This is a genomic window from Delftia sp. S65 (genome assembly GCF_016516495.1).
Lineage (GTDB): Bacteria > Pseudomonadota > Gammaproteobacteria > Burkholderiales > Burkholderiaceae_C > Comamonas > Comamonas acidovorans.
In genome coordinates this window covers 1-107,377 of sequence record NZ_JACVUR010000016.1, presented here as the reverse complement: position 1 = coordinate 107,377, position 107,377 = coordinate 1, and the positions used below count along the sequence as shown (strand labels likewise).

General features: G+C 68.0%; 98 protein-coding genes and 1 pseudogene. 40 read left to right on the top strand and 59 right to left on the bottom strand.

All coding sequences use genetic code 11. The features are described from left to right. The 3 genes from IAE24_RS15420 to IAE24_RS15410 all read right to left on the bottom strand — a co-directional run. On the bottom strand, positions 1-1,060 hold a 1,060-nt coding region (locus tag IAE24_RS15420; protein WP_199961069.1), incomplete at its 3' end, for a CaiB/BaiF CoA transferase family protein. Continuing rightward, positions 1,060-2,058 carry a Bug family tripartite tricarboxylate transporter substrate binding protein gene (locus IAE24_RS15415; RefSeq protein ID WP_199961068.1) on the bottom strand — a complete coding sequence of 333 codons (999 nt, stop codon included), beginning with the start codon at positions 2,056-2,058 and terminating at the stop codon, positions 1,060-1,062. The genes IAE24_RS15415 and IAE24_RS15420, both read right to left, overlap by 1 nt. A 14-nt stretch (positions 2,059-2,072) precedes the next feature. Further along, positions 2,073-3,242 carry an acyl-CoA dehydrogenase family protein gene (locus IAE24_RS15410; RefSeq protein ID WP_016446587.1) on the bottom strand — a complete coding sequence of 390 codons (1,170 nt, stop codon included), beginning with the start codon at positions 3,240-3,242 and terminating at the stop codon, positions 2,073-2,075. 57 nt (positions 3,243-3,299) lie between these two features. Between IAE24_RS15410 and IAE24_RS15405 the strand changes: the two genes are divergently transcribed. Next, on the top strand, positions 3,300-4,166 hold the full coding sequence (locus tag IAE24_RS15405) for an IclR family transcriptional regulator (RefSeq protein ID WP_088165955.1): 867 nt from the start codon (positions 3,300-3,302) through the stop codon (positions 4,164-4,166). A gap of 17 nt (positions 4,167-4,183) precedes the next feature. Here IAE24_RS15405 and IAE24_RS15400 read toward each other — a convergent pair whose 3' ends face one another. Beyond that, complete coding sequence (locus tag IAE24_RS15400) at positions 4,184-4,723, bottom strand: hypothetical protein (RefSeq protein WP_199961067.1); 540 nt, start codon at positions 4,721-4,723, stop codon at positions 4,184-4,186. Positions 4,724-5,280: 557 nt separating this feature from the next. On the opposite strand from IAE24_RS15400, the gene IAE24_RS15395 reads away from it, so the two are divergent. The 4 genes and pseudogenes from IAE24_RS15395 to IAE24_RS15380 all read left to right on the top strand — a co-directional run bounded on the left by IAE24_RS15395 (position 5,281) and on the right by IAE24_RS15380 (position 11,195). Next, entirely contained in the window at positions 5,281-6,906 is a 1,626-nt protein-coding gene (locus IAE24_RS15395) for a pseudouridine synthase (RefSeq protein WP_233630772.1), read from the top strand. Between the two features lie 195 nt (positions 6,907-7,101). Further along, positions 7,102-7,594: pseudogene (locus IAE24_RS15390) on the top strand (sigma-70 family RNA polymerase sigma factor). Further along, a complete protein-coding gene (locus tag IAE24_RS15385) occupies positions 7,594-8,664 on the top strand; it encodes a FecR domain-containing protein (protein WP_199961066.1) in 1,071 nt (356 codons plus the stop codon). The pseudogene IAE24_RS15390 and the gene IAE24_RS15385 overlap by 1 nt, the downstream one beginning before the upstream one ends. Positions 8,665-8,783: 119 nt before the next feature. Next, complete coding sequence (locus IAE24_RS15380) at positions 8,784-11,195, top strand: TonB-dependent siderophore receptor (RefSeq protein WP_199961065.1); 2,412 nt, start codon at positions 8,784-8,786, stop codon at positions 11,193-11,195. Between the two features lie 24 nt (positions 11,196-11,219). Here the strand turns inward: IAE24_RS15380 and IAE24_RS15375 are convergent, their stop codons facing one another. The 3 genes from IAE24_RS15375 to aqpZ all read right to left on the bottom strand — a co-directional run bounded on the left by IAE24_RS15375 (position 11,220) and on the right by aqpZ (position 15,177). After that, the gene (locus IAE24_RS15375; RefSeq protein ID WP_099752258.1) at positions 11,220-11,900 is read right to left on the bottom strand and encodes a Fe2+-dependent dioxygenase; all 681 of its coding nucleotides are present in this window, start codon (positions 11,898-11,900) and stop codon (positions 11,220-11,222) included. Positions 11,901-12,031: 131 nt separating this feature from the next. Continuing rightward, positions 12,032-14,257 (bottom strand): TonB-dependent receptor, encoded by a 2,226-nt coding sequence (locus tag IAE24_RS15370; RefSeq protein ID WP_199961064.1) that lies wholly within the window; start codon positions 14,255-14,257, stop codon positions 12,032-12,034. Between the two features lie 215 nt (positions 14,258-14,472). Then, positions 14,473-15,177 (bottom strand): aquaporin Z, encoded by a 705-nt coding sequence (gene aqpZ, locus IAE24_RS15365; protein ID WP_199961063.1) that lies wholly within the window; start codon positions 15,175-15,177, stop codon positions 14,473-14,475. A gap of 243 nt (positions 15,178-15,420) precedes the next feature. Here aqpZ and htpG point away from each other — a divergent pair, with 243 nt between their 5' ends. From htpG to IAE24_RS15345, 4 genes are all read left to right on the top strand, one after another. Continuing rightward, a complete protein-coding gene (gene htpG, locus IAE24_RS15360) occupies positions 15,421-17,373 on the top strand; it encodes a molecular chaperone HtpG (protein ID WP_199961062.1) in 1,953 nt (650 codons plus the stop codon). Positions 17,374-17,738: 365 nt separating this feature from the next. Beyond that, positions 17,739-21,347 (top strand): IPTL-CTERM sorting domain-containing protein, encoded by a 3,609-nt coding sequence (locus IAE24_RS15355; protein WP_199961061.1) that lies wholly within the window; start codon positions 17,739-17,741, stop codon positions 21,345-21,347. A gap of 149 nt (positions 21,348-21,496) precedes the next feature. Beyond that, a complete protein-coding gene (gene xrtH, locus IAE24_RS15350) occupies positions 21,497-22,048 on the top strand; it encodes an exosortase H (RefSeq protein ID WP_034390117.1) in 552 nt (183 codons plus the stop codon). A gap of 10 nt (positions 22,049-22,058) precedes the next feature. Further along, positions 22,059-22,811 (top strand): exosortase H-associated membrane protein, encoded by a 753-nt coding sequence (locus IAE24_RS15345; protein WP_063328020.1) that lies wholly within the window; start codon positions 22,059-22,061, stop codon positions 22,809-22,811. A gap of 37 nt (positions 22,812-22,848) precedes the next feature. Here IAE24_RS15345 and ureG read toward each other — a convergent pair whose 3' ends face one another. Genes ureG through ureE form a run of 3 tightly spaced genes read right to left on the bottom strand, consistent with a single transcriptional unit; the run spans position 22,849 to position 24,876 of the window. After that, on the bottom strand, positions 22,849-23,490 hold the full coding sequence (gene ureG, locus IAE24_RS15340; protein WP_012203110.1) for an urease accessory protein UreG: 642 nt from the start codon (positions 23,488-23,490) through the stop codon (positions 22,849-22,851). 20 nt (positions 23,491-23,510) lie between these two features. Beyond that, positions 23,511-24,227: an urease accessory protein UreF gene (locus IAE24_RS15335; RefSeq protein ID WP_199961074.1), complete on the bottom strand. Its 717-nt coding sequence runs from the start codon at positions 24,225-24,227 to the stop codon at positions 23,511-23,513. Continuing rightward, on the bottom strand, positions 24,220-24,876 hold the full coding sequence (gene ureE, locus IAE24_RS15330) for an urease accessory protein UreE (RefSeq protein ID WP_199961060.1): 657 nt from the start codon (positions 24,874-24,876) through the stop codon (positions 24,220-24,222). Before ureE ends, IAE24_RS15335 begins: the two co-directional genes overlap by 8 nt. 65 nt (positions 24,877-24,941) lie before the next feature. On the opposite strand from ureE, the gene IAE24_RS15325 reads away from it, so the two are divergent. Both IAE24_RS15325 and IAE24_RS15320 read left to right on the top strand, forming a co-directional pair. Continuing rightward, positions 24,942-25,169, top strand: a complete 228-nt coding sequence (locus IAE24_RS15325) for an AbrB/MazE/SpoVT family DNA-binding domain-containing protein (protein WP_016446570.1) — start codon at positions 24,942-24,944, stop codon at positions 25,167-25,169. Continuing rightward, positions 25,166-25,570, top strand: a complete 405-nt coding sequence (locus IAE24_RS15320; protein WP_199961059.1) for a type II toxin-antitoxin system death-on-curing family toxin — start codon at positions 25,166-25,168, stop codon at positions 25,568-25,570. Before IAE24_RS15325 ends, IAE24_RS15320 begins: the two co-directional genes overlap by 4 nt. A gap of 15 nt (positions 25,571-25,585) precedes the next feature. Here IAE24_RS15320 and ureC read toward each other — a convergent pair whose 3' ends face one another. The 7 genes from ureC to IAE24_RS15285 all read right to left on the bottom strand — a co-directional run bounded on the left by ureC (position 25,586) and on the right by IAE24_RS15285 (position 31,661). Beyond that, a complete protein-coding gene (ureC, locus tag IAE24_RS15315; protein WP_012203113.1) occupies positions 25,586-27,289 on the bottom strand; it encodes an urease subunit alpha in 1,704 nt (567 codons plus the stop codon). A 12-nt stretch (positions 27,290-27,301) separates the two neighbouring features. Further along, positions 27,302-27,607: an urease subunit beta gene (locus tag IAE24_RS15310; protein WP_179217966.1), complete on the bottom strand. Its 306-nt coding sequence runs from the start codon at positions 27,605-27,607 to the stop codon at positions 27,302-27,304. Between the two features lie 27 nt (positions 27,608-27,634). Next, positions 27,635-28,246: a HupE/UreJ family protein gene (locus IAE24_RS15305; RefSeq protein WP_199961058.1), complete on the bottom strand. Its 612-nt coding sequence runs from the start codon at positions 28,244-28,246 to the stop codon at positions 27,635-27,637. Between the two features lie 11 nt (positions 28,247-28,257). Then, entirely contained in the window at positions 28,258-28,560 is a 303-nt protein-coding gene (locus IAE24_RS15300; protein ID WP_012203116.1) for an urease subunit gamma, read from the bottom strand. 171 nt (positions 28,561-28,731) lie between these two features. Continuing rightward, positions 28,732-29,649: an urease accessory protein UreD gene (locus tag IAE24_RS15295; RefSeq protein WP_199961057.1), complete on the bottom strand. Its 918-nt coding sequence runs from the start codon at positions 29,647-29,649 to the stop codon at positions 28,732-28,734. A 199-nt stretch (positions 29,650-29,848) separates the two neighbouring features. Next, positions 29,849-31,087 (bottom strand): MFS transporter, encoded by a 1,239-nt coding sequence (locus IAE24_RS15290; RefSeq protein WP_199961056.1) that lies wholly within the window; start codon positions 31,085-31,087, stop codon positions 29,849-29,851. 46 nt (positions 31,088-31,133) lie between these two features. Next, positions 31,134-31,661 (bottom strand): RidA family protein, encoded by a 528-nt coding sequence (locus tag IAE24_RS15285; protein ID WP_071954276.1) that lies wholly within the window; start codon positions 31,659-31,661, stop codon positions 31,134-31,136. Positions 31,662-31,790: 129 nt separating this feature from the next. Between IAE24_RS15285 and soxR the strand changes: the two genes are divergently transcribed. Continuing rightward, positions 31,791-32,261 carry a redox-sensitive transcriptional activator SoxR gene (gene soxR, locus IAE24_RS15280; protein WP_013804325.1) on the top strand — a complete coding sequence of 157 codons (471 nt, stop codon included), beginning with the start codon at positions 31,791-31,793 and terminating at the stop codon, positions 32,259-32,261. A gap of 23 nt (positions 32,262-32,284) precedes the next feature. Here soxR and IAE24_RS15275 read toward each other — a convergent pair whose 3' ends face one another. After that, a complete protein-coding gene (locus IAE24_RS15275; RefSeq protein ID WP_325100535.1) occupies positions 32,285-33,496 on the bottom strand; it encodes an MFS transporter in 1,212 nt (403 codons plus the stop codon). Between the two features lie 278 nt (positions 33,497-33,774). Here IAE24_RS15275 and IAE24_RS15270 point away from each other — a divergent pair, with 278 nt between their 5' ends. Further along, on the top strand, positions 33,775-34,242 hold the full coding sequence (locus tag IAE24_RS15270) for a hypothetical protein (RefSeq protein WP_071954279.1): 468 nt from the start codon (positions 33,775-33,777) through the stop codon (positions 34,240-34,242). A gap of 48 nt (positions 34,243-34,290) precedes the next feature. Here the strand turns inward: IAE24_RS15270 and IAE24_RS15265 are convergent, their stop codons facing one another. Both IAE24_RS15265 and IAE24_RS15260 read right to left on the bottom strand, forming a co-directional pair. Continuing rightward, positions 34,291-35,241, bottom strand: coding sequence for a diguanylate cyclase (locus IAE24_RS15265; RefSeq protein WP_099753012.1), 951 nt, complete (start codon positions 35,239-35,241; stop codon positions 34,291-34,293). A gap of 116 nt (positions 35,242-35,357) precedes the next feature. After that, entirely contained in the window at positions 35,358-36,422 is a 1,065-nt protein-coding gene (locus tag IAE24_RS15260) for a serine/threonine protein kinase (RefSeq protein WP_199961055.1), read from the bottom strand. Here IAE24_RS15260 and IAE24_RS15255 point away from each other — a divergent pair. Further along, a complete protein-coding gene (locus IAE24_RS15255) occupies positions 36,421-37,230 on the top strand; it encodes a 2'-5' RNA ligase family protein (RefSeq protein WP_233626241.1) in 810 nt (269 codons plus the stop codon). The two genes, IAE24_RS15260 and IAE24_RS15255, sit on opposite strands and share 2 nt — an antisense overlap. On the opposite strand, the gene IAE24_RS15250 is transcribed toward IAE24_RS15255, so the two are convergent. The 3 genes from IAE24_RS15250 to IAE24_RS15240 all read right to left on the bottom strand — a co-directional run bounded on the left by IAE24_RS15250 (position 37,231) and on the right by IAE24_RS15240 (position 39,088). Next, positions 37,231-37,647 (bottom strand): organic hydroperoxide resistance protein, encoded by a 417-nt coding sequence (locus IAE24_RS15250; RefSeq protein ID WP_012203126.1) that lies wholly within the window; start codon positions 37,645-37,647, stop codon positions 37,231-37,233. Between the two features lie 64 nt (positions 37,648-37,711). Continuing rightward, positions 37,712-38,179, bottom strand: coding sequence for a MarR family winged helix-turn-helix transcriptional regulator (locus IAE24_RS15245; protein ID WP_012203127.1), 468 nt, complete (start codon positions 38,177-38,179; stop codon positions 37,712-37,714). Positions 38,180-38,272: 93 nt separating this feature from the next. Next, on the bottom strand, positions 38,273-39,088 hold the full coding sequence (locus tag IAE24_RS15240; RefSeq protein WP_199961054.1) for a crotonase/enoyl-CoA hydratase family protein: 816 nt from the start codon (positions 39,086-39,088) through the stop codon (positions 38,273-38,275). Positions 39,089-39,301: 213 nt separating this feature from the next. On the opposite strand from IAE24_RS15240, the gene IAE24_RS15235 reads away from it, so the two are divergent. Further along, positions 39,302-39,706, top strand: a complete 405-nt coding sequence (locus IAE24_RS15235) for a helix-turn-helix domain-containing protein (RefSeq protein WP_043825756.1) — start codon at positions 39,302-39,304, stop codon at positions 39,704-39,706. After that, positions 39,703-41,031, top strand: coding sequence for a HipA domain-containing protein (locus tag IAE24_RS15230; protein ID WP_199961053.1), 1,329 nt, complete (start codon positions 39,703-39,705; stop codon positions 41,029-41,031). The genes IAE24_RS15235 and IAE24_RS15230 overlap by 4 nt, the downstream gene beginning before the upstream one ends. A 75-nt stretch (positions 41,032-41,106) precedes the next feature. On the opposite strand, the gene IAE24_RS15225 is transcribed toward IAE24_RS15230, so the two are convergent. Beyond that, a complete protein-coding gene (locus tag IAE24_RS15225; protein WP_012203129.1) occupies positions 41,107-41,955 on the bottom strand; it encodes a 3-hydroxybutyryl-CoA dehydrogenase in 849 nt (282 codons plus the stop codon). 156 nt (positions 41,956-42,111) lie between these two features. On the opposite strand from IAE24_RS15225, the gene IAE24_RS15220 reads away from it, so the two are divergent. Beyond that, complete coding sequence (locus tag IAE24_RS15220; RefSeq protein WP_199961052.1) at positions 42,112-43,704, top strand: GMC family oxidoreductase; 1,593 nt, start codon at positions 42,112-42,114, stop codon at positions 43,702-43,704. On the opposite strand, the gene IAE24_RS15215 is transcribed toward IAE24_RS15220, so the two are convergent. The 6 genes from IAE24_RS15215 to IAE24_RS15190 all read right to left on the bottom strand — a co-directional run bounded on the left by IAE24_RS15215 (position 43,701) and on the right by IAE24_RS15190 (position 51,647). Further along, the gene (locus IAE24_RS15215) at positions 43,701-44,969 is read right to left on the bottom strand and encodes a GGDEF domain-containing protein (protein WP_199961051.1); all 1,269 of its coding nucleotides are present in this window, start codon (positions 44,967-44,969) and stop codon (positions 43,701-43,703) included. The two genes, IAE24_RS15220 and IAE24_RS15215, sit on opposite strands and share 4 nt — an antisense overlap. 62 nt (positions 44,970-45,031) lie before the next feature. Then, positions 45,032-46,528 carry an AMP nucleosidase gene (locus tag IAE24_RS15210; protein WP_012203132.1) on the bottom strand — a complete coding sequence of 499 codons (1,497 nt, stop codon included), beginning with the start codon at positions 46,526-46,528 and terminating at the stop codon, positions 45,032-45,034. A 3-nt stretch (positions 46,529-46,531) separates the two neighbouring features. Then, positions 46,532-48,610 (bottom strand): putative bifunctional diguanylate cyclase/phosphodiesterase, encoded by a 2,079-nt coding sequence (locus tag IAE24_RS15205; protein WP_013804316.1) that lies wholly within the window; start codon positions 48,608-48,610, stop codon positions 46,532-46,534. A 172-nt stretch (positions 48,611-48,782) separates the two neighbouring features. Next, positions 48,783-49,286 carry a GlcG/HbpS family heme-binding protein gene (locus tag IAE24_RS15200; RefSeq protein ID WP_170962090.1) on the bottom strand — a complete coding sequence of 168 codons (504 nt, stop codon included), beginning with the start codon at positions 49,284-49,286 and terminating at the stop codon, positions 48,783-48,785. A 160-nt stretch (positions 49,287-49,446) separates the two neighbouring features. Beyond that, positions 49,447-50,088, bottom strand: coding sequence for a response regulator transcription factor (locus tag IAE24_RS15195; RefSeq protein WP_013804314.1), 642 nt, complete (start codon positions 50,086-50,088; stop codon positions 49,447-49,449). Further along, positions 50,085-51,647 (bottom strand): sensor histidine kinase, encoded by a 1,563-nt coding sequence (locus IAE24_RS15190; RefSeq protein ID WP_199961050.1) that lies wholly within the window; start codon positions 51,645-51,647, stop codon positions 50,085-50,087. Before IAE24_RS15190 ends, IAE24_RS15195 begins: the two co-directional genes overlap by 4 nt. A 73-nt stretch (positions 51,648-51,720) precedes the next feature. On the opposite strand from IAE24_RS15190, the gene IAE24_RS15185 reads away from it, so the two are divergent. The 3 genes from IAE24_RS15185 to IAE24_RS15175 all read left to right on the top strand — a co-directional run bounded on the left by IAE24_RS15185 (position 51,721) and on the right by IAE24_RS15175 (position 55,078). Then, the gene (locus IAE24_RS15185) at positions 51,721-52,713 is read left to right on the top strand and encodes a cation diffusion facilitator family transporter (RefSeq protein ID WP_199961049.1); all 993 of its coding nucleotides are present in this window, start codon (positions 51,721-51,723) and stop codon (positions 52,711-52,713) included. Further along, positions 52,710-53,180, top strand: coding sequence for a D-aminoacyl-tRNA deacylase (gene dtd / locus IAE24_RS15180; RefSeq protein WP_199961048.1), 471 nt, complete (start codon positions 52,710-52,712; stop codon positions 53,178-53,180). The genes IAE24_RS15185 and dtd overlap by 4 nt, the downstream gene beginning before the upstream one ends. A 122-nt stretch (positions 53,181-53,302) precedes the next feature. Continuing rightward, entirely contained in the window at positions 53,303-55,078 is a 1,776-nt protein-coding gene (locus tag IAE24_RS15175) for a dipeptidase (protein WP_199961047.1), read from the top strand. Between the two features lie 126 nt (positions 55,079-55,204). Here IAE24_RS15175 and IAE24_RS15170 read toward each other — a convergent pair whose 3' ends face one another. Then, positions 55,205-55,600, bottom strand: a complete 396-nt coding sequence (locus IAE24_RS15170; protein ID WP_199961046.1) for a hypothetical protein — start codon at positions 55,598-55,600, stop codon at positions 55,205-55,207. 127 nt (positions 55,601-55,727) lie between these two features. On the opposite strand from IAE24_RS15170, the gene IAE24_RS15165 reads away from it, so the two are divergent. Beyond that, positions 55,728-56,090, top strand: coding sequence for an Arc family DNA-binding protein (locus tag IAE24_RS15165; protein ID WP_199961045.1), 363 nt, complete (start codon positions 55,728-55,730; stop codon positions 56,088-56,090). A 28-nt stretch (positions 56,091-56,118) separates the two neighbouring features. Here the strand turns inward: IAE24_RS15165 and IAE24_RS15160 are convergent, their stop codons facing one another. Then, a complete protein-coding gene (locus tag IAE24_RS15160) occupies positions 56,119-56,877 on the bottom strand; it encodes a sulfite exporter TauE/SafE family protein (RefSeq protein ID WP_012203149.1) in 759 nt (252 codons plus the stop codon). A 190-nt stretch (positions 56,878-57,067) separates the two neighbouring features. Continuing rightward, a complete protein-coding gene (locus IAE24_RS15155) occupies positions 57,068-58,012 on the bottom strand; it encodes a LysR family transcriptional regulator (protein ID WP_047472503.1) in 945 nt (314 codons plus the stop codon). A gap of 118 nt (positions 58,013-58,130) precedes the next feature. Here IAE24_RS15155 and IAE24_RS15150 point away from each other — a divergent pair, with 118 nt between their 5' ends. From IAE24_RS15150 to acuI, 3 genes are read left to right on the top strand one after another with little or no spacing between them, the layout of a single operon-like run. Continuing rightward, on the top strand, positions 58,131-59,102 hold the full coding sequence (locus IAE24_RS15150; RefSeq protein ID WP_013804299.1) for a tripartite tricarboxylate transporter substrate binding protein: 972 nt from the start codon (positions 58,131-58,133) through the stop codon (positions 59,100-59,102). Positions 59,103-59,124: 22 nt separating this feature from the next. Continuing rightward, positions 59,125-60,381: a CaiB/BaiF CoA transferase family protein gene (locus IAE24_RS15145; protein ID WP_199961044.1), complete on the top strand. Its 1,257-nt coding sequence runs from the start codon at positions 59,125-59,127 to the stop codon at positions 60,379-60,381. Positions 60,382-60,422: 41 nt separating this feature from the next. Then, the gene (gene acuI, locus IAE24_RS15140; protein WP_099751873.1) at positions 60,423-61,409 is read left to right on the top strand and encodes an acrylyl-CoA reductase (NADPH); all 987 of its coding nucleotides are present in this window, start codon (positions 60,423-60,425) and stop codon (positions 61,407-61,409) included. Between the two features lie 24 nt (positions 61,410-61,433). On the opposite strand, the gene ybeY is transcribed toward acuI, so the two are convergent. Beyond that, entirely contained in the window at positions 61,434-61,892 is a 459-nt protein-coding gene (gene ybeY, locus IAE24_RS15135) for an rRNA maturation RNase YbeY (RefSeq protein ID WP_063328018.1), read from the bottom strand. 76 nt (positions 61,893-61,968) lie between these two features. Further along, positions 61,969-62,940, bottom strand: coding sequence for a PhoH family protein (locus IAE24_RS15130; protein WP_012203155.1), 972 nt, complete (start codon positions 62,938-62,940; stop codon positions 61,969-61,971). 125 nt (positions 62,941-63,065) lie between these two features. Between IAE24_RS15130 and ruvA the strand changes: the two genes are divergently transcribed. Continuing rightward, positions 63,066-63,638: a Holliday junction branch migration protein RuvA gene (gene ruvA / locus IAE24_RS15125; RefSeq protein WP_199961043.1), complete on the top strand. Its 573-nt coding sequence runs from the start codon at positions 63,066-63,068 to the stop codon at positions 63,636-63,638. Positions 63,639-63,645: 7 nt separating this feature from the next. Next, positions 63,646-64,731, top strand: a complete 1,086-nt coding sequence (ruvB, locus tag IAE24_RS15120; RefSeq protein ID WP_199961042.1) for a Holliday junction branch migration DNA helicase RuvB — start codon at positions 63,646-63,648, stop codon at positions 64,729-64,731. 7 nt (positions 64,732-64,738) lie between these two features. On the opposite strand, the gene IAE24_RS15115 is transcribed toward ruvB, so the two are convergent. The 5 genes from IAE24_RS15115 to IAE24_RS15095 form a co-directional block, all read right to left on the bottom strand. Further along, positions 64,739-65,455 (bottom strand): MgtC/SapB family protein, encoded by a 717-nt coding sequence (locus IAE24_RS15115; protein WP_012203158.1) that lies wholly within the window; start codon positions 65,453-65,455, stop codon positions 64,739-64,741. A gap of 40 nt (positions 65,456-65,495) precedes the next feature. Further along, on the bottom strand, positions 65,496-68,255 hold the full coding sequence (gene mgtA / locus IAE24_RS15110; RefSeq protein WP_199961041.1) for a magnesium-translocating P-type ATPase: 2,760 nt from the start codon (positions 68,253-68,255) through the stop codon (positions 65,496-65,498). 18 nt (positions 68,256-68,273) lie between these two features. Beyond that, complete coding sequence (locus IAE24_RS15105; protein ID WP_199961040.1) at positions 68,274-68,684, bottom strand: hypothetical protein; 411 nt, start codon at positions 68,682-68,684, stop codon at positions 68,274-68,276. 214 nt (positions 68,685-68,898) lie between these two features. After that, the gene (locus tag IAE24_RS15100; protein ID WP_012203161.1) at positions 68,899-69,135 is read right to left on the bottom strand and encodes a hypothetical protein; all 237 of its coding nucleotides are present in this window, start codon (positions 69,133-69,135) and stop codon (positions 68,899-68,901) included. 252 nt (positions 69,136-69,387) lie between these two features. Then, positions 69,388-71,262: a lysoplasmalogenase family protein gene (locus IAE24_RS15095; RefSeq protein WP_199961071.1), complete on the bottom strand. Its 1,875-nt coding sequence runs from the start codon at positions 71,260-71,262 to the stop codon at positions 69,388-69,390. 239 nt (positions 71,263-71,501) lie between these two features. Here IAE24_RS15095 and IAE24_RS15090 point away from each other — a divergent pair, with 239 nt between their 5' ends. Further along, entirely contained in the window at positions 71,502-72,506 is a 1,005-nt protein-coding gene (locus IAE24_RS15090) for a Bug family tripartite tricarboxylate transporter substrate binding protein (protein ID WP_199961039.1), read from the top strand. A gap of 24 nt (positions 72,507-72,530) precedes the next feature. Here the strand turns inward: IAE24_RS15090 and IAE24_RS15085 are convergent, their stop codons facing one another. Continuing rightward, entirely contained in the window at positions 72,531-73,172 is a 642-nt protein-coding gene (locus IAE24_RS15085) for a histidine phosphatase family protein (protein WP_065345339.1), read from the bottom strand. Between the two features lie 203 nt (positions 73,173-73,375). Beyond that, entirely contained in the window at positions 73,376-73,867 is a 492-nt protein-coding gene (locus IAE24_RS15080) for a DUF2501 domain-containing protein (RefSeq protein WP_199961038.1), read from the bottom strand. A gap of 355 nt (positions 73,868-74,222) precedes the next feature. On the opposite strand from IAE24_RS15080, the gene IAE24_RS15075 reads away from it, so the two are divergent. From IAE24_RS15075 to IAE24_RS15060, 4 genes are read left to right on the top strand one after another with little or no spacing between them, the layout of a single operon-like run. Further along, positions 74,223-75,815, top strand: a complete 1,593-nt coding sequence (locus IAE24_RS15075; protein ID WP_012203170.1) for an ABC transporter substrate-binding protein — start codon at positions 74,223-74,225, stop codon at positions 75,813-75,815. A 6-nt stretch (positions 75,816-75,821) separates the two neighbouring features. After that, the gene (locus IAE24_RS15070) at positions 75,822-76,787 is read left to right on the top strand and encodes an ABC transporter permease (RefSeq protein ID WP_012203171.1); all 966 of its coding nucleotides are present in this window, start codon (positions 75,822-75,824) and stop codon (positions 76,785-76,787) included. After that, positions 76,784-77,722, top strand: coding sequence for an ABC transporter permease (locus tag IAE24_RS15065; protein ID WP_012203172.1), 939 nt, complete (start codon positions 76,784-76,786; stop codon positions 77,720-77,722). Before IAE24_RS15070 ends, IAE24_RS15065 begins: the two co-directional genes overlap by 4 nt. Next, on the top strand, positions 77,719-79,446 hold the full coding sequence (locus tag IAE24_RS15060; RefSeq protein WP_199961037.1) for a dipeptide ABC transporter ATP-binding protein: 1,728 nt from the start codon (positions 77,719-77,721) through the stop codon (positions 79,444-79,446). Before IAE24_RS15065 ends, IAE24_RS15060 begins: the two co-directional genes overlap by 4 nt. A 27-nt stretch (positions 79,447-79,473) precedes the next feature. On the opposite strand, the gene IAE24_RS15055 is transcribed toward IAE24_RS15060, so the two are convergent. The 6 genes from IAE24_RS15055 to IAE24_RS15030 form a co-directional block, all read right to left on the bottom strand. Next, positions 79,474-79,797, bottom strand: a complete 324-nt coding sequence (locus IAE24_RS15055) for a helix-turn-helix domain-containing transcriptional regulator (RefSeq protein WP_012203174.1) — start codon at positions 79,795-79,797, stop codon at positions 79,474-79,476. Next, positions 79,794-80,153: a type II toxin-antitoxin system RelE/ParE family toxin gene (locus tag IAE24_RS15050; protein WP_063327333.1), complete on the bottom strand. Its 360-nt coding sequence runs from the start codon at positions 80,151-80,153 to the stop codon at positions 79,794-79,796. Before IAE24_RS15050 ends, IAE24_RS15055 begins: the two co-directional genes overlap by 4 nt. Positions 80,154-80,299: 146 nt before the next feature. Next, a complete protein-coding gene (locus tag IAE24_RS15045) occupies positions 80,300-80,995 on the bottom strand; it encodes a DUF4136 domain-containing protein (protein WP_063327332.1) in 696 nt (231 codons plus the stop codon). A gap of 77 nt (positions 80,996-81,072) precedes the next feature. Further along, the gene (gene ttcA, locus IAE24_RS15040) at positions 81,073-82,065 is read right to left on the bottom strand and encodes a tRNA 2-thiocytidine(32) synthetase TtcA (RefSeq protein ID WP_043825704.1); all 993 of its coding nucleotides are present in this window, start codon (positions 82,063-82,065) and stop codon (positions 81,073-81,075) included. After that, entirely contained in the window at positions 82,059-82,430 is a 372-nt protein-coding gene (locus tag IAE24_RS15035; RefSeq protein WP_013804281.1) for a dihydroneopterin aldolase, read from the bottom strand. Before IAE24_RS15035 ends, ttcA begins: the two co-directional genes overlap by 7 nt. 42 nt (positions 82,431-82,472) lie before the next feature. Continuing rightward, the gene (locus IAE24_RS15030; RefSeq protein WP_063327331.1) at positions 82,473-83,258 is read right to left on the bottom strand and encodes an SDR family oxidoreductase; all 786 of its coding nucleotides are present in this window, start codon (positions 83,256-83,258) and stop codon (positions 82,473-82,475) included. A gap of 116 nt (positions 83,259-83,374) precedes the next feature. Here IAE24_RS15030 and IAE24_RS15025 point away from each other — a divergent pair, with 116 nt between their 5' ends. Further along, on the top strand, positions 83,375-84,388 hold the full coding sequence (locus IAE24_RS15025; RefSeq protein WP_012203181.1) for a class I SAM-dependent methyltransferase: 1,014 nt from the start codon (positions 83,375-83,377) through the stop codon (positions 84,386-84,388). A 26-nt stretch (positions 84,389-84,414) separates the two neighbouring features. Here IAE24_RS15025 and IAE24_RS15020 read toward each other — a convergent pair whose 3' ends face one another. Continuing rightward, positions 84,415-85,311: a hypothetical protein gene (locus IAE24_RS15020; RefSeq protein WP_063328016.1), complete on the bottom strand. Its 897-nt coding sequence runs from the start codon at positions 85,309-85,311 to the stop codon at positions 84,415-84,417. Between the two features lie 145 nt (positions 85,312-85,456). Here IAE24_RS15020 and IAE24_RS15015 point away from each other — a divergent pair, with 145 nt between their 5' ends. Further along, the gene (locus IAE24_RS15015; RefSeq protein ID WP_012203183.1) at positions 85,457-85,651 is read left to right on the top strand and encodes a DUF2905 domain-containing protein; all 195 of its coding nucleotides are present in this window, start codon (positions 85,457-85,459) and stop codon (positions 85,649-85,651) included. 74 nt (positions 85,652-85,725) lie between these two features. Beyond that, complete coding sequence (gene trxC / locus IAE24_RS15010; protein ID WP_063327330.1) at positions 85,726-86,160, top strand: thioredoxin TrxC; 435 nt, start codon at positions 85,726-85,728, stop codon at positions 86,158-86,160. Positions 86,161-86,203: 43 nt separating this feature from the next. On the opposite strand, the gene IAE24_RS15005 is transcribed toward trxC, so the two are convergent. Then, complete coding sequence (locus IAE24_RS15005) at positions 86,204-86,887, bottom strand: response regulator transcription factor (protein ID WP_012203185.1); 684 nt, start codon at positions 86,885-86,887, stop codon at positions 86,204-86,206. A gap of 70 nt (positions 86,888-86,957) precedes the next feature. Here IAE24_RS15005 and IAE24_RS15000 point away from each other — a divergent pair, with 70 nt between their 5' ends. Then, entirely contained in the window at positions 86,958-88,910 is a 1,953-nt protein-coding gene (locus IAE24_RS15000) for a sensor histidine kinase (RefSeq protein WP_199961036.1), read from the top strand. Between the two features lie 25 nt (positions 88,911-88,935). On the opposite strand, the gene IAE24_RS14995 is transcribed toward IAE24_RS15000, so the two are convergent. After that, a complete protein-coding gene (locus IAE24_RS14995; RefSeq protein ID WP_012203187.1) occupies positions 88,936-90,189 on the bottom strand; it encodes a multifunctional CCA addition/repair protein in 1,254 nt (417 codons plus the stop codon). A 93-nt stretch (positions 90,190-90,282) separates the two neighbouring features. On the opposite strand from IAE24_RS14995, the gene IAE24_RS14990 reads away from it, so the two are divergent. Further along, a complete protein-coding gene (locus IAE24_RS14990) occupies positions 90,283-91,824 on the top strand; it encodes a M20/M25/M40 family metallo-hydrolase (protein ID WP_199961035.1) in 1,542 nt (513 codons plus the stop codon). A gap of 43 nt (positions 91,825-91,867) precedes the next feature. Here IAE24_RS14990 and IAE24_RS14985 read toward each other — a convergent pair whose 3' ends face one another. Next, positions 91,868-92,557, bottom strand: a complete 690-nt coding sequence (locus tag IAE24_RS14985) for a glutathione S-transferase family protein (RefSeq protein ID WP_013804272.1) — start codon at positions 92,555-92,557, stop codon at positions 91,868-91,870. Between the two features lie 88 nt (positions 92,558-92,645). On the opposite strand from IAE24_RS14985, the gene queC reads away from it, so the two are divergent. Next, positions 92,646-93,404, top strand: coding sequence for a 7-cyano-7-deazaguanine synthase QueC (gene queC / locus IAE24_RS14980; protein ID WP_442778744.1), 759 nt, complete (start codon positions 92,646-92,648; stop codon positions 93,402-93,404). Positions 93,405-93,545: 141 nt separating this feature from the next. On the opposite strand, the gene IAE24_RS14975 is transcribed toward queC, so the two are convergent. Further along, positions 93,546-94,118, bottom strand: a complete 573-nt coding sequence (locus IAE24_RS14975; protein ID WP_012203191.1) for a 5-formyltetrahydrofolate cyclo-ligase — start codon at positions 94,116-94,118, stop codon at positions 93,546-93,548. A gap of 15 nt (positions 94,119-94,133) precedes the next feature. On the opposite strand from IAE24_RS14975, the gene IAE24_RS14970 reads away from it, so the two are divergent. Further along, a complete protein-coding gene (locus tag IAE24_RS14970) occupies positions 94,134-96,113 on the top strand; it encodes a lytic transglycosylase domain-containing protein (protein ID WP_043825689.1) in 1,980 nt (659 codons plus the stop codon). 108 nt (positions 96,114-96,221) lie between these two features. Further along, a complete protein-coding gene (locus IAE24_RS14965; RefSeq protein ID WP_199961033.1) occupies positions 96,222-96,785 on the top strand; it encodes a DUF4124 domain-containing protein in 564 nt (187 codons plus the stop codon). A 14-nt stretch (positions 96,786-96,799) separates the two neighbouring features. Here the strand turns inward: IAE24_RS14965 and IAE24_RS14960 are convergent, their stop codons facing one another. From IAE24_RS14960 to IAE24_RS14940, 5 genes are all read right to left on the bottom strand, one after another. Next, positions 96,800-97,480 carry a Fe2+-dependent dioxygenase gene (locus tag IAE24_RS14960; RefSeq protein ID WP_199961032.1) on the bottom strand — a complete coding sequence of 227 codons (681 nt, stop codon included), beginning with the start codon at positions 97,478-97,480 and terminating at the stop codon, positions 96,800-96,802. A 110-nt stretch (positions 97,481-97,590) separates the two neighbouring features. Next, positions 97,591-99,891 carry a catecholate siderophore receptor Fiu gene (locus IAE24_RS14955; RefSeq protein ID WP_043825680.1) on the bottom strand — a complete coding sequence of 767 codons (2,301 nt, stop codon included), beginning with the start codon at positions 99,889-99,891 and terminating at the stop codon, positions 97,591-97,593. A 214-nt stretch (positions 99,892-100,105) separates the two neighbouring features. After that, on the bottom strand, positions 100,106-102,406 hold the full coding sequence (locus IAE24_RS14950) for a catecholate siderophore receptor Fiu (protein ID WP_199961031.1): 2,301 nt from the start codon (positions 102,404-102,406) through the stop codon (positions 100,106-100,108). 237 nt (positions 102,407-102,643) lie between these two features. Beyond that, on the bottom strand, positions 102,644-103,615 hold the full coding sequence (locus IAE24_RS14945) for an MBL fold metallo-hydrolase (protein ID WP_199961030.1): 972 nt from the start codon (positions 103,613-103,615) through the stop codon (positions 102,644-102,646). 86 nt (positions 103,616-103,701) lie between these two features. Beyond that, positions 103,702-105,402: an AMP-binding protein gene (locus IAE24_RS14940; RefSeq protein ID WP_199961029.1), complete on the bottom strand. Its 1,701-nt coding sequence runs from the start codon at positions 105,400-105,402 to the stop codon at positions 103,702-103,704. Between the two features lie 170 nt (positions 105,403-105,572). On the opposite strand from IAE24_RS14940, the gene IAE24_RS14935 reads away from it, so the two are divergent. Next, positions 105,573-106,571: an esterase/lipase family protein gene (locus IAE24_RS14935; protein WP_199961028.1), complete on the top strand. Its 999-nt coding sequence runs from the start codon at positions 105,573-105,575 to the stop codon at positions 106,569-106,571. On the opposite strand, the gene phhA is transcribed toward IAE24_RS14935, so the two are convergent. After that, on the bottom strand, positions 106,520-107,359 hold the full coding sequence (gene phhA, locus IAE24_RS14930; protein ID WP_199961070.1) for a phenylalanine 4-monooxygenase: 840 nt from the start codon (positions 107,357-107,359) through the stop codon (positions 106,520-106,522). The genes IAE24_RS14935 and phhA overlap by 52 nt on opposite strands. Positions 107,360-107,377: the final 18 nt, after the last annotated feature.

Sequence of the window (107,377 nt, the reverse complement as noted above, 5' to 3'; positions counted from 1 at the left end):
CGGTGAGGGGGCCCAGGTCGGGGTCGGGCAGGGTGATGAAGCTGCCGCGCTCCACGAAATGCGGGTCCTGCAGCGCGTCCTCGGCCGAGCAGACCTTGCTGAACGGAATGTCGTGCGCGGCCAGCGCGGCCGTGGCCTGGGCGCAGTCCAGGGCTGCGCACCATTGCACGATCAGCGCATCCAGCGCCTGCAGGTGGCAGATGCGCGCGGCGTTGTCCGCAAAGCGCGGGTCGGCGGCCAGGTCGGCGCGGTCCATGGCCTGGCACAGGCGCGTGAAGATGGCGTCGCCCGTGGCGACCACGGTGAGCCAGGCGCCGTCGCGCGTGCGGTAGACGTTGGAGGGCGCCGTGTAGCCCGCGCACGATCCCGTGCGGCTGCGTGCCTGTCCGCCCAGCTGGTACTCGGCCGCCAGAGGGTCCAGCAGGCGCAGCATGGCTTCGGTGGCCGACAGGTCGATCTCCACGCCGCGCCGTTCGCCTGGAGGCTGTGCATTGCGCTCGGCCAATGCGGCCGCGATGGAGAAGGCGCCGAACAGGCCGGCCACGGCATCGCCCAGCGGGTAGTTCATGTGCTGGGGCGGGCCGCCCGCCTCGCCCGTGAGGTGGGCGAAGCCGCTCATGGCCTCGAAGATGCGCGCAAAGCCCGGCCGGCGCGCATAGGGACCTGTCTGGCCGAAGCCCGTCAGGCGCAGCACGATGAGGCGCGGGTTGCGGGCATGCAAGGTGGCCAGGTCCAGCCCCCAGCGGTCCAGCGTGCCGGTGCGGAAGTTCTCCACAAGCACGTCGAAATCCTCGATCAGCCGCAGGAACAGCGTGCGGCCCTCGGCCTTGCGCACATCCAGCGAGATGCCCTGCTTGCCCCGGTTGGCGGTTTTCCAGAACACGGCGTGGCCGTCGTGCACGGGGGCCAGGCTGCGCAGCGTGTCGCCGCCGCCGGGCAGCTCCAGCTTGACGACGTCGGCGCCCAGGTCGCCGCACAGCGTGGCCGAGAAGGGGGCGGCCAGCACCGTGGCCATGTCGAGGATGCGCACACCCTCCAGCGGATAGCCTTGGCGCTGCATCAGTTGCCTTTCAGGTCCACGTTCTTCAGCACGGGCTCCCAGGCGCGGCGGTCTTCGGCCACGCGCTTGTGGAAGTCCGCCGTCTGCGTGGGCAGCGGCGTGGCACCCAGGCGCGCCAGCTTGTCGCGTGTCTCGGGCAAGGCCATGGCCTTGGCCAGCGCCTGGTTGAGCGTGGCCACGATCTGCTGCGGCGTGCCCTTGGGCGCGGCCAGGCCCACCCACAGGCCGGTGTCCAGCCCGGCCACGCCCAGCTCGGCAAAGGTGGGAATGTCGGGCGCGGCGGGCGAGCGGCTCTTGCCGGTCTGCGCCAGGATGCGGATCTGCCCGCCCTGTATGTAGGGCAGGGTGCCGCCCAGGTTGTTGCACATCACCGGGATGTGGCCGGCCATGAGGTCGTTGACGGCCGGGGCATTGCCCTTGTAGGGCAGGTGCTGCATCTTGGTGCCGAGCCGGTGGTTGACCATCTCGCAGACCAGGTGCGAGGGCGTGGCCGTGCCGGCCGAGCCGAAGGACAGCGTGCCGGGCCTGGCCTTGTCGGCCGCCACCAGTTCGGCCAGCGTGCGGTAGGGGGTCTTGGCGTTGACGGCGATGACGTTGGGCAGGTCGGCCACCAGGCCGATGTACTCGTAGTCGGTCAGCGGGTTCCACTTGAGGTTGGCGTGCACATGGGGCAGGAAGACATTGCTCAGGCCCGCCATGAGCAGGGTGTAGCCATCGGGCGCGGCGCGGGCCACGAGTTCCGAGCCGACCAGGCTGCCCGCGCCCGGCTTGTTCTCCACCACCACCGGCTGGCCCAGGGCCTGGCCCAGTTCCACCGACAGCGCGCGGGCCACGAGGTCGGTGCTGCCGCCTGCGGGAAAGGGAACGATCACGCGCACGGGCCGATCGGGAAAAGTCGCCTGGGCCGCCTGTGCCGCCTGGGCCGCCTGCGCGCAGGCACACAGCCCGGCCAGCAGGCCCAGGGTGGCCAGGTGCTTCGAGGTGAGGGGGTGTGTCATGGGGGCCTCCGGTGTCAGGCGCTCTCGCGCAGCATGAGCTTGGCGATGTTGAGCTGGTGGATCTGGCTGGTGCCTTCGTAGAGGCGGAACAGGCGCACGTCGCGGAAGTAGCGCTCGATGGGACTGAAGTCGGCCACATAGCCTGCGCCGCCGAACATCTGCACGGCGCGGTCGGCCACGCGGCCGCACATCTCGGAGGCGAAGTACTTGCACATGGAGGCGGACAGCGCCACGTCCTCGCCCCGGTCGCGGGCGCGGGCGGCCTCCAGGATCATGGATTGCGCCGCGAAGATCTCGGTGCGGCTGTCGGCCAGCATGGCCTGCACCAGCTGGAAGTTCGCCACCGGCTGGCCGAACTGCTCGCGCTGGCGCACATGGGCCAGCGCCAGGTCCAGCATGCGGATCGCCGGCCCCGTGCACAGCGCGGCCAGGTGCAGGCGCTGCTTGTTGAGCACCTTCATCACGGTCTTGAAGCCCTGGCCCTCGCGCCCGCCGATGATCTGGTCGGCCGGCACGCGGCAGTCCTGGAAATGCACGTCCGACACGGGCGAGCCCGCCTGGCCCATCTTGCGATAGGGCTGGCCCGTCACCAGGCCCGGCGAGCGCTCCACGAAGAAGGCCGTCAGCCCCTCGCTGCCCGTGCTGCCTTCGCCGGTGCGGGCGATGACGGTGAAGACATCGGCCAGCGGCGCATTGGTGATGAAGCGCTTGCTGCCGTTGAGCACATAGTGGTCGCCCTCGCGGCGCGCCGTGGTCTGGATGTTGCTCGCCTCCGAGCCCGCGTCCGGCTCGGTCAGCGCCAGGCAACCCGTGAGCTCGCCGCGCGCCATGCGCGGCAGCCAGCGCTGCTTTTGCGCCTCGGTGCCGTCGGCCACCAGGGCTTCCGAGCCAATGCCGGTGTTGGTGCCCACGCGGGCCCGCAGCGCCACCGAGGCCTGGGACAGCTCGAAGGCGCAGCGCACCAACTCCTCGGTGCTCAGGCCCAGGCCGCCATGGGCCTGGGGAATGCTCCAGCCGAAATAGCCCTTGTCGCGCAGCTCCTGGACCACGGCGGGCGGAATGCTGTCGTCGCGCTCGATCTGCTCCTCCAGCGGATGCCAGCGGTGGCGCACGAAATGGCGGATGTCTGCAATCAACGCCTGCAGGCGGGCGTCGGCGGGATGGGGGGTGGGGGCTTGGCTCATGGGCCGCACTGTAGGAAGCGCGGGCACCAGGGCTGCAATGCAGTTTCAAATATTGAAATGCAGTTGCGGCTTTGCGGCCGTGGTCCGCACAATCGCCACGTGCCCCACACCCCCATTGCCCACCAACCCAGGGATTCGCAGGATGTCTGCCGCATCCGCGAGCAGGACCCGTATTTCGCGGGCACGCTGGCCAAGGGGCTGATGATTCTCCAGTGCTTCGTCAGCGACCCGCGCCCGCATGCCAACAGCGAGCTGGCCCGCCGCCTGGGCCTGCCGCGCCCCACCGTGTCCAGGCTGTGCCGCAGCCTGCAGACCATGGGCTACCTGGACCATGACGAGCGGCTGGACCGCTACTTCGTCGGCCCGGCCGCCGTCGCCCTGGGCTACCCCTATGTGATCAATACGCCCTTGCTCGGCCCGCTGCGCCTGCCCATGCAGGCGCTGGCCGATCGTGTGAAGGGGGCGGTGTCGGTGGGCGTGGTCATGGACCTGGATGTGGTCTACCTGGATACCTGCGCCTGGGAGGGCGGCACGCTCAAGCGACCCGGCGTGGGCGCCGTGCGCGGCGTGCTGGAAACGGCCATGGGCCGGGCAGGGCTGGCCCAGCTCGATGCCGGGGAACTGCAGCGCTTCCTGGACCGCGTGCGCAGCCAGCGGCCCGAGGAATATGCGCGCTGCAGGGACAACGCCAGCGAAAGCCTGGCGCACTATGCCGCCCGGGGCTTCGCGGTCAACATGGGCGACTCCGGCCTGGGCGTGTGCGCCGTGGGTGCGGCCTCGCGCATCCGCTACGGGTCGCGCCGGCTGCTGTTCAACTGCGCCGTGCCGGGCCTGCGCATGCCGGCCCGCACGCTGATCCGGGATGTGGGCCCCCAGTTGGCGCAGTTGGTGGCCCTGTGCGACCGGCTGCCCGTGGACCGCTGATCTGCGGGCCTGGCGCTTCAGAAGGCGGCCAGCACGATGCCGATGGCCAGCAGCACGCCGAAGGAGATCCAGCCGTTCTTCTGGTCCAGGCCGCCGATCTGGCGCAGCGCCTCTTCGCGCGCAGCGCCCACCAGGCCCCTCTGGTTGATCTGCTGTATGCGCGTGACCAGCCATTGCAGGTAGGTGCGCTTGACCGTGAACGAGATGGCCACCGCGATGCCGAGCACGCGCCCGGCGCCGCCCGTGCCGGGCATCAGCAGATTGATGATCAACAGGGTGATGAAGGCCACCACGGCATAGGCGTAGACGCGGCGCGCAATGGCCCAGGAAACGCCCATGAAGGGAATGGCGGTCCAGCAGGGACTCATGGATGCGAAAAAGCCCTTTTTCCCGCTGACCATGCGCTCCCACAGTGGCCGGTATTTTTCAGCATTCGGGCCGATGGCGGTCTCCATATCGGACCACTCGATTCCAGTCAAGTCCGGCTTGGTGATAAGCAGCGCCTTGAATTGTTCTTTCAATGGAGTGGGATTCGATAGGTTGGGTGTATCGCTCATGGTTTTCCTTGTTGAATGAGGCGGGAGTCCGGGCGGGATGGTCTGGATACCGCAGCAGGCGCTGCGCGAAGGGCTGTTGTCTCGAAAAAGCCCCCCGTTTCTGGACGGGCGCCATTCTATGGGGAGATGTATGGGCAATGGCAAGCCCAATGGGTTGATTTGCAATCGCCAATGAATGGAATCGCCCAAATAAAATACAGTTTTTTACATATCGCATGCCGTGCATTGGAAGATCCCAATCGGCCGGATTGAAGATGTTTTGCCGATGTGATTCGCTTCTTGTCGATTTTTCATTGAGGATTCATCCGGTTGTGCATATCGCGCCGGATACAGCGATCGGGATGGGTCGGCCGCCAGGCGCATTGCATGGGGCATGAATGTGTGGTGCGGAACATGGCGAGCCCGCCGGGGCGCAGGGCCGGGCGGCGGGGCTGGCAAGGGGCGCCTGGCGGCCTGCCCGCAGGCCGCCCGATAGTCGCCCGATAGCCGAGCGCAATGCCCGTATTGGCCGCAGGGCGCAGCCGCTGCGGGCCTTGCCGCGCGACAATGGCGGTCTAATGTCATCCCCTACTTCTTCCAAACCGTCCCGGCCCGGCGCCGACGAGGCGGCAGCGCCCTCCGCGCGCCCTGTGCTGCGCCGCCCCGAAAAGCCACAGGCCGAGCCGGCTGGCGATGCCCGCCGCCCTTCGGGTGGCGCGGGCAAATCTGCGGGCGCACGCGGCGGCCCGCGCAGTGACCGCAACGACCGCAATGAACGTGGCGGCGACCGTGGTGGCCGCAATGATCGCTACGAGCGCTCCGACCGCCGTGATGCCCCCCCTCGCGGCGATGCCCGCGGTGCGGCACCCCGAGGCGATGCCCCCCGCGGTGCAGCACCCCGCGACGACGCCCGTGACCAGCGCCCGCGCAGCAGCGGTTTCGGCCGTGCCGAGGACCTGGACCGTTCCCAGCCGCGTGGCGACTGGCGCGAACAGGGCGGCGGCGAAAACCGTGCCCCGCGCGAGCAGCGCGACATGCGCGATGCCCGTGATACGCGCGACGCCCGCCCCCCGCGCCCGCCCCGCCCGGACGATCGCCGCGACCGGCCCTATGGCCAGCGCGATGAGCGTCCGCGTGATGGTCAACGCGATGGCCAACGTGACGCCCAGCGCGACGGTCCCCGTGACGGCCCGCGTGAAGGTGGTTTCCGCGACCGTCCCCGCGACGACGCCCGCGGCCCCCGCCGTGACGATGCGCGCGGACCGCGCCGCGACGACGCCCGTGGTCCCCGCCGTGATGACGCCCGTGGCCCGCGCCGCGACGAGGCGCCCCAGGCCGAGCCCGCCTACCGTCCGCTCAGCGGCATCCGCACCTACCGTCCCGCCGACGGTGGCGCCAGCCGCGAAATCCCCGTCAAGCGTGCTCCCGAGCCGCTGCAGGAGCAGGTTCCCGGTGGCGTGCGCATCAACAAGCGCCTGGCCGACATGGGCCTGTGCTCGCGCCGCGAAGCCGACGAGTGGGTGGACAAGGGTTGGGTCCGCGTCAATGGCGAACTCGCCGTGATGGGTCAGAACGTGGTGGCGGCCGACCGCATCACCGTCGAGCGCGAGGCGCGCGAGCGCCAGGACCAGCAGGTCACCATCCTGATCCACAAGCCCATGGGCTATGTCAGCGGCCAGGCCGAGGACGGCCACGAGCCCGCCGTGGTCCTGGTCACGCCCCAGAACCACTGGAACCAGGACACCAGCCGCACGCGCTTCAACTTCGCGCAGCTCAAGGGCCTGGCGCCCTGCGGCCGGCTGGACATCGACTCCGTGGGCCTGCTGGTCATGACCCAGGACGGCCGCGTGGCGCGCCAGATCATTGGCGAAGACTCGGAGATGGACAAGGAGTACCTGGTGCGCGTGACCTACGGTGACCGCGACATCGACGTGCAATCCGTGTTCCCGGCCGAACAGCTGGCACGCCTGTGCCATGGCCTGTCGCTGGACGGCGAGGCACTCAAGCCCGCCAAGGTGGACTGGCAGAACCCCGAGCAGCTGCGCTTTGTGCTGACCGAAGGCAAGAAGCGCCAGATCCGCCGCATGTGCGAACTGGTGGGCCTGCGCGTGGTGGGCCTCAAGCGCATCCGCATCGGCCGCGTGACGCTGGGCAACCTGCCTGTGGGCCAGTGGCGCTACCTGGGTGCACACGAGAATTTTTAGCACCCCCTGAGCGGCTGCGCCGCTTCCCCCTCTCTCGCTTCGCGGGAGGGGGACGGCACCCTCGGTGCGGGACGGCCCTTCCTCGGTGCCCCTGATTTGGGCAGCGACGGTTTTGAGCTCGTGTTTAGAATGCGAACCATTCTCAAACGAGCTTCAGCGCTGCGGCACGCCAGTCCGGGGCGCGTCCGTCTTTTCATGCGCGCACCGGCCGATCCCGTACACACCCTCTATGTCGAACACCACGGCTGGCTGCAAGGCTGGCTGCGCCGCAAGCTGGGCAATGTGTTCGAGGCTTCCGATATCGCGCACGACACTTTCGTCAACGTGATCACCTCGGGCATGGCCGGCCGCATCGAGCAGCCGCGCCCCTTTCTGGCCACCGTGGCCCGCCATCTGGTCATCCGCCAGCACCGGCGCCGGCTGCTGGAGCGCGCCTATCTCGACACCCTGGCCCTGTTGCCCGCTGAACTTGCCCCTTCAAGAGCGGCTGATCGCCCTCGAATCGCTGCAGGCCGTGGACCAGGCGCTGGACGCGCTGGCGCCCAAGGTGCGCGAGGCCTTCCTGCTGGCCCACCTCGAAGGCCTGAGCTATGCGGACATCGCCACGCGCCTGGGCGTGTCCATGACCAGCGTCAAGCGCTACCTGGCCCAGGGCTATGAGCGCTGCTTCGTGCTGGCGCTGTCCTGATGGCGCCGGTGCCTCCTTCCGATCCTCGGCGCCTGTCCAGCGCCGCGCCGCTACCCGGCAGCAGTATCCAGGCGCCCCAGGCGCTGGGCCGGCCCTTGCCGGCCGGCGTGGCGCGGGCGGCGGCCGGCTGGTTTGCGCTGCTGCAATCGGGCCAGGCCTCGGCCGCCGACAGGGCGCGCTGGCAGCGCTGGCTCGATGAAGACGCCGACCATGGCCGCGCCTGGGCCCATCTGCAGGCCGTCACGGGCGCGCTGACGGGGCTCAACGCCGGTGGCGCGGGCTATCGCGGCCTGTCCGCCGCTCCCCGGGCTGCGCGGCGGCGCCTGCTGGGCCTGTTTGCGGGCCTGGGCACGGCGGCCGGCGCGGGCTGGCTGGCCAGCCGCACGCCGCAGTGGCAGCAGATGGCGGCCGACTACGCCTCGGGCACGCAGCGCCGCCGCTGGACCCTGCCCGACGGCACGGACATGCTGCTGGGCCCCGGCAGCGCCGTGGCCTTGCAGTTCGACGGCAGCGAACGCCGGCTGCGCCTGATGGCTGGCGAGGCGCTGTTCACCACCGGCCATCCCGCAGGAACGTTGGGCGATCTGCCCTTTGTGGTGGAGACCGCCCACGGCCGCGTGCGCGCCCTTGGCACGCGCTTCATGGTGCGCAGCAACCATGCAGGTGCGCGCGTGGCGGTGTTCGAGCGCGCCGTGGAACTGCGCCCGGCCGGTACAGGCGCATCCGCACGGCGTCTGCAGGCGGGCGAGGCCATGGACTTCACGCGCACGGGCTGGAGCACGGTGCAGCCGGCCGGCCCTGCGGACGACGCCTGGAGCCGGGGCCAATTGTGGGTGGACAACCAGCGCCTGGACGACTTCCTGGCCGAGCTCAACCGCTACCGCTCCGGCTGGCTGCACGCCGATCCGGCCGTGGCCGGGCTGCGGTTCTCGGGCGTGTTCCCGCTGGACGAAGGCGGCATCGATGGCACGGACGCCGTGCTGGCCATGCTGCCCGGAGCGCTGCCCGTGCAGCTGCGCTGGCGCACGCGCTGGTGGGTGGTGGTGGAGCCTGCGCAGGCGCGCGGCTGAGGCTTTTTTCTTCCTTTTCGCTTTTTTTGCGCCGGGGGTGACCCGATTTCCCGCGCCGCGCTTCCTTGCTTCCGAGAGCTTTGATTTTCGACATCGGAACACAGGGAGAACCCAGGACCATGCAACCCCTTTTCATGCCCCGCCCCGCGCTGGCGCTGGCCATCGCGCTCATGCCCGCCGCCGTGCTGGCCCAGGCCCAGCGCAGCTATGACGTCGCTGCCGGCCCGCTGGATGCCGCCTTGCGCAGCACGGCCGCCCAGGCCGGCGTGGCCCTGATCTTCACGGCCGATCAGACGGCCGGACAGCGCAGCGCGGGCCTGCGCGGCAGCTACACGGTGGAGGGCGCCTTCGAGGCCCTGCTGGCCGGCACCGCCTGGCAGGCCGTGCGCCAGGCCAGCGGCGCCTATGCGCTGCGGCGGGTGGAGCAGGTGGTGCCCGCTGCCGCTGCAGGCGCCACGCTGGCCACGGTCAACGTGACGGCGGCTGCCGAGCGCAGCGCGGTCTCCGAAGGCACGGGCTCCTACGCCACGCGCCAGTCCAGCACGGCCACACGGCTGGGCCTGTCGCAGCGCGAGACGCCGCAGTCCGTCAGCGTGGTCACGCGCCAGCTCATGGACGACCAGGGCCTGACCAGCCTGCCGGAGGTGCTGGAGAAGACGCCCGGCATTACCGTGGGCCGCAACGACAGCGAGCGCACCACCTTCTACTCGCGCGGCTATGCCATCGAGAATTTCCAGTTCGACGGCGTGCCCAACACCATGGACTCGGCCAACCAGTACACCACCTCGCTGGCCGACAGCGCCATCTATGACCGCGTGGAGGTGGTCAAGGGCGCCACAGGCCTGCTCACGGGCGCGGGCTATCCGTCGGCCGTGGTCAATCTGGTGCGCAAGCGGCCCACCAAGACCTTCCAGGCATCGGCCGAGGCGGCCATCGGCAGCCATGACCGGTTGCGCGGCGTGGGCGACATCTCCGCGCCGCTGACCGAGGACGGCCGCGTGCGCGCCCGCGTGGTGGCGGTGGCGCAGAACGCCAAGTCCCATGTGGACGACTACAGCCGCAACGTGCGCAGCCTGTACGGCATCATCGAGGCCGACCTGGGTCCCAGCACGGTGGCCAGCCTGGGCATTGACCACATGCAGACGCGCGCCAACGGGGCCAGCTTCGGCCACATCCCGCTGTTCTTCAAGGATGGCAGCCGCACGCATTTCCCGACCTCGCTGAACCCGGCCGCGCGCTGGTCGTACTGGGACAACGACAGCACCAACCTGTTTGCCGAACTCAAGCACAGCTTCGGCAATGGCTGGAAGGCGGACCTGTCGGCCAGCCGGCTGCGCCAGTCGCGCGACGTGGAGGTCGGCGTGGCCGCCCACGGCATGGTGGACCCGGTCAGCGGCCTGGGCATCAACATGCTGTCCAACAAGATTCCCACCGATGCCACCACGCAGGCCGTGAATGCGGCGCTGTCCGGGCCGTTGCAGCTGTTCGGGCGCGAGCACGAGCTGTCGTTCGGCGCCAGCTGGTCGCGCCAGCGCCGGCATGCGCCCGGCTACACCAACGCCTACGGCCCCGTGGGCAACTACTTCGAGTGGGACGGCCAGGTGCCCCGGCCCGATTTCCAGCTGCGTGACCACCGCATGACGCGTATCGTGGAAAAGGGCGTCTTCGGCGCTGCGCGCCTGCGGCCCACGGACGACCTGTCCGTGATCCTGGGTGCGCGCGTGAGCTGGTACGACATGCTGGACGACACCACGGGCCTGGACGGCAGCTACGGCGTGAACAACGCGCTGCGCGTGGCGCACAAGACCGTGCCCTATGCAGGCGTGGTCTATGACCTGAACCGCCAGCTGTCGCTGTACGCCAGCCAGACCGATATCTTCAATCCGCAGACCTACTACAAGGACGCAGCCGGCAGCCCGCTGCCGCCGCTCACCGGCCGCAGCCGCGAAGTGGGCGTGAAGGGCGAGTTCCTGGACGGCCGGCTCAACGCCTCGCTGGCGCTGTTCCACATCCAGCAGCGCAATGCCGCGCAGTACGTCAGCGCCAATCCGGAAACCGGGGAAGAGGTCTATGCGGCCATCGACGGCGTGACCAGCAAAGGCGTGGAGATGGAGGTGTCGGGCAGCATCACGCCGGCCTGGAACATCTACGGCGGCTACACCTACCGTACCTCGCGCGCGCCGGCCCAGCCCGATGTGATCCTCAGCGCCGTCAACACCAACCAGCCGCGCCACCTGTTCAAGCTCAGCACCAGCTACCGTCTCAACCCGCAGTGGACCGTGGGCGGGTCGCTGGCCTGGCAGAGCCTGACCTACTACCAGCAATCCTCCGCCCCCTATGCACGCGCCGACCAGCGCGCCTATGCGCTGGTCGGCCTGATGGCGCGCTACGACGTGGACCGCCAGTGGTCGGTGACGCTGAACGTCAACAACCTGTTCGACAAGACCTATATGCCGGGCCTGGGCTCCTATGGCACGGGCGTGTATGGCGATCCGCGCAATGTGCTGCTGACTGCGCGGTACAGGTTCTGATGCGGCTCCCGGACCGCTTTGTCGTCAGGCCTGCGACCACATCCGCAACAGGTTGTGGTACGTGCCGGACAGCGCGGAAAGCGCGGGCTCGCCCGGGTGGCGCACCGTCAGTTGCTGGATCTGCTGGTCCAGGTCGAACAGGATGCGGCGCTTCTCGTCCGAGGCCACGAGGCTGTGCGTCCAGAAGAAGCTGGCGTAGCGCGTGCCGCGCGTGACGGGGTTGACGCGGTGCAGGCTGGTGCCGGGGTAGACGATGGCGTCGCCTGCGGCCAGCTTCACGCTCTGGTGGCCGAAGGTGTCCTCCACGATCAGCTCGCCGCCTTCGTACTCGTCGGGCTCGCTGAAGAACACGGTGGTGGAGACATCGCTGCGCACCTTGATGGCCGTGCCGGGGATGGTGAAGATGGCGTTGTCTATATGGTTGCCGTAGGTGCCGCCGCCTTCGTAGCGGTTGAAGCGCGGCGGCAGCACCTTCAGCGGCAGGGTGGCCGACATGAACAGCGCGCTGGCCCCCAGCTTGTCGAGGATGAGGTTGCCTATCGCCTGGCCGGCCTGGCTGTCCAGCGGCAGCTGCAGGTTGGCCTTGACCTGGGCTGCCAGAGGGCCGGCCGTGGCGCGGCCGTCCTGCCACGGGGCCTGCTCCAGCGCCTGGCGGCATTGGCGCACTTCGTCGGGGCTGAGCAGGGCGGGTATGCGGAGCATCATGGCAGGCGGTCCTCAGGGGGAATCAGCGAGTGTCCCGCAAAAAAGCCCCGCAGGCGGCGATGGCCTGCGGGGCTTTGCGGTGATCTGCGCAGCGTCAAGCCGCTGCGCGGTCGCCCGGGGCGATCAGCAGATCAGTACGTCCACTTGAGCGAGGCCACGGCCGAGCGGCCTGCGGCCATGGTCGCGTAGTGGGGCGAGCGGATGCCGCTGTAGTAGACCTTGTCGCCCAGGTTGTACAGGTTCAGCTGCACGGTCAGGTTGCGGTCGATCTGGTAGGCCACCATGGCGTCGTAGCGCGCATAGCCGCTGGCACCCTTGGTGACGATGCCGCCATCCACCGTGGACAGGATGTAGCTCTGGTTCACGCTGCTCTGGGCGTAGATGCCCAGGCCCACGGTCAGCTTTGCCATGGGCTTGTAGCTGGTCCACAGGCTGAAGCTGTGCTTGGGCGTGTTGGGGAAGGGCTGGCCATTGGCCACGCTGCCCGCGCCGGCGTTCTTCTGCTCGCTGTCCATGTAGGTGTAGCCGCCGAAGACGCTCAGGCCCGGCAGCACGCTGCCCGTGAAGCCCAGTTCCACGCCGTTGACCACCTTGTTGCCGCCCATGTAGGTGACACCGTTTTCGGTGATGCGCGCATTGGTCACGTCGTTGCGGAACAGCGCGGCGGTCAGCGCCAGGCGCTTTTCCATCAGGTCCCACTTGGTGCCCAGTTCGAGCGAGCGGGTCTTCTCGGGAGCGAGGTTGGCCAGCTGGTCGGTGGAGATGCCCAGGTCCTCGTTGCCGTTGCCCAGCATGGAGCCGCCGGGGCGCGAGGAGGTGCCGATGCTGGCGTAGATGCTGCCGTTGGTGGCCGGCTTGTAGACCAGGCCCAGCTGGTAGTTGAACAATGTGTCCGAACGGCTCAGGTGATAGGCCGGCGTGGTGCGGCCGGCGGGACCGGAGGAGCTGATCTTGTAGTGGTCCATGCGTAGGCCGGCATTGAGCAACCACTGGTCGTTGAACTTCAGCGTGTCGAAGCCGTACAGCGCCACGGTGTCGATCTGGTTGTGGCTGGGGTCGCCCAGCGTCACGGGCAGGTTCCACAGCGGGCTGCTGTCGGGGTTGTTCAGCGAGGCGCACCACAGGCTGGCGGCCGTGCAGGTGGTGTTGGTGGTCTGCAGCGCGGCGATGCGGGACTCGGCCTTTTCCTTGGACAGTTCCAGGCCGAACGAGTAGCTGTGGCCCACGCTGCCGGTCTGGGCCTTGCCCGTGAATTCCGAGAGGTTCTGCAGCGTCTTGATGTCGGCCACGCGGGCATTGCCGCGGCGGAACACATAGCCATTGACGACATTGCCCTTGCTGTCGTCGGGCTGGGTCCACAGGTAGTCCTGTTCGGTCTTGCTGTAGCGCAGGCTGTTGCGGAACTTCTGGGTGTCGGTGAACTTGTGCTCCACGGTGGCCGTGAACAGGTCGCTCTTTTCCTTTTCGTAGTCGCGGCTGGTCAGGCCGTACCAGTTGTCGCGGTTGTTGCCGTAGGTGGGACGCACCACGCTGCCGCCGCGCAGGCCGGCCGCAGCCGTGCTGCTGTACAGGTAGGGCACGCCGCCATCGGGAATGTTGTCGGTCTGCAGGTGCTGCCAGGACAGCGAGACCTCGGTGGGCGTGCCCATGCCGAAGGTCACCGTGGGGGCAATGCCCCAGCGCTTGTTCTCGGGGCCGCTGCGGCCGGGAACGTCGGCGTCGTGCACCATGGCGTTCAGGCGCAGGCCCACGCCTTCGCCCAGCACGCGGTTGGCGTCGATGGTGGCGCGCCGGTAGCTGTCCGTGCCCAGGCCCACGTCGCCGCTGATGAAGTTCTCGTTCCTGGCCTTCTTGGTCACCAGGTTGATGGAGCCGCCAGCGCCGCCACGGCCTGCATAGGCCGAATCGGCGCCCTTGATGACTTCCACCGCTTCCAGGTTGAACACCTCGCGCGTGCCGGCCGCAATGTCGCGCATGCCGTCCACGAAGGTGCTGGCCTGGGCGTCCATGCCGCGGATGAAGGGCTGGTCACCCGAGGGGTTGCCGCCTTCGCCGTTGCCGAAGGTGATGCCGGGCGTGGACCGCAGGGCTTCCTGCAGGCTTGTCGCGCCGGTCTGCTTGATGATTTCCTCGTTGATGACCTGCACCGTCTTGGGCGTGTCCACCAGCGGGGCCGTGAACTTGGCCGAGGAGGCGTTGTCGGTCTTCACGGGCGCTTCAGTCGAAGACGTCACGTTCACGGTGCCCAGCGTGGTGCTGGCCTGCGCGAAGGCCGGGGTGCCCGCGAGGCACAGGGCAGCGGCAAGGGCCAGCTGGGTGAGGTTCGCGGGGGGGAGGATTTGTTGGATTTTGCTCATGTTCACTCCGATGAAAGCCCGCGGATTGTTATTGCGAATCACTAGTGTTCGGTTTCTGCTTCGTAAAGTTGGCTGGTTTGTGCCGGGTGAAAGTCCTTCGCGTTGCCGCCATGCAACAAACGAAAACCGTGTTTCACCAAAGATTCAATGAAAAAAGCGGCTGTCGCCAGCCGCTTGAGTCTTCTGCGGGGCGCCTGCAGCGCCCGTCCCTGGCCTTATTCGTTGGCCTGGTTGGCCAGCAGGGCCTTGTAGATCACGGCGCCGATCAGCGCACCCACGATGGGGGCCACCCAGAACAGCCACAGTTGCGAGATGGCGATCTCGGGACCGAACAGGGCCGGGCCCGTGCTGCGCGCGGGATTGACCGAGGTGTTGGTCACGGGAATCGAGATCAGGTGGATCAGCGTCAGGCACAGGCCGATGGCCAGCCCGCCAAAGCCGGCTGCCGCGCGCTTGGCCGTGGCGCCCAGGATGACCAGGATGAAGAAGGCCGTCATCACCACCTCGGTGACCAGGGCTGCCGTCATGCCGTAGCCGCCCGGCGAATGCGCGCCGTAGCCGTTGGTGGCAAAGCCGCCGATGTCGGCACCGGCCTTGCCCGTGGCGATCACATAGAGGATGGCCGCGCCCGTGATGGCGCCCAGCACCTGCGAGACGATGTAGCCCGGCAGTTCGCTCCAGGCAAAGCGCCCGCCCATGGCCAGGCCCACGGAGACGGCCGGGTTGAAGTGCCCGCCCGAGATGGGCCCGAAGGCATAGGCGCCCGTGAGCACCGTCAGGCCGAAGGCCAGCGAGACGCCGACCAGGCCGATGCCCACCTGCGGGAAGGCGGCGGCCAGCACGGCCGCACCGCAGCCGCCCAGGGTCAGCCACAGGGTTCCGAGGAATTCTGCGGACCATTTTTGAACAGAGCTGTGCATGGAAAATCTCCTGAAGCAGGCCCGCCATTGCGCCCGGGCCCTGCGCGCACCGTCCGCCGCACAGCGGAAAGTGGCGCAGTTATAGCCCTGCGCCAGCCCCGCCGTGAGGGCGAAAAAGTGAACAATCGTCCAGAGCCTGCGCCGCCACAGGGGCGGCGGGGTCTTGATAATGCGCTCGCCGGCCCGAGATGAGGGCTGATTTTTTCCCTGTTGTGAACCCATAGGACATAGGACACTGTCTGCATGAGCAAGCAAACCCATTCTTTTCAGGCCGAAGTTGCACAACTGCTGCACCTGGTCACGCATTCGCTGTACTCCAACCCCGAGATCTTCCTGCGCGAGCTGGTCTCCAACGCCTCCGACGCCTGCGACAAGCTGCGCTTCGAGGCGCTGAACGATGCCTCCCTCTATGAGGACCAGCCCAACCTGGAAGTGCGCGTGTCCTTCGACGCCGCTACCAAGACGCTGACCATTGCCGACACCGGCATCGGCATGAGCGAGCAGGAAGCCATCGACAACCTGGGCACCATCGCCAAGAGCGGCACCAAGGCCTTCATGGACAAGCTGTCGGGCGACCAGAAGTCGGACTCGCAGCTGATCGGCCAGTTCGGCGTGGGCTTTTACTCGGGCTACATCGTGGCCGACAAGATCACCGTGGAAACACGCCGCGCGGGCCTGCCGGCCTCCGAAGGCGTGCGCTGGACCAGCGGCGGCACGGGCGAGTTCGAGGTCGAGCAGATCGAGCGCCCCCAGCGCGGCACCAGCATCACGCTGCACCTGCGCCCCGAGGCCGAGGAGTTCCTCAACGCCTGGAAGATCAAGCAGGTCATCGGCAAGTACTCCGACCACATCAGCCTGCCCATCCTCATGGAAAAAGAGGAGTGGAAGGACGGCGAGAACGACCAGCCCGGCACCATGGAGAAGACGGGCGAGTGGGAGACCATCAACAAGGCCAGCGCGCTGTGGACACGTCCCAAGAAGGACATCACGGCCGAGCAGTACCAGGACTTCTACAAGGCCATCAGCCACGACTTCGAGAACCCGCTGACCTGGAGCCACAACCGCGTCGAGGGCAACACCGAGTACACGCAGCTGCTGTTCATCCCGGCCAAGGCGCCGTTCGACCTCTACAACCGCGACAAGAAGGCCGGCGTCAAGCTCTACGTCAAGCGCGTCTTCATCATGGATGACGCCGAGGCGCTGATGCCCGGCTACCTGCGCTTCGTCAAGGGCGTGATCGACTCGGCCGACCTGCCGCTGAACGTCAGCCGCGAGCTGCTGCAGGAAAGCCGCGATGTGCGCCTGATCCGCGACGGCTCGACCAAGCGCGTGCTGTCCATGCTGGAAGACCTGGCCAAGCACGATCGCCACGATGCGGCCGCTGACGCGGCTGCCGACGGCGTCACCGACGTGGTCAGCGAAGAGGACAAGGCCAAGGAAGGCAAGTACAGCCAGTTCTACGCCGAGTTCGGCCCCGTGCTCAAGGAAGGCCTGGGCGAGGACTTTGCCAACAAGGAACGCATCGCCAAGCTGCTGCGCTTTTCCTCCACCAACCAGGACGAGGCCATCGTCTCGCTGGCCGACTATAAGGCCCGCATGAAGGAAGGCCAGGACGCGATCTACTACATCACGGCCGACTCCCTGACCGCAGCGCGCAACAGCCCGCAGCTCGAAGTCTTCCGCAAGAAGGGCATCGAAGTGCTGCTGATGGCCGACCGCGTGGACGAATGGGCCATGGGCTACCTGACCGAATTCGACGGCACGCCGCTGCAGTCCGTGGCCAAGGGCGCCGTGGACCTGGGCAAGCTGCAGGACGAAGAGGAAAAGAAGGCCGCCGAGGAAGCGGCCGAGACCTTCAAGCCCCTGCTGGCCAAGCTCAAGGAAGCGCTCAAGGACAAGGCCGAGGACGTGCGCGTGACCACGCGCCTGGTGGACTCGCCCGCCTGCCTGGTGGTGCAGGACGGCGGCATGAGCCTGCAGCTGGCGCGCCTGCTCAAGCAGGCCGGCCAGCAGGCGCCGGACGCCCGCCCCGTGCTGGAGGTCAACCCCGAGCATCCGCTGGTCAAGAAGCTGGACGGATCGGTGCATTTCCATGACCTGGCCAACATCCTTTTCGACCAGGCCGTGCTGGCCGAAGGCGGCATGCCCGAGGACCCGGCCGCCTACGTCAGGCGCGTGAACGCGCTGCTGGCGTGAGTTCCTCACAAGGATTGCCCCGCCGCATTCCCTAGGCCTTAGTGCCTGCTCACTGCCGCGCCAGCGCGCGGCAGATCAGCATTGCAAGCCGGTGCCAGCCAAGCTGCCACCGGCTTTTTCACGTCTGCGTTCCGTGAGGAAAACCGACCGGAAAAGGTCGACTCACGAAAAACTCACAAATACCTCTAAATACTCACTTTTGTTAAAAATTCCAGATCATATTTACTTTTGGTAATAAAGAACCATCATGCCTCCTTTTGGTGCGTCCGGTAGTCGGCTTTCTGACAGAGCTGTTCCAGCCGGGCACCTCGTGCGTCCGTGCCTGCGGCATTCGGCGCTGTCAACGAAGCAAAAGAGAGGTTTGTATGGCTTTCACGAGAAAGGGCTGGCTGGCGCGTGCGCTGCTGTCCGGCGGCTTGCTGGCAACAGCGGCTGCCGTGGCGGCGCCGGCCGACACCGACATCCTGGTCAACCAGGACGGTCTCTATGACGGACAGGACGCATCGGCAGGCCCTGCCGGCGGCACCTTCACCTATGTGGCCAAGGTCAGGCACAACAACATCGGTCCCGACGCCGTAGGCGTCACCCTGACCGAGGTGCTGCCCGTGGGCGCCGTGTTCCAGGGCTACAGCAGCAGCCCGGGCGGCATCACCTGCACGGCACCGGCTGCCGGCACGGTGCTCACCGCAGGCAATAACACGCTGGTCTGCAACATCGGCAACCTGGCGCCCGCCGATGGCTTCAAGTCCGTGGGCTTCGAGGTCATCCTGCCGACCGTCGGCACCAACTGGCGCGCCGTGGCCAGCGCGCGCATGGCATCGCCCGACTACGACAACGACCAGAACAACACGCAGCTCGATCGCAACTTCACCACCACCGAGGCCGCCGATCTGGCCATCGCGATGGCGGCTCCCGCCAGCGTCGCCAACGGCGGCGCCTTCCAGTACACCATCGACGTGCAGAACAAGGGCCCGTCCGAGGTGCCCGCCGGTGGCCGTACCGTGGTGCGTTTCCCCGTGCCCAACGGCGCCGTGGTCACGGGCGTGCCCTCAGGCAGCGGCTGGAGCTGCACGCCGGCCTCGGGCTATCCGCTGATCTCGGGCGAGCTCAGCTGCACGCGCAGCGGCCCTGTGCTGCCGGGTGCCGTGCTGCCTTCCATCTCCGTGCCGGCCATCGCCAACATGAGCGGCACCATTGCCGGCGCTGCCAGCGTCAAGGGCTACAAGGACGCCAGCACCGAGATGCCTGACGGCCAGTCCGGCAACAACACCGCCAGCGCCGCCGTGGTCTCCAGCGGCAGCGAGTTCGTGGATGTCTCGCTGCGCAAGCAGGTGGCGCCCACGGTGCTGGATGCGCTGCAGGCGACCGAGGTCACCTACACGCTGCAGCCGCGCCGCGAAGGCGGCTCCCTCGTGCCGCGCGACCTTACCGTCACCGACACGCTGCCGGCCGGCGTGACCTTCACGGGCTTCGACGGCAGCACGGCGCCCTGGAACTGCGGCCACAACAGCGGCACCATCACCTGCACCCATGCGGGCGAGTACCCGGTGGCTGGCTACGCCAACATGCAGGCCATCCGCTTCAAGGCCAGCGTGGCTGCGGGTGGAACGCCGGGTGCGCAACTGGTCAATCAGGGCGTGATCGGGGTTCCACCCGAACTCAACGAGCCCAACAAGACCAACAACACCGATAGCGCGGCGGTGAGCTTCAGCAACGATGCGCGGCTGAGGCTCGTCAAGGCCGGCCCCAGCCGCCCGGTGCTGGCGGGTGAGGAGTTCCAGTACACGATCACGGTGACCAACAACGGTCCCATGCCTGTGCTGCCGAATCAGCTGATCACCGTATCCGACACCCCTGCGGACAACCGAATGACCGTCATCGGCATGTCCGGTGCGGGCACCGGCGCGGGTGACTGGACCTGCGCCGCCCAGAGCTGCACCTCGACCGCGGGCCTGGACGTGGGCGCCAGCCGCCGGATCACGGTCAGGGCCAAGGTCACGCTGGCTTCGGGCCATCTGGACTTCACCAACAACGCCTCCGCTGGCGTGATCGGCCGGGACAATGCATCGGCCACCACCTCCGCGACCGTCACCGTGTCTGCCGACAAGGTGGATGTGGGCATCGTCAAGAGCGTGGTCAGCCCCGTGCCGCCGGCCTCCATCAAGAGCGGTGAAGAGGTCACCTACCAGCTGGTGGTGAAGAACCACTCGGCCAGCACCACGGTGACGAATGTCCGCGTGCGCGACGCGCTGCAGTCCCTGGTCAAGCAAATTGACGGCGTGCGCATCGTGGGCGGCAACCCGGTGGACGAGGCCGGCAATCCCGTGCCGTACACCTACCCGGGCGGCGGCTTTGTCTCCAGCCGCATCGTCTCCGGCGCAAACGCCAGTTGCGGCACGCCCACGGGTGGCGTCAACAGCGAGACGCGCGATCTGACCTGCGACATCTCCTCCATGGCCCCGGAGGCCGAGGTGGTGATCGAGGTCAAGATCCGCCCCAAGCGCGCCACCACCGGCAACTATGCCAACGCGGCCTCGGCCCAGTCCCTGGACATCCATGACGCCGATCCCGGCAACGATTCCTCTACGGCCAGCATCACCGTGCAGGCCATCGCGGAAATCGCGGCGCAAAAGCAGGTCTCGCCCAAGGTGGCCGCTGCGGGCGAGCCGCTGACCTATACGGTCACGGTGCCCAACTACGGCCCCTCGTCGGCCGCCAATGTCACGCTCAAGGACGTGCTGCCTGCAGACGCCATCTTCATCGGCTCGCCCACGGTCACCGGCGGCGGCACCTGTACTCCGGCTGCCTCCGATGGCGTGCAGGGCGGAACGCTGGAATGCGCCTGGACCAATCCGCTGGCTGCAGGCGAGCAGTACACCGTGAGCTACAAGATGCGCTCGCGCGGCGATCTGGCGGCCGATACGGAGATCTCCAACACCGTGGCGGTGGACACCACCACCGAGGAGCTGACCAAGGCCAACAACCAGGCCGAGGCCAAGGCCCGGCTCAAGCGCGCCGAGCTGGATGTGAACATCAGCATGCGCCACACGGCGGACGGCCTGGTGCTGGGTGAGGACACCGAATACACCATCACGGTGACCAACTCCGGCCCCTCCTACGCCACCCAGGTGGTCGTGACCGACAAGTTCCCCGCATCGGGCTCCACGGCCACCTTCAGCTACCAGAACGGCCTGGCGCTGGCCGGCATTCCCGGCGCCTCCGCATCCTGGTGCGGCGTGCAGCCGGCGCTGAACGCGACCAGCGGGCCGCTGCAGTGCACCATCCCGGCGCTGGCGCCGGGCCAGAGCATGACCATCAAGTTCAAGATGCGCGCACAGACCCTGCCCGACAAGGCATCGGGCGGCACCATCTACCACGAGGCCTCGGTCAAGCCCTTCGAGACGGAATGGCTGAGCAATGGCGGCGATGTGATCGTCAACAACACCACCACCGACCGGACCTCCACCAGCCGCCAGGGCAATGCCGTGGACCTGGGGATCGGCAAGCAGGGCCCCGCCGGCCCGCTGGACGATGGCGACACGGCCAGCTACACGCTGACCGTCACCAACTACGGCCGCGATCCGCAGTCGCCCGCGGGCGGCTCGGTGACCGACGTGTTGCCCGCAGGGCTGGAGTTCGTCTCGGCCTCGGCAGGCTGCAGCTACGCCAGCGGCACGCGCACCGTGACCTGCAGCGTGCCGCAACTGGCCCAGGGCGGCACGGCGGTCTTCACGCTGGAGACAAAGCTGGACAAGCCCTACAAGGGCGCCCGCCCGCTGGTCAACTCGGCCACGGTCTCGGTGCCCGGCGACGGCAATCCCGACAACGACAAGAGCACGACCACCACGCCGCTCAAGCCGGGGCCGGGCGGCACGGCCAGCATTCCCACGCTGTCGCAGTGGGGCCTGATGCTGATGTCGTCCCTGCTGGCACTGATGGCGCTGGGGGCCATGCGCAGGCGCGAGCGTCGGTGATGCGCGCGTGACGGCAAAGGCCGGTGGCGTGATTCACGCACCGGCCTTTGTCGTCTTTGAGCGGTCCGAAGATAATGCGAGCCTATAGAGGGACACTGTTTCGCAACTGCCAGGTCGCAAGCCCGGCAACCAACACTCCAAGACCTGCCATGCTGCGCTTCTTTCTGATCTTTCTGGCCATCCAGCTGACGATGTTCGGGCTGAACCTGCTCAGTTGGGTGCAGCAGCACATCGTGCTGCCCTGGACGGCCTTCCTGGCGCACATCTGCGCCTCGCTGGTGACCTGGTTCGACAGCACGGCCTCGGCCACGGGCAAGGTGCTGTGGAACACGGCCACGGGCTTCGGCGTCTCCATCGAGGCCGGCTGCAATGGCCTGGAGGCCTACATCGTGCTGTTTGCCGCCGTGATGGCCTTCCCCTCGTCATGGCGCCAGAAGCTGGTGGGCCTGCTGGCCGGCTTCGTGGCCGTGCAGGCCATCAATGTGCTGCGCGTCATCAGCCTGTTCTACCTGGGCCAGTGGAGCACCACGGCCTTCAACTTCGCGCACGAGTACCTCTGGCAGGCGCTGATCATGCTGGACGTGCTGGTGTTCTGGCTGCTGTGGGTGCGCTGGAGCGGCCGCAAGGCGCCGTCGCAGGATGACGGCGGCCAGCCGCCGCTGCCGCCCGCCGCTGCAGCTTCTGCCGCCGTGGCCGCCTGAGGAGCAGGCCATGATCGGACGCAATCCCATCTCGCGCTTCGCGGCCCTGGCCATGGGCGGCATCGTGGTGCTGACCCTGGCCTGGACGCTGGCGGCCGGCTGGCTGGCCGTGCCGGTGTCCGGCATGAGCAAGTGGGTGCTGGAGAACGCCGCCAACGGCTGGGTGCAGCGCGTGGACCTGGAGACGCCCCGCAGCCTGGTCGTCAATTCCTCGGTCCAGGTCTCCAACGAGCAGACCGGATGGCGCCGCGCCGAGGCCATCGTCGAGGTCGATCCCGCCCGCTACGGCTACGGCCTGCCGGTGCTGGTGGCCATGCTGTTGGCGGCCTGGGGTCCGGGCCGGTGGTGGCGCATCCTGGTGGGGTATGTGGCGCTGCTGCCGCTGCAGACCTTCAGTGTGGTAACGCAGGTGTTGATGCAGTTGTGCTTGGCCGCCAAGCTGGACCTCAATGTGCTGGGTCTCCAGGGATGGCAGCTCAATGCCATTGTCTACGGCTACCAGATGGGGGGCCTGATGGTGCCCACGCTGGCGCCTGTTCTGCTGTGGCTGGTGCTGGACATGGGCTTTGTGCGCCGCGTGCTGCTGCCGGCCTGGAACCGCAGCCGTGCTGCCGCCGCACCGCAGCCCGTGGTGGCGCCCAAGCCCTCGGCATGGCGCCAGACCGATGGCGCGGCCACCTCCACCGGCAACCCGCTGGTGTCCTCCAGCAGCGCAGCCACCCTGCCACGGGCCAAGGCCAAGACCACGGGGCCGACGCAGTAGGCCTGCACTTCCCGGCTGGCGGGCAGGCGCTGTTTTCTCAGCCCTGCGCGGGCATGGGCGGCAGCAGGCCGCGCTCGGTGATGAAGTCGATCACCTCGCGCAGGCCCTTGCCGCTTTTCACGCTGCCCATCACATAGGGCTTGTGGGCGCGCATGCGCTGCGTGTCGGCTTCCATGATGGACAGGTTGGCGCCCACGTAGGGCGCCAGGTCGGTCTTGTTGACCACCAGCAGATCGCTCTTGGTGATGCCGGGGCCGCCCTTGCGCGGAATCTTCTCGCCGCCGGCCACGTCGATCACGTAGATGGTCAGGTCCGACAGCTCGGGGCTGAAGGTGGCGGCCAGGTTGTCGCCCCCGCTTTCGATGAAGACGATGTCCGCCTCGGGGAACTGGCGCAGCATGCGGTCCACGGCCTCGAGGTTGATGGAGGCGTCCTCGCGGATGGCCGTGTGCGGGCAGCCGCCGGTCTCCACGCCCATGATGCGCTCGGGCGGCAGGGCCTCGGCCACCGTCAGCAGGCGCTGGTCTTCCTTGGTGTAGATGTCGTTGGTGATGACCACCAGGTCGTAGTGGGCGCGCATGGCCTTGCACAGCATCTCCAGCAGCGTGGTCTTGCCGGAGCCGACAGGGCCGCCGATGCCGACGCGCAGCGGGGGGAGTTTCTTGGTGCGGGTGTTCATGGTGGACTTGGGGTAAGTGATCAGGACCGGAAGAGCCGGGAGTACTGGTGTTCGTGCCGCGCCTGCAGCACGCTCCATTGGGGCAGCATGGTGTCCAGCCGGGGCGGCGCCTCGCTGGCGCGGCGGCGTGCCTCGCCCACGGCCTGCTCCAGCAGCGGATGCAGGGCCAGCAGCAGGCTCTGGCCCGCCACCTGGCCCAGCGGCACGGCCTTGATGGCGGCGGCCACCTGGTTCTCCAGCCAGGCAAAGCCATAGGCCAGCAGGGCATGGTCCTCGTCGGCATCCACGGCGGCGCAGGCACAGGCAAAGGCCGTGGGATAGGCCAGGCCCGGTCCCTCCACAAGGGCGCCCAGTTGTGCGATGCGGGGCGCAAAGGCCTCGCCGCCCCAGGGCACGGAGCGCAGCAGGCTGTGCAGCGACCAGCCCATCTGCAGCGTCTCGGCACGGGCCTCGCGGCTGTCGCGGCTGGCAATGAACCACTGGTTCCATTCGCGCACCACCCCCTCGTCGCCTGCGCTCCAGGCCCGGCGCAGCAGCAGCCACAGCGGCGCCTCGCAGCGTGCAAAGCCGTGGGCCAGCGCATCGGCAATCCAGGTGCGCGCCGTGCCGGCATCCGTGACCAGGCCGTGCTCGATGGCGGCCTCCAGCCCCTGCGAATAGCTGAAGCCGCCCACGGGCAGCTGGGGCGATGCCAGGTGCAGTAGGGCGCACAGCCCCTGTATCGACAGGTCAGCCATGCGGATGGTCGTGGCCGTGCCCGTGTCCGCAGCAGCCTTTGTGATCATGGTCATGGCTGTGGTCGTGGCCATGTTCATGCCCGTGGGAATGATCGTGTGAATGGTCGTGTGAATGGCCGTGTTCGTGCCCATGGTCATGCAGCGCATACACGCTCTGCGCCAGTGCCTGGTCCTCGGCAAAGCTGGCGTCATGGCCGTGGCGGTGGCCGCCGCCATAGGCACCGGCCTCGGGCTCGAAGGGCGCATCCACCAGGGCCACCTGCGCGCCCAGGCGCAGCAGCATGTCGTGGAGCACGGGGTCGTTTTCCAGGTGCAGGTGCGTGGGCGTGACCTCCACCGGGATATGCCGGTTGCCCAGATGGTAGGCCGCACGCAGCAGGCCCAGCGGCGTGGCCGCCGTCACGCGCAACACCGCCTGGGGCGCCGCGCGCACGGCGACCAGGCTGCCGTCCTCGGCCACCAGCACATCGCCGCCGCGCAGCACGCTGCCGCGCGCCAGCACCACGGCCAGCTCGCGCCCCGTGGAGTCTGTTGCCGCAAAACGGCTCTTCTGGCGCATGTCCCAGTCCAGTTCCAGCGTGGCGGCGCGCCTGACCAGCACGGCGGCAAGGCCGCCGCCCTGGGGCATGTGCTTGTTGACGGTGAGCATGGATTGTTTTGTATTAACGTTCGTTATAACATTGCAAGGTCAATGACTTTGCTGGAGATTCCACCATGACCACTCTCAAACTCACCCAGGTCGGCAATTCCGTGGGCTTGATCCTGCCCAAGGAGATTCTGGCGAAGCTGAACCTGGGCAAAGGCGACACGGTGTATCTGACCGAGGTTGCCGACGGCGGCATCAAGCTTTCTCCGTATGACGAGGACTTCGGGCAGCAGATGGATGCAGCGCGCCTGATCATGAAAAAGCGGCGTGGTGTTTTGCGTGAGCTGGCGAAATGACCGGGAACATGCAGGTTTGGGTCTGGCTCAGCGAGGCCGTCATGCTGGCTGTTCACGAAGAGCAACTGACCGAGCATGGTGGCCCGGTGGGCGTGCGTGATGCCGGGTTGCTGGCATCCGCCCTGGCCAGGCCGCGCCATCTGGCCGCTTATGGGGCGCCTGATGCGGCCGAGCTGGCGGCCAGCTATGGCTTTGGCATCGCGCGCAACCATCCCTTTGTGGATGGCAACAAACGCACAGCCTTTGTGGCGACCGAGCTGTTTCTCCATCTCAATGGCTGGGAATTGACGGCTGGTGACGAGTCCTGTGTGCTGACCATGGTGGCCTTGGCCGCAGGCGAACTGGACGAGGCCGGGTTCGCCCTCTGGATACGTGAGCACGGTGCGCCCTTGCCCCGCTGACCCCATTGCTCCGCCTTAAAAAAGAAAATACCGCTGCGCCATCGGCAGCTCGGTGGCGGGCTCGCAGGTCAGCAGCTGGCCGTCGGCCACGACCTGGTAGGTCTCGGGATCGACGCTGATGTCGGGCTGCCAGTCGTTGTGCACCATGTCGCGCTTGCTGACGCTGCGGCAGTTTTCCACGGCCACGGTGCGCTTGCGCAGGCCGTAGCGGTCGGCCACGCCGGCCTGCTGGGCGGCCTGCGAGACGAAGGTCAGGCTGGCCGCCGCCACGCCGCTGCCCTGGCCCGCGAACATGGGCCGGTAGTGCACGGGCTGGGGCGTGGGGATGCTGGCGTTGGGGTCGCCCATGGCGGCGCTGGCGATGCTGCCGCCCTTGAGGATGAGGCTGGGCTTGACGCCGAAAAACGCCGGCCGCCACAGCACCAGGTCGGCCAGCTTGCCGACCTCGACCGAGCCCACGACATGGGCGATGCCATGCGTGCGTGCGGGGTTGATGGTGTACTTGGCCACGTAGCGCTTGACGCGGAAGTTGTCGTGGCGCGCGTTGTCGCCCGGCAGGCTGCCGCGCTGGACCTTCATCTTGTGCGCGGTCTGCCAGGTGCGCAGCACGACCTCGCCCACGCGGCCCATGGCCTGGCTGTCGCTGGAGATCATGGAGAAGGCGCCCAGGTCGTGCAGCACGTCCTCGGCGGCGATGGTCTCGCGGCGGATGCGGCTTTCGGCGAAGGCGATGTCCTCGGCAATCGAGGCATCCAGGTGGTGGCAGACCATGAGCATGTCCAGGTGCTCGTCCAGCGTGTTCACCGTGTAGGGCCGCGTGGGGTTGGTGGACGAGGGCAGCACGTTGGCCTCGCCGCAGACCTTGATGATGTCGGGCGCGTGGCCGCCGCCCGCGCCTTCGGTGTGGTAGGTGTGGATGGTGCGGCCCTTGAAGGCGGCCACCGTGGCCTCGACGAAGCCGCCCTCGTTGAGCGTGTCGGTGTGGATGGCGACCTGGGTGTCGGTCTCGTCGGCCACGCCCAGGCAGCAGTCGATGGCGGCGGGCGTCGATCCCCAGTCCTCGTGCAGCTTCAGGCCGATGGCGCCCGCCGCGATCTGCTCGCGCAGCGGCGCGGCCTGGCTGGCGTTGCCCTTGCCCAGCAGGCCGATGTTCATGGGGTAGCCGTCCACGGCCTGCAGCATGCGCTCCATGTGCCAGGGGCCGGGCGTGACCGTGGTGGCGAAGGTGCCTGTGGCCGGGCCCGTGCCGCCGCCGATCATGGTGGTCACGCCGCTGGTCAGCGCCTCGTCGATCTGCTGCGGGCAGATGAAGTGGATGTGCGTGTCGATGCCGCCGGCCGTGACGATCATGCCCTCGCCTGCAATGATTTCCGTGCCGGGGCCGATGACGATGGTCACGCCCGGCTGCATGTCCGGGTTGCCGGCCTTGCCTATGCCTGCGATCAGCCCGTTCTTGATGGCGATGTCGGCCTTGACGATGCCCCAGTGGTCAATGATCACGGCATTGGTGATGACGGTGTCGGCGCAGTCGGCGGCCATGCGCTGGCTCTGGCCCATGCCGTCGCGGATGACCTTGCCGCCGCCGAACTTGACCTCTTCGCCGTAGATCGTGTGGTCCTTCTCGATCTCGATGACCAGGGCTGTGTCGGCCAGCCGCAGGCGGTCGCCCACGGTGGGGCCGAACATCTCGGCATAGGCCTGGCGCGTGATGCTTGCCATGAATGTTCCCTTTCAGAGAGGCCCCATCACCTTGGCGTTGAAGCCGAAGATGATGCGGTCGCCGGAGATTTCCACCAGTTCCACCGTGCGCTCCTGGCCCGGCTCGAAGCGCACGGCCGTGCCGGCCGCGATGTTCAGCCGCCAGCCGCGTGCGGCGGCGCGGTCGAAGTGCAGGGCCTCGTTGACCTCGAAGAAATGAAAGTGCGAGCCCACCTGCACCGGCCGGTCGCCGGTGTTGGTGACCGTGAGGGTCTGCACGGGCCGGCCTGCGTTCAGCAGGATCTCGCCGGGCTCGGCGAGCAGCTCGCCGGGGATGATGCGCTCGGTCATGTGCGGCTCCCGCGATCAGCCTGCCAGCGCCACGGCACCGTAGCCCATGGCGGCCACGCCGGCCAGGCGTGCAGCCCAGGCCGATGCCGTGCCGCCGCGCATGGCCCGGCCAAAGGCCACGCCCAGCGCATGCAGCACCAGCGTGGTGGCGACCATGCCCGCCATGTAGGCCCAGAACACGGCTGTGGGCAGCGCGTGGGGGAATACCTCGCCATGCGCGTATCCGTGGAACAGCGCGAAGGCGCCGGCCAGCACCATGGCCAGGGCCACGGGCAGGCGGCGCTGGGCCACCAGCAGCAGGCCGAAGGCCAGCAGCGAGGCGGCCACCATGGGCTCGACGGCCGGCAGCTCCAGCGGGGTCTGCGTCAGCGCAAGGCCCAGCGCCATGCATGCGGCAAAGGCCACGGGCGGCAGCCACTGGCGCTTGAGCATCAGCCCGCACCACAGGCCCAGCGCCAGCATGGCCAGCAGATGGTCCAGGCCAGCGATGGGGTGGGACAGCCCGGCCATCAGGGCCTGCATGGCGCCGTCGCCGGCGTGCAGGTGGGCGCCGGCCCCCGTATGGGCGCTGGCGGCCGTGGCGGCGGCCAGCAGGGCCGGGGCGAGCAGAAGGCGGGGATGGAACATGGCGGATCTCCTCAAACGATCGGGTGATGAACGGTGACCAGTTTGGTGCCGTCCGGGAAAGTGGCTTCGACCTGGATGTCCGGGATCATTTCTGGAATGCCCTCCATCACATCGGCGCGCGTCAGCACCGTGGTGCCCAGGTGCATGAGCTCGGCCACGGTCCTGCCGTCGCGCGCCCACTCCAGCACGGCGGCGCTGATCAGCGCCACGGCCTCGGGGTAGTTGAGCTTCAGGCCGCGCGCCTTGCGGCGCTCGGCCACCAGGGCTGCGGTGAACAGCAGCAGCTTGTCTTTTTCACGGGGCGTGAGTTCCATCAGTTCAACTCCATTCAGTTGTCACAGCACGCGGTATCGTCGATGGCCATGGATACGGCGAGGCATCGATCAGAGACAGCGAGCAAGGGCAGCCCCGCCGCGAGGCTGTCGTCCTCCTCCCGCGAAGCGAGAGAGGGGGAAGGCGCGAAGCGACTCAGGGGGTGTTTCATTTCAGGTCGCCCACAGGCGCGGGGGGCGGGCCGGTTGGTCCAGCAGGGCCGGGCGCAGCAGGCGCCAGCCTTCATGCAGCACGGCCCGTGCCGCCTCCATGCGCCGGGCCAGCACGCGCAGCAGCAGCACCGAGGGCGCGCCGCCCTGGCCGGCCAGCAGGCTGGCGCCGGCGCGCACTTCATCGCTCCAGGGCAGGCTGGCGGCCAGTTGCTCGCTCAATGGCTCCATGGCTGCCAGGGGTTCGGGGGCCACGGCCCAGAGGCTGGCCTGTATGGGGAAGCCTGCCCAGGCAACGGGGCTGGACAGCAGGGCATGGCCGGCGTGCAGTTCGCCTTGCTCCAGCCACAGCGGCCGTCCGCCACATGCGAGCCGGTTGTGAAGCTGCAGGCGCGCGGCAGCGGTGGGGGAGGCGCCAGTGTGGTTCCAGTGCTCGCCCGCGCCATAGCGGCCCAGCACCACGGCATCCCAGCCGATGGCGCGCGCGCCCGGCGCAAGCTCCAGGTCCAGCGCCATGGTGGCGTCGGCACCGGCGAACAGTATGTTTTCCTGTGGCAGCCATTCCAGGATGGCGCCTTCTTCCACGCGCAGCCGCACGCGCTGCGCGGCCGGGCGGCCCTGGGACTTGTACCAGCGCGTGGCGCCCGGTGTGGTCAGCAGGGCGTGGGCGCCGGGCTCCACGGTCACATCGATCTGCAACTGGTCGCCGCCGGCCACGCCGCCGGGCGGGTGCAGCAGCACGGCATGGCAGATGCCGGGGCCTTCGGGGTGCAGCGGTTTTTGCACGCGCAGCGGGCCGCTGTGGCGTGCGTGGGAAAGCACGCTGCCCTGACCGGCGCGGTGCCCGAAGCGCAGGTCCAGCATGGCCTGCCAGCCCGAGGCGCAAGCGGGCACGGCGGTGATCGGTAGCGCTGCGGACATGGGCGTGACGGGCGGTACAGGGCGTGGTGGTTGTAACGGCCTTTGTCATGCATTTAGCGTGCCAATCCGGTGCAGTGGCGGTTGCGCCATGCTGGTGCGCTGGCGCATCGGATTGGTGCGTTTCCTGCATGGCAAGGCGCGCAAGACGGCACGTTTGCAGTGCATTCTTGCGCAGCGTGCCGCAGGCTGGTGCTCTTTCTTACGCGCTTGCCCGGGTCTGACGCGCCAGGCTTCTGTCCCAGGCCACGACGGCCAGCGTGGCCAGGCTCAGAATCAGGCCCGCCACGCTGGCACCTGTCCATCCCCAGTGCAGCCAGACCGCCGAGCCCACGGCCGAGCCTGCCGAGGCGCCGATGAAATAGCCCGTCATATAGACCGCATTGATGCGCGAGCGCGCCAAGGGTGCCAGCGCATAGATCACGTTCTGGTTGCTGATGTGCAGGGCCTGCAGCGCGGCATCGACGATGAGCAGTCCCGCCAGGAACCACCACAGGCTGGTGCCGCCCAGCCACAGCGCCCCCCAGCCCGCCAGCATCAGCAGGCCGCCGGCCAGCGTGGTGCGCTGCTCCAGCCCCCGGTCGGCCAGCCGGCCGGCCATGTTGGCCATGAGGGCGCCGGCCACGCCGACCAGGCCGATGAGGCCGATCTGCGCATCGCCGAATCCATAGCCCGGCCCGGCCAGCAGCAGTGCCATGGTCGAGAACAGCACGCTCACCGTGGCAAAGCCCATGCCGCCGATCAGCGCCCGGCTGCGCAGGCGCGGCTGCTCGCTCGCCAGCGTGAGCAGGGAGCGCATCACCGCGCCATAGCCTATGGGCTGGGCCGGCTGCGCCAGGGGCAGCGCGCGCCGCAGCAGCAGGGCCACGCCGGCCGTGGCCAGGGCGCCCACCCAGTAGACGGCATTCCAGCCGCCCAGCTCCGACAACAGGCCCGCCACGCTGCGTGCCGCCAGGATGCCGATCAGCAGCCCGCTCATGACCAGCCCCACGGCGCGCCCGCTGGCGCCGGGCGCCGCAAAGCTGGCCGCCATGGGCACCAGCACCTGGGCCGCGACCGAGAACAGCCCCGTCATCAGCGTGCCCGCCGCCAGCAGCGCAAAGCTGTGCGCCATGCCGCTGGCCAGCATGCCCAGCGCGGCCAGCAGCATCAGGCCCAGCACCAGGCGGCGGCGTTCCAGCATGTCGCCCAGCGGCACGAGCAGCAGCAGTCCCAGCGCATAGGAGACCTGGGCCATGGTCACCGTCAGCGAGGCACGCGCCTCGCTGATGCCCAGGTCGATGGCGATGGAGTGCAGCAGCGGCTGGTTGAAGTAGTTGGCGCCTGCGCACAGGCCGCAGGCCGTGGCCATGAGCAGCAGGGTGCTCTGGGGCAGCACGGGCGTGGCGGTGGCCTGCATGGGCGGCGAGGGCTGGGCGCAAGCCTGGGAGGATCTGTTCATCTGACGAATGCCTGTGTTATCTGCTTATGGGTGGCAAACGGATGGCTCAGACCCACAGCGGCGGCCGTGCGGGCTGGGCGTGGGCGGGCAGTGCGGCCACGGCATCGACCTCGATCAGCATGCCGGGCAGGGCCAGCCGGGGCACGGGGATCAGTGTGCAGGCCGGAAAGCGCGGCAGGGTATTGCCGGGGGCGCCATCGCCGGGGGCACCGTCGCTCCAATGCAGGCGCACGGCGGCCTGCCAGTCGTTGAAGCGGGCCTCCGAGTGGTCGACGATGAGCAGGGTCAGCTTGACCACCTGGCCCATGTCCGCGCCCGCCGCCTGCAGCGCCAGCTTGAGGTTGGACAGGGCCTGCTGCGCCTGGGCCGCGAAGCTGTCGGGCAGGTCGCCCGCCTGGTTCTCGCCCCCCTGGCCCGAGACGAAGGCCCATTGCGCCGGCCCGTGCACGGTGACCACATGGGTGTAGCCGTTGGGCGTGGCGTCGTAGAGGCCGGCGGGCTGCAGATGTTGCAGTTGCGGGGCCGTGGAAGCGGCGGGCTGTGCCGAGGAGGTGGCAAGTGCGTCGTGTGGCATGTATGGCTTGGAGTCTGAGAGTGGGCCGGACCGGGCGGCGAGGCTTGCCAGTGTGAAACCTCAACCAAAGTTGAGGTCAAATGCAGGCCTGCTTGGACCTATTTTTCCTGCGCCTATTTTCCTGCTGCCATGAATCTGTCTTCTGCCGGTGTCACCGCGTCCGACCATGACGGGCCGGCCATCCTCTCCGTGGGCGAAGTCGCCCGGCGCAGCGGCATCACCGTCTCGGCCCTGCATTTCTACGAGCGCCAGGGACTGATCGAGAGCCTGCGCACGCCCGGCAACCAGCGCCGCTATGCGCGTGCCGTGCTGCGGCGCGTGGCGGTCATCAGGGTGGCCCAGCGCATGGGCGTGCCGCTGGCCGAGATTGCCGAGGCGCTGCAGGACCTGCCCAGCGGCCGCACGCCCACGCAGGCCGACTGGGCCGCGCTGTCCGCACGCTGGCGCCATGCGCTGGATGCGCGCATTCAGGGCCTGACCCAGCTGCGCGACCAGATCGACGGCTGCATAGGCTGCGGCTGCCTGTCCCTCAAGGTCTGCCCGCTGCGCAATGACGGCGACTGCCTGGCCGAAGACGGGCCGGGGCCGCACTTTCGCTGAACGGGCATGCGCCCTTGGCGGAACTAGTGCTTGGGCATGGGCAGCGTGGGCGTGCGCGTGCACATCCAGCACAGCCAGCCAGCCAGCGCGCCCATGACGATGCAGTAGGCGACCAGGGCCTCGGTGATGCCGATATGGTCCGAGAGCCAGCCCAGGCCCAGGATGGGCACGATGGTGCCCAGGTAGCCGACCACCAGGTACGTGGACAGCAGGCCCGTGCGCGTGGCCGGCGTGGAGACCTTGTTGACGATGGACATGCCCGCCAGGTTGCACAGGCCGTGGCCCGCTGCCGTGGTGATCACGCTGAGCGCGAACAGCAGGGCCGAGCCCGCGAAGCTGTTGATCAGCAGCAGGAGGTTGCAGGCCACCAGGCAGGCAAAGCCCACAATGGCCGAGCCCTTGGTCGGGCGCGGGCGCGCCAGGTACTGGAAACCCGCCGAGAGGAACAGGATCACGCCGATGGACAGGCCCGAGACAGCCGGCCCGTGCCAGGGCACCATGCGCTGCATGAAGCTGGGCGCCAGCGATGCGAACAGGCTGAACATGCCGAAGGCGCAGAACGCGCACATGCCGCCCAGTGCATAGTGGCGCGCAAAGCGGCGCTCCGGCAGCGTGATGGTGGGCATGAAATCGCGCCAGTGCAGCGCGCGTGCCTGGGTGGAGGCCAGCTCGGCCGGCTCGGCGATGCGCACCTGGTACAGCGCATAGACGGCCAGCAGGCCCAGCCCCAGCGAGGGTATGTAGGCCGTGACCAGCGGCCAGGGCAGCCACTGCGCGATCAGCCCGCCCACCACGGGGCCCAGCCCGAAGCCGAAGGCAATGGTCAGGCTGGTCGTGGCCGCGGCGCGCTGCAGGTCGCCCCGGTTGTTGAGCCGGGTCATGCCCACCGAGGCCGAGGTGGTGATCAGCCCCGAAGCCACGCCGATGACCACGCGCCCCAGCGCAAAGCTGGGCACGTTCCAGGCCACGGCGGAGGCCAGCACGCCCAGCGTCATCAGGATCAGCCCGGCGCGCAGCACGGTGACAAAGCCGAAACGGTCGGTCAGCCGGCCCAGGAACAGCAGGCTGGCCAGCGCGCCGAACATATAGGCCACGAAGATCTGCGTGATGTGGCTGGGCTGCAGCCCCCAGGCCTGCTGGTACAGCGGGTACAGCGGGCTGGCCAGGGCGGTGCCCATGACACCCACGCACATGGAAAAACACACCCACGCATAGGGTGGCCAACGGGTTTGCATAGAAAAGGGAGCGAAAAGGGAGCGCGAAGAAAGCGAAGGGGAAAGCGGCGCCGCGCAGGCCTGGCGCCACCGGGGCGCCACGGCACTGTCCGGGAGCGCATGGAATCTGGAATGACCCGCAGGCCAATGGGTGAATTCTAAGAAACCCGCGTGTCTTGGGTGTTTCGCTGCCTCCGAGCCCCTGGCATGGACCCGGGCATACCGCTGGCAACGTGCGCCGGGCGGGCGGGTGTACCCTGTGGCCGTCCCTGTGTTTTCCCTTGTCCAGAGAGTCCGGCATGCCAGTTCCATCCTCCGCCTTCATGACCTCCCAGCCATCCCGCAAGGCAGCGTGGACCGCGCTTGGCGCCTGCGCGCTGCTGCTGGCCGGCTGCGGCTCGGTGGGCGGCGGCGTGGGCATCGGAATTCCGGTCGGCCCCGTGTCGGTGGGCGTGGGGCTGGGCAGCGGCGGGCTGAGTGCCGGAGTCGGCACGGGCGTGGGCCCGGTCGGCGTTGGCGTCGGCGTCAACCAGAGCGGCCAGGTGCTGGGCAGCGCAGGCGTGGGCGCCTCCACAGGTGTGGGTGGCGCGCGGGTCGGCGTGGGCGTGGGTTCATCCACCGTGCTGCACGATCCGCAGCGCTCCAACGTTCAACCGGCCCAGGAGCCAGCGCCTGCAGCCCCGCCTCAGACCCCGGCCGGCCAGGTGCAATGGCGTGATGCCAGCGGTCAGGTCGTGCCGACCTGCCGCGTCGATGGACGTTGCTGAGGTGCGAGAGAGGGGAACGGCGCGTAGCGCCTCAGGGGGTGCTTCTGATCACCCCGCCCAGACGATGCGGTCGCGACCAGCGTTTTTTGCGAGATAAAGGCGCCTATCGGCATCGGCCAGCAGTTGCTGGGCACTGTTGGTGGGCGAAGGCGCAATGCAGGCCACGCCCAGGCTCACGGTCAGCGCCTGGCCCAGGGGCGAGGCGGCATGGGGCAGGTCCAGCAGCCTGAGCGCATCGACGATGCCCTGCGCCACCAGCACCGCGCCATCCAGCGCCGTATGGGGCAGCAGGCAGACGAATTCCTCTCCCCCATAGCGCGCCAGCAGGTCGCCCGGCCGGTGCAGTGCGCCCTGAATGGCCTGGGAGATCTGGCTCAGGCATTCGTCGCCGACCAGATGGCCGTAGTGGTCGTTGTAGGCCTTGAAGTGGTCCACGTCCATCATCACCAGCGACAGCGGCTCGCCCAGGCGCTGCAGGCGCATGAACTCGCGCTCCAGCTGGGCACTGAAGAAACGCCGGTTGGCCACGCCCGTCAGCCCGTCGCTGTGCGACAGCAGTTGCAGCATCTGGCGCTGCTGCGCAATCTCCAGATGCGTGCGCACGCGTGCCTTGAGCACGGCCGGACGAAAGGGCTTGGTCACGAAATCCACGGCGCCCAGGTTCAGGCCCAGTTCCTCGCAATGGGGCTCGGTCAGCGCGGTGAGGAAGATGATGGGGATATGCGCGGTCTGCAGGTCGGCCTTGAGGCGGCGGCAGACCTCGAAGCCGTCCATCTCCGGCATGCGGATGTCCAGCAGGATGAGGTCGGGCTGGTGTTGGTGGGCCAGGGCCAGCGCCTCCTCGCCGGTGTAGGCCACAAGCGGGCCGCACAGATCCTTGATCACCTGGCAGATGATGGTGGCGTTGTCCGGAACGTCGTCCACCACCAGCACCTTTTGCGCGGCAGGCAAGGGCTGTAGCGGGTTGGGCAGCGATGGTGGGAAGGCGGAGTAGGGCATGGCCGATGGGATTTCGGGCCGAGAATACCCCGGAACCCGCAGCCCTGGATAGGGCGCCGCGGGCCTGGACAATTTGTAAAGATATCTGTCTTCGGGAGGCAGGCAGCCCGGTGGCCTCAGGCGTATAGAGGCTCTTCCTGCATGGCCTCGATCTGCTCGTTGAGCATGTCCACCTGCCCGCGCCAGTAGTCGGGCGTGCCGAACCAGGGGAAGTTGATGGCAAAGATCGGGTCGTCCTGGCGCCGCGCCAGCCAGGCGCTGTAGTGGATGAGGCGCAGCGTGCGCAGCGGCTCGATCAGGGCCAGCTCGCGGCGGTCGAAGGGACGGAACTGTTCATAGCCATCCAGCAGGGCGCTCAGCTGGCGCGTGCGCTGGCCCCGGTCGCCCGACAGCAGCATCCACAGGTCCTGCACGGCCGGGCCGGTGCGCGCATCGTCCAGGTCCACGAAATGCGGGCCGCCGCGGCCTTCGTCGTCCAGCGGCGTCCACAGCACGTTGCCGGGATGGCAGTCGCCATGCAGGCGCAGCGTGCGCGCGCTGTGCAGGCCGAAGTGGCCGGCTGCGCTCAGGCCGTCGGCAGCGGGTGCCATCAGGTCCAGGGCGCGCTGGCAGGCGGCCTTCCAGGTGGATTCCACTTCCAGCGGAATCATTTGCCGGTCCAGCAGCCATTGCATGGAGTCGTGGCCGAAGGTGGCCAGATCCAGCGCGGGCCGGTGCGCAAACGGACGGGCTTCGCCCACGGTATGGATGCGGGCCAGGAAGCGCCCGGTCCACTCCAGCACCTCGAAGTCGTCCAGCTCGGGCGGACGGCCTCCGCGCCAGGGGCTGACCGAGAAATCAAAGCCCGCGTGGCTGTGCAGCGTGGCGCCTTCCAGCACCAGCGGGGGCACGGCGGGCACTTCGGCGGCCGTCAGCTCGGCACTGAAGGCGTGCTCTTCCAGGATTTGCGCGCGGCTCCAGCGGCCCGGGCGGTAGAACTTGAGCACGACGCGATCGCCGTCTTCCAGTACGGCCTGGTAGACGCGGTTCTCGTAGGAGGCCAGGGCCGTGAGCCGGCCGTCGCCCCACAGGCCGACCGAGGCCAGGGCGTCGAGCACCACGTCGGGCGTGAGGCGGGCATAGGCGTGCGAGTCGTCGTTGGGGACGACATTCAGATCAGGATCGTGCGGTGTGGCGGACATGGGGCGATTGTCGCCGGGCTGGCTTAAGCTGTGCGGCTGCCTAGCCTTCGCCGATTCGCCCGCCGTGCCGCTGCTGCCCCATTTCCTGCAATCCCATGCCATAGCAAGCGCCAGCGCCAGCGCCAGCTCCAGTGCGGCAGGCGCATCCGACGACTGGAGCGGCTGGCATCTGGGCCGGCGCCGCTATGCGGTCTGGGTGCTGGAGCTCCATGCGCTGGGCCCTGCCGAGGGCGAAGCCGTGCGCCGCGCCTGTGCGCAGGCGTGCCAGGCCCTGGCCGCTGCGCTGGTTCCTCGGTACGAGCGGCAGCTGCATGTGACCCTGGCCACGGCCGGTTTTCTGGATGGCGACGCGGCCCTGCCGGACGCCTACGGCGCGGCGGAACTATCGCGCGACTTGCACGCGCTGCAGTACCTGCCGGCCGCACCGCTGCAACTGGAATTCGGCGGTTGGGGCAGTTTCGAGATGGCGCCCTATCTGCAGGTGCGCGACCGCAGCCAGGGCAGGCCCACGCTGGGCATGCTGCATGGTGCACTCAGGCCGGCAAGGCCCGGGCTGGCGCTGACCGAGGCGCTGCGCCCCTACGTGCCCCATGTGACGCTGGGCGCCTGGAACGCCGCCTGGCCGCGCGCCCAGGTGCTGCAATGGATAAGCGGCCTGCCGGTGCTGGAGCACTGGCAGGCCGCCGTAGGCGAGATCGCGCTGGTCAGCTATGCAGCCGACGCCTTGCACGGCCCGTTGACCTGCCATGCACGCTACGACCTCCGGGGTCGCAGGCTGCAATGGCGGGAGCGGCCGGGCTGGGCTTGATCAGACCAGGGTGATCTGCACGTCGATGTTGCCGCGCGTGGCGTTGGAGTAGGGGCAGACCTGGTGGGCTGCGTCCACCAGGGCCTGGGCGGCGGCCTTGTCCATGCCGGGCAGGCTGACCTTCAGGCGGGCAGCGATGCCGTAGGCGTTGGGGATGGTGCCCAGGTCCACTTCGGCGTCGATGGACAGGTCCTGCGGCAGGCTGATCTTCTGCTTGCCGGCCACGGCCTTGATGGCGCCGATGAAGCAGGCCGAGTAGCCTGCGGCGAACAGTTGCTCGGGATTGGTGCCCGTGCCGCTGGTGCCTGGCGAGGAAAGGGTCACGTCCAGGCGTCCGTCATCGGTGCGCGAGGCGCCGTCGCGGCCGCCGGTGGTGTGGGCACGTGCGGTGTACAGGACTTTTTCGAGCTGGGCCATGGTGTCTTCCTTTTGCAAAGTTGTCCGGCTGTGCGGACGGGTGGAGGAAATCGGCAATCCGTTGTCAGTCGCTGCGGCGCGGCGCCAGCCGCTCGCGCAGTGCGCCGAGTTGCTGCGTCAGCGCCTGCAACTCGGGCAGCGTGCACTGCGTGCTTTGCAGCACGCAGGCGGGAATCTTTTCAGCCGCATCGCGCAGTGCCCGGCCTTGCGGGGTGAGCGTGATGCGCACGCGGCGCTCGTCCTGTGCATCGCGCACCCGCTCCAGCAGATTCGCGCCTTCGAGCCGCTTGAGCAGCGGCGTCAGCGTGCCCGAATCCAGGGTCAGTTGCTCGCCGATCTCCGACACGGTCAGGCCGTCCCGCTCCCACAGCACCAGCATCACCAGGTACTGCGGATAGGTCAGGCCGATGCCGTCGAGCAGGGGCTTGTAGAGCTTGGTCATGGCCAGCGACGCCGAGTACAGCGCAAAGCAGACCTGGTTGTCCAGGCGCAGAAGCTCGGGGGTGTCGGTGGGCAGGGCGTTGCGTGGCATGGGTGGAATTATTGCTGTCAATTAAATTGTGCACAACTTAATTGAAGAAATCCCTCCAGATCGGAGGGGGAAGATCGGGAGGGCGAGAAAGGCCTACCGGCCCGTGAAGCTCGCGGGGCGTTTCTCGATGAAGGAGCGCACGCCTTCGGCGGCATCCTCGCTGCTGGCCAGGCGCTGCTGCACGGGAATGAAGTCGGCCACGGCGGCGGCCTGGCCCAGCTCGATGGCCTTGAGCACATTGAGCCGCGTGGCCACCACGGCCTGCGGGGCCTGGGCGGCAATCCGCTCGGCAATGCGCAGGGCCTCGGCCAGTTCCTCGCCGGCCGGCACCACCTTCTGCACGAAGTTCAGGCGATAGGCCTCGGCGCTGTCGAACTCATCGGCCGTGAGCAGGTGCAGCATGGCATTGCCCACGCCCGCACGCTCGGCCATGCGCAGCGTGGCGCCGCCCGTGGGCATGATGCAGCGCTGCACCTCCAGTTGGGAAAAGCGGCAGTCATCGGCCGCGACCACGATGTCGGCGCCCAGCATCAGCTCGATGCCCACCGTGAAGCAAATGCCCTTGACCGCCACCACCATGGGCTTGGCGCGGCGCCGGTAGCCGACCAGGCCGTAGTCGTGCGGCTCCACCAGGCCTTGCGGGATGGCCTTCCTGCCCGAGCGCAGGTACTCCGCCATCACCGGCAGGTCCAGCCCCGCCGTGAAATGGCTGCCAAACGCATGCAGCACGCCCACGCGCAACTCGGGATCGTCGTCCAGGCGCGTATAGGCCTCGGCCAGCTGCTGGAACATGGGTGGCGTCCAGCCGTTGCGCTTGGCGGGGCGGTTGATCCCGATCAGCAGCACATGGCCGCGCACTTCGCAGCTGATGCAGCCTTCGGGCGGCGGGGTGGGGGTGTTGATGTCCATGGTTGTCTCCTGCGCATGGACCTTAGTGCAGGCCAGGGATAGGTGCAGTCGCGCAGAGGACGGTAGAAAAGGGGGTGAATATCTAAGCAATGCTTTCGTTTTTCTGGGGTTTGGGAAGCTGCTCGATGAAAATCGATAAGGTCGTTTCGATTCATTGCCAGCGCCGTTGCCGATCGATAAGATCGAAACCATGCTTTCGATTTCATTGAAGCCATGAAGATCTCCATCGACTCTGTGGATGCACTCGGTGACGCGGTATGGGCCGTTCGCAAGGCGCGACGCTTGCGCCAGGACGATGCAGCAGGCGCCGCAGGCGTGAGCCATGTCTTTGTGCGGGACGTGGAGCGCGGCAAGCCCACGGTCCAATTCGGGCGCGTGCTGCAACTGCTGTCCGAACTGGGAATCGAGGTGCTCATCGACCTTCCCGAGGGAACCGAGCAGGCCTATCTGCAGCGCCGCCAGGCCAGGCTGCCACCTGAGCCCCATGGTTCCCACGAGTACCGAACGCGCCAGGGCGCACCGGACGGAGGGCCAGCCGCTGAAGTCAGGGAGGAGCCCGGTGCCCGTGACTCGGACGATGCGTTCTTCCGCACTGCCTTCGAAAAGAACAGGCCGTGACCGCACGCATCCTGGACGTATTCATCAACGGCCGGCTTGCCGGAAAGCTGGTCGAAAACAGGGATGTCTGGGGCTTTGCCTATGAGGAGGAGTGGATGGGCGACCCTCGCGCCTTCCCATTGGCGCCCGGCATTTCCTTGGCAAAGCGCAGGCACATCGACGGATCTACGCACCGCAGCGTCCAATGGTTCTTTGACAACCTGCTGCCCGAGGAAGCACTGCGCAGTGCGATCAGCAAAGAGCTGGAGGTGGATGAGCACGATGCCTTCGGCCTTTTGCAGGCCCTTGGCGCGGAATCGGCCGGATCCCTGGTCCTGCTGCCGCCTGGGGCGGGCGCAGCCGAGCGCGGCGCAAGGAGGCTGGAGTTCGGCGAACTGTCACTGAGACTCAGGAACTTGCCGCGCACATCCTTGCATGCCGGATCACCCAAGCGCATGTCCCTGGCGGGAGCGCAGCACAAAATGGTGGTGCTGTACGACGAGAAAACCGCTCGCCTGCAGGAACCCTTCCAAGGGACGGCTTCCAGCCATATCCTCAAGCCGGACTCCACGGCCGAAGGCTATCCGCACTCGACCGTCAACGAGGCCTTCACCATGAAGCTTGCCGGGCGCCTGGGGCTTGATGTGCCGCCGGTGCACCTGCTGTACACGCCCGAGCCGGCCTATGTCATCAACCGCTTTGACCGCGTGTTTGATGAAGCGTCCCAGGAGTGGCTGCGACTGCATGTGGTGGATGCCTGCCAACTGCTCGACCTGGCCCGGACTTTCAAATATCAAGGAGCCAGCATCCAGACACTGGCGTCGTTGATGGACCGCTGCCGCGAAAAGGCGCAAGCCCGGATGGGCATCTATCAGTGGCTGCTGTTCAACACCCTGGTGGGCAACAGCGACAGTCATCTGAAGAATCTGTCGTTCCTGGTGGACCGGGGCGGCGTCAGGCTGGCGCCGTTCTACGATCTCCTGAGCACCGCCGTCTATCACACGCGGGCTTACGCCGATGAACATGCGGTATGGCCACAGGAGCGGCTGACGGTTCCGCTTGCGGGTGCGGCCTTCTTTGCCGACGTGACCTACGGAAAGCTGCTGGCCGCAGGTACGGCCTTGGGCCTGACCCAGAGCACAAGCGGACGTGTGCTCGACAGGATGCTTGGCATGCTGGCTCCGCAGGCCGATGCGTTGATCGCAGAATTCGAGGCTGGCCAGCTCCACCAGCCTGCCGACTCTGCAATGGACCATTCCACAAGAAGTGCCCACCTGAGAATGCTCAGGTCAATACGTCACATCGTCATCGAGGACATGTTGGCGCTGGTGCGCAAGACCCGGTAGCGCACTGCCACCAAAACAAAAGGCGAAGGCCAGCCTGAGCTGCCTTCGCCTTCGCTTGGCCTTGGGGGCGGTGTATCAGTAGCTGTACACGCCGCGGCCCGTCTTGCGGCCCAGGCGGCCGGCGGCCACCATTTCCTTGAGCAGGGGGCAGGCGCGGTACTTGCTGTCGCCGAATTCCTTGAGGTAGACCTCCATCACGGCCAGGCACACGTCCAGGCCGATCATGTCGGCCAGGGCCAGCGGGCCGATGGGCTGGTTGCAGCCCAGCTTCATGCCGGCGTCGATGTCCTCGGCCGATGCCAGGCCTTCGGCCAGCACGAAGAAGGCCTCGTTGATCATGGGCACCAGGATGCGGTTGACCACGAAGCCGGGGGCGTTCTTCACGGTGATGGGGCTCTTGCCCAGGCGCTCGGACAGTTCCTTGACCGTGGCGTGCGTCTCGTCGCTGGTCTGCAGGCCGACGATGATCTCCACCAGCGCCATCATGGGCACGGGGTTGAAGAAGTGCATGCCGATGAACTTGTCGGCACGGCCCGTCACGGCGGCCAGCTGGGTGATGGAGATGGACGAGGTGTTGGTGGCGACGATGACGTCGGCATCCAGCAGGGCGTCCAACTGCTTGAGGATCTTGACCTTGAGCTCGTAGTTCTCGGTGGCGGCCTCGATGACCAGTTGCGCGCCCTTGAGCGCCGCGTAGTCGGTCGATGTCTTGATGCGGGCCAGGGCGGCGGTCTTCTCTGCCTCGGTCAGCTTTTCCTTCTTGATCAGGCGGTCCAGGCTGCCCGAGACGGTGGCCACGCCCTTTTGGACGGCGGCCTCCGAGATGTCCACCATGACCACGTCGATGCCCGATACCGCGCAGGCCTGCGCGATGCCGTTGCCCATGGTGCCTGCGCCGATGATGCCTACGGTTTGAATTGCCATGACTGTCAGTCTCCTGAAACGAACAAAGTGAATGCGAACGTGAATGCGATCCGGCGATCGTAGCGGGATTCGGAGCATCCACCGGGTTTGCCCCGGCTTGCGGCGCCGCGCAGGCGACTGCAACAGTGGATGGCTACACCGCAGGGGAGGGGAGACATGCTGGATTTCATCGTGATCGGAGGGGGATCGGCGGGCTCGGTGCTGGCCGGGCGGCTCAGCGAGGATGCCGAGACGCAGGTGGCGCTGCTGGAGGCCGGGCCCTCCGACTCCAGCGTGCTCATCCACTGTCCGGCGGGCATGGCCGCCATGGCCAAGGGCGGGCGCCACAGCTGGGGCCTGTCCACCGTGCCGCAGCCGGGCCTGGGCGGGCGGCGTGGCCACCAGCCGCGCGGCAAGGTGCTGGGCGGCTCCAGCGCGGTCAACGCCATGGTCTATGTGCGCGGCCAGCCGGCCGACTACGACCACTGGGCGGCCCATGGCAACCCGGGCTGGAGCTGGAGCGAGGTGCTGCCCTATTTCCTGCGCGCCGAACACAACGAACGCGGCGCCGATGCCTGGCATGGCGCGGACGGGCCGCTGAACGTGGCCGACCTGCGCGATCCCAACCCGCTGTCGCGGGCCTTCGTGCAGGCTGGCGTGCAGGCCGGCCATGCGCACAACGCGGATTTCAACGGCCAGGCGCAGGAGGGCGTGGGGCTGTACCAGGTCACCCAGCGTAACGGCGAGCGCCACCACGTCGCCAAGGCCTATCTGGCGCCGCACCGTGCCAGGCCCAATCTGCGCGTGGAAACGGGTGCCCAGGTGCTGCGCATTCTGTTCGAGGGCCGGCGCGCCGTGGGCGTGGAGTACCTGCAGGGCGGTACGGTGCAGCAACTGCACTGCCGGCGCGAGGTGCTGCTTTGCGGCGGCGCACTGCTGTCGCCGCAGCTGCTGATGCTGTCTGGCGTGGGGCCGGGCGATCACCTGCGTTCGCTGGGAATCGATGTGGTCCACCATCTGCCCGGCGTGGGCGCCCATCTGCATGACCACCCGGATGTGGTGCTGGTGGTCGATGGCGCGCAGCTGACCGACAGCTTCGGCCTGTCACTGGGCGGTGCGCGCAGATTGCTGGCCGCCGTGGGCCAATGGCGCAGCCAGCGGCGCGGCATGCTGACCACCAACTTCGCCGAGGCGGGCGGCTTCATCCGCAGCAGCCCTGGCGAGCCTGCGCCCGATCTGCAACTGCACTTCGTCGTCGCCAAGCTGGTGGACCACGGGCGCAAGACGGTCTGGGGCCATGGCTATTCGCTGCATGTCTGCGTGCTGCAGCCGGCCAGCCGTGGCAGCCTGCGCCTGGCCAGTGCCGACCCGCTGGCCCTGCCGCTGGTGGACCCGGCCTTTTTCTCCGATGCGCAGGACCTGAGGCGCATGGTGAACGGCGTGCGCCGCGCCCACGAGATCCTGGCCCAGCCGGCGCTGGCGGCCCTGGGCGGGCGCGAGATGCCGGCCTCGGCCGGCGCGCAGGACGATGCAGACATCGAGGCCTTCATTCGCAGCCATGCCGACACCATCTACCACCCCGTGGGCAGCTGCCGCATGGGGCCGGGGCCCATGGACGTGGTCGATGCGCAGCTGCGTGTCTACGGCATCAAGGGACTGCGCGTGGTCGATGCCTCGGTCATGCCGCGCATCGTCAGCGGCAACACCAATGCGCCCACGGTGATGATCGCGGAGAAGGCGGTGGACATGATCCGCGGGGGAGCCCTCTAGGTGCCTGGCGTGCGCCCGTGCGCCATGGCCTGCTCCGGGATGGAGGCCGACGGCTGCGGCCCCTGCTCCTCGGACGCGGCCACCGGACTCAGCCGCACCTGCGTCCAGCAGTCGCGCCCGCGGCGCTTGGCGGCGTAGAGGGCGGCGTCTGCGGGGGCCAGCATCAGTTCCAGGCACAGGCCGTTCCAGGCCTGGGGTGCGTGGGCGCAGCCGGCGCTGAAGCGCACTTCGAAGCCCAGCACCTTGCGCGAGGCCTGCAGCAGCGCGGACTGCAGGCGGGTGCACAGGGTGTCCACGCCGTCGTCCGTGGTGTAGAGCAGCAGGCAGAACTCCTCGCCGCCCCAGCGCGCAGCGATTTCGTCGCTGCGCAGCTGCTGCTGCAGCAGGCGGGCGAACAGGCACAGCGTCTGGTCGCCCACGGCGTGGCCGTGCTCGTCGTTGACATGCTTGAAGTGGTCCAGGTCCAGCATCACCAGGGCCAGGGCCTGGCGGTGGCGCTGGGCATGGGCCAGCATGGCGGGTGCGTGCTCCAGCAAGGCGCGGCGGTTGGGCAGCCCGGTGAGCATGTCCTGCAAGGCCAGGTCGCGCAGTTGCTGGCTGGTCTCGTCGCGCCAGGCCACGAGCACGGCCACCATGAGCAGCGTGCTGCTCAGCGTGGTCAGCAGGGCGAAGATCTGGTTGGCGCCGCTGTCTGCGGTGAAGCTGGGCAGGAAGGGCGTGGCCAGGGCCAGGTAGCTGCGCACGAACAGCATCAGCCCCATGAAGGCGGCCACGCCGCACATCAGGTAGCGCCAGCTGCGCGCCACGGGCCGCTGTGGGTCCAGGCACAGGCCGGCCAGCGCCATCAGGCACAGGCCATGGACGGCGCTGAACCAGCCGGTGCGCAGGGCCGCCTGGGGCAGCAGCAGCGCAAAGCCCAGCGGCCCCAGCACGCACAGCGCGATCAGGCCGCGCTCCAGCAGCATCGGGCGCGGCCCCAGCCATTCGCGCAGGGCGCGCGCCATCTGCCACTGGGCGGTGGCGGCCAACGCCGCCGCGCCCAGCGACAGCAGGTCACGTCCCATCAGGCCGTGGGGCAGGCGGCTGGCGATCAGGATGAGGGTCCAGGCCAGGGCCTGCATCAGGAAGAAGTGCTGCGCATGGCGCGCCGCACCGCTGACGCGCCGCCCCATGGCCAGCGGCAGGGCGGCCGACATGGCCATCATGTTGATGGCCACGACGGCGGTCATGGAGAAAAAGTCCAGGGTAGGCAGCGTGGATGGCATGTGCGTCCCTGGATGGCGGTGCGAAGCGTGGCCCGTGAGAAGCGGTGGCCGGTGGCGGGGCGCTACTGGAACGCCACCTCCGCGAAGCTGCGCAGCTTGCGGCTGTGCAGGCGCTGGGTGCCGCCTTCGCGCAGGATGTCGATGGCGCGCATGCCGATGCGCAGATGCTGGTCCACGCGCTCGCGGTAGAAGTGGTTGGCCATGCCGGGCAGCTTGATCTCGCCGTGCAGCGGCTTGTCGGACACGCACAGCAGCGTTCCATAGGGCACGCGGAAGCGGAAGCCGTTGGCCGCGATGGTGGCGCTTTCCATGTCCAGCGCCACGGCGCGGCTCTGGCTGAAGCGCAGCTGGGGCAGGTTGTTGGGCAGCAGCTCCCAATTGCGGTTGTCGGTGCTGGCCACGGTGCCGGTGCGCATGATGCGCTTGAGGTCGGGCCCGTCCATCTGCGTGACGTCGGCCACGGCCTGCTGCAGTGCAAGCTGGATTTCGGCCAGCGCGGGAATGGGCACCCACAGCGGCAGCTCTTCGTCCAGCACATGGTCCTCGCGCACATAGGCGTGGGCCAGAACGTAGTCGCCCAGCTGCTGGCTGTTGCGCAGGCCCGCGCAGTGGCCCAGCATCATCCAGGCATGCGGGCGCAGCACGGCGATGTGGTCGGTGATGGTCTTGGCATTGGCCGGGCCCACGCCGATGTTGACCATGGTGATGCCGCTGTGGTCGGCGCGCACCAGGTGGTAGGCCGGCATCTGCGGCAGGCGCGGCGGCGGCGTGCCCAGCTCGTCATTGGGCTGGGCCGGCAGGCCGGTGCGGCGCGTGACCACGTTGCCGGGCTCGATGAAGGCCACGTACTCGCTGTCCTCCCGGGCCATCTCGGCGTGGCCCAGGCGGATGAATTCGTCGATGTAGAACTGGTAGTTGGTGAACAGCACGAAGTTCTGGAACCACTCGGGCTGGGTGCCCGTGTAGTGGCGCAGGCGGTGCAGCGAGTAGTCCACGCGCGGGGCGGTGAACAGGGACAGCGGCAGGGCCTCGCCGGGATGCGGGCGCCAGGTGCCGTTGGCAATGCCGTCGTCCATGGCTTCGAGGTCGGGCAGGTCGAACACATCGCGCATCAGCTGGCGCCGCTCGCGCGTGAGCGTTCCCTCGATGTGGTCGTTCTCGGCGAACGAGAAGTGGATGGGAATGGGCTTGTCGCTCAGCCCCACCTCCAGCGGCACGCCGTGGCTCTTGATCAGCAGGCGGAACTGCTCGGCGTAGTAGCGCGAGAACAGGTCGGGCCGCGTGAGCGTGGCCTCGTGCGTGCCCGGGCCCTCGACGAAGCCGTAGGCCAGCTGCGTGTCGGCGCGCGCCACGGTGCTCGTGTGCATGCGAACGAAGGGGTAGTAGGCGTGGACGGGAGCGGCCGGGGTTTCGCCGGAGACGAAGCGCTGCATGTTCGAGCGAAGGTGCTCTATCTGCTCCCGGTAGATCTGCTGTACGTGCTCCAGGGCCCGCTGGGGGTCGGTGTGCAAGGTGGCTGCGGCCCTGGAGGCCTGCGAGGGGTTGTGAAGCAAAACCATGGGCTATTGTCGTTGGACTGGATGACTGTTGTGCAATTGCCAGGCGCGCGCCCTCTCGGCCGGCAGGGGTGGCGCCACAAGGTATCCCTGCATCATGCCGCAGCCCAGCTCGCGCAAAAGCGCCAATTGGGCAGGTGTTTCCACGCCTTCCGCCACGATGTCCAGGTGCAGGCTGTGGCCCATCTGCACGATGGCGGTGACGATGGCCGTGTCGTCCTCGCTATCGGGGACGTCGGCGATGAAGGAGCGGTCTATCTTGAGCTGGTTGATCGGGTGGCGGCGCAGGTAGGCCAGCGAGGAGTAGCCGGTGCCGAAGTCGTCGATGGCCAGGCCCACGCCCAGGGCCTGCAGCGCCTGCAAGGTGTCCTGCACCTGCCCGCTGGTGTGCATCAGCGTGGACTCGGTCAGCTCGATGTGCAGCCAGCGCGCCTCCAGCCCCGTTTCCTCCAGCACCTGTGCCACCTCGCGCGCCATGTCGCGCTGGCGGAATTCCAACGCCGAGAGGTTCACGGACAGCGGCACCGGCGCCAGTCCCTCGTCCTGCCACTGGCGCGCCTGGCGGCAGGCCTCGCGCAGCACCCAGTGGTCTATGGCCGAGATCAGGCCGCGCGCCTCGGCAAAGCCGATGAACTCGCCGGGCAGGACCAGGCCGCGCTGCGGGTGGCGCCAGCGCACCAGGGCCTCGAAGCCGGCCAGCCGGCCATCGGCCGTGAAAGTCTGGGGCTGGTAGTACAGCTCGAACTCGCCGCGCTCCAGGGCGCCGCGCAGCTGCTGCTCCTGCATCAGCATCTGGGCCTGGGTGGCCTGGCCGTCCTGGGCGGGTGCATAGAACTGCAGGTTGCGGCGGCCGCTGTCCTTGGCCATGTGCATGGCGCTTTCGGCGCGGTTGAGCAGCTCTTCGGCGTTTTTCCCGTCGCCGGGGTACATGGCGATGCCCATGCACGGCGAGATCACCAGCGGCGTGCCATCGATGGCGCAAGGCGCCTCGATGATGCGCTGCAGGTGGCTGGCCTGTGTCTCGGTTTCCTGCGGATCGGGGTCGTCGGTGAGCACGACCACGAACTCGTCGCCGCCCACGCGCGCCACCAGGTCGTGGGCGCGCACGCTGCCGCGCAGGCGCTGGGCGACCTCGCACAGCAGCAGGTCGCCGGCCTGGTGGCCCAGCGAGTCGTTGATGGTCTTGAAGTGGTCCAGGTCGATGATGAGCACGGCCAGGGCGCGCCGCTTGACCGAAGCCAGCGACAGCGCCTGGCGCAGCATCTGGATCAGGCGCACGCGGTTGGGCAGCTGGGTGAGCTGGTCGTGCTGGGCCAGGAAGTCCATGCGCTCCTGCGCCAGCTGGCGCAGCGTGATGTCGCGCACCAGCACGATGCGGTAGGGCCCGCCCTCGGCCGGCATGGTCTTGGCCTCGATCTCCACGGGGATGCGGTGGCCGTCCTTGTGCTGGATGGCGCCGTCGAAGCGGTCCTCGCGGCCGCTGCGCATGTACTGCAGTGCGTAGAGGCGGAACTCGGGGCAGATGTAGTCGAGGATGGGGCGGCCGGTCAGCTCGTCCAGCGTGTAGCCGGCCAGGCGGGACAGGGCCTCGTTGCCGTCGATGATCAGGCCGTCGCGGTGCATGACGATGGCCTCGGTCGTGACCTCGGTGAACTTGCGCATGCGCTCTTCGCTGTCGCGCACCTTCTGCGCCACATGGTGGTGGTGGCTCACGTCGGTGATCTGCACCACGGCGCCCTGCAGCTGCCCGTGCTCGAAGTGCGGCATCAGCAGCGATTCGATATGGCGAGGCGGTCCATCCGGCTGGGGCACCTCGCGCTCGTAGCGCACATGTTCGCCGCGCAGGCCGCGCTCCACATGCTCGGCGATGAGCTGCCACACGGCTTCGCCCACGATCTCGCGCACGGTCTTGCCGACCGCCTCGGCGGGCGTCAATCCGAAATTGCGTGCGTAGTTGATGTTGGCGAAGCGGCAGCGCAGCGTGCGCGCATCGAAGTAGGCCAGCATGGCCGGAGCCGTATCTGCTATCAGCCGCAGCAGCGTATCGTTGGGCCCCGTGATTTGCGCATCGACGTTCTCTGGCATTCGTCCCCCTCGCTGGGGATTTATAGCGGAATCGCCGAGATTTTGATAGCGCTCTTGTGCGAGGGTGAGCGGCCGCTGACGCGAGGGGGCGCGTGCGGCTGTCGAGCCTCCGGGGCGGCCGTGGCGGCCTGTCTTTTTTTTGCAGCGCCGCATCACGTGCGACGCGGCTTCTTTACTTGAGCAGGTCCTGCACCTGGCCCAGTGCAGCCTGGGCGCACTTGTCGTCCAGATGGCCGCCGGGCGCGCCACCGATGCCCACGGCGCCGATCACCTCGTTGCCCACCTTCACCGGCAGGCCGCCGCCCAGCAGCAGGTAGCCGGGAATGTTCACCAGGTTGGCGGCGCCGGGGTTCTTCTGCGCGCCTTCCATGATGGCCAGCGTGCTGTTCTTGGCCGAGGCAGCCGTATAGGCCTTCAGGCGGCTGGCCTCCAGCGTGTGGGGGCCGGCATTGTCGGCACGCTGCACGGCGCGCACGGTGCCGGCACGGTCCACCACTGTGGCGGTGACGGCATAGCCGTCGGCGGCGCAGGCGGCCACGCTGCGTGCGGCGATCTGGTTGGCCAGCTCCAGCGACATGTTCTTTTCCGTGCGCACGGCCTCGGCCTGGGCGGCGGTGGTGATCAGGCCCAGGGTCAGGGCAGCGAGGGTGGCGAGCTTGGTGGCGTGGCGTTGCATGGTCTTCTCCTTGGGGGTCGGTACGGCCCGGGCCACAAGCCCGGACGACATGCATGCACTGTAGAAAATGCCGCCGCCGCGCACCATTCGGACGGCTACGCGCGGCGCTGCGTAGAAATACGGAGAAGCCAGGCGCGCTGCTGGGCGAGGAGGTGGCGCTTCAGGCGCCTGCCGCCGTGTCCGCCAGGCTGGCGTAGCGGCGTATGAGCTGGGCCAGGCTGGGCGCCTCCAGCTTGGCGAAGAGGTTGGCCCGGTGCGTTTCCACCGTGCGCGGCGACAGCTCCAGGCTGCGGCCTATCTCCTTGTTGGTCAGGCCCTGAACGATCAGCGCCAGCACCTCGCGCTCGCGCGCCGAGAGCTGGGCGAAGCGCTGTTGCGCATCGCGGTCGGCCTGCTGGCGTTCGCGCGACTGCACATGCTGGCGCACGGCGCCTTGCAGCGCGTCGATCAGCACTTCGTCGTCCACGGGCTTTTCCAGGAACTCGGCCGCGCCGGCCTTGAAGGCGCGCCGGCACATGTCCACCGTGCCATGGCCGGTGAGCATGATCACGGGCTGGTCCACGCCCTGCTCCACCAGCCGGCCCAGCAGGGCCAGTCCGCCGATGCCGGGCATGCGCACGTCCATCACGATGGCGCCTATGCCCTGGCGGTCCAGCCCTTCGAGAAAGGCCAGCGGATCGGCCCAGCACTGCACGCGCAGGCCCACGGTGCCGATCAGCAGGGCCAGGCTGTCGCGCACGGCCTCGTCGTCATCGACCAGATGGATCAGCGGGGACAGGTCTTGGGCAGGCGCGGCGGTCATGGGTTCGGTGGTGGTGTGGATGCGGTGGGGGCGGCGCGTGCCGTGGATGCATTGGCGCATGCACTGGCGCACGCCGCAGGCAGCAGCAGCTCGAAGCGGGCTCCGCTGCCCGGTCCCGAGGCGGCCAGCTCCAGGCTGCCGCCCATGGATTCGGCCAGGCTCTGGCTCAACGTCAGGCCCAGGCCCAGCCCCTGGGCGCGGCCCGTGGCAAACGGGGTGAACAGGCGCTGGCGCATCTCGGGCGCCACGCCGGGTCCGCTGTCCTGCACCGCCACCAGCAGGCGGGTATCGCGTCGTTCCAGCTCCACCCGCAGATGGCGTGTTGCGGGCGGCTGCTCGTGCATGGCCTGCAGCGCATTGACCAGCAGGTTGTGCAGTATCTGCTGCACGGCCACGGGGTCGGCCTGGGCGGCGGGCAGATCGGCGGCCTGCACTTTCATCTGCACCTTGACCTGGACCTGGCGGCGCCGCAGCTCGGGCTCCAGCAGGTAAAGCGCTTCGGCAACGGCCTGGTTCAGATCCAGCGGCTCGGCCTGGGGCGCAAGCCCCGGTTGCTCCACCAGGCGGCGCAGCCGGCCTACCACGGCGGACGCGCGCTTGGCCTGCTCGGCCGCCTGCGTCATGGCCTGGCGGGCGGCGTCCATCTCGGGCGGGTCCTCGGCCAGCAGGCGGCGCGCGGCCTGGCTGTTGGACAGCACGGCCGTCAGCGGCTGGTTCAGCTCATGCGCCATGCCTGCGGCCAGTTCGCCCAGCGTATTGAGCCGCGCCACCTGGCCCAGCTGCAGCAACTGCTCGGCGCGGCGGCGGGCCACGCGCTGGCGCAGCAGGGCGCGCAGCGCTGCCATGGCCAGCGCACAGCCCAGGGCCCAGCCCAGCATGGCCGTCCAGGGCAGCACCGAGGCGTCCAGCGGCTGGCGCAGGTACAGCACCAGCGGCTGGCTGGGTGAGGCCAGGGTCTTGCTCACCTCCCAGGACCATGTGTTCCAGCCTGGCGAGCCGGTGCTGCCTGGCTGGATCAGGAATTCCTGCCCGCCCAGCGCCAGCCAGGCGCGTACCGGACTGGTGGCCGGTGGCATGGGCCATTCGTCGGCGGGAATGGTGGCTCGCAGGTCCAGCAGCAATGCATAGCTGGCCGGCAGCCCGGCCTGCACCAGGTACAGGCGGCCCCGGGTGAGATCGGCCAGGGCCAGTTCGGCATGGCCGCTGGCCTGGGAGCGGCGCTCGGCCTCGGCCATGCCGTGCGGCCAGGGCTCGGGCCAGGACTCGCCTGCGGCGGCCGAGCGGCGCGCCACATCCAGCACCTGCGGATACAGGCGCGGCAACTGCTTCCACGAGGCCTGGTCGGGCGCGGGCTGGCGCGGCTGCAGCAGCGCCAGCGTGCCCAGGATGGCATCGTGCTGCACCATGCGCTGGCTCAGCAGCCGGTGGGCAATGCGGGCATCGGTATCGAAGACCTCGCGCAGCGACTGCAGGCGCCCATGCGCCAGCCAGGCCGCGCCGCAGCCTGCGGCCACGGCCCAGGCCAGCACCCACCATGCCGCATGTCGCCACCAGTTCATGGCGCGGATTCTGGCATGCGCATCGCATGCGCAGTGGTCTAATCCACGGCACCCCCACCTATCGCAGCGCAGCATGGCCGAGTCCACTCCATCTACCGCCAACGCACCCGACTGGATGGCGCCGCACAGCCTGCTGCGCATCTCGGTGGTCGTGGCGCTGCTGACCATCGTGCTCAAGACCCTGGCCTGGTGGCTCACGGGCTCGGTGGGCCTGCTGTCGGACGCGCTCGAATCCTTCGTCAACCTGGCCGGTGCCGTGTTCGCGCTGACCATGGTCACCATCGCCAAGCGGCCGGCCGACACCGATCATCCCTATGGCCACCACAAGGCCGAGTACTTCTCTGCGGGCTTCGAGGGCATCCTGGTCATCGGCGCCAGCCTGGCCATCGCCTGGGCGGCGCTGGCGCGGCTGTGGAACCCGCAGCCGCTGGAGCAACTGGGCTGGGGCCTGGCGCTGTCCGTGGTCAGCTCGGCCCTCAACGGCCTGCTGGCCGTGGCCATGCTGCGCTCGGCGCGCCAGCACCGCTCCATGGCGCTGGAGGGGGATGCCCGCCACCTGCTCACCGATGTCTGGACCTCGGCCGGCGTCGTCATCGGCCTGATCGGCGCATCGCTCACGGGCTGGCTGTGGCTGGACGCGGCTGTGGCCATAGGCGTGGCGCTCAACATCTGCGTGCAGGGCGCGCAACTGGTCTGGCAGTCTTCCCAGGGCCTGATGGACCAGGCGCTGGACGCGCCCGAGCGCCTGCGCATCGACGCCGTTCTGGACCGCCATGCGCACCGCGAGCATGGCGTGGCCTTCGACAACATCTCCAGCCGGCGTGCCGGAGAGCGCAGCTTTGCCGACCTGCACATGCATGTGCCCGGCGACTGGAGCGTGGCCCGCGCCGCGCGGCTGCGCACCGAGATCGAGGCCGAACTGCTGCAGGCCGTGCCCGGCCTGTACGCGCGCATCGAGCTGCTGCCCCTGGGCATGCAGACCGCCATGGAAGCCGCCATCGAGGCGGCAGGCCAGGCGGACACTCCTTCCCCATCCACCGACAAGAAACCGAACCCCGAACCATGATCAGCATCCTGCAGCGCGTGAAACAGGCGCGCGTGGAAATCGACGGCCAGGTCGCCGGCAGCATAGGACCCGGCCTGCTGGCCCTGGTCTGCGCAGAGCGCGGCGACACCGAGGCCGAAGCCGACAAGCTGCTGGCCAAGATGCTCAAGCTGCGCATCTTTGCCGACGACGCGGGCAAGATGAACCGCAGCGTGCAGGACCTGGACGGGCAGGGCGCCTGCGGGGGCCTGCTCATCGTCAGCCAGTTCACGCTGGCGGCCGACACCGGCGGCGGCAACCGCCCCAGCTTCACGCGCGCCGCGCCACCGGCCGAGGGCGAGCGCCTGTACGACTACATCGTGCAGCGGGCGCGCGCCCTGCATCCCGTCGTGGCCACGGGCCGCTTCGGCGCCGACATGCAGGTGCACCTGCTCAACGACGGGCCCGTGACCATTCCGCTGTCGATAGCTCCGGCCACCGCGGCATAGCGCGCCGCAGACCTGCTGTTCTGGGGCGGATTCTGGCGCGATCTGCGAGCACGTCCTGGCCGGAAAAGCCCTGCAAAGCCCGTATTCTTGCGGCCTCAGCATTCATCGACAGACCGACGACCATGAAGAACCATCCGTTCAAAGCCTCCACCCTGGCCCTTGCCATGAGCATGGCCCTGGCGTGGAGCGGCGCGGCCGGCGCCGACACCCTCAGGAAGCCCGCGCTGGACGCGCTGGCCCAGGCGCAGCCGGCACCCACCGATTTCGCCAGCTTCCTGAAGCAGGCCGCAGCCGCGCAGCCTGCCATCGCCCAGGCCGTGCAGCGCCATGCCGCAGGCGCCGCGCTCACGGGGGATGAACTCAACCACATCGCCCGCCTGCTGGGCCTGTACACGCGGCTCACGCAGGAGCAGGCCGTGCTGGCCAGCATCGAGCGCATGGTCGCCCTGCCCACGGTGCGCGACCCCAAGGTGCCGCCCCATGAAAGCCCGGCCATCCTGGCTTTTGGCGAACTGGTGCAGCAGATGGCCAGGGACTTCGGCCTGCAGTACCGCAACGTGGACAACCGCATCTTCGAGGTCACCCTGCCTGCGAACACCGCGAGCGCCTCGAACTCGGGCACCGATGAATTCGGCATCCTCACCCATGCAGACGTCGTCCCCGTCGTCCCCGCCGAATGGGTGCTGGATGGCCAGGCCATCGACCCCTTCAAGGTCACGCGCGTGGGCGACAAGCTCTACGGGCGCGGCACCATCGACGACAAGGGCTCCATCGCCACCGTGCTGTTCGCCATGAAGGCCGTCAAGGACAGCGGCCTGCCCCTGTCGCGCGGCATTCGGCTCATGATCGAGACCACCGAGGAAACCGGCGGCGACGCCATGAAGTACTACCAGGGCAAGACCACGCTGCCCGCCTACAACATCGTGCTGGACAGCAAGTACCCAGCCGTCGTCGCGGAAAAAGGCTCGGGCGCGCTCAAGGCCGTGTTCGACGACGTGAAGGCCGACCCCGCCCAGCCCGCCATCACCGCCATGGCCGGCGCCGCCTCGGCCAACGCCATTGCGCAGACTGCCACCGCCACCATCACGGCCGGCGACGAAGCCGCCATCGAAGCCATCGCCGCGCGCTTGCAGGCGGCCAAGGGTGACTTCACCACCAGCTATGCAGGGCAGGGCGGGCCGTTCACCATCGACATCCAGCGCAGCGGCACCGCAGCCACCGTCAAGGTCACGGGCACCTCGGCCCACGGCTCGCGCCCTGAGGAAGGCGTCAACCCCGTGCCGCGCCTGACGCTGTTCCTGCAGCAGGTGCTCATGCCCACCGATGGCGTGGCCCTGGTCCAGCCCAATGCCTACAGCAACGCCCTGCGCTACATCAACGGCGCCTTCGGCCTCGACTACTTCGGCAAGCAGCTGGGCGTTGCCTATGCCGACGACTTCATGGGCCCGCTGACCCTGTCGCCCAACCTCATCAAGGCGGCAGACGGCAAGCTGGAAGTCACCACCAACGTGCGCATGCCGCGCGGCAAGACGCCCGAGCAACTGCGCACCGAAGTCGAGCAACGCATCACCCGCTGGAGCGCGGCCGCCAAGGTCCCCCTGACCCTGCAATACACCCAGGGCAACTGGATGGCGCGCGACCCCAAGGGCGCCTGGCTGTCCACCCTGCTCAACATCTTCGGCGACACCACGGGCCTGGACGCCAAGCCCGTGCCCACGGCCGGCAGCACCACGGCCAAGCTCATGCCCAACGCCATCAACTTCGGCCCTGCCATGCCCGGCAAGAAGTACACGGCGCACAACGCGCTCGAATACAAGGAACTGCCGGACCTGCGCGCCGACATGCAGATGTTCACGGAAATGCTGGTGCGCATCGGGAATCTGAAGCAGATGCAGTGACACTCTCCGGCTATTGAAATGCGAAAGCGCCTTGTGAAAGCAAGGCGCTTTTTTTCGTCCACTTCCGCCCAGTCATTCGACACATGAAAGCCGACCGCCCTGGATGCGGCACAGGCCTGCCTGCCCTCAACCTTCCGGGCCATGCTCCGCGTATTCCACAAAGGACGGTGCTTCATCAAACAGTTGCAAGAGCAGTTTCAGGTGCCGGGCGTAGAGGCTCTGTGGCCGGCGGAAGGACTTGGCGGCGAGGGCGATGGCTGCGCGGGCGAGGTACCACTCGTTGTCGAATTCGCTGGCGTCCTCGAATACCTTGTGCCGAATTTGCCGGATGTGATTCAGCGCCAGGTCTGCGGCCAGGTCCACCTCTACATCCGCGTCATGCCAGTCCATGTCGGCACAGCGTGTTTCGATCAGGGCAACCAGCCCCATCTCTGCGCGGGCAATGGACAGGGCGATCATTTGCTGCATGGTGGGCCAGGCAGCGGTGTCTACTGGGTGCGACTGCTTGGACGTGGCATCCATGTCGATAACTCCTCCCGATTCGGTATTGGTGCGTGGTGAGCCACTATGAATCTATTAGATATCTTTGATTGTTTGATGTCAAATAGATTCTTTGTCATGAATCTTTCTGATGTCCAGAATCTGGCGGATGACTGACAAGCAAGTGCCGTCCTACCCGTTGCGTATGCCTGTGGAGCTGCGTGAAAAGCTCACCCTCGTTGCCAAGAACAACAATCGCAGCGTGAACGCAGAAATCATTGCGAGGCTGGAGAGCAGCCTTGACGCAACCGGCGCCAAAGCAGACTTTGGAAAGGATGTGGCCGTTCGGTCCGCGATGGCGGCGTCGCTTGCGGATGTGGCCGTTTTGACGCTGACCCAGGATGATTCATGGAAAGAGGACGTCGCACGCAGGGTTGCTGAAAGCCTGCGTGCAATGCCATTGGTGTCTGCTGAGACAGCACCGGTGGATGCACAGCCGCCAAAGAATAGGCAGCGGCCAAGGAAGGCCTGAGCAGCGGCCCTTCTTCAAAAGCCCCGCCTCACTGCCTCCAGAAAAACACCCCCGCCATCACCAGCCCCGTCAGCACGATGCCTGCGCGCAGCCATTCGGGCGGGATGCGGCGCGCCAGGCGGGCGCCGCCGTAGCCGCCTGCGGTGGCGGCAATCATCATGACCAGGGCCTGTTCCCACTGCACGACGCCGCCGGCCGCATAGATGGCGACGGCAATGGCCGTGAGCAGGGCGGAGACCAGGTTCTTCATGCCGTTCATGGCATGCAGCCTTGTCTGGCCCAGCAGGCCGAACAGGGCCAGCAGCAGGATGCCCAGGCCGCCGTTGAAGTAGCCGCCGTAGATGGCCACGGCCAGCATGCCGGCGCCGGCCTTCAGGGGCGATGCATGGGCGGCATGCTCGGCGCTGCCGCGTGATGCCATGCGCCTGAGCTGGGGCGCGAAGGCGAACATGGCGGTGGCGGCCAGCAGCAGCCAGGGGACGACCTTGCGGAACAGGTGGTCGGGCGTGACCAGCAGCAGGGCCGCGCCCAGCGAGCCGCCGATGAGCGACAGCACGATCACGCCGCGCATGCCCAGGCCGGGCGGCGGCTCCATGTCCTGGCGAAAGCCCCAGGCACCGGCCATGTAGCCGGGCAGCAGGGCGACGGTGCCGGTGGCGTTGGCGGCCACGGGCGGCACGCCGGTGAAGACCAGGGCGGGCAGGGTGAGGAAGCTGCCGCCCCCGGCAACGGCATTGAGCGCGCCGGCCACGAAGGCGGCGCTCATGAGCAGGGCGATGTCCCACATGGGTGTTGTCTCCTCCTGGGGCCGGGCATCGGCAGGCCGCCGTGGCCTTGCGCGGCCAGGCCGGTGTTATAGGTCGAGGCCGATCTTAGTGCCGGACCATCGGCCGGGCTGTCGCACCGGCATGTCGGCGGGGTCAGGGCTGCTTTGCGCAAAAGGACAGGATCGCGCCGGCGTGGTGGCCGCCTGGCGACTAGGGCGGCTCCACCACCGGGCCGGGCAGGCCCAGCGTGGCGCGCAGCAGTGCGACGCGTGGGTTGGCGACGGCGCTGCGGTAGATCAGCGCCACGGGGCCCATGGAGATGGCAGGTGTGACATGCACCCTGCGCACCCCCAGCGACCGGGGCGAGGCCTGCAGCGTGGAGTCGGGCACGGCGCTGAGCCCCAGGCCGGCCCGGACCAGTTGCAGGTTGGTGAAGGGGCTGGTGGATTCGATGACGGGCGTGGGCGCGATCACGCCTTCGCGGCGGAACACCTCTTCCATCATGCGGCGCAGCATGGAGCTGCGCGTGGGCAGGATCCATCGCTGGCGCGCCAGCTCCTCCCAGCGGTTGCTGCGCGCGTGGCCTGCAGGGTGGTCCGGCGGGGCGATGACGGTGAAGCCGGTGTCGAACAGTTTTTCGTAGCGCAGCGGCTGGCCTGCAGCCTCGGGCAGCTCGGTGGGGTAGCTGGTGATGAGGGCATCGAGCTGGCCGTCCAGCAGGCATTGCACAAGCAAAGGCACGCGTTCTTCCTTGAGCTGTACACGCACATGGGGCTGCTGTGCGGCCAGGTCCGCCAGTACGCCGGGCAGGTAGCCCTGTGCCACGAAGGGCGGGGTGCCGATGCGCAGCAAGGTGATGGCCGGTTGCTGGGCGGTCTCGCTGCCCAGATGGCGCAGCTCGGCCAGCAGCATGGCCGCGCCGCGGATGGCGATCTCGCCCTGGGCCGTGGGTTCGAGCCCGCGCGCATTGCGCAGGAACAGGGTCACGCCGAAGGCCGCCTCGATCTCGCCCAGGGCCTTGCTCAGCGCGGGCTGGGTCAAATGCATGAGGCCGGCCGCGGCGCGCAGGCTGCCTCCCTGGTGCAGGGCCAGCAGGAGCTGCAGGTGCTTGAAGCGCAGCCGCGACAGCAGGCGTTGCGGGTCGAAGTCGTGCATGTTCCCGGGGGTGGAGTGATTACCGGAGGTTTGCCATCCATCCAAACATATCACTATTGGAAATGGGCCTGCCGTTCTATCGTGACCCCACGACGACAAGCGACAAGGAGACAGGACCATGGACAGACGCGTCTTTCTGGCAGGCAGCCTGGCGGCTGCCGCGCTTCCGCTGGTGCGGGCCAGCGATTTTCCGAGCCGGCCGGTGCGGGTGATTTCCCCGTATGCGGCGGGCGGGGGGCCTGATGTGCAGTTGCGCCAGGCCGGCCCGGTGCTGGGGGAGATTCTGGGGCAGTCCATCGTGATCGAGAACAAGGTGGGTGCGGCCGGCGTGCTGGCCGCGCAGTATGTGGCGCAGCAGCCCGCCGATGGCTACACCTGCCTGATGGGCTCCAACACCCACCTGATCCAGAAGCTGCTGCAACCGGGCCTGCGCTTCGACCCCATCGGCGACTTCACGCCCGTCAGCAACCTGGCCTCATCGCCCACGGTGCTGGTGGTGCGTGCCGATGCGCCCTGGCGCACGGCCCGGGAGCTGATCGCGGGGCTGAAGGCCCAGCCGGCGCAGGCCAACTACGGCTCGGGCGGCATAGGCACTTCGGCCCATCTGGCGGGCGCCACGCTGGCCTCGCTGGCGGGCCTGCAGGTCACGCACATACCGCTCAAGGGATCGGTGGAGATTGCGGCATCGCTGATCCGCGGCGATACGCAGTATGCGTTTCCGGTGGCGGGCACCGGCATCCCCCAGGTGCAGGGCGGCAAGCTGCGGGCCCTGGCGGTGACCAGCCGCAAGCGCCTGGCGCAGCTGCCCGAGGTGCCCACGCTGCAGGAGGTGCTGGGCAGCGAGCTGGCGGTGCAGGAGTCCTGGTTCGGGCTGTGGGCTCCGGCCAGGACGCCCCCTGCCGTGGTCGAGCGCCTGCACGCCGCCGTGCGCCAGGCCGCCGCCCAGCCAGCGCTGCGCGCCTCGTTCGAGGCTGTCGGCAACGAGGCCACGGCCAGCGCTTCGCCGCAGGCCTTCGCCGATTTCGTGCGCAGCGAGAACCGCAAGTGGGCCGCCATCATCGAGCTGGCCGGCATCACCGCCAACAGTTGAACCAGGGAAAGGCAAGACGGGTATGGACAAGCCGCTGCAAGGAGTGCGCGTCATCGACATGTCGCATGTGATCGCGGGGCCGCTGGCCTCGCACTACCTGGCCCAGCTCGGGGCCGAGGTCATCAAGGTCGAGCCCACGCGTGGCGAGGTCATGCGCAACAGCCGGGCGCCCGGCGAGCCCGGGGGCGGCATGCCTTCGGGCTTCGTGGCGCTCAATGCGGGAAAGCGTTCGCTGTCGGTGGACATCCGCCAGCCCGAGGGCGCGGACATCGTGCGTGCCCTGGCGCGCACGGCCGATGTGTTCATCGAGAACTTCCGCCCCGGCGTGGTGGCGCGCCACGGCCTGGGCTACGAGGACATCCGGGCGGTGCGTCCCGACGTGGTGTATTGCTCCATCTCGGGCTTTGGCCAGCAGGGCGAGTGGGCCGGGCGGGGCGCCTATGACCATGTGGTGCAGGCGCTCACGGGCATGATGATGATGGCGGGGGGCGACGAGGAAGCGCCGCCCGTGAAGGTGGGCTTTCCCGTGATCGACGTGGCGGTGGGCATGCTGGGGGCGCTGTCGGTCACGGCGGCCCTGCACCAGCGCAACGCCCGGGCGCCTGGCGAGCGGCTCAGCCAGCGCATCGATGCCTCCATGCTGCAGGCCTCGCTGATGCTGATGTACCCGCATGCCTGTACCTATCTCACCCACGGCGTGGAGCCGCGGCGCGTGGGCAACCGGGGCTATACGGGCAGCCCGGCGGCCGACACCTACCGGTGCGCCGACGGCTGGCTGTCCACGGCCGCCAATACGCCGCAGCAGTTTCGCAGGCTCGCCAGCGTGCTGGGGCTCGATGCCCTGTGCGAGGACGCCGCGCTGCTCGACCTCGATGCCTTCAACGCGCCCGAGGGCGGCTTTGTCGCCGCGCGCGATGCGTCCGCGCTGCAGCGGCTGCAGGCATGTCTGGCCGAGGCCTTCGCCGCACGCAGCGCACGGGACATGGAAGCCCGGCTCAACGCCGTGGGCGTGCCTGCCGCCAGGGTGCGGCGCCTGGGCGAATTCCTGGGCGAGGCCCGCGCTGCCGGCACCGTGTCACCTGTGAGCTATGGCGCCGGCGGCGCTGCGGTGGACACTCCGGGACTGGGGTTCCGGTGGATGGATGCCGAGCCCCTGCCGGGTGCGCCGGCCCCCGCCTTGGGCGATGGCAACCTTGCGCTGCTGCGGGAACTGGGGATGGCGGACGAGGCCATCGCCCGCCTGTGCCGCAGCGGCGTGCTGGGCGCGCCGCAGTCCTGATTGCCTTTGGATTCCTTTGCCACTGCCTTGCTGGAGACCCCATGTTCAAAGCCTTGCTGCTGACCCAACCCGTACCGCGTGAAACCCGTGCCGAGTGTGTGGAGCTGGACGAAGCCAGCCTGCCCGCCGGCGCGGTGCGCGTGGCCGTCTCGCATTCCACGCTCAACTACAAGGATGCACTGGCCATCACGGGGCGTTCGCCCGTGGTGCGCCAGTTCCCCATGGTGCCGGGCATCGACCTGGCCGGCACGGTGCTGGACAGCGAGGACGCGCGTTTCCAGCCCGGCGATGCCGTGCTGCTCAACGGCTGGGGCGTGGGCGAGACCCACTGGGGCGGGCTCGCCCAGCAGGCGCGCGTGAACGGCGACTGGCTGATCCGCCGGCCCGAGGCCTTCAGCGCACGGGATGCCATGGCCATAGGCACGGCCGGCTATACGGCCATGCTGTGCGTGATGGCGCTGCAGGCGCATGGCATCACGCCCTCCAGCGGCCCCGTGCTGGTGACGGGGGCCAATGGCGGCGTGGGCAGCATTGCCGTGGCCCTGCTGTCGCGCCTGGGTTTCGAGGTGCATGCCGGCACCGGGCGGCCCGAACAGGCCGAGCACCTGAAGGCGCTGGGCGCGGCGCGGATCGTGGAGCGCAGCAGCCTGGATGCGCCCGGCAAGCCGCTGCAAAAGGAGGTCTGGGCGGCGGCCGTGGACAGCGTGGGCAGCCATACGCTGGCCAATGTGTGCGCCAGCCTGCGCTACGGCGGCTGCGTGGCGGCCTGCGGACTGGCCCAGGGGCTGGACCTGCCGGCTTCCGTGGCACCGTTCATCCTGCGCGGCGTGTCGCTGCTGGGCATCGACAGCGTCTATGCGCCGCAGGCGCGGCGCGAGCAGGCCTGGGCGCGGCTGGCCGCCGAACTGCCGCGCGAGGTGCTGGAGCGCAATACCGAAGAGGCGGGCCTGGCCGATGCGGTTGCGCTGGCGCCCAGGCTGCTTGCCGGCCAGGTGCGCGGCCGGATCGTCATCGATACGGCGCGCTGAGGCCCGCGCGGGCCCTGGTGCCGCCTACTTGGCGTAGGGGTCGGCAAAGCCCAGCTCGACCATGATCTCGGTCTCGTAGGCTTCCATTTCCTCGGCGTCCTGCTCGCTGGTTTCATGGTCCCAGCCCTGGGCATGCAGCGTGCCATGCACCAGCAGGTGGGCGTAGTGCTCCTCCAGCGTCTTGTTCTGCTCGCGCGCCTCGCGCTCGACCACGGGGGCGCACAGCACCAGGTCGGCCATGGCGGTGGGCTCCTGCTGGTAGTCGAAGGTCAGGACGTTGGTGGCGTAGTCCTTTTGCCGGTACTCGCGGTTGAGCTGCTGGCCTTCATCGGCGTCGACGATGCGCACGGTGATTTCGGCATCGACGGCCAGGGCGTGGCGTATCCAGCGTGTGACCTTGCTGCGGGACAGCACGGCGCGGTGGACGGGCGCCTCGGCAAAGCGCGCGAATTGCAGGGACAGTTGCAGTTGGTTCAGGGACATGGGGGAGTGCGTGGGCGTGAGCTTGGGCTTGTGCTTTGGAGCGCCCGTGGGCGGGCGTCTGCTGTGGCTGTCGGGATCAATGCGCGGCAAGGCGCGGTGCGGCACGGCGCGCAGGGGCCTGGCCGCGTGCGTCGTAGGCGTCCACGATGCGGGCCACCAGCGGGTGGCGCACCACGTCGGCGCTGGTGAAGTGGTTGATGGCGATGCCCTTGACGCGCTTCAAGACGCGCTCGGCATCGATCAGGCCGCTCAGGGCGCCCTTGGGCAGGTCGATCTGGCTGACGTCGCCCGTGACCACGGCGCGGGCGCCGAAGCCTATGCGCGTGAGGAACATCTTCATCTGCTCGGGCGTGGTGTTCTGCGCTTCGTCCAGGATGACGAAGGCGTTGTTCAGCGTGCGCCCGCGCATGAAGGCCAGCGGCGCGATCTCCAGCACATTGCGCTCGAAGGCCTTTTGCACCTTCTCGTAGCCCATGAGGTCGTAGAGAGCGTCGTACAGCGGGCGCAGGTAGGGATCGACCTTCTGCGTGAGGTCGCCGGGCAGGAAGCCCAGGCGCTCGCCTGCCTCCACTGCGGGGCGCGTGAGCACGATGCGCTGCACGGCGCTGCGCTCCAGCGCGTCCACGGCGCAGGCCACGGCCAGGTAGGTCTTGCCGGTGCCGGCCGGGCCGATGCCGAAGGTGATGTCGTGGCGGGCGATGTTCTCCAGGTAGGCCGACTGGTTGGCCGTGCGCGCGCGCAGGTCGGGGCGGCGCGTGGACAGCTGGATGGCGTCCTGGGGCTGCTCGATGAGTTCGGTGTCACCGGCCAGCATCAGTTGCAGGGAGTCGTCCAGGATGGGGTCGTCGGCCATCTCGTAGAGGGCCTGCAGCAGCTCCAGGGCGTCGTTGGCCTTGGCCTTGGGGCCGTCGATCTTGAATTGCTCGTGGCGGTGGGCGATCTTGACGCCCATTGCGATCTCGATGGTGCGCAGGTGCGCGTCGGCCGGGCCGCAGACGTGGCTCAACCGGTTGTTGTCGTGGGGTGTGAAGGTGTGGCGCAGGATCACGCGGATAATTCCAGAGATTCCGGGCGGCGGCCAGCGCGAGGGCGTGGTGCCATACCCTGTGAATGGGCCGGCGTTCGGTTGCGGACGGGCATGAAAAGCCGCCCCCAGGGCGGCAAAGGACACCAATGATAGGCAAATTGACAGGAACGCTGCTGGAAAAAAACCCGCCCGAGGTGCTGGTGGACTGCGGCGGCGTGGGCTACGAGGTGCAGGTGCCCATGAGCACCTTCTACAACCTGCCCGCCAGTGGGGCCAAGGTCAGCCTGCTGACGCACTTCGTGGTGCGCGAGGATGCGCAGCTTCTGTACGGCTTTGGCACGCACAGCGAGCGCCAGGCGTTCCGCGAGCTGATCAAGATCAGCGGCATCGGCCCGCGCATGGCGCTGTCGGTGCTCAGCGGCATGAGCGTGGAGGACCTGGCCCAGGCCGTGACGCTGCAGGAGGTGGGCCGCCTGGTCAAGGTGCCGGGCATCGGCAAGAAGACGGCCGAGCGCCTGCTGCTGGAGCTCAAGGGCAAGATCGGCGCCGATACGGGCGCGCAGTCGCTGTTCGTGAACAACGACCAGAACGACATCGTGCAGGCGCTGATGGCGCTGGGCTATTCCGACAAGGATGCGGCCGCCGCGCTCAAGAAGCTGCCGCCCGACGTGGGCGTGACCGAAGGCATCAAGCTGGCGCTGAAGGCGCTGGCCAAGTGAGCGGCGCATGAGCATCCATACCGACGATTTCGGGCAGGGCGGCTTTGCGCAGGGGGGCTTCCCGCCCGACAAGGCCCCGGAAAAGCCGCGCATGATCTCGGCAGCGCCGGTCTCGCGCGGGGAAGAGGCCATGGAGCGCGCGCTGCGCCCCAAGCTGCTGCAGGAGTACGTGGGCCAGGCCAAGGCGCGCGAGCAGCTGGAGATCTTCATCGGCGCGGCCCGAAAGCGCAATGAGGCGCTGGACCATGTGCTGCTGTTCGGCCCCCCGGGCCTGGGCAAGACCACGCTGTCGCACATCATCGCGGCCGAGCTGGGCGTGAACCTGCGCCAGACCAGCGGCCCCGTGCTGGAAAAGCCCAAGGACCTGGCGGCGCTGCTGACCAACCTCGAAGCCAACGATGTGCTGTTCATCGACGAGATCCACCGCCTGTCGCCCGTGGTCGAGGAAATCCTCTACCCGGCGCTGGAGGACTACCAGATCGACATCATGATCGGCGAAGGGCCGGCGGCGCGCTCCATCAAGCTGGACCTGCAGCCGTTCACGCTGGTGGGCGCCACCACGCGCGCGGGCATGCTGACCAACCCGCTGCGCGACCGCTTCGGCATCGTGGCGCGGCTGGAGTTCTATACGGCCGAGGAGCTGGCGCGCATCGTGCGGCGCAGTGCAGGCCTGTTGAACGCGCCGATTGACGACGAGGGCGCCTTCGAGATCGCGCGCCGCTCGCGCGGCACGCCGCGCATTGCCAATCGCCTGCTGCGCCGCGTGCGCGACTATGCCGATGTGCGCGGCGACGGCAGCATCACGCGCGAACTGGCAGACCGTGCGCTGGCCATGCTCGATGTCGATCCCCAGGGCTTCGACATCATGGACCGCAAGCTGCTGGAGGCCGTGGTGCACCGCTTCGACGGCGGCCCCGTGGGCCTGGACAACATCGCGGCCAGCATCGGCGAGGAGGCGGGCACCATCGAGGACGTGATCGAGCCCTACCTGATCCAGCAGGGCTTTTTGCAGCGCACGCCGCGCGGGCGCATGGCGACCCAGGCGGCGTACCGCCACCTGGGCCTTCCCGTGCCGGGCGACGACGCCAGCTGACGCAGGCTCACTCCTCCGTGCCGGCGTTCCAGAAGGCCTGCAGCACGCCGGGCAGGGCCTCGATGGCGGCGATCACGCGGTCGAGCTCGTCGGAGTCCACCGAGGTGGCGTAGAGCATGGCTTCGATCTCCGTGTCCTGCGGGCCGAAGGCGTGGGTTTCCACGCCGCGCACGGGGTAGCTGGCGTTCTCCAGCAGCTCCAGCATCTGCTCGCGCACATCGCCCTGGGCGCCGCGGTGGCAGATGGCGTAGACGTAGTAGGTCGATTCCGTGGATTCGTCATCCACCGGGCGGCGGTTGATGCGGTTGACCACGGGGCGCAGCAAGGTATTGCTGGCCAGCACGAAGAGCGTGGCCAGGCCCGCCTCGGCCACCAGGCTGGCGCCCGCGCAGGCGCCCACGGCGGCCGAGCCCCACAGCGTGGCCGCCGTGTTCAGCCCGGTGATGTTGGCCCCTTCCTTCATGATGGCGCCCGCACCCAGGAAGCCCACGCCCGAGACCACGTAGGCCACCACGCGCGTGGCGCCCTCGGCCCCGCCCAGGCGCACGGCCAGGTCCACGAAGACGGCCGCGCCCACGGCGACCAGGGTGTTGGTGCGCAGCCCCGCCGTGCGCTGGCGCACCTGGCGCTCCAGGCCGATGAGGGCGCCGAACACGAAGGCCGTGGTCAGGCTGACGAAGGTGTCCAGCATGGCGCCGGGGTTGAGGTTCTGCAGGGCCTGCATGGGGTTCCGGGCTTTCCTGGTGAATGGGTTGAAGGGTGCGTCACTGCCAGCCGTAGCGGCGGATGTAGACGCGCTTGAGCAGCGTGGCCAGGCAAGCGTAGCCCAGCAATATGGCAATCATCCACGGGAAGTAGGCCGCCGGCAGCGCCTGCAGCTTGAAGTAGCCGGCCAGCGGCCCCATCGGCAGGAAGATGCCGGCCGCCATTACGGCCGCCGTGGCCAGCAGCAGCGGCCAGGACGGGCGGCTTTGCAGGAACGGGATCTTGGGCGTGCGGATCATGTGCACGATCAGCGTCTGCGTGAGCAGCCCGATGACGAACCAGCCCGACTGGAACAGCGTCTGCTGCTCGGGCGTGTTGGCGGCGAAGACGAACCACATCAGCGCGAAGGTCAGGATGTCGAACAGCGAGCTGATGGGCCCGAAGAACACCATGAAGCGGCCCAGGTCGGCCGGGTTCCAGCGCAGCGGCTGGCGCACCAGTTCGTCGTCCACGTTGTCGAAGGGGATGGCGATCTGCGAGAGGTCGTACAGCAGGTTCTGCACCAGCAGGTGCAGCGGCAGCATGGGCAGGAAGGGTATGAAGGCCGAGGCCACCATCACCGAGAACACGTTGCCGAAGTTGGAGCTGGCCGTCATGCGGATGTACTTCAGCATGTTGCTGAAGGTGCGCCGGCCCTCGATCACGCCCTGCTCCAGCACCATCAGGCTTTTCTCAAGCAGGATGATGTCGGCCGCTTCCTTGGCGATGTCCACGGCGCTGTCCACGCTGATGCCGATGTCGGCCGCGCGCAGGGCCGGGGCGTCGTTGATGCCGTCGCCCATAAAGCCGGTGATGTGGCCGTTGGCGCGCAGCGCATGCACGATGCGCTCCTTGTGCAGCGGCGTGAGCCGGGCGAACAGCTGGTGCCGTTCCACGGTCTGGCGCAGCATCTCGTCGTTCATGTGCTCGATCTGCGTGCCCAGGATGATGTGGTCTGCGGGCAGCCCCACATCGCGGCAGACCTTGGCGGCCACCAGTTCGTTGTCGCCGGTCAGCAGCTTGACGGCCACGCCGTGCGCGGCCAGGGCGGCCAGCGCCTCGGCCGTGGTTTCCTTCGGTGGGTCCAGGAAGGCGATGTAGCCGATCAGGGTCAGCTCCGACTCGTCGGCCACGCCGTAGTCGCTCTTGTGCGGCGGCACTTCCTTCATGGCCACGGCGACCACGCGCAGGCCCTCGCGGTTGAGTTCGCGCGTCACGCGGCGCACGCGGGCCAGTTGCTCCTCGTCCAGCGGGCGCGTGCCGTCGCCTTCGCGCAGCCGGGTGCAGGTGCCCAGGATCTCCTCGACTGCGCCCTTGCAGATCAGCTCGTGGTGGTGGTTGCGCTCGGCCACCACCACGGACATGCGGCGGCGCTCGAAGTCGAAGGGGATCTCATCGACCTTGCGGTAGTCCTCGGCCACGCGCATCTGGGTGTGCAGCTCCACGTGTTCCAGCACGGCATGGTCGAGCAGGTTCTTCAGGCCCGTCTGGTAGTGGCTGTTGAGGTAGGCGAAGCGCAGCGTCTCGTCGCAGGGCTGGCCGAAGGCGTCGGTGTGCCGCTCCAGCACGATGCGGTCCTGGGTCAGCGTGCCGGTCTTGTCGGTGCACAGCACGTCCATGGCGCCGAAGTTCTGGATGGCGTCCAGCCGCTTGACCACGACCTTGCGGCGCGACAGCACCACGGCACCCTTGGCCAGGGTGGAGGTCACGATCATGGGCAGCATCTCGGGCGTCAGGCCCACGGCCACGGACAGCGCGAACAGGAAGGCTTCGGCCCAGTCGCCCTTGGTGTAGCCGTTGATGAACAGCACCACGGGCACCATCACGGCCGCAAAGCGGATCAGCAGCCAGCTGACGCTGTTGACCCCGGTCTCGAAGGCCGTGGGCGCGCGGTCGTTGGAGGTCACCCGCGTGGCAATGGTGCCGAAATAGCTGCGGTTGCCCGTGGCCAGCACCACGGCCAGCGCCGTGCCCGAGACCACGTTGGTGCCCATGAACAGCAGGTTGCTGGCATCCAGCACGCCAGTGCCATTCGATGCACTGGCGTCGGCGCGCTTTTCCACGGGCAGGGATTCGCCGGTCATGGCGGACTGGCTCACGAACAGGTCCTTGGCGCTGAGCACGCGGCAGTCGGCAGGAATCATGTCCCCGGCCGACAGCACCACGAAGTCGCCGGGCACGACCTCGCGCAGTGGCACCTCGTAGCGGCGCGCCTGCTGGCCGAAGCCGCTGTGCGGGGCGTCTGCGGAGTCGGCATCTGCTGGCGCCGTGGGGCCGCCATTGCGGCGCAGCACCGTGGCCGTGCTGCTGACCATGGCCTTGAGCCGCGCGGCGGCGCGGTTGGAGCGGCCTTCCTGCACAAAGCGCAGCAGCGTGGACAGCAGCACCATGGAGGCGATGACGACCGTGGCCTTCATGTCCTCCGTGGCGTAGGAGACCACGGCCAGCAGCGTCAGCAGCAGGTTGAAGGGATTGCGGTAGCAGTACCACAGGTGCAGCCAGCCGGGCAGCGGCTTTTCGTGCTCGACCTCGTTGGGGCCGAGACGCGTGAGCGCGGCGCGGGCCTGCTCGCGGGTCAGGCCGTCCTCGCTGGAGCCGGTGCGCGCCAGCACGGCGGCGATGTCATCGCGCGAGGCGCGCAGCAGCTCGCGCGTGAGGGTCGGCGATACCGAGCGCGAGTGGTGCACGGCCGTGCCCGAGGGCAGGGCATTGCGCCGGAACAGCCCCAGGGCGTGGCGGCTGCGCAGAAACGCCTGGAACAGGTGCTTGAGGCTTTTCATGGTGACCTCCCTGGCGGCTCAGGCCTGGCTCGACCGAAGGGTGGCGCGCAGCCAGTGCCAGTTGCGCTGGCAGGCGCACAGCAGGCGGCGGCGCAGCGGCGGGCGGGTCACGGTGGCCGACTGCAGCCATTGGCGCCGGGCATGGGCAGGCAGATGGCGGTAGACCTCGGCGCGCTCCTGCGCCGCCAGCAGGGGCAGAACGTCGGCCTGCTGGCGCTGCGTGAGCGCCACGAGGGCAGGGGCGAAGAGATCGGGGCCGTGTTGCTGCAGCAGGGCGTGCAGTTGTCCGGTGTGGCGCGCCGCAATGGCGGCTTGCAGGGCCAGCTGCAGGGTGCTGGCGCGGGAGGTGTGGCTGGCGCGTGCGGAGACGGGTGCTGTGGCGGGCGTGGTTGCCGGCGTGGTGCGCAGCGCGGTGATGACGTTTTGCATGGCGGGCTTCTTTCGTTGCGGCCGAAAGAAGCCCGGCACCTATCCATCAATGGACGTGCTCGGGTCTCCCGGCCGGGGCCTTGGGATGAGGCGGAAGGGCCGCAGGCATGTGCGGCCGGACCGTGTCGGAGGGGTCAGGGCAAGATCGACTCGGATCGGGGTCCATGGGGGAACTCCTTTCTGACGAGGGGACGGACAAAGGCGCGGCGCGCGCTCAGCGCGGCTGCAGGCTCAGAAAGCTGCGGATGCGGTGCGTGGGCCAGTGGGTCTGCAGGTCCAGGTGCATGGCGTGCTCCATGGCCGAAGGAGCCTGGGCTTGCATCTGTGCCTGTGCCTTGGCCTGCATTGCTGCCTGGGAGGCAGCCACGCGCGTGCCGGTGGCGCCGGGGCAGGGCGCGGCAGTGGCAGGCTGCAGGCGTTGCATTGCGGGGCGGACGAACGGTGTGGACATGGCTTTCTCCTTGGCGAACCAGGAAGACCGCCGTAGGCAGGGCCGTCAAGCAGCGTGGGCCGGGCGCTGCTCGATGGCAGCCACACGGGCACGCGGTCAGTGATCAACAGCCATTGGAATCTTCGGTGCAGGAGCGGCGTGCCTGATGCAGGCCAAGCGCCACTGCAGCGCCGGGCGGCGCGAAGATTCCAAGGGGAAACGCAGCAATGGATGGAAGCCGACCGACATGGCCGCTCCCATCACAGGAGTCGGTCAGTCAGCCAGCAGCGAAGCCATTGCGGCGCGCTGTTTGTCACTGGTTGAACTGGCACTGTCCACGGAGGACTCCTGAAAATGCGATCCCTCGATTGTGCCTTGCGAGCTGCTTCGGGTCAACCCTGATGTCGATGCGCCACGGGCCAGCCAGCCCTGCACGATCAGCAGTTGCGCCGCGTAGTAGGTGGACAGCACGCCGGCTTGCGCGCCGTCGAAGGGCTGCACAAATCGGTTGATGGCCAGCAGCGAGTCGCTGGCCATGAAGAAGCAGGCACCCATGGCCACCTGCCAGGCCGCCTTGCCGCCCAGATGCCGAGCGCGGCCCAGGGCCTGCGCCGCCATCAGCGCAATGACCAGCACATAGGCGGCCACGGGCAGGCGCAGCGCGGCGGGCAGGCCGCCCTGCCAGAGCACGGCATACATTCCCGCGCCCAGGGCCAGCGTGGCGGCCAGCGAGGGCCGGTGCGCAAACCAGGGTGCGTCCTGGCGCAGCAGCACGATATAGGCCAGGTGGGCCAGCAGGAAGCTGGCAAGGCCCGGGATGAACAGATCGGGCAGCATCAGGAACACGTCGCCCGCCAGGGATGCCGCCAGTGCCGCGGCCAGCCAGCAGGCGCAGCGCGCGGGTTTCGCCAGTGCCGAGAAGGCCGCGCTGCCGCGCCACAGCTGCATGACGGCGATCAGCGCAAAGACCATGGTCAGCGGCTTGAACAGCCAGTGCCAGTGCAGCATGTCCAGCGCGGCGGTGGCGGTGGCCAGTGCGCCGGCCTCGATGGCCAGTGCCAGCCACAGGCTGATGCGCCCCTGCATGGCTGCGCCCAGCGCCCATTGGCAGGCCAGCAGCACGGCAAACCACAGTGCATTGCGGGCCGTCGAGGACTGGTCGGCATGCCAGAGAAACAGCGACACCCCGGCGATCAGCGCCACGAACTGCAGGCCTGCAAACCAGCGCAGGCCGCGTTCCATCCCCGGTGCGTAGAGCACGCGGTGCGCGTCCAGGTCGAAGGCCGGCCTGGGAAAGCGCTGCGCCACATCGGCAGGGCGCCATCCGGGCGGCTTGATCCAGACGCGCAGCTTGTCGCTCCAGCGCCGCGCATGCCAGCTGTCATGGATGAGTTGCCGGTACACCACGGCGTTGGCCCACAGCGGATCCCAGCTTTGCAGCAGGCCGCGCGTGCCGTAGACACAGGGCTCGCTGTCGTCCTCGGGCTTGAAGGTGCCGAACATGCGGTCCCAGACGATGAGGATGCCGCCGTAGTTCCTGTCCAGGTAGCAGTCATTGACGGCGTGGTGCACGCGGTGGTTGCTGGGCGCGCAGAACCAGCGGTCGAACCAGCCCAGGCGCCGCACCTGCTCGGTATGGACCCAGAACTGGTAGAGCAGATCGATCAGGCCCACGATGGCAAACACCAGCGGCGGCACGCCGGCCAGCGCCATGGGCAGGTAGAACAGCCAGCCCAGCAGCGCGCCCGAGCTGGTCTGGCGCAGCGCCGTCGACAGGTTGTAGTCCTGGCTCTGGTGGTGCACGGCGTGGGCTGCCCACAGCACGGCCACCTCATGGCCCATGCGGTGCAGCCAGTAGTAGCAGAAGTCATAGAGCAGCAGGGCCAGCAGCCAGCCGGGAATGCTGGTCCAGAAGGCATCGTTGCGCCACAGCGCCACATGATCGAAGGCCAGTGTGTACAGACCTATGCGCAGCAGCTGGGTGAAGACGGCGCTGGTCTGGCTGAGCATGCCCAGGCTGATGGAGCTGACGGCATCGGCCAGCCGGTAGGCATTGCGCCCGCGCCACAGGCTCACCCCCCATTCCAGCGCGATCAGCAGCAAAAAGGCCGGCGTGGCGAAGACGATGATTTGGCTGGGTGAAGGCATCATGGCCCGTCAATTCTGGACAGGGCCGTTGTGCGGCGCCTTAGGCGTGAACCCTAGGACACGGAATCACAAGGGTTGAAACGGATTGCAATAAATGGGGCTTCATGGCAAGCGCGTGGCAGGAAAATTGCGCCCTATGGCAGAATCGCCCGCTTTCCACGCGCTGGACGTGCTTGCCCTGCAGGCCATCGCCAGCCCGCACCGCCTTTGCCGGCATGCGCCTTGCATGCCCAAGCCCCATGCCCTTGTCCCGCCGCTCCCTGCTATCGGCTGCCGCCTCACTGGCTGCGGCCCTTGCCGCTGCACCCGCCGCCCATGCCGCGCCGGGCGCGGGCAAGCCCTGGCCGGCAGCCGGGCCCATCACCCTGATCGTGCCCTTTGGCGCGGGCAGCGATGTGGACGCCACGGCGCGGCTGATCGCCGAAAAGCTGGGTGCGCGGCTGCACCAGTCGGTGGTGGTGGACAACGTGCCGGCCTCGGGCGGCGTGCTGGGCGTGAGCAAGGTGGCGCGCTCGCACGCCGATGGCTATACGCTGCTGCTGGGCTTTGACGGGCCGGTGAGCATTGCGCAACTGGTGAACTCCTCCGTGCGCTATGACGCCGAGCGTGATCTGGCGCCCGTGGGTCTGGTCACCGCGGCGCCCATGGTGATCGTGGCCCGCCCTGGCCTGCCGGTGCACAACCTCAACGAGCTGATCAGCATGGCCCGCGCCCGGCCCGGCGCGCTGACCTATGCCACGCCGGGCGCGGGCACGGTGCTGCACCTGGCCATGGAACGGCTGCAGGAGCGCGCCCGCATCCGCCTGGTCCATGTGCCCTATCGCGGCGTGGCCCAGGTGACCAGCGAGGTCATGGGCGGCCAGGTCGATCTGGGCATTCTGATGACCACCGGCGCCACGCCGCTGGTGCAGCAGAAAAAGCTGGAAGGCGTGGGCGTGACCTCGGCACAGCGCATCGACGTGATTCCCGAGGTCATGAGCTTTGCGGAGGCGCCCGATCTCAAGGGCTTCGAGCTGGAAGCCTGGACCGGCCTGTTCGCCCCCGCCCGCACACCCGAACCCGTGGTCAGCCGCCTGGCCGCCGAACTGGCCGAGGTGCTGAAGCTGCCCGAGGTCCGCAAGCGCCTGCAGGACAGTGGCGCCACGCCCGGCTCGGGCACGCCGGCCACGTTCGCCCAATTCCTGAAGAAGGAAAAGGCGAGCTACACGCAGATCGTCAAGTCCGCCAATATCCAGGTGGAATAAGGGACTGCGCTGCAGTGCGGGCGTTCAGCTGAAAACCTCGTCGCGCGCACCGCCTTCCAGGTGCTGCACATCGCCCCAGCCGACCAGGCCCAGGCCCTGGGGCGTCCACAGCAGGCGGTTGATGGCCGCGTTGCCCAGCGCCCAGGTGCGGGGCGCCTGCACTTCCTGGTGCGTGGCCAGGCGGTAGAGCACATCCATCACGCCGCCATGCGCCACGATCACGATCTGCTCGCCGGGATGGCCACTGGCCAGCCGGTTCACCGTGGCCGAGATGCGGTCGCGCAGCATCAGCAGCGACTCGCCGCCGCCTGCGGGCACAAACTCGGGATCGCGCTTGCGCCAGCGCAGCGCATCCTCCGGGTGGGACGCCTCGATATCGTTGAAGGTCTGGCCCTCGAAGCTGCCGAAGCAGCGCTCGCGCAGGCCCTTGTCGGCCGTCAGCGTCGCCCCCGTGCTTGCGGCCACGGCTTCGGCCGTGACATAGGCACGCAGAAGGTCGCTGCTGTAGATGGCGGCTACCGGCTCGCCCGCCAGGGCCTTGCCGGCCTGGGCGGCCTGCCAAAGTCCCATGTCGTTCAGAGGAATGTCCAGATGGCCCTGGATGCGGGCGTCCACATTCCAGGCGGTTTCTCCGTGGCGGATGGCAATGATGCGCGTGGCTTGCATGAGGGGCTGGCGTGGGGTGCTGCAAAAAGAGCAGGCATTGTCCCGCAAGCCAGGCAAGCCTGCATCGCGCGCCACCGTTGAAACTGGCGCGGCCCAACTCAGGGACGCCGAGCAAGAGCCGCCTCGCGGCGGGGGCGCCCAGCCGAAGGCGTCGTCCCCCTCCGCGAAGCGAGAAGGGGGAAGCGGCGCAGCCGCTCAGGGGGTCAGATCAGCGATTTAGCGTTGTTCAGCACGAAGTCGCAGGCCTTTTCCTTGAGGTCGCCCTTGAGCTTGTCGATGCTGAAGCTCTTGCCGTTGGAGCCGGTGACCAGGCCGCCCAGGCCGTTCTGGAATCCCGTGTCCTTGGGCTCTTCCTGCTTTTGCATGCCCAGCTTGCCCAGCAACTGGTCCTTGACCTGGGCCGCCTTGTCGGCATTGAGGTAGTTGTTCTTCATGCAGTAGGAGATGACGCCTGCCGCATTGCCGGCCGTGGCCGAGGGGCTCAGGCCCAGGGCGGACAGCGCACCCGCACCGCCTGCCCCCGCACCCAGCATGCCGCCGAGGCCGGAGCCGGCGCCTTCGCTGCCGGCGGCGGCCTTGTCACCGCCAAGGCCCGAGGCCTGGCGCAGCGAGTCGCCCAGGCCCGACGCCTGGGCAGGCAGGGCGCCCAGGCCCAGCGTGGCGCACAGCAGTGCGCTGGCAATGGATGTCTTCATGGATGCTTCCTTTCCGCGGAAACCCGCAGGCTCGATACAGGGCCTGAAATTAGCACGCCGTGCGGCGCAGACCTGTGCCCGATTGCAAACCTTTGCCAGAGCGGGCCGTGGCGGTCTTTCGCGTTTTCACTAGCTGTCAAAGCCGTTGGCCTGTCCATGATGGCCGCACGCCAATGGCGGGCCGCAGGCGGCGGTCTTGTTATTTGGAAATGGCTTTTAAGTATAAAAATCAATTCAACAAGCTGTAAAAGTTATTTACAGTGGGGCGCACCTATATGGCCCGCTTCTTGCGGCGCCCGGGCTGCTGCGTCGCATGACCGCCGCCCTTCCAATCAATCCACAGGGGAGCAGACAAATGATCATGAAGATTCTGGGCAGTTCTTTGCTGGCCGCAGGCCTGTTGACCTCGGCCGCGCTGGCCCAGGCCGAGACCGTGCGCTGGGCGCGCGGCTCCGATCCGACTTCGCTGGACCCGCATGCCTTCAACGTGGGCACCAATTTCGTGCTGCTGCACCAGATCTACGAAACCCTGGTCATCCGCTCGGCCGACGGCAAGCTGGTGCCCACGCTGGCCACCTCGTGGAAGATGACCTCCGACCCGTCGGTCTGGGAGTTCAAGCTGCGTCCCAACGTCAAGTTCCATGACGGCACGCCGTTCACGGCGCGCGACGTGGTCTTCTCGCTGAACCGCGCCAAGGGCGAGAACGCCCAGGTCAAGTCCCTGCTGTCCTCGATGGAGGAGGCCAAGGCCGTGGACGATCTCACGGTGCAGGTGAAGACCAAGGGCCCGAACCTGATCTTCCCCGACAACCTGACCAACCTCTTCATCATGAGCGAGAAGTGGTCCAAGGCCAACGGCGCCGAGACCACGCAGGACACGGCCAGCAAGACCGAGAACGGCGCCACGCGCGCGGCCAACGGCACGGGCGCCTATGTGCTGGCCAGCCGCGAGGTCGATTCGAAGACGGTGATGAAGCTCAACCCCGACTACTGGGGCAAGGGCCAGTTCCCGCTGCAGGTGACCGAGCTGATCTACCTGCCCATCAAGTCCCCGGCCACGCGCGTGGCGGCCCTGCTGTCGGGCGAGGTGGACTTCGCCCAGGACATTCCCGCGCAGGACGTGGCGCGCCTGAAGCAGGACAAGCGCCTGCGCATCAATGAAGGCCCCGAGAACCGCTCCATCTTCCTGGGCCTGAACGTGGGTGCGGCCGAGCTCAAGAGCAGCAACGTCAAGGGCAAGAATCCGCTGGCCGATCCCAAGGTGCGCCAGGCCATCGAGCTGGCCATCGACCGCGATGCGATCAAGCGCTCGGTGATGCGCGGCCTGTCGATTCCCACGGGCGTGATCGCGCCGTCGTTCGTCAACGGCTACGACAAGGCCTTCGCGGCCTATCCCAAGGCGGATGCCGCCAAGGCCAAGCAGCTGCTGGCCGAGGCGGGCTACCCCAACGGCTTTACCATCACGCTGAACACGCCCAATGACCGCTATGTGAACGACGAGGCCATTGCCACGGCGGTGGCGGGCTTCCTGGGCCGCATCGGCATCAAGACCGAAGTCTCGGCCCGGCCGATCGCCATGCACAGCGTGTCGCTGACCAAGGCGGACAGCGACTTCTACCTGTACGGCTGGGGCGTGCCCACCTATGACTCGGCCTACATCTTCGACTTCCTGGTGCATACGCGCGGCAAGGACAGCCGTGGCGCGCAGAACGCGACGCACTACAGCAATGCCGATGTGGATGCCAAGATCCTGTCCCTGTCCTCGGAGAGCGACAAGGCAAAGCGCGATGCCACCATCAAGAGCATCTGGGAGACGGTGCAAAAGGAGCGCTTCTACATTGCGCTGCATGACCAGGTGATCCACTTCGCGTCCGTGCCCCGGATCAATGTGCCCGTGCACCCGGACAACGCGCTGCACTTCAAGTTCGTCAAGTTCGAGAAGAAGTAAGCGCCGATGCTGGTCCATCTGCTGCGCCGGCTGGGCCAGTCCGCCCTGGTCCTGCTGGCCGTTTCCTTTGTCTCGTTCATGGTGTTCCGCCATATCGGCGATCCCACGATCAGCCTGCTGGGCGAGGACGCGACGGTTGCCGAGCGCGAGGCGCTGACGGAAAGCCTGGGCTTCAACAAGCCCGTGCCCCTGCAGTACCTGGGCTACGTGGGCAAGGTGCTGCAGGGCGACCTGGGCATCTCCTACCGGCTCAAGCGCCCCGTGACCGAGATCATTGCCGAGCGCCTGCCCGCCACGCTGGAGCTGGCGATGACGGCGGCGCTGTTCGCCCTGGTCATCGGCGTGGCGCTGGGCGTGTACACGGCCATACGGCGAGAGGGCTGGCTAAGCCGCTCGATCATGACGGTGTCGCTGGTGGGCGTATCCCTGCCCACCTTCCTGATCGGCATCGCCCTGATCTACCTGTTTGCCGTGGAGCTGCGCTGGCTGCCGTCCTTTGGGCGCGGCGAGACGGTGAAGCTGGGCGGCTGGGAGACCGGGCTGCTGACGGCTTCGGGCTGGTCGGCGCTGATCCTGCCGGCCATCACGCTGGGCTTCTACAACATGACGCTGATCATGCGCCTGGTGCGCGCCGAGATGCTGGAGGTGCTGCGCGCCGACTACATGCGCTTCGGCCGCGCGCGCGGGCTGCGCGAGCGCGACCTGTACTTCGGCCATGCGCTGCGCAACACCCTGATTCCCGTGATCACCATCGCGGGCCTGCAGATCGGCTCGCTGATCGCCTTTGCCATCGTCACCGAGACCGTGTTCCAGTGGCCCGGCGTGGGCCTGCTGTTCATCTCCTCCATCCAGGGCGTGGACGTGCCGCTGATCGCCGCCTACCTGATGTTCATCGCGCTGCTGTACGTGGGCATCAACCTGCTCGTCGATTTCCTGTACGTGATCGTGGACCCCCGCTTGAGAAACCGATGACCGATTCCGCCAAACAAGCAATCCCTCCCACGGGCTGGCGCGCCAGCGACTCGCCGGTCAAGCGCGCCTTTGCACGCTCGCGCCTGGTGCAGGCGGCGGCGCTGGTGCTGGCGCTGATCGTGGCGGCCACGCTGCTGTCGCCCTGGCTGGCCTGGCAGAACCCCTTCGATCCGGCCAATCTGGACCTGATGGATGCCTTCACGCCGCCGGGCCAGGCGGGTACCAGCGGCACGCTGTACGCGCTGGGCTCGGACGACCAGGGCCGCGATGTGTGGAGCGCCATCCTCTACGGGCTGCGCATGTCGGTGCTGGTGGGCGTGTCGGCCGTGGGGCTGTCCCTGCTGATCGGCGTGCCGCTGGGCCTGGTCTGCGGCTATGCGGGCGGCTGGTTCGACACGCTGATGATGCGCATCGCCGATGTGCAGCTGACCTTTCCCGTGATCCTGGTGGCGCTGCTGGTCTTCGGCATCGCACGCGGCCTGCTGCCCGAGGGCTACCGCGACGACATGGCGGTCTTCGTGATCATCGTGGCCATCGGCCTGTCCGACTGGGTGCAGTACGCACGCACCGTGCGCGGCGCGGTGATGGTGGAAAAGCACAAGGACTACGTGCTGGCGGCCCAGCTCATTGGCCGCAGCCGCGTGGCCATCCTGGTGCGCCACATCCTGCCCAACCTGCTGGCGCCCATCCTGGTGATCGCCACCATCAGCTTCGCGCATGCCATCGTGGCCGAGTCCACGCTGTCCTACCTGGGCGTGGGCCTGCCGCCCACCCAGCCTTCGCTGGGCACGCTGATCCGCATCGGCCAGGGCTTCCTGTTCTCGGGCGAGTGGTGGATATTGCTGTTCCCCTCGCTGGTGCTGCTGGCGCTGGCGCTGTCCGTCAACCTCGTCGGCGACTGGCTGCGCGACGCACTGAACCCCAAGCTGCAATGAGCACGACACAAGAATCCGGGCAGCCCCCTGCACAGCCTCCGGTGCTGAGCGTTCGCGGCCTGTCCGTCACCTTCGACACCTACAAGGGCCCCGTGCAGGTGCTGGACGATGTGTCCTTCGACATCGCGCCCGGCGAGATCCTGGGCGTGGTCGGCGAGTCGGGCGCGGGCAAGTCCATGACGGGCGCCGCCGTGATCGGCCTGATCGAGCCGCCGGGCCGCATCTCGGCCGGCACGGTGCAGCTGCGCGGCGAGCGCATCGACACGCTGCGCGGCGAGGACCTGCGGCGCATACGCGGCCGGCGCATAGGCTCCATCTTCCAGGACCCGCTGACCAGCCTGAACCCGGTCTATACCGTGGGCCGGCACCTGGTGGAGACCATCCGCACGCACCTGCCCGTCTCCGAGAAGGAGGCCGAGGCCCGCGCGCTGGCCCTGCTCGAAGAGGTGGAGATCCCGCAGGCGCGCGAGCGCATGGCCCAGTATCCGCACCAGTTCTCGGGCGGCATGCGCCAGCGCGTGGCCATCGCCCTGGCGCTGTGCGCCGAGCCCGAACTCATCATTGCCGACGAGCCCACCACGGCGCTGGACGTATCCGTGCAGGCGCAGATCATTGCCCTGCTGCGCCGTGTGTGCAAGGAGCGCGGCGCGGCCGCCATGCTGATCACCCACGACATGGGCGTCATCGCCGAGACGGCCGACCGCGTCATGGTCATGTACCAGGGCCGCGTGCTGGAAACCGGCCCCGTGCGCCAGGTGCTGGACGCGCCGCAGCAGCCCTACACCCAGGTGCTGATGGGCGCCATTCCCAGCGTGCACCACCGCGTGCAGCGCCTGCCCGTGCCCGAGGTGGGCGGCGGCCCGGCCGCGCCCGCCGTGCCCTGGCAGCCTAGGGCCGGAGCGCAGGAGCACGCGGCAGCCCTGCTGGAGGTCAGGGATCTGTGCAAGGAGTTCGACCTGTCCAGCGGCTGGCTGGCCCGGCTGCTGGCGCGCGAGGACAAAAAGATCCTCAAGGCCGTGGACGGCGTCGGCTTCTCCATCCGCAGGGGCTCCACATTCGGCCTGGTCGGTGAGTCCGGTTCGGGCAAATCCACGGTGGCGCGCATGGTGGCCGGGCTGACGCCCCCGACCAGCGGCACCGTGCTGTTCGACGGCGTGGACAAGTGGAGCCCGGCCGCCCAGACCGTGGCCATGCGCCGGCGCTTCCAGATGATCTTCCAGGACCCGTATGCCAGCCTGAACCCGCGCTGGACCGTGCAGGAACTGATTGCCGAGCCCCTGCAGGTGCTGGCCCTCACGGCCGGCAAGGACGAGACGGCCGAGCGCGTGCAGGAGGCGCTGCGCCGCGTGCGCATGAAGCCCGACGATGCGCGCAAGTACCCGCACCAGTTCTCGGGCGGGCAGCGCCAGCGCATCGCCATCGCGCGCGCCCTGGCCAGCCGGCCCGAGTTCATCATCTGCGATGAACCCACCTCGGCGCTGGACGTCTCGGTCCAGGCCCAGGTGCTCAACCTCATGCGCGACCTGCAGGAGGAGTTCGGCCTGACCTATCTGCTCATCAGCCACAACCTGGCCGTGATCCGCCACATGTGCGACGACATCGGCGTCATGCAGCGCGGCCGCCTGGTCGAGGCCGGCGAGGCCGGCGCCGTGCTCGATGCACCGCAGCATGCGTACACGCGCGCGCTGATGGCTGCCGTGCCGGATATGGAGCATGTGCACTGAGGCAAGTGCACTGCCATGGCCTGGCGTTCAGGTCGCGGCAACGACCCGCACGTCGAACCGGACCTGAAGCCAGTTCTTGATGGCGGCAAAGATCGCGGCAAGATTGTCCATGCTGGGGTTGCCTTTCGGCGAGAGCATGCGGTGCAGGCTCTTGCTCGGCTTGTGCGTGAGGTCGGCCAGCGTCTCGAATCCCACCGTTGCGTTGACGAGATCGCGCAGGACGAGGCGTGCCGTTTCTGGCTCACCACTCAGAAAAAGAGTGGCCGCCTCATCAAGCAGCGCCTGTGCGAAAGCAGGGTCGCGCTCAATGCGCTGAATGACCGTTTGTTTGAAATCGCGGGTGAGCGTCATGCCTTCGTTCCTTTTTTGGCATTGTCCGAGGGGCGTTGCCTCTTGCGAGCCTTGTATTCGCTGTGCAGGGCCACGGCTTCGTCGATGGCCTTCTGCTGGCCCTTTTTCGTGCTGCCCCCGAACAGGATGATCAATCTTTCCCCGTCCTTGGCGAGATAGATGCGGTAGCCCGGGCCCCAGTCGATCTTGTATTCGCCAATACCCCGGAACCATTCGATATTGGAGGTGTTGCCCAACTCCATGCGGGCCATGGCGACGGCCACCCTGGCGGCCGCCTGGCCATCCAGCCCGTTGAACCATGTCTGGTACGCGCTGCTGCCGTCTTCGCGGATGTACTCCTGGAGCTGGATTCGCATGGACTGGATGGTAACTTATGAGTTACCAACTCTGCAAAGCGCTGTCCACATGACCTACAGCGTTCTCATGTTCCCAGGAACGAATGACAGCGATGGACCCAAAAAAGGCCTGCGGATGCAGGCCTTTGCTTCTGAGACACGATGGCTTACCGGGCGGGTGCTGACGTGGCCGGTGCTGCCTGCGCCGCAGGTGCCGCCTGGGCCGGCGGCTGCGCCGGCGCGCCACCCTGCTGCACCGGTCCGATGGTGGTGCGCACCACGCGAGAGCCCTTGGGCGGGTTGGGGAAGCCGGTCAGGGCGGCGTCGAACAGGATGCCGAAGATGGCCGGATCGTCGGTCCACACATCCTGGCGCTGGGCCGAGGTCTCGTAGACGATCTGCTGCGTGGTGGCGTTGCGCATCACGATGCTGACGGCGCGGTAGTACTCCAGCGGCGGGCCGTCGAACATGAAGCTGCCGCCAAAGCCCATGCCCCAGCCGCGCCCGTAGCCCACGCCCCAACCCCAGCGCGGGCCGCCCCAGCGGTCGTAGTAGGGCCAGGCGGCGTAGTCGCGCGCATAGCGTGCGTCGGCACCGATCTGCACGATCAGGCTGGCCCGGGAGTCGTCGCGCTGCAGGCCCACGCGGCCCAGGGCCTGCTGGGCCTGGGACTCGATGGCCGCGAAATGCGTCTGCGCCTCGCGTTGCGATGGCAGCACTTCCAGGCGGTAGGTGGGCGGCGCGGGCAGGGCGCCCAGCGTGGAATAGCTCTGGACGGTGCTCTGGACTTCGCGCACGCTGGCGCAGCCCGTGAGCAAGGCCGTGGCCACGATGGCCAGGACATGGATGCAGCGCAGCTTCATGGTGTACTCCTTGGTCGAAAAAAGGCCCGTTTGCACGGGCCTTGGTTGGAGTGGGGCGATTGTTATAGGTTCAGCCGTCAGGACGACAGTTGTACCACCTGCAGGCCGGGCAGTGATGCGGAGACGGGCATCTCTTCATGGTCGAAGGCCATGTCGCCGTTGGGGTCGGCAATGCCGGTGGCCTTGGCGTTCTTGAAGTCGTGCAGCTCGGGGTCCATCATGTGCGTGGTCACGATGTGGCCCATGGCGCGGAACATGCTTTCCACGCGGCCCGGGAATTTCTTGTCCCACTCGCGCAGCAGCTCGCCCACGGCCACGCGCTGCAGGCCGTCCTGGCTGCCGCAGAGGTTGCAGGGGATGATGGGGAAGTTCTGGTACTGGGCCCAGCGGACGGTGTCCTTCTCGGGCACGTAGCACAGCGGACGGATCACCACATGCTTGCCGTCGTCCGAGACCAGCTTCGGGGGCATGCCCTTCATGCGGCCGCCGTAGAACATGTTGAGCATCAGCGTCTGCACGATGTCGTCGCGGTGATGGCCCAGGGCCACCTTGGTGCAGCCCAGCTCGTCGGCCACCTTGTACAGGATGGCGCGGCGCAGGCGCGAGCACAGGCCGCAGGTGGTCTTGCCCTCGGGCACGACGCGCTTGACCACGCTGTAGGTGTCCTGCGTTTCGATGTGGTAGTCCACGCCGATGCTCTTGAAGTACTCGGGCAGCACATGGTCGGGAAAACCGGGCTGCTTCTGGTCGAGGTTCACAGCCACCAGCTCGAACTTCACGGGCGCGCGCTTTTGCAGCTTGCGCAGCACGTCCAGCATCGTGTAGCTGTCCTTGCCGCCCGACATGCAGACCATGATCTTGTCGCCTTCCTCGATCATGTTGAAGTCGGTGATGGCGCGGCCCACCTCGCGGCACAGGCGCTTTTCCAGCTTGACCTGTTCGCGCTCGATCTTGATGCGGTTGCCGTTCGCGGTATTGGCTTGGGCATCCGCATCGGCGGCGGCGGTTTCGGGGGCGGCTTCTTCGGCCAGCCAGGGGTTGTCGGTCACTGCATTCATGGGGTTCACCATTGTCCGGTTTCTATGCGAATGGCCACTTCGCAGTCTTCAAAGATTTCCAGCTTGGCGATTTTCACGCGCACGCCCAGCACGCCGGGCAGCTGCATCAGGCGCTGGGCCAGCTTGCCGATCAGGCTCTCCAGCAGGTTCACATGCTCGGCCGTGCATTCATCGATGATGATCTGGCGCACCTTGCGGTAGTCCAGCACATGCAGGATGTCGTCGTCGCGCGGCGCCAGCGGTTGGGTGCCCAGGCTCAGCTCGGCATCGACCTGGATGGGCTGGGGCATCTGTTTTTCGTGGGCGAGGATGCCCAGGTTGGCGTCGAAGCGCAAACCCGTGAGCGTCAGGATCTGTTGTCCGGTGGCGGAGTGCATGGGGAAAAGCCGTGGAGTGTTTGGGGTGGCGCGCGCAGGCGCCTACATCATGGAAAAGTCGCGCTCGAAGCGCTGCAGGTGCTGGCCGCCATCGACCAGCAAGGTGGTGCCGGTGATGGACTGGTTGTCCAGCGCAAAGCACACGGTGGCTGCCACGTCGGCCGCGCTGGACGAGCGGCCCAGCGGGCTGAGGCGGTGCAGCGACTCGAAGCGCTCCTGGCTCAGCATGTGGCTGGTCAGCGTCAGGCCCGGGGCCACGCCGACGACGCGCACGCGCGGGGCCAGTGCCAGCGCCAGCATGGTGCCGGCGGCCTCGAGAGCCGCCTTGGACAGCGTGTAGCTGAGGAAATCGGGGTTCTGGTTCCAGAGCTTCTGGTCCAGCATGTTGATCACGGCACCGCTGGCATGCTCCTCGCCGGACGCCACGCGGTCCTCGATATGGGCATGCAGCGCCTGGGCCAGCAGGATGGGCGCGCCGGTGTTGCTGCGCAGGTGGGCTTCCAGGGCCACGTAGCTGAAGCTGCCTGCATCGTCATGCTCGAACAGCGAGGCGTTGTTGACCACGGCATCCAGGTGGCCGAAGTGCGCCACGGCGCGCGGCACCAGGGAGCGCACCGAATCCTCGTTGAAGAAATCGGCATCCAGGGCGGCGCTGTCGCCGGCCAGTTCAGCGCAGGCGGCGGCCGTCTCCAGCGCCTCGTCGTGCGAGTCGCGGTAGTGCACGGCCACTTGCCAGCCGGCGCTGGCAAGCGCGAGCGCGATGTCGCGCCCCAGGCGGCGGGCCGCGCCGGTCACCAAAACGGTGCGTGTTCGGGCAGGTGTGGACATTCGAGGACAATGTACGGATCGTGACGACAGAACCCTCAATTTTAACGGCCGCCCTGCAATCCCGTGTTGCGCAAGAGATTGCGTCCTCTGGAGGCTGGCTGGCTTTCGACCGTTTCATGGCCCTGGCACTGTACGAGCCGGGCCTGGGCTACTACGCCAATGACACCGCCAAGTTCGGGCTGATGCCATCGTCGGGCAGCGATTTCGTGACCGCGCCCGAGATGTCTCCGGTCTTCGGCCAGTTGCTGGCCGCCCAGGTGGCCGAGGCGCTGCAGCGCACGCACACCCGCGAAGTCTGGGAATTTGGTGCCGGCACGGGCGCGCTCGCACTGCAGGTGCTGGACGAGCTGGCCGCCCTGGGCGTGCGGCCGGACCGCTACACCATCGTCGATCTGTCGGGTACGCTGCGTGCGCGCCAGCAGCTCAGGCTGGTGAAGTACGAAGGACTGGTGCACTGGGCCGATGCCCTGCCCGAGCGGCTCGAAGGCGTGGTCATCGGCAACGAGGTGCTGGATGCCATGCCCGTGCAGTTGCTGGTGCGCAAGGCAGGTGTCTGGCACGAGCGCGGGGTGGTGCTGCAGCCGGACGGCAGCCTGGGCTGGGAAGACCGGCCCACGCAGCTGCGCCCGCCCATGGAGATCGAGGGCGAGCACGACTACCTGACCGAGATCCATCTGCAGGGAGAGGCCTTCATCCGCACGCTGGGCGAGCGCATGGCGCGGGGCGCTGCCTTCTTCATCGACTACGGCTTCGGCGAGTCCGAGTACTTCCATCCGCAGCGCCACATGGGCACCCTGGTGTGCCACCGCCTGCACAAGGTGGACGACGACCCGCTGGCCGAGGTCGGCCTCAAGGACATCACGGCCCACGTGAACTTCACGGGCACGGCCGTGGCCGCGCAGGAGGCGGGCTTCGAGGTGCTGGGCTATACCTCGCAGGCCCACTTCCTCATCAACTGCGGCCTGGGACCCAAGCTCGACGCCCTGGCCCAGGGCCCGCGCGCCATGGCCACCAAGCTGATGATGGAGCACGAGATGGGCGAGCTGTTCAAGGTCATCGGCCTGGCCAAGGGCGTGGAGCCCTGGGACGCCATGGGCTTTGTGCGCGGCGACCGCACGCACCGCCTGTAGCCGCCGGCCAGAGCTCCGCCCCGGTCTCAGCGCTGGACGCTGCGGCCGTTGCTCACCTCGTAGGCCGTCTGGTCCTTGAGGTTGATGCGGTAGATCTCGCGCGTGACGTTGCCCGAGAAACCCAGCTCCACGATGGACAGGTTCTCGAACGTGGTCGTGAAGCCGCCGGGCAGGATGCGGTTCAGGCGCGCGGCGGTCTCGCCCATGGCGCGCTCGATCTCGGGCGTGAAGGTGGCTTCGCTGTAGACCAGGGTGTTGTGCGGGTTGTGGCTGCGCACCTCCTTGCCGGCCTGCACCTGGTTGATGCCGCTGACGCCCACGCTTTGCACCATGGTCTTGGCCGAATCGTTCATGCGGGCATAGACGGGCCCCGTCACGCGCGGCAGCGGGCCGTCGCGCAGCGGTGCCATGGCGGTGGTGGCGCGGGTGTTGAAGTCCATCATGGCCTCGTAGGCCGGGCCGGACTTGACGATGCCCAGGTCCAGCCACCACGGCTTGCCGGCGCCCTTGGCGGCCTCGGTGGTGTAGAAATTCTTCAGGTGCACGTCCTGCAGCACGGGCGGCAATGCCGGCAGGGCGGCCAGCATCTTGCGCGGCGTGGACGGGTCGGCGCTGTGGATATGCACCACGGTGACATGGGGCAGGTTGAAGGTGTTGGCCTCGGCCACCAGCTTCAGGCGCAGCAACTGCTCGTGCACCACGGGCGTGACCTGGCTGTCCATGATGGCCGTGGCATCGGCCGGCAGGCGATATACCAGGCCATAGGTGGCCTGATGGGTGCGGAAATCGCTGCGCTGCAGGGCGCTGTTGTCGATGGCGCCCGACGCTGCGGCTGCCGTGGTGGGGGCCGGAGCGCTGGCGCAGGCCGCCAGCAGAGCGGCAGGCAGGATGGCGAGAAGAAGGCGCCTGGATGTGTGTTGCATGGTGGGGTTGTCTTGTTGCGGCATGGAGCCATGGAAGAAGGGGGCGTGTCGCGAATGGTCCCGAAGCCTCCCGCCACGGGACTTTCCCAATGTAGGACGCCCATGTGTCCCGCCCATGACGCGCCGCCGCCGTACACTCGGCGCCATGATCCGCTGGCTCCTCGTCATCTTCCTGGCCCTGCTGCTGTTCAATGGCCTGCACGCCTGGCTGGAGCGCATAGGCCTGGGCCGCCTGCCGGGCGACTTCCGCTTTCGCCTGTTCGGCCGCGTGATTTTTCTGCCCATTGCCAGCACCGTGTTGCTCAGCGTGATTGCCGCCCTGATCGCCAAGCTGGTCTGAGCATGGCTTGAAGCACGGGCGCGCCGCCCGTATATGCAGGCATTGCCCCATGACTTCCGAACAAGAGGCCGCCCATGTCCGACAAGCTGCATTTCGTCTGCCCCCATTGCCACACCACCAACCGCATTGCGGCCGACCAGCTCGGCAGCGCGCCTGACTGCGGCAGCTGCCACCAGCCGCTGGTCACCGGCCAGCCCGTGGCGCTGGATGCGCAGAGCTTTGCCAAGCATGTGGGGCGCAGCCAGGCGCCGGTGGTGGTGGACTTCTGGGCGCCCTGGTGCGGCCCCTGCCGCATGATGGCGCCGGCCTTCGAGCAGGCGGCGCAGGCGCTGGCGCCCGGCGTGCAGCTGGCCAAGCTCGATACCGAAGCCCATCCCCAGGCCGCTGCGCCCTACAACATCCGCAGCATCCCGACCATGGTGGTGTTCAAGGAAGGGCGCGAGATCGCCCGTGTCTCCGGCGCTTTGCCGGCCGGCGAGATCGTGCGCTGGGTGCGTTCGGTCGTCTGATTTCTCTGCGGGTCCCCAAGGCCGGGCGCCTTCAGGCCCGTCCTCAGGCCTGCACTTCGCCCGGCTGGTAGAAGCAATAGCCGCTGTTGCGCAGCGTCTTGACGGGTAGTTGCTGGCCGCTGGCCTCCTCCACCTTGCGGCGCAGCCGGCGCATCTGGGTGTCCAGGCGGCGCTGGTCGTAGACCAGGTAGTCGCCGCCCAGGGCCTGCACGATCTTTCGGCGGCTTACCTCGGTGCCTGCCTGGCCCATGAGGCACTGCAGCACCAGCAGGTCCTGCTGGGAGAGCGCGACCGGCGGGGCCGATGGGGGCAGCAGGCGGCTCGGACCCAGCTGCAACAGCCAGCGCGCCTGGCGCTGCTGCAGGCCCAGGCGGCGCACCAGCGCGGCCAGCGTGGCCTCCAGCTCGTCCAGATCACAGCCTTTGCCCAGGTAATGGTCGGCTCCGTTTTCCAGGCCGTCGATGCGGTTGGCGCTGGTGTTGTGCGCGCTGAACACGATGATGCCCAGTTGCTGGCCCTGCTGGCGCAGGCGCTGGATCAGGGCCAGGCCGCTGCCATCGGGCAGGCCGATGTCGATGATGGCCAGGCGGTGGCGCCGGGCGTCGAAGTGGCGGTCGAACTCCTGCAGGCTGGCAACGCATTGCGGCGCGTAGCCCAGGCCCTCCAGGAATTCACCCAGTTCATGGCGCAGCACGGGCTCGTCTTCGAGCAGGATCACATCAAGCATGGGGAGGAAGGGGGCGGAGCGGCGAGGCCGGGAGGCTGGTGTACGCTGGCGGCCCTGTGGTGGACCTCCGATGCGATATTACCGTGCAACCCTCCTGCTGCTGGCCTGGCTGCTGTGTCCGCTGCTGACCCAGGCCCAGGCGCTCCTGCTGAACCCCGATGTGCCCATGCTGGAGACCGCCGGTCAGTGGCAGCGGCTCGATGACGCCGCTGGCCTGCTCGACGCCGGGCAGGCCGACGCGGCCCCTGGATGGCAGCCGCTGCCCGGTCACCTGAACGCCAGCTTCACGCAGGCAGCGGTCTGGCTGCGCATGCCGCTGCAGGTGGAGCAGCCCGGCAGCTGGATGCTGCTGCTGGGCAATGCCCTGCTGGACGAGGTGGAGGTCCACGTGCGCAGATCCGGTGGCCCCTGGCAGCTGCTGGGGCGCAGCGGCGAAGAAGTGCCGCGCCACGCCTGGCCGGTGGACTACCGCAGTCCGGCATTCCAGTTCGAGCCCCCTGCTGCCGGGTCTTACGAGTTGCTGGTGCGCCTGCGCGCGCGCAACGCGCTCGTCACCCGCATCGATCTGTGGCAGCGACTGGCGTTCGACAACCACACGCGGCGCGAGGCCCTGTCGTTCGGCCTGTATTTCGGGCTGTACCTGCTGTTGATCGGCGTGCAGCTGGTGTTCTGGCTGGGCACGCGGGCCCCCTTGAGCGGCCTGTTCCTGGCTTATCTCAGCGTCTGCGTGCTCAATGAGGTGGTATCGCTGGGGCTGGTGCAGCAGCTGACGGGCCTGCCCGGGTTCTGGAGCGACCGCCTGCTGGGATGCGGCATTGCCGCCGCCCTGGCGATCTCCATACAACTGGCCTGCAGGCAGCTGGACCTGGCGTCGCTGTATCCGCGGCTGGTGCGCCAGATCGTGCCGCTGCTTTGGCTGTTCAGCCTGTGCTGCATGCTGCTGGTGGTGTCGGGGCACTACTCGGCGGGCATGGTCCCGGTGCAGGCCATGACCCTGCCGCTGACCCTGGGCTTTCTCGCGTTCGCCCTTTGGCTGTGGCGGCGCGGCCATGCCCCGGCACGGTTCTTCATGCTGGCGTTCGGCATCTTCTATGCCGGCGTGCTGATCTCTTTTTTGCGCAACCTGGGCTGGCTGCCCATGAATGCGCTGACCGCGCTGGTGTCCACGCATGCGTCCGCGCTGGGCACCATGGCGCACATGCTGCTGCTCAGCGGCTGGATCATCGGCGGATACGAGCACCGGCGCCGCGTTCGAGAGCGGGAGCAGGTGCTGCTGGAGGCCGAGCTTGTGCAGCGCCAGTTGCGCGAGAGTGAACTCAGCGAGGCGCTGGTGCTGGAGCGCAGGGTCCACCAGGAGCAGCGCGACTTTGTCGCTATGGTCTCGCACGAACTGCGCACACCGCTGGCCATCATCCTGACCAGTGCGCAGCAACTGGCGCGCAATCTGGCGGCACCGCCCGACAAGACGCTGGCACGCAGCCGCAACATCCGCGAAGCCGCACAGCGCCTGCTGGCCCTGGTGGACGACTGCCTGGCCGATGACCGCATGGCCGACCCCCAGCCCCATGCCGAGCCACGCCTGCAGCCCTGCGACCTGCATGCGCTGGTGGATGGGTTGTGCCTGGACTTTGCGCCCGGCCGCATCGTCTGCCACCTGGGCGGGGGCACGCAGCAATTGATCACTGACGCCGGCCTGCTGCGCATCGCGCTGCGCAATCTGCTGGCCAATGCAGACCGCCACACGCCCGAAGGCGAATCGGTCCGCCTGGACGTGACCAGGCAGGGTGAGGGTCTGGAGATCCAGGTCTCGAACCCGGCAGAGCCCATTGCCCAGGCGGACCAGGACCAGTTGTTCGAAAGGTATTACCGTGGCCGCAACGCCCAGCACCGGCCCGGCGCCGGGCTGGGGTTGTACCTGGTGCGGCGCATCGCCGAGCGGCTGGGCGGCAGCGTGGCCTTGTTGACAGCAGGAGGCGAGCAGCCCGTGTGCCTGCGACTGGTCCTGCCCGTGGCGCGAGCCTGATTCCCGTGTGTGGCGGCCTTTGCGCTCAGGCCGCCTGCGCCAGCCAATCGGCCACGGCCTGCGCGCGGGCTGCCTGCACGGCCTCGCCTATGGCCTTGCCCTGTTTGCCGCGCGCGGCGGCCTGGGCCGCGATGTCCGAGGTGGAGATGGACAGCGCGGCAGCCAGCGCATCGCGCAGGCGGGCGCGCTGGGGGTAGGGCCGGTCCTCGAAACCCAGGCGCCCCCGCGCATCGCATTCACAGGCCGCAAGGGCCTGCTCGAAGCGCGCGGGCTTGCGGATGGCGTCGCAGCGCTCCAGCAGGCGCACGATGGCGGCGCCGTTGAGCTCGCCGCTGCGGTGGATGTTGCCGTGCTCGCGCGCCACCACGTCGCCCAGTTCGCGGCAGTCGGTGGGTACGCGCAGCCGCTCGCCCACCTTTTCGGCCAGGCGGGCGCTGCGGTGCTCGTGTCCTATGTGGCGCGGCAGCACATCGGCCGGTGTCGTGCCCTTGCCCAGGTCGTGCACCAGGCAGGCATAGCGCACGGGCAGCGGGGTGTCCAGCTGCGCGGCCATGTCCAGCACCATCATGGCGTGCACGCCGGTATCGACCTCGGGGTGGTACTCGGCGCGCTGGGGCACGCCCCACAGTCGCTCCAGCTCGGGCAGCAGCACGGCCAGCGCACCACATTCGCGCAGCAGCTCGAACATGCGCGAGGGCTGGCGCTCCATCAGGCCCCGGCTGATCTCCTGCCAGACGCGTTCGGGCACCAGGGCATCCACCTCGCCGGCGGCCACCATCTCTTGCATCAGGGCCATGGTTTCCGGTGCCACCGTGAATTCGTGGAACCGTGCCGCAAAGCGCGCCACGCGCAGGATGCGCACGGGGTCTTCGCGAAAGGCATCGGTCACATGGCGCAGCACCCGGGCCTGCAGGTCGGCCTGGCCGCCGTAGGGATCGTCGATGGCGCCTTTGCCATCCCAGTCCGGCGGGGCGGCCATGGCGTTGATGGTCAGGTCGCGCCGGGCCAGGTCCTGCTCCAGCGTGACGTCGGGCGCCGCCTGGACGACGAAGCCGCGGTAGCCCGGCCCGCTCTTGCGCTCGGTGCGCGCCAGGGCGTATTCCTCGTGGGTTTCGGGATGCAGGAAGACGGGGAAGTCCCGTCCCACGGGCATGAAGCCGCGCTCGGCCATCTGCTCGGGCGTGGCGCCGACCACGACCCAGTCGCGGTCATGCACGGCCCGCCCCAGAAGGCGGTCGCGCACCGCGCCGCCCACCATGTACACCTGAAATTCGCTCATCCCGCAATGGTACGGCCTGGGCGGTGACATGATGGCGGGCTGCACCGGGCGCCGAGGGGCGCCGCATGCCCATTTTCCATTTGGAGACAAACCATGGCTTGGTCCTTTCGACCGCGTTTTCCCGCCCTGATCCTGGGCCTGGCGGCTGCCGGCCTGCTGTCCGCAGCCAGCGCCGCACCGCTGGCCGACACCACCCGGCAGGCGGCCCGTGCCAGCCTGCATGAATGGGTCGAGGTGCTGGCCCTGCCCAACGACGCCAATGTGCCGGCCGACATCCAGAAGAACGTGGCCTGGTTTGCCAAGGCCTTCGAGCGGCGGGGCTTCGAGGTGCGGCAACTGGTCAATGGCGACAAGCCCATGCTCATGGCCACGCTGCCGTCGGCTGGGCCCGGGCGCAAGACCGTGCTGTTCTACGCCCACCTTGACGGCCAGGCCGTCAAGCCCGAGGAGTGGCAGCAGGCCAGCCCCTGGCAGGCCACGCTCAAGCAGCGCCAGCCGGACGGCCGCTGGGCCGCGCTGCCGCTGGAGCAGCTGTACGGCGAGCAGCCCGATCCGCAGTGGCGCGTGTTTGCGCGCTCGTCCTCGGACGACAAGGCGCCCATCGTCATGCTGCTGGCGGCGCTGGATGCGCTCAAGGCCCAGGGCAAGCAGCCGGGCGTGGACATCAAGGTGCTGCTGGATTCCGAAGAGGAAAAGGGCTCTCCCACGCTGGGCCGCGTGATCGGCGAGAACCTGGGCGCGCTGAAGTCAGACGCCATGGTGGTGCTCGACGGCCCCATGCACGCCAGCAACCGGCCCACCCTGGTGTTCGGCAACCGGGGCATTGCCCAGGCCACGCTCACTGTCTATGGCGCCAGCCAGGAGCTGCACAGCGGCCACTACGGCAACTACGCGGCCAATCCGGCCCAGACCCTGGCGCGCCTGCTGGCCAGCATGAAGGGCGATGACGGCAAGGTGCTGATCCAGGGCTACTACGACGGCATCGAGTTCGATGCGCAGGCACGCGAGGTGATGCAGGCCGTGCCCGACGACGAGGCCGCCCTGCGCAAGCGCCTGGGCATTGCGAAGGCCGAGACCGTGGGACGCAACTACCAGGAGTCCATGCAATATCCCTCGCTGAACGTGCGCGGCCTGCAAAGCGCCGAGGTGGGCAGCAAGGCGCGTACCGTCGTGCCCTCCGTGGCCGTGGCCGAGATCGACATGCGCACCGTGCCCGAAACGCCTCCCGAGCGGCTGGAGAAGCTGTTGCGCACCCATATCGAGGCCCAGGGCTTCCATCTGGTCGATGGCCCGCCCACGGCCGAGCAGCGTGCCAGCCACCCCAAGCTGGCCACCCTCAAGCTGGGCGGTGTATCAGCCTCCGGCTCTGCCGTTCGCACACCGCTGGATGCCCCTGTCGGCCAGTGGCTGCGCAAGGGAATGAACAAGGCCTGGGACAGCGACCCGGTGCAGATCCGCATGATGGGCGGCACCGTGCCCACGGGCGCGGCCGTGCAGGCGCTGAATATTCCCTTCGTCATCGTGCCCCTGGTCAATGCCGACAACAACCAGCACAGCTTTGACGAGAACATGCGCCTGGGCAACTACTTCGATGGCGTGCACAGCCTGGTGCATCTGCTGGCCGAGCCGTTCTGACAGGCGGCAGACAGGCGGCAGACTGGCAGCAGACAGGAGGCACTCAGCCCGCTGCAGCCGTGCGGTACGGCTCCTCGAAGGGCCGGAAATCATGCTCGGCCAGTGCGCCCTGCACCCAGTCCTGCACGCCCGGCAGGGCGCGCACGCGGCGCACATAGGCGTCGATGGCCGGTGCCACGGGCAGCTCATAGGTCGCCAGGCGCATGCACACGGGGGCGAAGAAGGCATCGACGATGCTGAACTGGTCGTACAGCATGGGGCCGCTGGCCGTGGACAGCAGCGGTTGCCACAGCTCGGACAGGTGCTGCACATCGTCGCGCAGTGCGACGTTCTCTGCCCATAGCCGCGCGCCGACCTCGGGCAGCTGGGCCTCGATGTTCATCGGGCACAGCGAGCGCAGGGCGCCGAAGCCGCTGTGCATCTCGGCGCAGAGGCTGCGCGCGCGGGCGCGGTTCAGCGCCAGCGTGGGCCACAGGTGCTTTTCGGGGAATTTCTCGGCCAGGTACTCGCAGATGGCCAGGCTGTCCCAGATGGCCATGCCTTCATCCATGAGCACAGGCACGCGGCCCGAGGGCGAGAGCGCGCGGGCGCGCTGCTTGAAGGCGGACTGCTCGTCGAAGCTGTCAAAGCGCAGCATGACCTCTTCGAAAGCAATGCCGGCCTGGCGCATCAGCACCCAGGGGCGCATGGACCAGGACGAATAATTCTTGTTGCCGATATAGAGCGTGAGCATGGCCGCAACCTCCGCGATAGGCCCTACAGCTTAGCAAGCATGGCAGGAAAACCCATGTAGGAGCCGGGCGCTGCCTGGGCGCGCTCTAATGCGTGCCATGCAAAACGATAGATCTTCTCCCCAGGCGCCAGCGGCGCGCCACACGGCTGCGCTGGTCCTGTTTTCCGGCGGCCAGGATTCGACCACCTGCCTGGCGCAGGCGCTGTCGCTGTACGAGCGCGTCGAGACCCTCGGTTTTGACTACGGCCAGCGCCACAGCGTGGAAATGCAGGTGCGCCAGCAGGTGCGCGAGCGGCTGTCCAGGGACTTTCCCCAATGGGCTCCGCGCCTGGGCGATGACCATGTCCTCTCGCTGGACGTGCTGCAACAGATCGGCGGCTCCTCCCTGACCGAGGACGTGGCCTTCGCCATGCAGGCCGACGGCCTGCCCAACACCTTCGTGCCCGGCCGCAACCTGCTGTTCCTGACCCTGGCTGGCGCGCTGGCCTACCGGCGCGGTCTGTCGGTGATCGTCACCGGCGTCTGCGAGACCGACTACTCCGGCTACCCCGACTGCCGAGACGACACCATGAAGGCCATGCAGCTCGCCCTGAACCTGGGCCTGGAGCGGCGCCTGCGCATCGAAACGCCCCTGATGTGGATAGACAAGGCCCAAACCTGGCAAATGGCCCACGACCTGGGTGGCGACACCCTGGTGGACCTCATCCAGCGCGACACCCACACCTGCTACCAGGGCACGCGCGAGACGCTGCACGACTGGGGCTACGGCTGCGGAACCTGCCCCGCCTGCGACCTGCGCGCCCGCGGCTGGCATCAATGGCAGGCGCAGCGCGAGACAGCAAACTAAAGAAGCACAGCGCTAAAAACCGGCGCGGCCAAAAGCGAGGGACACCGAGCAAGGGCCGCCCCGCAGTGATGGTGTCGTCCCCCTCCCCCGCGAAGCGGGCAGAGAGGGGGAAGGCGCGCAGCGCCTCAGGGGGTGCTTGTTCTACACCGGCCAGACGACTCCGTGGTCGTTCAAGATGGCATCCAGCGGCAGGTCATGCGGCTCGGGCTCGAACTCGTCCACATAGCCGCAGCCGTAGCCCAGGCCCACGGTGAAGGGCTTGGGCTGCAGTTCGGCCAGGGTGCGGTCATAGAACCCCCCGCCATAGCCCAGGCGGTAGCCGCCGGCCGCGTAGCCCACGCAGGGCACGAACAGCAGGGTGGGGGTCAGGGTTTCGGTGTCCTTGGGCTTGGGAATGCCGTAGGCATCCTCTTCCATGGGACAGCCCGGGTACCAGGCGTGAAAGCTGAGTGTCTTACGCTGCTTGTCAATCACCGGCAGTCCGATTCGGCGCCTTTGTGGGGTACCCTGTAGCTCGCCATCTTCCTTCCAGCGGTGAAGCGCGGGCAGCGGATCGAACTCTCCCTTGATCGGCCAATAGGCGCCGATCACGGTGTCGGGCCGTTGGATCAGCCAAAAGCGCATGACCTGTTGCAGCGCGTCGGCGCGCTGCAGTCGGTCGGGAAGATTGAGGCGCTGGTCTATCAAGCTGCGGCGCAGGGCTGCTTTGTCCATCAGATAATTTCCTCCATGCACTGGCTGAAGATTTTGACACCGCTTTTGGCGGCTTCCCTCTGGACCACCGCAGCCACGCCTGCGCTGGCGCAAAACCGTGGCGACGATGTCTTGCTGGAAATGCAGCAGGCCTTCCGCAAAGGCGACAAGGCCAAGCTCACGCAGCTGCTGCCTTCTGCGCGTGGCCATGTGCTCGAACCTTGGGCCGCGTACTGGGAACTCAAGGCCCGGCTGGATGAAGCCAGTGCCGATGAGATTCTGGGGTTTTTCAAGCGCTGGCCCGGCACCTACCAGGAAGACCGGCTGCGCAACGACTGGCTGCTGCTGCTGGGGCAGCGCCGCGACTGGGGCATGTTCGACCAGGTGCATGGTGCGTTTCGCATGCGCGATGACCGCTCCGTCAGCTGCTACGCCCTGCTGATCGACAGCATCAAGGGCCAGCCTGCTGCCAACCTGGGCCAGCAGGTGCGCGACCTGTGGTGGGCCCAGCGCGACGCCGACGACGGCTGCACCTACGCCGCCGGCGAGCTGTACGCGGCCAAGCAGATCAGCGAACCCGAAGTCTGGCGCAAGGCGCGCCAGGCGGCCGAGGCCAATCGCCAGAAGGCCACGCGCGATGCGGTGGCCATCGTCGCTCCCGAGGCCCTGCCCCAGGTGGCGCAGGTCTTTGCCTCGCCCGCCAAGTACCTGGCCGGGCAGACGCGCGTGCGCGGTGCCGTGCCCAAGGAGCTGGCGCTGCTGGCGTTGGTCCGCATGGCCTCCAGCGACCCGGCGGCGGCGGCCACCCAGCTGGAAGGCGGCTGGGGTGCCCGGCTGACGGCCGAGGAGAACAACTGGGCCTGGGGCGTGATCGGCAAGCAGGCCGCGCTCAAGCTGCAGCCCGAAGCGGCGACCTATTTCGGCAAGGTGCGCAAGGACGGCGACCTCAGCGATGAACTGCTGGGCTGGAAGGTGCGCGCCGCGCTGCGCGCCGGCGACTGGCGCACGGTGCGCCGCGCCATCGACGCCATGGGTCCCGAGCGCACCGAACACACATGGACCTACTGGAAGGCGCGCGCCCTGCTGTCCGGCCGACCGAGCGAGCAGGAACGCTCCGAGGCGCGCCAGTTGCTGGAGGACATGGCCGGCCCCGGCAGCTTCTACGAGCAATTGGCGCTGGAGGACATCGGCCAGCGCGTGACGGCGCCCCCCCAGCCGGCGCCGCCCACGGCGCCCGAAAAGGCCGCCGCCCGCGCCAACCCCAGCCTGGTGCGCGGCCTCTACGCCATCCAGAACGGCCTGCGCAGCGAAGGCGTGCGCGAATGGAACTACGCCACCAACCTGCACCAGGCCGGCGGCATGAGCGACCGCGAACTGCTGGCCGCCGCCGATCTGGCCTGCCAGCAGCAGGTCTGGGACCGCTGCATCAACACCAGCGAGCGCACCCGCAGCTTTGCCGACTGGAGCCAGCGCTTTCCCATGCCCTTCCACGACACGGTGCTGGCGCGCTCGCGCTCCATCGGCCTGGACCCGGCCTACGTCTATGGCCTGATCCGCCAGGAAAGCCGCTTCATCATGGATGCCCGCTCGGGCGTGGGCGCCTCGGGCCTGATGCAGGTCATGCCGGCCACGGCCCGCTGGACGGCGCGCAAGATCGGCATGACGGACTTTTCCCCGTCCATGATCAATGACCGCGAGGTGAACATCACCATCGGCACCGCCTATCTGAAGCTGGCGCTGGACGATTTCGACGGTTCCATGGCGCTGGCTGCGGCCGGCTACAACGCCGGTCCCGGCCGCCCGCGCAACTGGCGCAACGGCCCGGTGCTCGACGCCGCCATCTGGGCCGAGAACGTGCCCTTCACAGAGACGCGCGACTACGTGAAGAAGGTGCTGTCCAACACCACCAACTACGCGGCGCTCATCACGGGCCAGCCCCAGTCGCTCAAGAGCCGCCTGGGCACCATCGGCCCCCGCGATGCAGCCACGCCCGACCCCAGCAAGGACCTGCCCTGAGCCGCACTTGACATTCCTGCGGGGTGCAGCGCCATCTGGCGTTGCTACACTTGGTTACCGACAGGCGGGCCGCATGCCGCGGCCCCGGATACCGCAGGGGTTTCAACAATGACAACAACATGGAGCCGCGCGGCCTGGGCCGCGCTGGGTCTTGCATGGGCGTGCACGGCGGCAGCGCAGCCGGTCTACAAATGGGTGGACGCGGAAGGGCGCACGCATTACGGATCGCAGCTGCCCACCGACCAGGCCGATGCCGGCCAGATCAAGGTATCGCCCAATGGCAGCTCGGGCGCAGGCTCGGGCCGGTTTGGCGAGGAGCGCAACCCCGACGGCACGAAGAAGCTGCCCAAGCAGGTGCGCGAGATGGCGGACGGCGTGGCCAAGGGCCTGAGCAAGGTCGACTCCAAGGAGGTGCCGCTGAACTGCGCCGCCGCCGTGGACAACATCCGCAGCCAGGTGGACACCATGGTCGAGAACGGGCAGAAGAACGTCAAGGGCGGCTACATCACGCAGGCGCAGTTCGATGCAACCGCTGGCAAGTTTCGCGAGGCGCGCACCCATGCCACGGTGGCCGACTGCCAGGCCGCCACGGGCCGCTCCAAGGCCATGTACCAGTGCATGTCCAACAGCTACAACCACCTGATCGGCTGCGTCGAAAAGCACAAGCCCTGAAGCGATCCGATCCCTCAGGTCTCCGCCCACATGCGCAGCAGGTTGTGATATTGGCCCGCGAGGCTGAGGGTTTCATCGGTCTCGCCCAGTTTTTCGCGCAGGCGCTGGATGGTCTGGTCCATCTCGAACAGCATGGCCCGGCGTGTGTCGTCGCGCACCATGCTCTGCGCCCAGAAGAAGGAGCACACGCGCTCACCCCGGGTGACCGGTTCCACGCGGTGCAGGCTGGTGGAGGGGTAGAGGATGAGATCGCCGGCCGGCAGCTTGACCTCGTGCGTGCCGTAGGTGTCCACCACGACCAGCTCGCCGCCGTCGTAGTCCTCGGGATCGCAGAGGAAGAGGGTGCCGGACACATCGGTGCGCATCCACTGCTGCGCGCCTGGCAGGCGCCGCGCGGCACCGTCCACGTGCAGGCCATAGGTTTCACTGTCCGCATAGCGGTTGAACAGCGGCAACATGGTGCGTGCGGGCAGGGCGGCACTGAAGTACAGCGCATTGGCCGCCAGCGCCTGCTCGATGATGCGGCCCTGCTCCAGTGCCACGGGCGAGTCTTCGGGCAACTGGCGGTTGCGCTTGACCCGGGCGCCCTGGCTGCCTGCCGTGGCACGGCCATCCACCCAGTCGCCGGCGTCGATGGCTGTGCGGATGGCAGTGACCTGCTGGCGCGTGAGCACGTCGGGAATGTGCAGCATCATGGTGCGGGTCCTCCTCGCATGGAAAAAGCCCCGGCGGGGCCGGGGCGGTACTGGGATTGTCGGCGCTCTGCGCGCGGCAAGGCCGGCGCAGCGGCCCGTCTTGCATCCACTCAGAAGCGGAAGTTCGCGGACACGCGCACGGAGCGCGGCGTGCCCGGGAAATAGCGGTAGCCGCTCTTGTTGATGGCGCCCACGTATTCCTTGTCGAACAGGTTGTAGAAGTTCAGCTGGATGTCGGCGTTCTTGTTGATGCGGTAGCTGGCCATGGCATCGAAGACCCAGTAGGCATCGGTGAAGTTGGGCGTGCCCACGGCGCCGTCGGTGCCACGCTTGAGTCCGCCCGAGTAGCGCGCCCCGCCAGCCAGCGTCAGGCCGAACGGGAACTGGTAGCTGGTCCACAGCGAGAAGGCGTTCTTGGGCGTGTAGGTCAGGCCGCTGGAGCCGTCCTGCGCCACGGTGGCACCTGTGTCCACCTTGGTGTTCTGGATGGTGTAGCCCGCCGTCACGCCCCAGGCCGGGCTGATCTGGCCCGTGGCGCCCAGCTCCAGACCCTGCACGATCTTCTTGCCGGTCTGTCCCACGGTGCCGTCAGGGTTGGTGACGATCTCGTTGGTGATCTCGGTGCGGAACAGCGCGCCTGTCAGCAGCAGGCGCTTGTCCATCAGCTCCCACTTGGTTCCCAGCTCGGCGGTCTTGGCCTTTTGCGGGTCCATGTTGGGATTGTTGGCGTTGTTGGCGGCCGTGGACAGCGTGAAGTTGGCACCGCCCGGTGGCTGCTGCGACAGGGCGTAGTTCACGTACACGCTGCCATTGGGCGCGGGCTTGTAGAGGCCGCCGATCTTCCAGCTCAGCAGGGTGTCGGAGGCCTCCAGGCCCACGGCGCTGGGCAGCACGGTGCCTGCAGGATTGCTGCCGCAGGCCGGGCCGCTGCGGCCTCCGCAGACGGCGCGTGCGTCGTACTGCGTCTTGTAGCGGTCCAGGCGCAGGCCTGCGTTGGCCTGCCATTGCTCATTGAACTTGAGCGTGTCGAAGGCGTACAGCGCGAAGGTGTCGGTCGAGCCCTTGCTGTCGGCGCCGTTGCGCGACCAGTTCAGGCCGGAGCTGGGCACCTGCGGGTCATAGAGATTGGCATCGGGCCAGGCGCCTGTGGTGCCCGTGCCGTAGTTGCTCTGCTTCTCGCGCGTGATCTCCACCCCGGTGCTCAGCTCGTGGCGCACGCTGCCTGTCGCCAGCTTGGTCGTCAGGTTGGTCTGGTTGGTGACGATGTCGTTGACCTGGTTCTTGAAGGTCGGCAGGCTGCGCGCCACGGTCCAGTTGGCGGGGTTGCTGCTGTTGTTGGCGGACAGCGTCATGAAGGCCGTGAGCAGGTAGTCCTGCTTGGTGCGACCCCAGCGCGTGGTGTTGCGCAGCGTGGTGTCGGGCGTGAAGTCGTGCTCCACGCGCAGCGTGACCATGTCGGCCGTCACGTCGTCGTGGTCGGCGCTGGTGCCGTAGAAGCGGCTGGGGTCCACAGGGCGGCCCGCGTTCAGGCGCGCGTCGGTGTTGCTGTAGCCGGGCAGGCCGATGGTGGGCACGCCGCCGTCCGGCACATTGCTTTGCTTGACGTGCAGCACGTTCAGGTAGGTGCGCGTGTCGGTGTTCAGTCCGAAGGCGAACGACGGTGCGATGCCCCAGCGGTCGTTGGCCACGCGGTCGCGGCCGGCGACGCCGGCGTCCTGCACCATGGCGTTGAGCCGGAAGGCCGCGCCGCCCATGCCGGTCAGGCTCTTGTTCCAGTCCACGGTGGAGCGCTTGTAGCTGCCCGAGCCCGCACCCAGCGAGGCGCCGAAGCTGTCGGTCAGGCTGGGCTGCTTGGTGACCATGTTGATGGCACCGGTGGGGGCACTGCGGCCGTAGTCGGTGCTGGCCGGGCCCTTGGTGACTTCCACCTGCTCGGTGTTGAACACGTCGCGCGAGATGGAGCCCACGTCGCGCACGCCATCCACATAGATGCTGTTGGAGGTGTCGAAGCCGCGCATGTAGATGGCATCACCCGTGCTGGTGTTGCCGTTCTCGCCCGCGTAGAAGGTGCCTGCGCCGGGCACGTTGCGCAGCGCCTCGGTCAGCGTGGTGGCGCCTTGTTCCTGCAGCACCTGCTCCTTGATGACGGAGATGGTCTGCGTGGTGTCCACCAGCGGCTGGGTGAACTTGGGAGAGGAGACCTGCGTGGGCTCGTAGCCGGTGCTGCGTGCGCCTTCGACCGTCACTTCCTTGAGGCTGGGCGCGGCATTGGTGCCAGGGGAAGAAGTCTGGGCCATTGCGGGCAGGCCCAGGGTGGCCAGGGCTGCGGCAGCAGCGATGAGACCGGCCGACGACGGGCGGCCGGCACCATGGTGTTTGCGGCTTTTGATGTACGTGTTGGAGTTCGCCATGTTGGAGGAGGGCGCAATGCCCGGCGCACGGGAGGGCGCCGTGGGCGGTGAATGTGCTGGCTTGCTGGTCGGATGGCGTGCAGGACGGCTCCGGTGCTGGCTGTAACAGAGGTCTATGTCTGTAGTGAAAATGATAGTGATTCTTAATAAAAATATAAGAACTATCTGATATCGCCTTGTCTGTTCGTTGCCGCTCGGCAACACCTCGCTGGCATCAGAACTTCAGCGTGGCCACGAGCCGGGCCGAGCGTGCTGGGCCCGGCATGTAGCGTGCGCCGTTGTTGTTGAGGCTGGCCACATATTTCTTGTCGGCCAGGTTGTAGACGTTCAGTTGAAGGCGCAGGTGCTTGCTGACCTCATAGGCCATGAAGGCGTCGTAGACCCAGTAGTCGCGTGTGCTGGGCATGTTGGTGGTGTCCGGCACGGCGGAATTGCTGACCAGGCGCGCCATCCTGGCCATGTAGCGTGCGCCACCACCCAGCGTCAGTCCGTTGCCGAAGCGGTACGTGGTCCAGCTGGTGAAACTGAGCTTGGGTGACCAGTTCAGGTGTGCGCCGGTCTGTGAAGACGTGCCCTGCTCAATCTTGGTGTTCATGCGTGCCAGGCCGGCCGTGACGTTCCAGGCCGGCGTAATCTGGCCGACGGCGCCCAGCTCGATCCCCTTGACCTGCTTCTTGCCATACTGGGTCACGGCACCCGTGACGTTGTCGATGGTGCCCAGGTCGTTGCGCACCGTGGTTTGGAACAGGGCGGCCGTCAGCAGCAGGCGGCGATCCAGGATGTCCCACTTGGTCCCCACTTCCAGGTTGGCGGCCTTGGAGGGGTCCATGCTGGAGTGGTTGATGTTGCCCTCCGTAGCACTGAGCGAGAAGTTGCTGCCGCCCGGCGGCTGCTGCGACGTCGAGATGCCGGCGTAGATGCTGCCGTAGTCCACCGGCTTGAAGACCAGCCCCAGTTTTGTGCTTAGCAGGCTGCCGCTGCTGCTTAGTTGGCTGGTGGTCTGCGCACCCGTGGCGGCATTGGGTGCGGTGGTGTTGTCGTTGGCGCTGCGGTAGCGGTCCCAGCGCAGGCCGCCGTTGAGCTGCCACTGCGGACTGAACTCGATGCTGTCGAAGGCATACAGCGCGACGGTTCTGGTGTTGCCTTCGCTGATCTGGCCTGTGTAGCGGATGTCCTGGCCCGTGATTGGATCGTTGACGTTGGGGGCATAGAGGTTGGCGGGCGCCATAGTGCCGGCGCCCGTGCGTCCCCTGGAGGTCTGCTTCTCGTAGATCAGTTCCAGGCCCGCGCTCAGCGCGTGCTGCAGTCCGCCGGTCTTGAAACTCGATGAAAGATTGCTCTGGTTGGTGAGCAGTTGGTTGGATTGCCAGCGCAACTGGCGCGAGCGCGAGGCAGTCCAGGTGGCGGGGTCCGGGCGACCCACGGCGCTTGCGCCGCTTCCGTCGCTGACGATGCCCGAGGTGCCCGTGAGCAACTGGTCGATCTTGCTGCGTCCCACGCGCGTGATGTTGCGCACCGTGGTGCCGGGTGACAGGTCGTGCTCGAAGCGCACGGTGGCCTGGTTCAGCTCGGTCTTGCTGAAGTCGTCCAGGCTGCCGTAGAAGTTGGACGGGTCCACGGGCCGTATGTCTTTGATGCCCAGTATGGACAATGCGCCGTTGTAGAAGCCTGGAAGTCCCACGGTGGGCACGCCGCCATCGGGACGGTTGTCGTATTGCAGCAGTTGCATGTCGGCGATGAGGCGCGTGGGCGTGCCCAGCCCCAGGGCCAGCGATGGCGCCATGCCCATGCCCTGGTCGCGCACGAAGTCGCGGCCTGCGACACCACTGCTCTGGACCATGGCGCTCAGACGCAGGGCGGCGGTGTCGCCGAGCTGCCGGTTCAGGTCTGCGGTGGCGCGGTTGGTGTCGGCGGTGCCGGTGCCAAGGCGTATCTGCGACAGATCGCCCAGCATCGGCAGCTTGGTGCGCATGTTGATGCTGCCGGAAGGCGCGCCGCGCCCGTACTCGGAACCCGAGGCGCCCTTGACGATCTCGATGTCCTCGATGTTGAAAGTGTCGCGCACCGAACTGCCCAGGTTGCGCACGCCGTCGATGAAGATGCTGCCCGTGGTGTCGAAGCCGCGCATGAAGATGTTGTCCTTGCTGTTGGAGTTGCCGCCTTCTCCCAGCAACAGGGTCACGCCGGGCGTGTTGCGCAAGGCTTCCTGCAAGGTGGTCGCTTCCTGTTCCTCCATGACTTCCCGGCGTATCACCGACAGGGTCTGGGGCGTGTCCACCAGCGGGCGGGTGAACTTGGGGGATGCTGCCTTTTGCGCCTTGTAGCCGCCCTCATGGCGGTCGCGGACCTGGACTTCACCGAGTGTCTGGTCCAGCGGAGCTGGCGCGGCGGGCTGCGCCTGGATCTGCATCGGCAGGCTCAGTGCCATCAGCGTGGCGGCGATGCCCACGGCATGCGGCCGTGTCGCAGCCGCGCAGTGCTTGCGGCCGGTGATGTGATTGGTGTGGTGAGCCATGCCCGCCTCCCTCGCTGTGCATGATTGGATGCTGGCTGGCGGGGCGGCTGGACGCGGAGCGCGTCATGTGGCAGGCCTGAGGCTCGCTCTGATCAGCGCAGGCACTTGGCCTGCAGTGCGATTCCCGTGGACGTCAGGAGCGCCTTTTTGCTGATCAGCGAATGCTAGTCATTGCCATTTGTGAAATCTATCAGAGCATTCTTAATTTCTTTTACGTCTATCGCAGATCTGTTTCGTTCAGGCGTTGTGAATCCATTCGCCCTCGCGCTGCGCCGCGCCCGATTGCACCAGCGCATCCACCAGCGTGCGGCTCCAGTGCTCGGCGGTTTCGTGGCTGAAATAGCCTGCATGCAGCATGCCGAAGTAGGGCGTGGCGGCCAGCCAGGCCAGCAGATCGGTGGTGCGTATGCGCTGCCAGTCCAGCAGTCGGTACTTGAGCAGCACCTTGGCCGCGTAGAGCGCGTGGCGCTCGGGGGCGCGCACAAAGCCGTCCAGGCGGCGGCGCGCCGTGTCCAGCGCGGCGGCCACGCCCGTGAAAACGCTGCCGTGGCCGGGGACGATGGTGAGCGGTGCCAGGCCTTCGATCACGTCGAGCGTGGCGGCCACCTCGTCGAAGGCGCTCAGGCCCTCGATCTCGGGGAAGACCACGCCGAAGCCGTTTTCCCAGAGCGCGTCGGCCGAGATCAGGGTGCGGCTGGCGGGCTCGAACAGGATGATGGAGTGCGGATCGTGCCCGGGCGCGGCATGGATCTGCCAGTCGCGCCCCGACAGCCGCACGCTGGTGCCGGGCTGCAGCACGCCGGTCAGCGCAAATTGCGGGCATTCCTGGCCGGTGGGCGTGTAGCTCAGTGCAGCGGGGTTCCAGTCGCGCACGAAGGCGGCCTGGCCCGGTGCGGCGTAGGTCCGGGCCTGCGGCCAGTGCGCCTGCAAGGCAGCATTGCCGCCGCAGTGATCGCTGTGCAGATGGGTGTTGAGGATGCGTGCCAGCGGTTGGCCGGCCAGCGTCTGCTCGACCAGCAGCACGGTCTGCCCGGCATGGCTGACGTAGCCGGTATCGACCACGGCAGCGCCGTCGTCCTGCGGGTCGTCTACAGGGGCATCGGCATCGGCGGCGAAGACGATGTTGTTGGCCGACAGCCAGCCGCGCTCCAGCACGGTCATGCCGGGGGGCAGCGCGGCGCTGTCGCTGGTTGGGGCGGAAGTTGTCATGAGGAGGTGGGCGGCTTTTTGCCCGAGGCTAACAGCCGCAGGCAGCCACGGCTGACGCGTGGGCTACAGCTGCGGCCGTGCGGGTTTCAGGCGGGATCGCGCAGGGCGCGCCTGAGGATCTTGCCTACGTTGGTCTTGGGCAGTTCGTCGCGGAACTCCACCGTGCGCGGGCGCTTGTAGCCGGTGAGCTGGTCATGGCAAAAGCGCATCACCTGGTCCTCGGTCAGTGCCGGGTCGCTGCGCACCACGTAGACCTTGATGGCCTCGCCCTGGCGCTCGTCGGCCACGCCCACGGCTGCGCATTCGAGCACGCCGGGGCACATGGATATCACGTTCTCCAGCTCGTTCGGATAGACGTTGAAGCCGCTGACCACCATCATGTCCTTCTTGCGGTCGATGATGCGGGTGAAGCCCTCCTGGTCCATCACGCCGATGTCGCCGGTGCGCATGTAGCCGTCGGCCGTGAAGGCCTTGGCGGTTTCGTCCGGCTGGTTGTAGTAGCCGCGCATGACGTTGGGGCCCTTGATGCACAGCTCGCCGGCCTCTCCCATGGGCAGGTCGCGGCCTTCGTCGTCCTTGATGGCGATGGAGATGCCCGGCAGCGGCAGGCCGATGGTGCCGCTGAAGGAGGTGGTGATGACGGGGTTGTTGGTGCCGATGGCGCAGGTCTCGCTCATGCCCCAGCCTTCGATCATCACGCTGCCCGTGACCTGCTGCCACTGACGTGCCGTGCCCTCGCTGGCGGCCATGCCCCCGGCCTGGGAGACGCGCAGTTGCGAGAAGTCCAGCTCGCGGAACTGGGCGTTGTTGAGCAGGGCGTTGAACAGGGTGTTGACGGCCGGCAGGATGTGGAAGGGCCGTTTTTGCAGCACCTTGACGAACTTGGGGATGTCGCGCGGATTGGGGATCAGGCTCAGGCTGGCGCCCATGCGCATGGCAAACAGGCTCACCGTGAGCGCGAAGATGTGGTACAGCGGCAGCGCCGCGATGATGTGCGTGTCCTGGGCCTTTACGCGGCCATGCAGCGCGGGCGTGAACCAGGCATGGGCCTGCAGCGTGGCGGCCACGATGCAGCGGTGGGTGAGCACGGCGCCCTTGGACAGGCCCGTGGTGCCGCCCGTGTACTGCAGAAAGGCCACCGAATCCAGCCCCGCCTGGCTGGGCCGCAGCTCTTTCTGGGCGCCGCGCGCCAGCGCCTGGGAAAAGGTCGTGACCTCGCGCACCGTGCCGCCCGCGCCGTCCAGCGGCAGGCTGTAGGCCGGCACCATCTTGGCCAGGTGGCGCACGGCGAAGGTGATCCAGCTGCCATACATGCCGCCCAGCAGATCGCCCATGGCCGTGACGCAGACATGACGTATGGCGCTGCGCTCGATCACGTCGGCCAGGGTGTGGGCGAAGTTCTCCAGGATGATGATGGCCGTGGCGCCCGAGTCCTTGAGCTGGTGCTCCAGCTCGCGCGGGGTGTACAGCGGATTGACGTTGACGCAGGTGTAGCCGGCGCGCAGCACGGCCGCCATGCTCACGGCGAACTGCGGCACATTGGGCAGCATGATGGCCACGCGCGCATCGGGCTCCAGGCCCAGCCCCTGCAGCCAGGCGCCCAGGCGGGTGGACAGCTGGTCCAGCTCGCGGTAGCTCATCCAGCGGTCCATGCAGACCGAAAAGGGCAGGTCCTCATGCTGGGTGAAGGCCTCCTCCAGCAGGTGTGTGAGCGAGCGGTATTGCTCGGGATGCACCTCGTGAGGCACATCGGCGGGATAGTTCTTGAGCCAGGGCGCAGCGTCCATGCAGGGTACCTTGGGTTGCTGGGAAGACAGGGGAACAGCGAAGTTGCAGGCGCCGGTCGGCCGGCCACCGCTGCGGCCGATTCTGGTCAGGCGGGTGCTTTGCGGTCTACACGGGGTTGTCCTAGGGCCTGTGCTACGTTGGCTTCTTTTTTCATTGGGGACGGGCTGCCGTGAACGCACGCATTCTGCAAATGGTGGCGCTGGGCACGCTGGCGGGCGCCGCGGCCTGGCTGGCATGGTGGTGGCCGCGTTCACCCGGGCTGGCGCTGGCGGGGGCGCTGCTGGGCCTGTGCTGGCCGGGCCTGCACCTGGGCCTGCAGATGCTGCTGATGCGCCGCGTGGTGCGCAAGGCGGGCGCGCCCGTGCCGTCATGGCGCACGGTGGCGGCAGCTTGGCTGGCCGAGTGGCGGTTGGCCGTGCAGGTGTTTGGCTGGCGGCTGCCGTTTCGCGCCCGTGCCCAGGCCGATGGCTGGCCTGACGGCGGCACCACCGGCCAAGTGGGGGTGATGGGCCAGGTGGGCGTGGTGCTGGTCCACGGGTTCTTCTGCAACCGCGCGGTCTGGGCGCCATGGCTGCGGCGGCTGAAGGAACGCGGCATTGCCTGCGCGGCCATGACGTTGGAGCCGGCGCATGGCGCATCCATCGACGCCATGGTGGCCGACCTTGATGCCTGCGCGCGCCGCATGGCCCAGGCCACGGGGCGCGCTCCGCTGATCGTGGCGCACAGCATGGGCGGCCTGGTGGTGCGGGCCTGGCTGGGGCAACTGTCGGCGCAGGAGCGCCCGCAACTGGCGGCCCATGTGGTGACGCTGGCCACCCCACACCGTGGCACCTGGATGGCGCGCTTCGCCCATGGCCTGCCGGCGCTGCAGATGCGCATGGACAGCGCCTGGCTGCAGCGCCTGGGGCCGCCGCCCTCGGACGTGCCCTTCAGCTGCTGGTGGAGCTGCTGCGACAACATCGTCTTTCCATTCCCCGTGGCCACGCTGCCGGGGCAGGATGCGCACCGCCTGGACGATGTGGCCCATGTGCAGCTGGTGTTCGACGAGCGCGTCTGGCGCTTTTGCCTGGCGCTGCGCGAGCGGCTTGAGGCTGCAGATTCCTGCAGCGCCGATTCCTACAGAGCGACCTCGCCCGGCAGCAGCGCATCTGCCGCGACGGTGGGCTGATCGCGCAGCTGGCGGTACAGCGGCTCGAAATCGGCGGCCGTGAGGTCGAACAGCTGCTGCAGGTCGTCGATCACGAAGTAGGTGTGCTGGTAGCTGTCGATCTTGTAGAGCGTGCGCATGGCGCGCTCCAGCGACAGCGGCAGGCGCTGCGGCTCGGGGCTGCGCACCGAGTAGTTGAGTTCGCCCGATGAACTGAGAATGCCCGCGCCATAGGCGCGCAGGCCGCCCTGCTCGCGGATCAGGCCGAATTCGATGGTGTACCAGTACAGGCGCGACAGCATCTCGCAGGCGCCCAGCTCGGCCGCCTTGAGCCCGCCTTGGCCATAGGCCTGGATGTAGTCCGCGATGACGGGGTTGAACAGCAGCGGCACATGGCCGAAGAGGTCGTGGAAGACATCGGGCTCGACGATGTACTCGAACTCCTCGGGCTTGCGGATCCAGTCCGTGACCGGGAATTTGCGGTTGGCCAGCAGCGAGAAGAAGGGCACTTCGGGAATCAGCCCGGGCACGCCGACGATCTCCCAGCCCGTGGCGCGGCGCAGGCGCTCGTTGACTTCCTCGAAGCGCGGAATGCGGTCCTTGGCGCCCAGCGAGGGCAGGGCGTCGATGAAGTGCTGGCTTGCCAGGCCCGGCAGCAGGGCGGACTGGCGCTCGTACAGGCGCCGGTAGGTGTCGTGGTCGGCCTCGGTGTAGGCGTCGTAGTCCTGCGCGCAGGTGTAGTCGTCGCTGGCGCGGCTGTAGTCGCCGCGCGGGGGGCGGTCGGCCTGGCCGTAGACCACGGGTGCCACACCGGGGGAGTGGGCGGG

Excerpts from the sequence above, each read along its gene's own strand:
- IAE24_RS15415 (WP_199961068.1), bottom strand. The coding sequence starts at position 2,058 with ATGACACACCCCCTCACCTCGAAGCACCTGGCCACCCTGGGCCTGCTG.
- IAE24_RS15410 (WP_016446587.1), bottom strand. The coding sequence starts at position 3,242 with ATGAGCCAAGCCCCCACCCCCCATCCCGCCGACGCCCGCCTGCAGGCG.
- IAE24_RS15405 (WP_088165955.1), top strand. The coding sequence starts at position 3,300 with ATGCAGTTGCGGCTTTGCGGCCGTGGTCCGCACAATCGCCACGTGCCC.
- IAE24_RS15400 (WP_199961067.1), bottom strand. The coding sequence starts at position 4,723 with ATGAGCGATACACCCAACCTATCGAATCCCACTCCATTGAAAGAACAA.
- IAE24_RS15395 (WP_233630772.1), top strand. The coding sequence starts at position 5,281 with ATGTCATCCCCTACTTCTTCCAAACCGTCCCGGCCCGGCGCCGACGAG.
- IAE24_RS15385 (WP_199961066.1), top strand. The coding sequence starts at position 7,594 with ATGGCGCCGGTGCCTCCTTCCGATCCTCGGCGCCTGTCCAGCGCCGCG.
- IAE24_RS15380 (WP_199961065.1), top strand. The coding sequence starts at position 8,784 with ATGCAACCCCTTTTCATGCCCCGCCCCGCGCTGGCGCTGGCCATCGCG.
- IAE24_RS15375 (WP_099752258.1), bottom strand. The coding sequence starts at position 11,900 with ATGATGCTCCGCATACCCGCCCTGCTCAGCCCCGACGAAGTGCGCCAA.
- IAE24_RS15370 (WP_199961064.1), bottom strand. The coding sequence starts at position 14,257 with ATGAGCAAAATCCAACAAATCCTCCCCCCCGCGAACCTCACCCAGCTG.
- aqpZ (WP_199961063.1), bottom strand. The coding sequence starts at position 15,177 with ATGCACAGCTCTGTTCAAAAATGGTCCGCAGAATTCCTCGGAACCCTG.
- htpG (WP_199961062.1), top strand. The coding sequence starts at position 15,421 with ATGAGCAAGCAAACCCATTCTTTTCAGGCCGAAGTTGCACAACTGCTG.
- IAE24_RS15355 (WP_199961061.1), top strand. The coding sequence starts at position 17,739 with ATGGCTTTCACGAGAAAGGGCTGGCTGGCGCGTGCGCTGCTGTCCGGC.
- xrtH (WP_034390117.1), top strand. The coding sequence starts at position 21,497 with ATGCTGCGCTTCTTTCTGATCTTTCTGGCCATCCAGCTGACGATGTTC.
- IAE24_RS15345 (WP_063328020.1), top strand. The coding sequence starts at position 22,059 with ATGATCGGACGCAATCCCATCTCGCGCTTCGCGGCCCTGGCCATGGGC.
- ureG (WP_012203110.1), bottom strand. The coding sequence starts at position 23,490 with ATGAACACCCGCACCAAGAAACTCCCCCCGCTGCGCGTCGGCATCGGC.
- IAE24_RS15335 (WP_199961074.1), bottom strand. The coding sequence starts at position 24,227 with ATGGCTGACCTGTCGATACAGGGGCTGTGCGCCCTACTGCACCTGGCA.
- ureE (WP_199961060.1), bottom strand. The coding sequence starts at position 24,876 with ATGCTCACCGTCAACAAGCACATGCCCCAGGGCGGCGGCCTTGCCGCC.
- IAE24_RS15325 (WP_016446570.1), top strand. The coding sequence starts at position 24,942 with ATGACCACTCTCAAACTCACCCAGGTCGGCAATTCCGTGGGCTTGATC.
- IAE24_RS15320 (WP_199961059.1), top strand. The coding sequence starts at position 25,166 with ATGACCGGGAACATGCAGGTTTGGGTCTGGCTCAGCGAGGCCGTCATG.
- ureC (WP_012203113.1), bottom strand. The coding sequence starts at position 27,289 with ATGGCAAGCATCACGCGCCAGGCCTATGCCGAGATGTTCGGCCCCACC.
- IAE24_RS15305 (WP_199961058.1), bottom strand. The coding sequence starts at position 28,246 with ATGTTCCATCCCCGCCTTCTGCTCGCCCCGGCCCTGCTGGCCGCCGCC.
- IAE24_RS15300 (WP_012203116.1), bottom strand. The coding sequence starts at position 28,560 with ATGGAACTCACGCCCCGTGAAAAAGACAAGCTGCTGCTGTTCACCGCA.
- IAE24_RS15295 (WP_199961057.1), bottom strand. The coding sequence starts at position 29,649 with ATGTCCGCAGCGCTACCGATCACCGCCGTGCCCGCTTGCGCCTCGGGC.
- IAE24_RS15290 (WP_199961056.1), bottom strand. The coding sequence starts at position 31,087 with ATGAACAGATCCTCCCAGGCTTGCGCCCAGCCCTCGCCGCCCATGCAG.
- IAE24_RS15285 (WP_071954276.1), bottom strand. The coding sequence starts at position 31,661 with ATGCCACACGACGCACTTGCCACCTCCTCGGCACAGCCCGCCGCTTCC.
- soxR (WP_013804325.1), top strand. The coding sequence starts at position 31,791 with ATGAATCTGTCTTCTGCCGGTGTCACCGCGTCCGACCATGACGGGCCG.
- IAE24_RS15275 (WP_325100535.1), bottom strand. The coding sequence starts at position 33,496 with ATGCAAACCCGTTGGCCACCCTATGCGTGGGTGTGTTTTTCCATGTGC.
- IAE24_RS15270 (WP_071954279.1), top strand. The coding sequence starts at position 33,775 with ATGCCAGTTCCATCCTCCGCCTTCATGACCTCCCAGCCATCCCGCAAG.
- IAE24_RS15265 (WP_099753012.1), bottom strand. The coding sequence starts at position 35,241 with ATGCCCTACTCCGCCTTCCCACCATCGCTGCCCAACCCGCTACAGCCC.
- IAE24_RS15255 (WP_233626241.1), top strand. The coding sequence starts at position 36,421 with ATGGGGCGATTGTCGCCGGGCTGGCTTAAGCTGTGCGGCTGCCTAGCC.
- IAE24_RS15260 (WP_199961055.1), bottom strand. The coding sequence starts at position 36,422 with ATGTCCGCCACACCGCACGATCCTGATCTGAATGTCGTCCCCAACGAC.
- IAE24_RS15250 (WP_012203126.1), bottom strand. The coding sequence starts at position 37,647 with ATGGCCCAGCTCGAAAAAGTCCTGTACACCGCACGTGCCCACACCACC.
- IAE24_RS15245 (WP_012203127.1), bottom strand. The coding sequence starts at position 38,179 with ATGCCACGCAACGCCCTGCCCACCGACACCCCCGAGCTTCTGCGCCTG.
- IAE24_RS15240 (WP_199961054.1), bottom strand. The coding sequence starts at position 39,088 with ATGGACATCAACACCCCCACCCCGCCGCCCGAAGGCTGCATCAGCTGC.
- IAE24_RS15235 (WP_043825756.1), top strand. The coding sequence starts at position 39,302 with ATGAAGATCTCCATCGACTCTGTGGATGCACTCGGTGACGCGGTATGG.
- IAE24_RS15225 (WP_012203129.1), bottom strand. The coding sequence starts at position 41,955 with ATGGCAATTCAAACCGTAGGCATCATCGGCGCAGGCACCATGGGCAAC.
- IAE24_RS15220 (WP_199961052.1), top strand. The coding sequence starts at position 42,112 with ATGCTGGATTTCATCGTGATCGGAGGGGGATCGGCGGGCTCGGTGCTG.
- IAE24_RS15215 (WP_199961051.1), bottom strand. The coding sequence starts at position 44,969 with ATGCCATCCACGCTGCCTACCCTGGACTTTTTCTCCATGACCGCCGTC.
- IAE24_RS15210 (WP_012203132.1), bottom strand. The coding sequence starts at position 46,528 with ATGGTTTTGCTTCACAACCCCTCGCAGGCCTCCAGGGCCGCAGCCACC.
- IAE24_RS15205 (WP_013804316.1), bottom strand. The coding sequence starts at position 48,610 with ATGCCAGAGAACGTCGATGCGCAAATCACGGGGCCCAACGATACGCTG.
- IAE24_RS15200 (WP_170962090.1), bottom strand. The coding sequence starts at position 49,286 with ATGCAACGCCACGCCACCAAGCTCGCCACCCTCGCTGCCCTGACCCTG.
- IAE24_RS15195 (WP_013804314.1), bottom strand. The coding sequence starts at position 50,088 with ATGACCGCCGCGCCTGCCCAAGACCTGTCCCCGCTGATCCATCTGGTC.
- IAE24_RS15190 (WP_199961050.1), bottom strand. The coding sequence starts at position 51,647 with ATGAACTGGTGGCGACATGCGGCATGGTGGGTGCTGGCCTGGGCCGTG.
- IAE24_RS15185 (WP_199961049.1), top strand. The coding sequence starts at position 51,721 with ATGGCCGAGTCCACTCCATCTACCGCCAACGCACCCGACTGGATGGCG.
- dtd (WP_199961048.1), top strand. The coding sequence starts at position 52,710 with ATGATCAGCATCCTGCAGCGCGTGAAACAGGCGCGCGTGGAAATCGAC.
- IAE24_RS15175 (WP_199961047.1), top strand. The coding sequence starts at position 53,303 with ATGAAGAACCATCCGTTCAAAGCCTCCACCCTGGCCCTTGCCATGAGC.
- IAE24_RS15170 (WP_199961046.1), bottom strand. The coding sequence starts at position 55,600 with ATGGATGCCACGTCCAAGCAGTCGCACCCAGTAGACACCGCTGCCTGG.
- IAE24_RS15165 (WP_199961045.1), top strand. The coding sequence starts at position 55,728 with ATGACTGACAAGCAAGTGCCGTCCTACCCGTTGCGTATGCCTGTGGAG.
- IAE24_RS15160 (WP_012203149.1), bottom strand. The coding sequence starts at position 56,877 with ATGTGGGACATCGCCCTGCTCATGAGCGCCGCCTTCGTGGCCGGCGCG.
- IAE24_RS15155 (WP_047472503.1), bottom strand. The coding sequence starts at position 58,012 with ATGCACGACTTCGACCCGCAACGCCTGCTGTCGCGGCTGCGCTTCAAG.
- IAE24_RS15150 (WP_013804299.1), top strand. The coding sequence starts at position 58,131 with ATGGACAGACGCGTCTTTCTGGCAGGCAGCCTGGCGGCTGCCGCGCTT.
- IAE24_RS15145 (WP_199961044.1), top strand. The coding sequence starts at position 59,125 with ATGGACAAGCCGCTGCAAGGAGTGCGCGTCATCGACATGTCGCATGTG.
- acuI (WP_099751873.1), top strand. The coding sequence starts at position 60,423 with ATGTTCAAAGCCTTGCTGCTGACCCAACCCGTACCGCGTGAAACCCGT.
- ybeY (WP_063328018.1), bottom strand. The coding sequence starts at position 61,892 with ATGTCCCTGAACCAACTGCAACTGTCCCTGCAATTCGCGCGCTTTGCC.
- ruvA (WP_199961043.1), top strand. The coding sequence starts at position 63,066 with ATGATAGGCAAATTGACAGGAACGCTGCTGGAAAAAAACCCGCCCGAG.
- ruvB (WP_199961042.1), top strand. The coding sequence starts at position 63,646 with ATGAGCATCCATACCGACGATTTCGGGCAGGGCGGCTTTGCGCAGGGG.
- IAE24_RS15115 (WP_012203158.1), bottom strand. The coding sequence starts at position 65,455 with ATGCAGGCCCTGCAGAACCTCAACCCCGGCGCCATGCTGGACACCTTC.
- mgtA (WP_199961041.1), bottom strand. The coding sequence starts at position 68,255 with ATGAAAAGCCTCAAGCACCTGTTCCAGGCGTTTCTGCGCAGCCGCCAC.
- IAE24_RS15105 (WP_199961040.1), bottom strand. The coding sequence starts at position 68,684 with ATGCAAAACGTCATCACCGCGCTGCGCACCACGCCGGCAACCACGCCC.
- IAE24_RS15100 (WP_012203161.1), bottom strand. The coding sequence starts at position 69,135 with ATGTCCACACCGTTCGTCCGCCCCGCAATGCAACGCCTGCAGCCTGCC.
- IAE24_RS15095 (WP_199961071.1), bottom strand. The coding sequence starts at position 71,262 with ATGCCTTCACCCAGCCAAATCATCGTCTTCGCCACGCCGGCCTTTTTG.
- IAE24_RS15090 (WP_199961039.1), top strand. The coding sequence starts at position 71,502 with ATGCCCTTGTCCCGCCGCTCCCTGCTATCGGCTGCCGCCTCACTGGCT.
- IAE24_RS15085 (WP_065345339.1), bottom strand. The coding sequence starts at position 73,172 with ATGCAAGCCACGCGCATCATTGCCATCCGCCACGGAGAAACCGCCTGG.
- IAE24_RS15080 (WP_199961038.1), bottom strand. The coding sequence starts at position 73,867 with ATGAAGACATCCATTGCCAGCGCACTGCTGTGCGCCACGCTGGGCCTG.
- IAE24_RS15075 (WP_012203170.1), top strand. The coding sequence starts at position 74,223 with ATGATCATGAAGATTCTGGGCAGTTCTTTGCTGGCCGCAGGCCTGTTG.
- IAE24_RS15070 (WP_012203171.1), top strand. The coding sequence starts at position 75,822 with ATGCTGGTCCATCTGCTGCGCCGGCTGGGCCAGTCCGCCCTGGTCCTG.
- IAE24_RS15065 (WP_012203172.1), top strand. The coding sequence starts at position 76,784 with ATGACCGATTCCGCCAAACAAGCAATCCCTCCCACGGGCTGGCGCGCC.
- IAE24_RS15060 (WP_199961037.1), top strand. The coding sequence starts at position 77,719 with ATGAGCACGACACAAGAATCCGGGCAGCCCCCTGCACAGCCTCCGGTG.
- IAE24_RS15055 (WP_012203174.1), bottom strand. The coding sequence starts at position 79,797 with ATGACGCTCACCCGCGATTTCAAACAAACGGTCATTCAGCGCATTGAG.
- IAE24_RS15050 (WP_063327333.1), bottom strand. The coding sequence starts at position 80,153 with ATGCGAATCCAGCTCCAGGAGTACATCCGCGAAGACGGCAGCAGCGCG.
- IAE24_RS15045 (WP_063327332.1), bottom strand. The coding sequence starts at position 80,995 with ATGAAGCTGCGCTGCATCCATGTCCTGGCCATCGTGGCCACGGCCTTG.
- ttcA (WP_043825704.1), bottom strand. The coding sequence starts at position 82,065 with ATGGTGAACCCCATGAATGCAGTGACCGACAACCCCTGGCTGGCCGAA.
- IAE24_RS15035 (WP_013804281.1), bottom strand. The coding sequence starts at position 82,430 with ATGCACTCCGCCACCGGACAACAGATCCTGACGCTCACGGGTTTGCGC.
- IAE24_RS15030 (WP_063327331.1), bottom strand. The coding sequence starts at position 83,258 with ATGTCCACACCTGCCCGAACACGCACCGTTTTGGTGACCGGCGCGGCC.
- IAE24_RS15025 (WP_012203181.1), top strand. The coding sequence starts at position 83,375 with ATGGCCCTGGCACTGTACGAGCCGGGCCTGGGCTACTACGCCAATGAC.
- IAE24_RS15020 (WP_063328016.1), bottom strand. The coding sequence starts at position 85,311 with ATGCAACACACATCCAGGCGCCTTCTTCTCGCCATCCTGCCTGCCGCT.
- IAE24_RS15015 (WP_012203183.1), top strand. The coding sequence starts at position 85,457 with ATGATCCGCTGGCTCCTCGTCATCTTCCTGGCCCTGCTGCTGTTCAAT.
- trxC (WP_063327330.1), top strand. The coding sequence starts at position 85,726 with ATGTCCGACAAGCTGCATTTCGTCTGCCCCCATTGCCACACCACCAAC.
- IAE24_RS15005 (WP_012203185.1), bottom strand. The coding sequence starts at position 86,887 with ATGCTTGATGTGATCCTGCTCGAAGACGAGCCCGTGCTGCGCCATGAA.
- IAE24_RS15000 (WP_199961036.1), top strand. The coding sequence starts at position 86,958 with ATGCGATATTACCGTGCAACCCTCCTGCTGCTGGCCTGGCTGCTGTGT.
- IAE24_RS14995 (WP_012203187.1), bottom strand. The coding sequence starts at position 90,189 with ATGAGCGAATTTCAGGTGTACATGGTGGGCGGCGCGGTGCGCGACCGC.
- IAE24_RS14990 (WP_199961035.1), top strand. The coding sequence starts at position 90,283 with ATGGCTTGGTCCTTTCGACCGCGTTTTCCCGCCCTGATCCTGGGCCTG.
- IAE24_RS14985 (WP_013804272.1), bottom strand. The coding sequence starts at position 92,557 with ATGCTCACGCTCTATATCGGCAACAAGAATTATTCGTCCTGGTCCATG.
- queC (WP_442778744.1), top strand. The coding sequence starts at position 92,646 with ATGCGTGCCATGCAAAACGATAGATCTTCTCCCCAGGCGCCAGCGGCG.
- IAE24_RS14975 (WP_012203191.1), bottom strand. The coding sequence starts at position 94,118 with ATGGACAAAGCAGCCCTGCGCCGCAGCTTGATAGACCAGCGCCTCAAT.
- IAE24_RS14970 (WP_043825689.1), top strand. The coding sequence starts at position 94,134 with ATGCACTGGCTGAAGATTTTGACACCGCTTTTGGCGGCTTCCCTCTGG.
- IAE24_RS14965 (WP_199961033.1), top strand. The coding sequence starts at position 96,222 with ATGACAACAACATGGAGCCGCGCGGCCTGGGCCGCGCTGGGTCTTGCA.
- IAE24_RS14960 (WP_199961032.1), bottom strand. The coding sequence starts at position 97,480 with ATGATGCTGCACATTCCCGACGTGCTCACGCGCCAGCAGGTCACTGCC.
- IAE24_RS14955 (WP_043825680.1), bottom strand. The coding sequence starts at position 99,891 with ATGGCGAACTCCAACACGTACATCAAAAGCCGCAAACACCATGGTGCC.
- IAE24_RS14950 (WP_199961031.1), bottom strand. The coding sequence starts at position 102,406 with ATGGCTCACCACACCAATCACATCACCGGCCGCAAGCACTGCGCGGCT.
- IAE24_RS14945 (WP_199961030.1), bottom strand. The coding sequence starts at position 103,615 with ATGACAACTTCCGCCCCAACCAGCGACAGCGCCGCGCTGCCCCCCGGC.
- IAE24_RS14940 (WP_199961029.1), bottom strand. The coding sequence starts at position 105,402 with ATGGACGCTGCGCCCTGGCTCAAGAACTATCCCGCCGATGTGCCTCAC.